This is a genomic window from Georgenia deserti, assembly GCF_042680605.1.
Classification (GTDB): domain Bacteria; phylum Actinomycetota; class Actinomycetes; order Actinomycetales; family Actinomycetaceae; genus Allobogoriella; species Allobogoriella deserti.
In genome coordinates, this window is the sequence record NZ_JBHUEE010000001.1 from 113,930 (window position 1) to 226,461 (window position 112,532).

General features: G+C 71.0%; 109 protein-coding genes, 4 tRNA genes and 3 pseudogenes (1 of these 116 cut by a window edge). 77 read left to right on the top strand and 39 right to left on the bottom strand.

What is annotated here, in order from left to right; genetic code table 11:
* The 5 genes from ACFSE6_RS00545 to purM all read left to right on the top strand — a co-directional run.
* Positions 1-39, top strand: the end of a protein-coding gene (locus ACFSE6_RS00545) for a sterol carrier family protein (protein WP_388002339.1). Its footprint begins 330 nt before the window's first position; only the last 39 of its 369 coding nucleotides appear in the window; its start codon lies beyond the left edge, outside the window; the stop codon is at positions 37-39.
* Positions 36-431, top strand: coding sequence for a hypothetical protein (locus ACFSE6_RS00550; RefSeq protein WP_388001759.1), 396 nt, complete (start codon positions 36-38; stop codon positions 429-431). The genes ACFSE6_RS00545 and ACFSE6_RS00550 overlap by 4 nt, the downstream gene beginning before the upstream one ends.
* Before the next feature lies 1 nt (position 432).
* Positions 433-1,935: an RNB domain-containing ribonuclease gene (locus ACFSE6_RS00555; protein ID WP_388001760.1), complete on the top strand. Its 1,503-nt coding sequence runs from the start codon at positions 433-435 to the stop codon at positions 1,933-1,935.
* Positions 1,936-2,068: 133 nt separating this feature from the next.
* Positions 2,069-3,577 (top strand): amidophosphoribosyltransferase, encoded by a 1,509-nt coding sequence (gene purF, locus ACFSE6_RS00560; RefSeq protein ID WP_388001761.1) that lies wholly within the window; start codon positions 2,069-2,071, stop codon positions 3,575-3,577.
* Positions 3,574-4,686 (top strand): phosphoribosylformylglycinamidine cyclo-ligase, encoded by a 1,113-nt coding sequence (purM, locus tag ACFSE6_RS00565; protein ID WP_388001762.1) that lies wholly within the window; start codon positions 3,574-3,576, stop codon positions 4,684-4,686. The genes purF and purM overlap by 4 nt, the downstream gene beginning before the upstream one ends.
* A 114-nt stretch (positions 4,687-4,800) precedes the next feature.
* On the opposite strand, the gene ACFSE6_RS00570 is transcribed toward purM, so the two are convergent.
* From ACFSE6_RS00570 to ACFSE6_RS00580, 3 genes are all read right to left on the bottom strand, one after another.
* Complete coding sequence (locus tag ACFSE6_RS00570) at positions 4,801-4,989, bottom strand: DUF3073 domain-containing protein (protein ID WP_388002340.1); 189 nt, start codon at positions 4,987-4,989, stop codon at positions 4,801-4,803.
* Positions 4,990-5,142: 153 nt separating this feature from the next.
* Entirely contained in the window at positions 5,143-5,421 is a 279-nt protein-coding gene (locus tag ACFSE6_RS00575; protein WP_388001763.1) for a DUF3618 domain-containing protein, read from the bottom strand.
* A complete protein-coding gene (locus ACFSE6_RS00580; RefSeq protein ID WP_388001764.1) occupies positions 5,418-5,867 on the bottom strand; it encodes a phage holin family protein in 450 nt (149 codons plus the stop codon). Before ACFSE6_RS00580 ends, ACFSE6_RS00575 begins: the two co-directional genes overlap by 4 nt.
* Positions 5,868-6,180: 313 nt before the next feature.
* Between ACFSE6_RS00580 and ACFSE6_RS00585 the strand changes: the two genes are divergently transcribed.
* The 6 genes from ACFSE6_RS00585 (at position 6,181) to ACFSE6_RS00610 (ending at position 12,625) form a co-directional block, all read left to right on the top strand.
* Positions 6,181-8,859 (top strand): ExeM/NucH family extracellular endonuclease, encoded by a 2,679-nt coding sequence (locus ACFSE6_RS00585; RefSeq protein ID WP_388001765.1) that lies wholly within the window; start codon positions 6,181-6,183, stop codon positions 8,857-8,859.
* A 183-nt stretch (positions 8,860-9,042) separates the two neighbouring features.
* Positions 9,043-9,609 (top strand): alternate-type signal peptide domain-containing protein, encoded by a 567-nt coding sequence (locus ACFSE6_RS00590; protein WP_388001766.1) that lies wholly within the window; start codon positions 9,043-9,045, stop codon positions 9,607-9,609.
* A gap of 13 nt (positions 9,610-9,622) precedes the next feature.
* On the top strand, positions 9,623-10,231 hold the full coding sequence (locus ACFSE6_RS00595) for a signal peptidase I (RefSeq protein ID WP_388001767.1): 609 nt from the start codon (positions 9,623-9,625) through the stop codon (positions 10,229-10,231).
* Positions 10,228-11,040, top strand: coding sequence for a hypothetical protein (locus tag ACFSE6_RS00600; protein WP_388001768.1), 813 nt, complete (start codon positions 10,228-10,230; stop codon positions 11,038-11,040). The genes ACFSE6_RS00595 and ACFSE6_RS00600 overlap by 4 nt, the downstream gene beginning before the upstream one ends.
* Positions 11,037-11,669 carry a hypothetical protein gene (locus ACFSE6_RS00605; protein WP_388001769.1) on the top strand — a complete coding sequence of 211 codons (633 nt, stop codon included), beginning with the start codon at positions 11,037-11,039 and terminating at the stop codon, positions 11,667-11,669. The genes ACFSE6_RS00600 and ACFSE6_RS00605 overlap by 4 nt, the downstream gene beginning before the upstream one ends.
* Entirely contained in the window at positions 11,666-12,625 is a 960-nt protein-coding gene (locus ACFSE6_RS00610; protein ID WP_388001770.1) for a signal peptidase I, read from the top strand. The genes ACFSE6_RS00605 and ACFSE6_RS00610 overlap by 4 nt, the downstream gene beginning before the upstream one ends.
* Before the next feature lie 63 nt (positions 12,626-12,688).
* Here the strand turns inward: ACFSE6_RS00610 and ACFSE6_RS00615 are convergent, their stop codons facing one another.
* The 6 genes from ACFSE6_RS00615 to ACFSE6_RS00640 all read right to left on the bottom strand — a co-directional run bounded on the left by ACFSE6_RS00615 (position 12,689) and on the right by ACFSE6_RS00640 (position 17,425).
* Positions 12,689-15,565, bottom strand: coding sequence for an ABC transporter permease (locus tag ACFSE6_RS00615; protein WP_388001771.1), 2,877 nt, complete (start codon positions 15,563-15,565; stop codon positions 12,689-12,691).
* The gene (locus ACFSE6_RS00620) at positions 15,562-16,437 is read right to left on the bottom strand and encodes an ABC transporter ATP-binding protein (protein WP_388001772.1); all 876 of its coding nucleotides are present in this window, start codon (positions 16,435-16,437) and stop codon (positions 15,562-15,564) included. The genes ACFSE6_RS00615 and ACFSE6_RS00620 overlap by 4 nt, the downstream gene beginning before the upstream one ends.
* 205 nt (positions 16,438-16,642) lie before the next feature.
* Positions 16,643-16,849 (bottom strand): hypothetical protein, encoded by a 207-nt coding sequence (locus ACFSE6_RS00625; RefSeq protein WP_388001773.1) that lies wholly within the window; start codon positions 16,847-16,849, stop codon positions 16,643-16,645.
* A gap of 248 nt (positions 16,850-17,097) precedes the next feature.
* Positions 17,098-17,173, bottom strand: a tRNA-Phe gene (locus ACFSE6_RS00630).
* Between the two features lie 43 nt (positions 17,174-17,216).
* Positions 17,217-17,290: transfer RNA gene (locus ACFSE6_RS00635), tRNA-Asp, on the bottom strand.
* A gap of 62 nt (positions 17,291-17,352) precedes the next feature.
* A tRNA-Glu gene (locus tag ACFSE6_RS00640) sits at positions 17,353-17,425 on the bottom strand.
* Positions 17,426-17,647: 222 nt separating this feature from the next.
* Here ACFSE6_RS00640 and ACFSE6_RS00645 point away from each other — a divergent pair.
* A complete protein-coding gene (locus ACFSE6_RS00645; protein WP_388002341.1) occupies positions 17,648-18,016 on the top strand; it encodes a metallopeptidase family protein in 369 nt (122 codons plus the stop codon).
* A gap of 38 nt (positions 18,017-18,054) precedes the next feature.
* Here the strand turns inward: ACFSE6_RS00645 and surE are convergent, their stop codons facing one another.
* The gene (gene surE, locus ACFSE6_RS00650; protein ID WP_388001774.1) at positions 18,055-18,924 is read right to left on the bottom strand and encodes a 5'/3'-nucleotidase SurE; all 870 of its coding nucleotides are present in this window, start codon (positions 18,922-18,924) and stop codon (positions 18,055-18,057) included.
* A gap of 2 nt (positions 18,925-18,926) precedes the next feature.
* Positions 18,927-19,970: a 1-phosphofructokinase family hexose kinase gene (locus tag ACFSE6_RS00655; protein WP_388001775.1), complete on the bottom strand. Its 1,044-nt coding sequence runs from the start codon at positions 19,968-19,970 to the stop codon at positions 18,927-18,929.
* A gap of 75 nt (positions 19,971-20,045) precedes the next feature.
* Here ACFSE6_RS00655 and ACFSE6_RS00660 point away from each other — a divergent pair, with 75 nt between their 5' ends.
* The 6 genes from ACFSE6_RS00660 to ACFSE6_RS00685 all read left to right on the top strand — a co-directional run bounded on the left by ACFSE6_RS00660 (position 20,046) and on the right by ACFSE6_RS00685 (position 25,120).
* Entirely contained in the window at positions 20,046-20,546 is a 501-nt protein-coding gene (locus ACFSE6_RS00660; RefSeq protein ID WP_388001776.1) for a GNAT family N-acetyltransferase, read from the top strand.
* An 84-nt stretch (positions 20,547-20,630) separates the two neighbouring features.
* Positions 20,631-22,421: a mechanosensitive ion channel family protein gene (locus tag ACFSE6_RS00665; RefSeq protein WP_388001777.1), complete on the top strand. Its 1,791-nt coding sequence runs from the start codon at positions 20,631-20,633 to the stop codon at positions 22,419-22,421.
* Complete coding sequence (gene msrB / locus ACFSE6_RS00670; protein WP_388001778.1) at positions 22,408-22,827, top strand: peptide-methionine (R)-S-oxide reductase MsrB; 420 nt, start codon at positions 22,408-22,410, stop codon at positions 22,825-22,827. Before ACFSE6_RS00665 ends, msrB begins: the two co-directional genes overlap by 14 nt.
* 1 nt (position 22,828) lies before the next feature.
* The gene (locus ACFSE6_RS00675; RefSeq protein WP_388001779.1) at positions 22,829-23,608 is read left to right on the top strand and encodes an endonuclease/exonuclease/phosphatase family protein; all 780 of its coding nucleotides are present in this window, start codon (positions 22,829-22,831) and stop codon (positions 23,606-23,608) included.
* A gap of 204 nt (positions 23,609-23,812) precedes the next feature.
* Positions 23,813-24,736 (top strand): AEC family transporter, encoded by a 924-nt coding sequence (locus tag ACFSE6_RS00680; protein WP_388001780.1) that lies wholly within the window; start codon positions 23,813-23,815, stop codon positions 24,734-24,736.
* 126 nt (positions 24,737-24,862) lie between these two features.
* The gene (locus ACFSE6_RS00685) at positions 24,863-25,120 is read left to right on the top strand and encodes a GlsB/YeaQ/YmgE family stress response membrane protein (protein ID WP_388001781.1); all 258 of its coding nucleotides are present in this window, start codon (positions 24,863-24,865) and stop codon (positions 25,118-25,120) included.
* A gap of 118 nt (positions 25,121-25,238) precedes the next feature.
* Here ACFSE6_RS00685 and ACFSE6_RS00690 read toward each other — a convergent pair whose 3' ends face one another.
* Complete coding sequence (locus tag ACFSE6_RS00690) at positions 25,239-26,504, bottom strand: DUF418 domain-containing protein (protein ID WP_388001782.1); 1,266 nt, start codon at positions 26,502-26,504, stop codon at positions 25,239-25,241.
* A gap of 113 nt (positions 26,505-26,617) precedes the next feature.
* Here ACFSE6_RS00690 and ACFSE6_RS00695 point away from each other — a divergent pair, with 113 nt between their 5' ends.
* Both ACFSE6_RS00695 and ACFSE6_RS00700 read left to right on the top strand, forming a co-directional pair.
* Complete coding sequence (locus ACFSE6_RS00695; RefSeq protein ID WP_388001783.1) at positions 26,618-27,346, top strand: phosphotransferase; 729 nt, start codon at positions 26,618-26,620, stop codon at positions 27,344-27,346.
* A gap of 62 nt (positions 27,347-27,408) precedes the next feature.
* On the top strand, positions 27,409-28,785 hold the full coding sequence (locus ACFSE6_RS00700; RefSeq protein ID WP_388001784.1) for a dihydrolipoyl dehydrogenase family protein: 1,377 nt from the start codon (positions 27,409-27,411) through the stop codon (positions 28,783-28,785).
* A gap of 52 nt (positions 28,786-28,837) precedes the next feature.
* Here ACFSE6_RS00700 and ACFSE6_RS00705 read toward each other — a convergent pair whose 3' ends face one another.
* Both ACFSE6_RS00705 and ACFSE6_RS00710 read right to left on the bottom strand, forming a co-directional pair.
* Positions 28,838-30,895 (bottom strand): CocE/NonD family hydrolase, encoded by a 2,058-nt coding sequence (locus tag ACFSE6_RS00705; protein ID WP_388001785.1) that lies wholly within the window; start codon positions 30,893-30,895, stop codon positions 28,838-28,840.
* A complete protein-coding gene (locus ACFSE6_RS00710) occupies positions 30,892-32,208 on the bottom strand; it encodes an ATP-grasp domain-containing protein (protein ID WP_388001786.1) in 1,317 nt (438 codons plus the stop codon). Before ACFSE6_RS00710 ends, ACFSE6_RS00705 begins: the two co-directional genes overlap by 4 nt.
* A 234-nt stretch (positions 32,209-32,442) precedes the next feature.
* Here ACFSE6_RS00710 and ACFSE6_RS00715 point away from each other — a divergent pair, with 234 nt between their 5' ends.
* From ACFSE6_RS00715 to ACFSE6_RS00740, 6 genes are all read left to right on the top strand, one after another.
* Complete coding sequence (locus tag ACFSE6_RS00715; RefSeq protein WP_388001787.1) at positions 32,443-33,042, top strand: TetR/AcrR family transcriptional regulator; 600 nt, start codon at positions 32,443-32,445, stop codon at positions 33,040-33,042.
* 5 nt (positions 33,043-33,047) lie between these two features.
* The gene (gene gap, locus ACFSE6_RS00720) at positions 33,048-34,052 is read left to right on the top strand and encodes a type I glyceraldehyde-3-phosphate dehydrogenase (protein ID WP_388001788.1); all 1,005 of its coding nucleotides are present in this window, start codon (positions 33,048-33,050) and stop codon (positions 34,050-34,052) included.
* Between the two features lie 112 nt (positions 34,053-34,164).
* Entirely contained in the window at positions 34,165-34,410 is a 246-nt protein-coding gene (locus ACFSE6_RS00725) for a hypothetical protein (RefSeq protein WP_388001789.1), read from the top strand.
* Between the two features lie 515 nt (positions 34,411-34,925).
* On the top strand, positions 34,926-36,245 hold the full coding sequence (locus ACFSE6_RS00730) for an AAA family ATPase (protein WP_388001790.1): 1,320 nt from the start codon (positions 34,926-34,928) through the stop codon (positions 36,243-36,245).
* 49 nt (positions 36,246-36,294) lie between these two features.
* Entirely contained in the window at positions 36,295-36,798 is a 504-nt protein-coding gene (locus ACFSE6_RS00735) for a MucR family transcriptional regulator (protein ID WP_388001791.1), read from the top strand.
* Positions 36,799-36,857: 59 nt separating this feature from the next.
* Positions 36,858-37,655, top strand: a complete 798-nt coding sequence (locus ACFSE6_RS00740; protein WP_388001792.1) for a hypothetical protein — start codon at positions 36,858-36,860, stop codon at positions 37,653-37,655.
* A gap of 136 nt (positions 37,656-37,791) precedes the next feature.
* Here ACFSE6_RS00740 and ACFSE6_RS00745 read toward each other — a convergent pair whose 3' ends face one another.
* The gene (locus ACFSE6_RS00745) at positions 37,792-38,295 is read right to left on the bottom strand and encodes a hypothetical protein (protein WP_388001793.1); all 504 of its coding nucleotides are present in this window, start codon (positions 38,293-38,295) and stop codon (positions 37,792-37,794) included.
* 618 nt (positions 38,296-38,913) lie between these two features.
* Between ACFSE6_RS00745 and ACFSE6_RS00750 the strand changes: the two genes are divergently transcribed.
* Entirely contained in the window at positions 38,914-40,020 is a 1,107-nt protein-coding gene (locus tag ACFSE6_RS00750; protein WP_388001794.1) for an AAA family ATPase, read from the top strand.
* 314 nt (positions 40,021-40,334) lie between these two features.
* On the top strand, positions 40,335-41,258 hold the full coding sequence (locus ACFSE6_RS00755; RefSeq protein WP_388001795.1) for an aminoglycoside phosphotransferase family protein: 924 nt from the start codon (positions 40,335-40,337) through the stop codon (positions 41,256-41,258).
* Between the two features lie 718 nt (positions 41,259-41,976).
* On the opposite strand, the gene ACFSE6_RS00760 is transcribed toward ACFSE6_RS00755, so the two are convergent.
* Both ACFSE6_RS00760 and ACFSE6_RS00765 read right to left on the bottom strand, forming a co-directional pair.
* A complete protein-coding gene (locus ACFSE6_RS00760) occupies positions 41,977-42,294 on the bottom strand; it encodes a M23 family metallopeptidase (RefSeq protein WP_388001796.1) in 318 nt (105 codons plus the stop codon).
* On the bottom strand, positions 42,249-42,986 hold the full coding sequence (locus ACFSE6_RS00765; protein ID WP_388001797.1) for a VldE C-terminal domain-containing protein: 738 nt from the start codon (positions 42,984-42,986) through the stop codon (positions 42,249-42,251). The genes ACFSE6_RS00760 and ACFSE6_RS00765 overlap by 46 nt, the downstream gene beginning before the upstream one ends.
* A gap of 102 nt (positions 42,987-43,088) precedes the next feature.
* On the opposite strand from ACFSE6_RS00765, the pseudogene ACFSE6_RS00770 reads away from it, so the two are divergent.
* From ACFSE6_RS00770 to ACFSE6_RS00790, 5 genes and pseudogenes are all read left to right on the top strand, one after another.
* Positions 43,089-43,307 (top strand): annotated as a pseudogene (locus ACFSE6_RS00770) (dihydrofolate reductase family protein); the annotation flags it as partial.
* Between the two features lie 55 nt (positions 43,308-43,362).
* Positions 43,363-43,941, top strand: coding sequence for an RNA polymerase sigma factor (locus tag ACFSE6_RS00775; RefSeq protein ID WP_388001799.1), 579 nt, complete (start codon positions 43,363-43,365; stop codon positions 43,939-43,941).
* Positions 43,934-44,620 (top strand): hypothetical protein, encoded by a 687-nt coding sequence (locus ACFSE6_RS00780; protein WP_388001800.1) that lies wholly within the window; start codon positions 43,934-43,936, stop codon positions 44,618-44,620. Before ACFSE6_RS00775 ends, ACFSE6_RS00780 begins: the two co-directional genes overlap by 8 nt.
* 58 nt (positions 44,621-44,678) lie before the next feature.
* The gene (locus ACFSE6_RS00785; RefSeq protein WP_388001801.1) at positions 44,679-45,122 is read left to right on the top strand and encodes a cupredoxin domain-containing protein; all 444 of its coding nucleotides are present in this window, start codon (positions 44,679-44,681) and stop codon (positions 45,120-45,122) included.
* 1 nt (position 45,123) lies between these two features.
* A complete protein-coding gene (locus tag ACFSE6_RS00790; protein WP_388001802.1) occupies positions 45,124-45,582 on the top strand; it encodes a hypothetical protein in 459 nt (152 codons plus the stop codon).
* A 62-nt stretch (positions 45,583-45,644) separates the two neighbouring features.
* On the opposite strand, the gene ACFSE6_RS00795 is transcribed toward ACFSE6_RS00790, so the two are convergent.
* From ACFSE6_RS00795 to ACFSE6_RS00805, 3 genes are all read right to left on the bottom strand, one after another.
* On the bottom strand, positions 45,645-46,106 hold the full coding sequence (locus tag ACFSE6_RS00795) for a hypothetical protein (RefSeq protein ID WP_465254102.1): 462 nt from the start codon (positions 46,104-46,106) through the stop codon (positions 45,645-45,647).
* A 172-nt stretch (positions 46,107-46,278) separates the two neighbouring features.
* Positions 46,279-46,351, bottom strand: a tRNA-Lys gene (locus ACFSE6_RS00800).
* Between the two features lie 52 nt (positions 46,352-46,403).
* Positions 46,404-47,063: a hypothetical protein gene (locus tag ACFSE6_RS00805; protein ID WP_388001804.1), complete on the bottom strand. Its 660-nt coding sequence runs from the start codon at positions 47,061-47,063 to the stop codon at positions 46,404-46,406.
* A 97-nt stretch (positions 47,064-47,160) separates the two neighbouring features.
* Here ACFSE6_RS00805 and ACFSE6_RS00810 point away from each other — a divergent pair, with 97 nt between their 5' ends.
* From ACFSE6_RS00810 to pstB, 9 genes are all read left to right on the top strand, one after another.
* A complete protein-coding gene (locus ACFSE6_RS00810; RefSeq protein ID WP_388001805.1) occupies positions 47,161-47,793 on the top strand; it encodes a hypothetical protein in 633 nt (210 codons plus the stop codon).
* Positions 47,794-47,823: 30 nt separating this feature from the next.
* Positions 47,824-48,738, top strand: a complete 915-nt coding sequence (gene mshD / locus ACFSE6_RS00815; RefSeq protein WP_388001806.1) for a mycothiol synthase — start codon at positions 47,824-47,826, stop codon at positions 48,736-48,738.
* Positions 48,739-48,800: 62 nt separating this feature from the next.
* Positions 48,801-51,266 carry an RNA degradosome polyphosphate kinase gene (locus ACFSE6_RS00820; protein ID WP_465254090.1) on the top strand — a complete coding sequence of 822 codons (2,466 nt, stop codon included), beginning with the start codon at positions 48,801-48,803 and terminating at the stop codon, positions 51,264-51,266.
* Positions 51,267-51,273: 7 nt separating this feature from the next.
* Complete coding sequence (locus ACFSE6_RS00825; protein WP_388001807.1) at positions 51,274-52,275, top strand: NUDIX hydrolase; 1,002 nt, start codon at positions 51,274-51,276, stop codon at positions 52,273-52,275.
* A gap of 131 nt (positions 52,276-52,406) precedes the next feature.
* On the top strand, positions 52,407-53,567 hold the full coding sequence (gene pstS, locus ACFSE6_RS00830) for a phosphate ABC transporter substrate-binding protein PstS (RefSeq protein ID WP_388001808.1): 1,161 nt from the start codon (positions 52,407-52,409) through the stop codon (positions 53,565-53,567).
* Positions 53,568-53,659: 92 nt separating this feature from the next.
* Positions 53,660-54,754 (top strand): phosphate ABC transporter substrate-binding protein PstS, encoded by a 1,095-nt coding sequence (locus ACFSE6_RS00835; RefSeq protein WP_388001809.1) that lies wholly within the window; start codon positions 53,660-53,662, stop codon positions 54,752-54,754.
* Between the two features lie 196 nt (positions 54,755-54,950).
* On the top strand, positions 54,951-55,979 hold the full coding sequence (gene pstC / locus ACFSE6_RS00840; protein ID WP_388001810.1) for a phosphate ABC transporter permease subunit PstC: 1,029 nt from the start codon (positions 54,951-54,953) through the stop codon (positions 55,977-55,979).
* Positions 55,979-57,034 carry a phosphate ABC transporter permease PstA gene (gene pstA / locus ACFSE6_RS00845; protein WP_388001811.1) on the top strand — a complete coding sequence of 352 codons (1,056 nt, stop codon included), beginning with the start codon at positions 55,979-55,981 and terminating at the stop codon, positions 57,032-57,034. The genes pstC and pstA overlap by 1 nt, the downstream gene beginning before the upstream one ends.
* Before the next feature lie 57 nt (positions 57,035-57,091).
* Positions 57,092-57,871 carry a phosphate ABC transporter ATP-binding protein PstB gene (pstB, locus tag ACFSE6_RS00850; RefSeq protein ID WP_388001812.1) on the top strand — a complete coding sequence of 260 codons (780 nt, stop codon included), beginning with the start codon at positions 57,092-57,094 and terminating at the stop codon, positions 57,869-57,871.
* A gap of 88 nt (positions 57,872-57,959) precedes the next feature.
* Here the strand turns inward: pstB and ACFSE6_RS00855 are convergent, their stop codons facing one another.
* The 4 genes from ACFSE6_RS00855 to ACFSE6_RS00870 form a co-directional block, all read right to left on the bottom strand.
* The gene (locus ACFSE6_RS00855; protein WP_388001813.1) at positions 57,960-58,391 is read right to left on the bottom strand and encodes a septum formation family protein; all 432 of its coding nucleotides are present in this window, start codon (positions 58,389-58,391) and stop codon (positions 57,960-57,962) included.
* A 122-nt stretch (positions 58,392-58,513) separates the two neighbouring features.
* The gene (locus ACFSE6_RS00860) at positions 58,514-59,515 is read right to left on the bottom strand and encodes an inorganic phosphate transporter (protein WP_388001814.1); all 1,002 of its coding nucleotides are present in this window, start codon (positions 59,513-59,515) and stop codon (positions 58,514-58,516) included.
* Positions 59,516-59,520: 5 nt separating this feature from the next.
* A complete protein-coding gene (locus ACFSE6_RS00865; RefSeq protein ID WP_388001815.1) occupies positions 59,521-60,237 on the bottom strand; it encodes a DUF47 domain-containing protein in 717 nt (238 codons plus the stop codon).
* Between the two features lie 185 nt (positions 60,238-60,422).
* Positions 60,423-61,163, bottom strand: coding sequence for a winged helix-turn-helix transcriptional regulator (locus ACFSE6_RS00870; protein ID WP_388001816.1), 741 nt, complete (start codon positions 61,161-61,163; stop codon positions 60,423-60,425).
* 145 nt (positions 61,164-61,308) lie between these two features.
* On the opposite strand from ACFSE6_RS00870, the gene ACFSE6_RS00875 reads away from it, so the two are divergent.
* From ACFSE6_RS00875 to ACFSE6_RS00905, 7 genes are all read left to right on the top strand, one after another.
* A complete protein-coding gene (locus ACFSE6_RS00875; RefSeq protein ID WP_388001817.1) occupies positions 61,309-62,046 on the top strand; it encodes a hypothetical protein in 738 nt (245 codons plus the stop codon).
* A gap of 16 nt (positions 62,047-62,062) precedes the next feature.
* A complete protein-coding gene (locus ACFSE6_RS00880; RefSeq protein WP_388001818.1) occupies positions 62,063-62,674 on the top strand; it encodes a heme-binding beta-barrel domain-containing protein in 612 nt (203 codons plus the stop codon).
* Positions 62,675-62,676: 2 nt separating this feature from the next.
* Positions 62,677-63,816: a CAF17-like 4Fe-4S cluster assembly/insertion protein YgfZ gene (gene ygfZ, locus ACFSE6_RS00885; protein WP_388001819.1), complete on the top strand. Its 1,140-nt coding sequence runs from the start codon at positions 62,677-62,679 to the stop codon at positions 63,814-63,816.
* A gap of 21 nt (positions 63,817-63,837) precedes the next feature.
* On the top strand, positions 63,838-64,941 hold the full coding sequence (locus tag ACFSE6_RS00890; protein WP_388001820.1) for an FUSC family protein: 1,104 nt from the start codon (positions 63,838-63,840) through the stop codon (positions 64,939-64,941).
* A 36-nt stretch (positions 64,942-64,977) separates the two neighbouring features.
* Entirely contained in the window at positions 64,978-65,313 is a 336-nt protein-coding gene (locus ACFSE6_RS00895) for a DUF2516 family protein (RefSeq protein WP_388001821.1), read from the top strand.
* Positions 65,310-65,735, top strand: coding sequence for a D-aminoacyl-tRNA deacylase (dtd, locus tag ACFSE6_RS00900; RefSeq protein ID WP_388001822.1), 426 nt, complete (start codon positions 65,310-65,312; stop codon positions 65,733-65,735). The genes ACFSE6_RS00895 and dtd overlap by 4 nt, the downstream gene beginning before the upstream one ends.
* Before the next feature lie 217 nt (positions 65,736-65,952).
* Positions 65,953-66,471 carry an O-acetyl-ADP-ribose deacetylase gene (locus tag ACFSE6_RS00905; protein WP_388001823.1) on the top strand — a complete coding sequence of 173 codons (519 nt, stop codon included), beginning with the start codon at positions 65,953-65,955 and terminating at the stop codon, positions 66,469-66,471.
* A 73-nt stretch (positions 66,472-66,544) separates the two neighbouring features.
* On the opposite strand, the gene ACFSE6_RS00910 is transcribed toward ACFSE6_RS00905, so the two are convergent.
* Together ACFSE6_RS00910 and ACFSE6_RS00915 are read right to left on the bottom strand one after the other, a co-directional pair.
* Positions 66,545-66,739, bottom strand: coding sequence for a helix-turn-helix transcriptional regulator (locus tag ACFSE6_RS00910; RefSeq protein WP_388001824.1), 195 nt, complete (start codon positions 66,737-66,739; stop codon positions 66,545-66,547).
* Positions 66,739-67,188, bottom strand: coding sequence for a hypothetical protein (locus ACFSE6_RS00915; RefSeq protein WP_388001825.1), 450 nt, complete (start codon positions 67,186-67,188; stop codon positions 66,739-66,741). The genes ACFSE6_RS00910 and ACFSE6_RS00915 overlap by 1 nt, the downstream gene beginning before the upstream one ends.
* 222 nt (positions 67,189-67,410) lie before the next feature.
* Between ACFSE6_RS00915 and ACFSE6_RS00920 the strand changes: the two genes are divergently transcribed.
* Positions 67,411-69,990, top strand: a complete 2,580-nt coding sequence (locus tag ACFSE6_RS00920) for an ATP-dependent Clp protease ATP-binding subunit (protein WP_388001826.1) — start codon at positions 67,411-67,413, stop codon at positions 69,988-69,990.
* A 171-nt stretch (positions 69,991-70,161) separates the two neighbouring features.
* On the opposite strand, the gene ACFSE6_RS00925 is transcribed toward ACFSE6_RS00920, so the two are convergent.
* Positions 70,162-70,938 carry a glutamine amidotransferase gene (locus tag ACFSE6_RS00925; RefSeq protein ID WP_388001827.1) on the bottom strand — a complete coding sequence of 259 codons (777 nt, stop codon included), beginning with the start codon at positions 70,936-70,938 and terminating at the stop codon, positions 70,162-70,164.
* Between the two features lie 187 nt (positions 70,939-71,125).
* Here ACFSE6_RS00925 and ACFSE6_RS00930 point away from each other — a divergent pair, with 187 nt between their 5' ends.
* From ACFSE6_RS00930 to ACFSE6_RS00980, 11 genes are all read left to right on the top strand, one after another.
* A complete protein-coding gene (locus ACFSE6_RS00930) occupies positions 71,126-71,296 on the top strand; it encodes a CsbD family protein (RefSeq protein ID WP_388001828.1) in 171 nt (56 codons plus the stop codon).
* 130 nt (positions 71,297-71,426) lie between these two features.
* Entirely contained in the window at positions 71,427-72,974 is a 1,548-nt protein-coding gene (locus ACFSE6_RS00935) for an MmgE/PrpD family protein (RefSeq protein ID WP_388001829.1), read from the top strand.
* On the top strand, positions 72,974-73,867 hold the full coding sequence (prpB, locus tag ACFSE6_RS00940) for a methylisocitrate lyase (RefSeq protein WP_388001830.1): 894 nt from the start codon (positions 72,974-72,976) through the stop codon (positions 73,865-73,867). The genes ACFSE6_RS00935 and prpB overlap by 1 nt, the downstream gene beginning before the upstream one ends.
* Before the next feature lie 53 nt (positions 73,868-73,920).
* The gene (locus ACFSE6_RS00945) at positions 73,921-75,039 is read left to right on the top strand and encodes a bifunctional 2-methylcitrate synthase/citrate synthase (protein WP_388001831.1); all 1,119 of its coding nucleotides are present in this window, start codon (positions 73,921-73,923) and stop codon (positions 75,037-75,039) included.
* 100 nt (positions 75,040-75,139) lie between these two features.
* Positions 75,140-76,117 carry an ABC transporter ATP-binding protein gene (locus tag ACFSE6_RS00950; RefSeq protein ID WP_388001832.1) on the top strand — a complete coding sequence of 326 codons (978 nt, stop codon included), beginning with the start codon at positions 75,140-75,142 and terminating at the stop codon, positions 76,115-76,117.
* Positions 76,114-76,875 (top strand): ABC transporter permease, encoded by a 762-nt coding sequence (locus tag ACFSE6_RS00955; RefSeq protein ID WP_388001833.1) that lies wholly within the window; start codon positions 76,114-76,116, stop codon positions 76,873-76,875. Before ACFSE6_RS00950 ends, ACFSE6_RS00955 begins: the two co-directional genes overlap by 4 nt.
* Positions 76,876-76,882: 7 nt before the next feature.
* Positions 76,883-78,046 (top strand): sensor histidine kinase, encoded by a 1,164-nt coding sequence (locus ACFSE6_RS00960; RefSeq protein WP_388001834.1) that lies wholly within the window; start codon positions 76,883-76,885, stop codon positions 78,044-78,046.
* Positions 78,043-78,651 carry a response regulator transcription factor gene (locus tag ACFSE6_RS00965; RefSeq protein WP_388001835.1) on the top strand — a complete coding sequence of 203 codons (609 nt, stop codon included), beginning with the start codon at positions 78,043-78,045 and terminating at the stop codon, positions 78,649-78,651. Before ACFSE6_RS00960 ends, ACFSE6_RS00965 begins: the two co-directional genes overlap by 4 nt.
* 274 nt (positions 78,652-78,925) lie before the next feature.
* On the top strand, positions 78,926-79,942 hold the full coding sequence (locus tag ACFSE6_RS00970) for a trypsin-like serine peptidase (RefSeq protein ID WP_388001836.1): 1,017 nt from the start codon (positions 78,926-78,928) through the stop codon (positions 79,940-79,942).
* A 4-nt stretch (positions 79,943-79,946) separates the two neighbouring features.
* Complete coding sequence (locus tag ACFSE6_RS00975) at positions 79,947-80,120, top strand: hypothetical protein (RefSeq protein ID WP_388001837.1); 174 nt, start codon at positions 79,947-79,949, stop codon at positions 80,118-80,120.
* Positions 80,121-80,169: 49 nt separating this feature from the next.
* Positions 80,170-83,052 (top strand): FAD-binding and (Fe-S)-binding domain-containing protein, encoded by a 2,883-nt coding sequence (locus ACFSE6_RS00980; protein ID WP_388001838.1) that lies wholly within the window; start codon positions 80,170-80,172, stop codon positions 83,050-83,052.
* 70 nt (positions 83,053-83,122) lie between these two features.
* Here ACFSE6_RS00980 and ACFSE6_RS00985 read toward each other — a convergent pair whose 3' ends face one another.
* The 3 genes from ACFSE6_RS00985 to ACFSE6_RS00995 all read right to left on the bottom strand — a co-directional run bounded on the left by ACFSE6_RS00985 (position 83,123) and on the right by ACFSE6_RS00995 (position 86,928).
* On the bottom strand, positions 83,123-84,235 hold the full coding sequence (locus ACFSE6_RS00985) for an alpha/beta hydrolase (protein WP_388001839.1): 1,113 nt from the start codon (positions 84,233-84,235) through the stop codon (positions 83,123-83,125).
* Positions 84,236-84,376: 141 nt separating this feature from the next.
* Positions 84,377-85,588 carry a homoserine O-acetyltransferase MetX gene (gene metX, locus ACFSE6_RS00990; protein WP_388001840.1) on the bottom strand — a complete coding sequence of 404 codons (1,212 nt, stop codon included), beginning with the start codon at positions 85,586-85,588 and terminating at the stop codon, positions 84,377-84,379.
* On the bottom strand, positions 85,585-86,928 hold the full coding sequence (locus ACFSE6_RS00995) for a bifunctional o-acetylhomoserine/o-acetylserine sulfhydrylase (protein ID WP_388001841.1): 1,344 nt from the start codon (positions 86,926-86,928) through the stop codon (positions 85,585-85,587). Before ACFSE6_RS00995 ends, metX begins: the two co-directional genes overlap by 4 nt.
* Positions 86,929-87,389: 461 nt before the next feature.
* On the opposite strand from ACFSE6_RS00995, the gene ACFSE6_RS01000 reads away from it, so the two are divergent.
* Entirely contained in the window at positions 87,390-89,060 is a 1,671-nt protein-coding gene (locus ACFSE6_RS01000) for a C40 family peptidase (protein WP_388001842.1), read from the top strand.
* A gap of 186 nt (positions 89,061-89,246) precedes the next feature.
* Here ACFSE6_RS01000 and ACFSE6_RS01005 read toward each other — a convergent pair whose 3' ends face one another.
* On the bottom strand, positions 89,247-89,735 hold the full coding sequence (locus ACFSE6_RS01005) for an inorganic diphosphatase (protein WP_388001843.1): 489 nt from the start codon (positions 89,733-89,735) through the stop codon (positions 89,247-89,249).
* Positions 89,736-89,955: 220 nt separating this feature from the next.
* Here ACFSE6_RS01005 and dacB point away from each other — a divergent pair, with 220 nt between their 5' ends.
* The 14 genes and pseudogenes from dacB to panD all read left to right on the top strand — a co-directional run bounded on the left by dacB (position 89,956) and on the right by panD (position 103,981).
* The gene (gene dacB / locus ACFSE6_RS01010; RefSeq protein WP_388001844.1) at positions 89,956-91,326 is read left to right on the top strand and encodes a D-alanyl-D-alanine carboxypeptidase/D-alanyl-D-alanine endopeptidase; all 1,371 of its coding nucleotides are present in this window, start codon (positions 89,956-89,958) and stop codon (positions 91,324-91,326) included.
* A 51-nt stretch (positions 91,327-91,377) separates the two neighbouring features.
* Positions 91,378-92,433 carry a zinc-dependent metalloprotease gene (locus ACFSE6_RS01015; RefSeq protein ID WP_388001845.1) on the top strand — a complete coding sequence of 352 codons (1,056 nt, stop codon included), beginning with the start codon at positions 91,378-91,380 and terminating at the stop codon, positions 92,431-92,433.
* Between the two features lie 16 nt (positions 92,434-92,449).
* Positions 92,450-93,499 carry a tRNA lysidine(34) synthetase TilS gene (gene tilS, locus ACFSE6_RS01020; protein WP_388001846.1) on the top strand — a complete coding sequence of 350 codons (1,050 nt, stop codon included), beginning with the start codon at positions 92,450-92,452 and terminating at the stop codon, positions 93,497-93,499.
* Between the two features lie 31 nt (positions 93,500-93,530).
* On the top strand, positions 93,531-94,085 hold the full coding sequence (gene hpt, locus ACFSE6_RS01025; RefSeq protein ID WP_388001847.1) for a hypoxanthine phosphoribosyltransferase: 555 nt from the start codon (positions 93,531-93,533) through the stop codon (positions 94,083-94,085).
* Between the two features lie 243 nt (positions 94,086-94,328).
* On the top strand, positions 94,329-96,383 hold the full coding sequence (gene ftsH, locus ACFSE6_RS01030) for an ATP-dependent zinc metalloprotease FtsH (protein WP_388001848.1): 2,055 nt from the start codon (positions 94,329-94,331) through the stop codon (positions 96,381-96,383).
* Positions 96,380-97,048, top strand: a complete 669-nt coding sequence (gene folE / locus ACFSE6_RS01035; RefSeq protein ID WP_388001849.1) for a GTP cyclohydrolase I FolE — start codon at positions 96,380-96,382, stop codon at positions 97,046-97,048. Before ftsH ends, folE begins: the two co-directional genes overlap by 4 nt.
* A gap of 86 nt (positions 97,049-97,134) precedes the next feature.
* Entirely contained in the window at positions 97,135-97,944 is an 810-nt protein-coding gene (folP, locus tag ACFSE6_RS01040) for a dihydropteroate synthase (RefSeq protein ID WP_465254103.1), read from the top strand.
* The gene (gene folK / locus ACFSE6_RS01045; RefSeq protein ID WP_388001851.1) at positions 97,944-98,894 is read left to right on the top strand and encodes a 2-amino-4-hydroxy-6-hydroxymethyldihydropteridine diphosphokinase; all 951 of its coding nucleotides are present in this window, start codon (positions 97,944-97,946) and stop codon (positions 98,892-98,894) included. Before folP ends, folK begins: the two co-directional genes overlap by 1 nt.
* A complete protein-coding gene (locus tag ACFSE6_RS01050) occupies positions 98,891-99,379 on the top strand; it encodes a DUF3180 domain-containing protein (RefSeq protein ID WP_388001852.1) in 489 nt (162 codons plus the stop codon). Before folK ends, ACFSE6_RS01050 begins: the two co-directional genes overlap by 4 nt.
* 17 nt (positions 99,380-99,396) lie before the next feature.
* On the top strand, positions 99,397-99,891 hold the full coding sequence (locus ACFSE6_RS01055; RefSeq protein WP_388001853.1) for a PH domain-containing protein: 495 nt from the start codon (positions 99,397-99,399) through the stop codon (positions 99,889-99,891).
* A gap of 92 nt (positions 99,892-99,983) precedes the next feature.
* Entirely contained in the window at positions 99,984-101,696 is a 1,713-nt protein-coding gene (locus ACFSE6_RS01060) for a PH domain-containing protein (RefSeq protein ID WP_388001854.1), read from the top strand.
* Positions 101,693-102,580 (top strand): annotated as a pseudogene (locus ACFSE6_RS18955) (Rossmann-like and DUF2520 domain-containing protein); the annotation flags it as partial. The gene ACFSE6_RS01060 and the pseudogene ACFSE6_RS18955, both read left to right, overlap by 4 nt.
* 78 nt (positions 102,581-102,658) lie before the next feature.
* A pseudogene (gene panC / locus ACFSE6_RS18960) lies at positions 102,659-103,492 on the top strand (pantoate--beta-alanine ligase); the annotation flags it as partial.
* A gap of 36 nt (positions 103,493-103,528) precedes the next feature.
* Complete coding sequence (gene panD, locus ACFSE6_RS01070) at positions 103,529-103,981, top strand: aspartate 1-decarboxylase (RefSeq protein ID WP_465254104.1); 453 nt, start codon at positions 103,529-103,531, stop codon at positions 103,979-103,981.
* A gap of 47 nt (positions 103,982-104,028) precedes the next feature.
* On the opposite strand, the gene ACFSE6_RS01075 is transcribed toward panD, so the two are convergent.
* Complete coding sequence (locus tag ACFSE6_RS01075) at positions 104,029-104,304, bottom strand: hypothetical protein (protein WP_388001856.1); 276 nt, start codon at positions 104,302-104,304, stop codon at positions 104,029-104,031.
* Between the two features lie 104 nt (positions 104,305-104,408).
* On the opposite strand from ACFSE6_RS01075, the gene lysS reads away from it, so the two are divergent.
* Positions 104,409-105,956: a lysine--tRNA ligase gene (gene lysS, locus ACFSE6_RS01080; protein ID WP_388001857.1), complete on the top strand. Its 1,548-nt coding sequence runs from the start codon at positions 104,409-104,411 to the stop codon at positions 105,954-105,956.
* Here the strand turns inward: lysS and ACFSE6_RS01085 are convergent.
* The 7 genes from ACFSE6_RS01085 to ACFSE6_RS01115 all read right to left on the bottom strand — a co-directional run bounded on the left by ACFSE6_RS01085 (position 105,943) and on the right by ACFSE6_RS01115 (position 112,002).
* Positions 105,943-106,797, bottom strand: coding sequence for a DUF4349 domain-containing protein (locus ACFSE6_RS01085; protein WP_388001858.1), 855 nt, complete (start codon positions 106,795-106,797; stop codon positions 105,943-105,945). The genes lysS and ACFSE6_RS01085 overlap by 14 nt on opposite strands.
* 105 nt (positions 106,798-106,902) lie before the next feature.
* Positions 106,903-107,532 carry an ATP-binding protein gene (locus tag ACFSE6_RS01090; RefSeq protein WP_388001859.1) on the bottom strand — a complete coding sequence of 210 codons (630 nt, stop codon included), beginning with the start codon at positions 107,530-107,532 and terminating at the stop codon, positions 106,903-106,905.
* A gap of 30 nt (positions 107,533-107,562) precedes the next feature.
* Positions 107,563-107,940, bottom strand: a complete 378-nt coding sequence (locus ACFSE6_RS01095) for a TIGR03618 family F420-dependent PPOX class oxidoreductase (RefSeq protein WP_388001860.1) — start codon at positions 107,938-107,940, stop codon at positions 107,563-107,565.
* 69 nt (positions 107,941-108,009) lie between these two features.
* The gene (locus tag ACFSE6_RS01100; protein ID WP_465254105.1) at positions 108,010-108,663 is read right to left on the bottom strand and encodes a LutC/YkgG family protein; all 654 of its coding nucleotides are present in this window, start codon (positions 108,661-108,663) and stop codon (positions 108,010-108,012) included.
* A gap of 5 nt (positions 108,664-108,668) precedes the next feature.
* Entirely contained in the window at positions 108,669-110,231 is a 1,563-nt protein-coding gene (locus tag ACFSE6_RS01105; RefSeq protein WP_388001862.1) for a LutB/LldF family L-lactate oxidation iron-sulfur protein, read from the bottom strand.
* On the bottom strand, positions 110,228-111,091 hold the full coding sequence (locus ACFSE6_RS01110; RefSeq protein WP_388001863.1) for a (Fe-S)-binding protein: 864 nt from the start codon (positions 111,089-111,091) through the stop codon (positions 110,228-110,230). Before ACFSE6_RS01110 ends, ACFSE6_RS01105 begins: the two co-directional genes overlap by 4 nt.
* Positions 111,092-111,153: 62 nt before the next feature.
* On the bottom strand, positions 111,154-112,002 hold the full coding sequence (locus ACFSE6_RS01115) for an SMP-30/gluconolactonase/LRE family protein (protein WP_388001864.1): 849 nt from the start codon (positions 112,000-112,002) through the stop codon (positions 111,154-111,156).
* Positions 112,003-112,532: the final 530 nt, after the last annotated feature.

The window sequence follows — 112,532 nt, forward strand, 5'->3', positions numbered from 1 at the left end:
CGCGTGCTGCCACTGATCACGGTAGGTTCGAGGACGTGACACAGCGCGACTCGGAGCCGACGCCGCAGGCGCCTGACGGTGACGCCGAGCCCGGTGGCGAGGCCGTGCCCGTCGGCGACGCGATCGATCGCCGCGCCGTGCGCCGCGCGCCGCGGTACGGCCGGTTCATCGTGCTCGGCATCGTCCTCGGCGCCGTGCTCTCGTTCGCACTGTCCGCGGTCCCGCCCAGCCAGGAGGCGGTCGAGACCGGACAGGTGCTCGCGCGCAGCGACCTGTTCTGGCTGCTGTTCCTCACGCTCGGGTTCTTCGGCGGCATCCTCGGTGCCCTCGTCGCGCTGCTCGTGGACCGCGTCTCGTTGCGCAGCCGGGAACGACGCATGCGCGCGGTACGCGACGACCTCGGCCAGGGCACCGCAGACCGGGGGCGCTGACATGCCGGCCCGGCGTCTCGAGCTCGCCGCCGTGGCACCGGACCGTCTGGCCGTCGCGCTCGAGCGTCTTCGCGCCGACCTGGACCTCGACCCGCACGTCCCGCCCGACGTGCTCGCCGAGGCCGAGACCGTCGCCGCGGACCCGCCCGGGCCGGTTCCGGACGTCGACGCCACGGACCTGCCCCTCGTCACCATCGATCCCCCGGGCTCGCGCGACCTCGACCAGGCCCTGCACATCCAACCCGACGGTGACGGATACCTCGTGCGGTACGCGATCGCCTCGCTCGCGACGTTCGTCGTGCCCGGTGGCGCGATCGACGCGGAGGTCCACCGCCGCGGGGTGACGGTCTACGGCCCGGCCGGCTCGTACCCGCTGCATCCGGAACCGCTCAGCACCGGAGCCGCCAGCCTCCTACCGGACGCCGACCGCCCCGTCTATCTCTGGCATCTGCGGCTGGGGGCCGACGGTGCGCTGCTGGACGCCAGGGTCGAACTCGCCGTGGTCCGGTCCCGCGCCCAACTCACCTACGCCCAGGTCCAGGCTGCTCACGATGACGGCGCCCGCCTCCCGCCCGGTGTCCCGGAACACCTGCCCGCGCTGCTGCGTGAGGTCGGCGAGTTGCGCCGGGCACAGGAGCGCGCCCGCGGCGGGGTCTCGCTCGACATCCCGGAACAGCGTGTCGAGCAGAACGAGACCGGCTACGTGCTCACCCACCGCAAGACCTTGCCGGCCGAGGAGTGGAACGCCCAGGTCTCGCTGCTCACCGGCATGGCCGCCGCGCAGCTCATGATCGAGGCGGGTGTCGGGGTGCTGCGCACCCTTCCGCCGGCCGACCCCCGGGACCTCGACCGGCTGCGCCGCACCGCCCGGTCCCTGGAGATCGACTGGCCGCCCGACACCGGCTACGGCGAGGTGCTGGCGAGCCTCGACTCCGCTGTCCCGGCACACGCCGCCTTCCTGGACGCCGCCACCACGCTCTTCCGGGGGGCCGGCTACCAGGTGTTCGGTACCGACTCCGAGGAGACCGGCAACACCCAGGACGCCGGCGCCACGGGCGACGGCGAGCACGCCCGGCACGCCGCGATCGCGGCCCACTACGGCCACGTCACCGCGCCACTACGGCGCCTGGTCGACCGCTACGGGCTGGAGATCTGCCGCGCCCACTGCGCCGGCGAAAAGATCCCGACCTGGGTGGGTGAGGCGCTTCCCGGCCTGCCGGCGACCATGGCGGCGGCGACCCGACGCGCGAACGCCTACGAACGAGGCGCCGTCGACGCACTCGAGGCGCTGCTGCTCGAACCCCATCTCGGGGAGGAGTTCACGGGGGTCGTACTCGAGGCCGGTACCCCGGAGGACAGCGTGCAGACCGGCATCGTCGCGATCGGCGCCCACGCCGTCGAAGGGCGCGTGAGGGGACCCGAGCTCCCGGTCGGTGAACGGGTGCGGGTGCGGCTGGTCGACGTCGACGTCGCCGCCCGTCGCGTGCGATTCGAGCTCGTGTAGCACCCCTGGCCGCCGAGAGCGGACACCTGCGTCAAAGGCAGCTGTTCAAACAGCTGCCTTTGACGCAGGTGTCCGCTCTCGGTGTGATCGACGGCGCGCCCGCCGTGCCGCGCGGTTGTGCGACCATGGGGCCGTGGCACGCGGCGACGGACGGCTCACCCATGACCTCCTTCCCGGAGAGAAAGGCCCGCAGGACGAATGCGGTGTCTTCGGTGTCTGGGCACCCGGCGAGGATGTCGCCCGGCTGACCTACTTCGGCCTGTACGCGTTGCAGCACCGCGGACAGGAGTCGGCCGGTATCGCGGCGTCCAACGGCGACCAGATCCTCGTCTACAAGGACATGGGCCTGGTCTCGCAGGTCTTCGACGACCGGGCGCTGGAGTCGCTCCGGGGCCGCATCGCCGTCGGGCACACCCGCTACTCGACCACGGGCGCCTCGGAGTGGCACAACGCCCAGCCGACGCTCGGGCCCACGCCCGTCGGCACGGTGGCGCTGGGCCACAACGGGAACCTCACCAACACCCGCGAGCTGGTCGACGTCGTCGCCGAACGCTCCGGGGAGGACCTCACCGGTGAGATGGGCCGCGGCTCGTCCACCGACACCGCCGTCATCACCTCCCTGCTGGGTTGCAGCGGAGCGGAGGACGAGGCGCTCGAGGACGTCGCCGCGCGGGTCTTCCCCATGCTCGAGGGCGCGTACTCCCTGGTGTTCATGGACGAGCACACGCTCTACGCGGCGCGCGATCCGCACGGCATTCGCCCTCTCGTCCTCGGCCGGCTGGAACGCGGCTGGTGCGTCGCCTCGGAGACGGCGGCGCTGGACATCGTCGGTGCCTCGATCGTGCGCGAGGTCGAGCCGGGCGAGCTCATCGTCATCGACGCCGACGGGCTGCGGTCGCGTCGCTTCGCCGAGTCCACACCGCACGGTTGCGTCTTCGAGTACGTCTACCTCGCCCGCCCGGACACGCGCATCGCCGGGGTGCCGGTCAACGCCGCCCGCACCGAGATGGGGCGCGTCCTGGCCCGCGAGAACCCGGTCGAGGCCGACCTGGTCATCCCGACGCCGGAGTCGGGCACGCCCGCCGCCATCGGCTACGCCCAGGAGTCCGGCATCCCGTTCGCGCAGGGGCTGGTGAAGAACTCCTACGTCGGGCGCACGTTCATCCAGCCCACCGACACGATCCGGCAGCTCGGCATCCGGCTCAAGCTCAACCCGCTCCGGGAGGTCATCGAGGGGCAGCGACTCGTCGTCGTCGACGACTCCATCGTCCGCGGCAACACCCAGCGTGCCCTGGTGCGAATGCTCCGCGAGGCCGGAGCCGCCGAGGTGCACGTGCGGATCTCCTCCCCGCCGGTGAAGTGGCCCTGCTTCTACGGCATCGACTTCGCCACCCGGGCCGAGCTCATCGCGAACGGCCTCAACCTGGACGAGATCCGCGACAACATCGGCGCGGACTCGCTCGGTTACATCTCTGTCGAGGGGATGGTCGCGGCGACCAGCCTGCCGGAGAGCCGACTGTGCACGGCGTGCTTCACCGGCCGGTACCCGGTGCCGATCCGGGAGGGCGCGACCGTCTCCGGCTGCGAGATGCCCGGGATGCGTGAACTCTCCGAGCTGGCCGTCACCGAAGGAGCTTCGTGAGCGAGACCCCCGTCACCTACGCCTCCGCCGGCGTCGACACCGAGGCGGGGGACAAGGCTGTCGAGCTGATGAAGGACGCGGTCCGCCGGACCCACACCTCCGGTGTGGTCGCCGGCGTGGGCGGTTTCGCCGGACTGGTGGACGTCTCGGCCCTGGCCGCCTACCGCCGGCCGTTGCTCGCCACGTCCACCGACGGCGTGGGTACGAAGGTCGCCATCGCGCAGGCGATGGACGTCCACGACACGATTGGTCAGGACCTCGTCGGCATGGTCGTCGACGACATCGTCGTCGTCGGGGCCCGGCCACTGCTCATGACGGACTACATCGCCACCGGCAAGGTCGTGCCCGAGCGGGTGGCGGACATCGTGCGGGGGGTCGCCGAGGCGTGCGCGACCCTCGGTACGCCGCTGCTCGGCGGGGAGACCGCCGAGCACCCCGGCCTGCTGGAACCGGATGAGTACGACGTCGCCGGTGCCGCGACCGGCGTGGTCGAGGCGGACGAGGTCCTCGGAGCCGAGCGGGTCGCCGCCGGTGACGTGCTCATCGCGATGGCCTCCTCGGGGCTGCACTCCAACGGGTACTCGCTGGTCCGCCGCGTCCTGCAACGTGCGCAGTGGGGGCTGGAACGGCATGTCGACGATCTCGGCCGGACCGTCGGCGAGGAACTTCTCGAACCGACCCGCCTCTACACCAACGCCTGCCTGTCCCTGGTGCGCAGCCCGGCCGTGGACGTCCACGCGTTCACCCACGTCACGGGCGGGGGGCTCGCGGCCAATCTGGCACGCGTGCTCCCTTCCGGTCTGGTGGCCGACGTCGACCGCGGCTCCTGGTCGGTACCGCCGGTCTTCGAACTGATCCGTTCCCTGGGCGAGGTGCCGTGGGGTGACCTGGAGAGCACGCTCAATCTCGGCGTCGGGATGGTCGCGGTCGTGCCTGCTGCACACGCGGAGGCCGCCCTGTCGGCGATCACCGGGCACGGCGTGGCGGCCTGGGAACTGGGCGAGGTCACCGACGACGACGGCACCCACCCGTCCGGGAGCGACGTCGTCCGCGGCACCAAGGGCGTGCACGGCGGCGCCGTCCGGTTGCGCGGCCGCTACCGCAGCTGAGCAGTCGGTAGCCGACCGATCTCGGCGCGGGCACGTTCGCCGGACGAACGTGCCCGCGCGGGAGATCACGACAGACAGTCGCGGACCCAGGTCACCGGGACGGGGAACGTGACGTCAGCGGCTCGAGCGGACGTCGTCCCAGTCGTCGGTGGCCGGAGGGATGTCGTCGTAGTCCTCGCGTTCGGTGTCCTGCGAGTGCGAGGTGAGCTCGCGCTCCAGAGCCCGGTAGTCGGTCTCGGGGCTGTAGTACTTCAGCTTGCGAGCGACCTTCGTCTGCTTGGCCTTCTGACGGCCGCGCCCCATGGCGTCGACCCCCTCCAATAGAAGCGGGGCAGGCACCCGAAGGTGCGGCCCCGTTATGTGGTCATCTGTGTCGTGTAACCACCGTACATGGTGTAGGTGGTTCGCATCCATTCACTCGCAGGCCCCGTCGGCGGAATCCCGCCGTCAGGGAGCTCATCGACGCCGGATCGAGACGACGATCACAAGTCCGAGCGCCGCGACGCCCCCGGCGACGATCCCGAGACTTTTCGGGTCCCCGGACTTCAACCCCTGGGTGAACGCCTTCGCCCGCTCGCTCACGGTCGCCTTGAGCTCGGCGATCTGCACCCTGGGGTCGACACGGTCGGACAACTCGTCCACGGTGCTGGTCAGGTCGAGCCGCGCCTTGGCGATCTGGGCCTCGAGCTCGTCCATGGTGGGCTTGGCGGCCTTACCGCTGCTGGCGTCGCTCACTGCTCGAACCCCTTCTTCACGGCGTCGACGTCCTCCTTGAGGCCCTCCTGGGGGGCCGGGACGTACTTCTTCGACTCGTCCAGCTTCTTCTTGCCGAGCAACGCGAGGATCGCGATCATCACGACGAGCACGCCGGCGACGATGAGCGCCGCGGCCCAGGCCGGCAGCCAGATCGCCAGGACGAGCACGAACGCGGCGAGCAGGACGTTGACCAGGTACAGCCCCACCACGCCGGCGGCGGCGAAGAAGCCGGCTCCGACGCCGAGGTTCTTGCCCTTCTCGGTCGCCTGGGCGATGGCAAGCTGGATCTCGCTGCGCACGAGCGTGGTCAGCTGCTGCGACAACGCGGCGACGAGCTCGCCGATCGTGCGCTCGCGCGCTGGGCGCGTCGTCGACGCCGTGGTGGGCGGCACGGTGTTGTCGGTGCCCTTGGTGGACGTGGTCACACGATCGCCTCCTCGCGGCGCCTGGGCGCCAGGCCTACCTGCACGTCATGTCCTTCTGGTTGTGGAACAGGACCAATGATGGCGTCATCCCCCCTGTACGTGCACTTTCAGGGCCTAAGCCTGCCACGGACCGCGCCGGGACCGCGCGGGTGGCCACCGTTCGGAGCCGCCTGCTGACGTGCGAGGCCTGCCGGGCGTCCGGATCTCCGACGGATGAACGTTGCGTGAACCGATAGCCGTACCGGTTCCGTGTGTCGGTGCCGGCTGTGATGATGACAGGCGCCCTCACCCCAGACGTCCAGGAGGTCGTAGCGTGAGCTACCCCCGTGTCCGTGACCACCGAGCGGGGGTGGCCGCCACAGCGGTCGGCGCCCTCGCGCTCGCACCGCTGCTCGCGGTTCCCGCCGCCGGTGTCACCACCGACGGTGACGTCGTCGTCAGCGAGCTGCACTACGACAACGCTGGGAGCGACACCGGCGAAGCGGTCGAGGTCGAGGCCCCGGCGGGCACCGATCTGACCGGCTGGTCGATCGTCTTCTACAACGGCAACGGCGGGGCGCCCTACGCCACGGCGGACCTCGGCCCGGTGGGCGAGGCCGGCGTCGTGGTCGTCGAGCAGGCCGGCATCCAGAACGGCGCGCCCGACGGGCTCGCCCTGGTCGACCAGGCCGGTGAGGTCGTCGAGTTCCTGTCCTACGAAGGGGAGTTCACCGCCGTCGGCGGACCGGCCGACGGGCTGGCGAGCACCGACATCGGCGTGGTCGAGAGCAGCAGTACCCCGGTCGGTGAGTCGCTGCAGCGCCTCGACGGGACCTGGACGGGTCCGGCGCCGTCGTCCTTCGGGACGCGCAATGGTGACGACGCAGGAGGCGGAGATCCGGAGCCGCCGGGCGACTGCGGTGAGCCCGGCTCCGACGTCGTGCTCATCTCGGACATCCAGGGCAGCGGCGAGACCTACGACGACGCCTGCGCCGGCGAGCAGACGGTCGAGGCGGTCGTCACGGCCGTCAAGCCGGACCTCGGGGGCTTCTACCTGCAGGAGGAGCCGGCGGACGCCGACGATGACCCCGCGACCTCCGAAGGGATCTTCGTCTATGGCACCACCGACGGCGTGAATGCGGGTGAGCAGGTCCGGGTCACCGGGACGGTCGGGGAGTACGAGACCACGCAGGACGGCGTCGAGACCTCCCAGACCCAGCTCACCGATCCCACCGTCGAGGTGCTTGGTGCCGGAGAGGCCGTCGCACCGACGCCGGTGAGCTTCCCGGTGGAGGACCCGAGCGATCTCGAGGCCGTGGAGGGCATGCTCGTCGAGCTCACCGACACCCTGGTGATCAGCGAGTACTACAACTACGACCGCTTCGGCGAGATCGTCCTGGGCAAGCCGCTGGAGGGACGCGACCGCCTGGACACCCCGACCGCCGTCACCGAGCCCGGGGATCAGGCGCGGGAGCTGCAGGCGGAGTACGACCGGCGCACCATCACCCTCGACGACTCCTCCTCGCGGCAGAATCCCGAGACGCTGCCGCACCCGGGGGACGGCGAGCCGTTCTCGGCGTCGCACAGCTTCCGTGGCGGCGACACCGTGACCGGCGTCGTCGGCGTCGTCGACCACACGTACGGGTCCTACCGCGTCCAGCCCACCGAGTACGGCAGCTACGAGCCGGCGAACCCGCGGCCGCAGTCCGCACCCGCGGTCGGCGGGTCCGTGCAGGTGGCGAGCTTCAACGTGCTCAACTACTTCCTCACCCTCGACGAGGGCCAGGACACGTGCGGCGCCGACCGGTCGATGGAGTGCCGCGGCGCCGACAGCCCCGAGGAGTTCGAGCGCCAGCGCGCTTCCGTCCTGAGCGGTATCGCCGGACTGGACGCGCACGTCGTCGGGCTCATGGAGATGGAGAACACCCCCGGCGTGGAGCCCGCTGCCGACCTCGTCGCCGGTCTCAACGAGACCGAAGGGGCGGGAACCTACGACTACATCGACACCGGCGTGCTCGGTACGGATGCCATTCGCGTCGGCATGCTGTACCAGCCTGGGGTCGTCGAGCCGGTCGGGGACCCGGCCGTGCTCGACTCCACGGTCGACCCGCGGTTCGACGACACGAAGAATCGGCCGATGCTCACCCAGACGTTCCGGGAGCTCGCCACCGGTGAGGTCTTCACCGTCTCGGTCAACCACCTCAAGTCCAAGGGCTCGGCGTGCGATGACGGCTCGGACCCCACTGACGGCCAGGGCGAGTGCAGCGTCACTCGCACGCAGGCCGCCGAGGCGATCGTCGACTACCTCGCCGACGACCCGACCGGCAGCGGGGACCCGGACCAGCTCATCATCGGCGACCTCAACGCCTACGACCACGAACACCCCATCGACGCCCTGGTCTCCGCCGGGTACACCGACATGATCAAGGAGTTCGGCGGCGAGCACGCCTACAGCTACGTCTTCGACGGGATGACCGGCTACCTCGATCACGCCCTGGCGAACGAGAACCTGGCCGATCAGATCACCGGTGCTGCGGAGTGGCACATCAACGCCGACGAGCCGGACGCGCTCGACTACAACCTCGACTACGGCCGGCCCGCCGACCTGTGGAGCCCGGACGCCTACCGTTCCTCCGATCACGACCCGGTGCTCATCGGGCTGGACCTGGCCGGAGCGGACACGACGCCGCCGGAGCTCGACGTCGACCTCAGTCACGACGTGCTGGGGCCACCGAATCACAAGTACGTCGAGGTGACGGCCCAGGTCAGCGCCACCGACGACTCGGGTCACGCCGAGTACGAGCTGGTCTCGGTGGAGTCGAACGAGCCGGACAACGGCCGCGGTGACGGCAACACGACCGACGACGTGGTGATCGTCGACGAGACCACGTTCCTGCTCCGTGCCGAGCGTTCCGGCCGCGGTGACGGACGCATCTACACGGTCACCTACCGCGCGGTCGACGGCGCCGGCAATGAGACGACCGAGACCGCCGAGGTCCGCGTACCGCGCTGACCCGACGGCGAGGGCCCGGGGCGCGACGAGGGCGCCCCGGGCCCTCGTGTGTGCAGGTGCAGGGTTGTTGCCCGAAAACGCAGACACAGCGACGCGAGTGTGATCTGATTCACCCCGGCGGACGTCGGTGTCCGTAATGGGGCCGCCGGACGCCGTGTCAGCAACGCGACTTTCGGGGGAGACATGAAGAAGACCACCAAGGGTGTCCTGGCCGCCGGCGCAGCTGTTGTGCTGCTGTCGGGTGGGGCCACGACCTTGGCCTACTGGAGCGACACGGGTACGGCTGATGGCGGCGACGTCACCACAGGCAGCCTCTCACTCAGTGACGGCACGTGCGACGACCAGTGGGTGTACGCGAGTGGCTCGGCCGCGGGCGAGGCAGTGACCACCATCGTCCCGGGCGATGCCGTCACCAAGGACTGCACGTTCACGGTCGAGGCGACGGGCGACCACCTCTCCGCAGAGGTCTCCGTCCCCGACACCCTCACGTACACCGCCGATCCGGCCGCGGCCTCACTCGAGCTCGCCGTCGACGGCACCTACGACGTGGGCGGTACGCCCATCGTGGACGGCGACGTCATCACCGAGGCGAACGACGGTCAGACGCTCACCGCCTCGTTCGTCGTGTCGTTCCCGTTCGGTGACGCCGAGACGATCAACATCAACGACACCCAGAACCTCACCGCGACTCTGGATGCGTTGGAGGTCACGCTCACCCAGACCCAGACCGAGGAGAACCCCGAGGTCTGAGCAGCGAACGTCCGTGAGTACCCGAACCCGTGACGGTCGCCGCGTGCACCGGGTGGGGTCCGCCCCGGCCGGGGCCGGGCCGGACCGGACCCCGCTCACATGGGCCGGCCTGGTGGCCGGGTGGGCGTTCATCGTGCTGGCCGCTGCCGTCGTCCTCGCCGCCGTCGTGGTTCCGCGCATGGGGGGCGGAACCCCGTACGCGGTGACGAGCAGCTCGATGGAGCCGACGCTCACACCGGGCACGCTCGTGGTGGTGCGGCCGGTCCCGGCGGATCGGATCGGACCGGGGGACGTCATCACCTACCAGCTCGAGTCCGGCCGGCCCGCGGTCGCTACGCACCGCGTGGTCAGTGTCGCCACGGACCTGACGGGTGCGTACCGGTACACCACGCGCGGGGACGCCAACGAGACCGAGGACGCCGAGCCGGTCCGCCCGGAGCAGGTACGGGGCAGGTTGTGGTACGCGGTGCCCTACCTCGGTCACGTCAACTTGCTGCTGAGCGGACAGGAGCGGGCGATGGCCCGGACTGTGGTCGCTGGTCTGTTGCTGGGGTATGCGGGGTTCATGTTCATCGGTGCGGTGCGGGAACGCCGTCGCCGGGCTCGAGAGGAGGAGTCGTGAGGATCGCCGCCGTGGTGTGCCTCGCCCTGGCGCTGCTGCTCGCCGCACCCGCGCGGGCAGCCGCGGACGAGGTGGCGCTCAGCGCGGACGGCGCGACCTGGTCCGCCGATCTCACCGACCCGCTTTTCGACCCGGAGCTCCGGTGGGTACCGGGTGACGCCCGCACGGCAGACCTGTGGGTTCGCAACGACGGCGACGGCGCGGCCGAGCTCACGGTTGCTGCGCACATCGCTGACGGGGACGGATTGATCGCGAACCGGGATATCGCCCTGGAGATCCGGCGTGGCGACGGGACGTGGGCGGAACTCGTCGCCCAGGACGCCATCGAGCTGGGGCGGATGGACGACGGCGAGGCGGAACAGCTCGAGGTCCGGGCCGCTTTCGACCCGGAGTCGGGCAACGCCTCGATGTCCCGGACCCTCCGGTTCTCGTTCGAGGTCACGCTGACCCAGGCCGACGATCCGCAGGACCCTGGCGATCAGGAGGGTGAAGCGCCTGGTGGCGGGGGTGGTGACAGGCCCGGAGACGATGGCCCGGGTGACGGCGGTCCCGGAGGTGATGGCCCCGGAGAGGTTCCTGGGGACGGCGACGGCCGGGGGCCCGGAGGCGAGGGTGACGGATCCGGTGGCGACGGCGCCGGTACAGGACCTGGCGGGCCGGGAGGCTCGTCCGACGCAGGACGGGATATCGGCACCGGGCCGCTGCCGGGGACCGGTATGCCGGCCGTCACGACGATCGCCGCGGTGACGATGCTCCTCCTTGGGGCGGGCGCCGGGCTCATTCGCCGCAGCCGGAAGGACCCGAGATGAGACGCGGCGGATACCCCGACGCGACGCAGCGCGACGCCCCCACCACGCGAGTCCGGCGCAGGCGCCGCCGCTCCGTCGTCGTGCGTTTGATGGTGGCGTGCAGCCTGCTGCTGGCGCCCGCGCTCGTCGGCACCATGGCTGCTTGGCAGGACTCGGGCACCGCCGAACTCGGCGGTTTCGAGACGGGAACGTTGGACCTGCAGATCGACAACGACCTCGCCGGCACCGGCGGGACCACCACGCGGACCTGGTCGGCCACCGGGCTGATCCCCGGCCAGTACCGTTCATTCGGCGCCGAGATCCGTAACACCGGTGACGTCGCCTTCACCTACGGCCTCACCGTGGCCGCCGGCTCCGTCTGGGGGTACGGCAACGGCGTGCTCGAGGTGTCGGCCTTCCGTGGCACGCCGCAGTCCGACGGGACGTGCACCGGATGGTCGATCGGCACGGCCCGGACGATCCCCGCAGCCGGACCCGTCTTCACCTCCCGGCCGCTACCGACCGCCGAGGGGGCGACGTCGGAGCCGATCTGTGTGCGCGTCCGCATCATGCCCTCCGCCCCGTCCGGCACCCAGGGAGCGAGCGGAACGCTGCGGCTGACCTTCACCGCGACGCAGGTGGCGCCATGAGCGTCGTCCGCCGCACCGCCGACATCCTGCTGTGGGTCGGCGCCGCCCTCGGAGCGGTGAGCCTGGTGCTCGCCGGCCTCGCGTTGCTGCTCGACATCAAACCGCTCGTCTTCCGCTCCGGCTCCATGGGGCCCGAGATGCCGCCAGGCACCATCGCTCTCGCGCAGACCGTGGCTGCTCAGGACGTGGCGGTCGGCGACGTCGTCTCCGTCGTGGCCGAGGGGACCCGGATCACGCACCGGGTCGTCGGGATGGACAGCTCGGCCGTGGGGACCGAGCTGATCCTGCGCGGTGACGCCAACCCGGTCGCCGACCCGGAGCCGTATGCGGTCCAGGACGTGGACCGGGTGGTGGCCACCGTGCCGTCCGCCCTTGCGGTCGCCTCCTCCACGCCGGCACGTGTCGCCGTCGTCGGTCTCGCCCTGGGTGCCGCCCTGGTGCTGCTGTGGCCGCGCCAACGCGGCGAGCAGCGGCGCACGGCGGTCACGGCCGGCCTGGCACTCGCCGTCGGCCTGACCGGGGCCTCGTTGAGCCCGGCGCTGCCCACGAGCGCACGGTGGAGCGACACCGGTGCCCTCACCACCGGCTCCTTCGCCGCCTATACCGTCCCGACCCCCCAGGCGACGACCTGCAGCATCAGTGGCAACGCCATCACCGGCTACACCGCGACGATCCGCTGGCCCGCGACGACGACGCCGTACGCGTTCACCTACACCGCGACGCTGCGCGCGACGGGACAGTCGCTGAACGTCACCACGCCCAGCACCGGGATGCGCCAGGTCCAGGTCACCTCCGGCCTGCTCAGCTCCCTGTTCGGGCAGACCGTCTCCGTCGACATCAGGACACAGCTCCCGGGCACGAACTGGCTCTCACCGCAACGCCGCACCCGTGGCGTCCAGGTCGGACTCGGCGGGATCACTCTGACCTGTGGTGCTGACAGCACCTCCAGCGCCTGAGCGCCACGAGCCGATGTCGGGCCGTGTGCGGGGCGGGTCTCCCGCCACGGCCCCCTGATCGTCTCAGTCCTGCGTGACGGCCTCGAGGACCGGCAGTCCGGCCGCCCGCCATGCGGGCCACAGCGCGGCGATCACCCCGACGACGCCGGAGAGCAGCACCATCCCGCCCAGCAGGTCCCAGGGGATCGCCAGCTCCGTCAGCCCCTCGTCGGCGAAGACGGAGGGAAGGGCCGAGGCGAGCCCCACGCCGACCGCTACGCCCAGGAGCGTGCCGAAGACCGCAGTGAGCACGGATTCGATCGTGATCGTCGCCGCGAGCTGCAGCTTGCCGAGCCCGACGGCGCGGACCAGCCCGATCTCCCGGGTCCGCTCGATGACGGACAGCGCCAGGGTGTTGACGATACCGAGCACGGCGATGATGACGCTCAGCCCGAGCAAGGCGTACAGGATCGCCATCGCCTGCTCGACCTGGTCCGCGAGGGAGTTGCTCAGCTCGTCGGTGTTCTGGACGGTCACCACGAGATAGGGCTCCGTCACATCCTCGAGCGTCGCGCGCAGGTCCGCCTGCGTCACGCCGGGCGCTGCGTTGACCAGGAGCGCCTCGACGAGGGACTGGCCGGCCGGCACGGCATCCGGGAAGTCGGCCTCCGCCATGACCACGTCACCGCTGAGCACCTGGGAGGCGATGATGGCGCCGATCTCGGTCGTGTGGCGGCCGTTCGGGCCGGTGATCCGCAGCTCGTCGCCGACGTGCCAGTCGCGTTCGATCGCAGTCGGCTGGGAGACGGCCACCTGTCCGTCGGCGAGGGACCCGAGCGATCCGTCCACCGTCTCGACGTCGATCGTCCGCCCGAAGGCATCCGCCGGCAGGGCGAGCACCGAGTCCGTCCCGCTCGCACCTCCCGGGCCACGGATCGCCGCTCGGCCGCTGGCGATCCGGTCCGCGCGCCCCACCTCGGGCTGCTCCTCGACGGCCGAGGCCGCTCCTGGCGGGATCGACCGGGTCGCCGACTGCAACCAGAAGTCCGCCCGCGCCTCGTCGGCCACGATGGAGCTGGTCGACTCCTCCGCGGAGGAGGCGAGGACGGCGCACGCCGCGACGAGCGCCATACCGATCATCAGGGCGCCGGCCGTGTTGGCCGTGCGGCGCGGGTTGCGCATGACGTTCCCGCGTGCGAGCCGCCCGACCGGCCGGATCAGGACCACGAACGGCCACGCAAGTACCCGGAGCACTGCACGGGCGATGACCGGAGAGACAGCGAGCGTCCCGAGGAGGACGGCGCCGGCGCCGACCCCCAGCCAGGTCCCCGCGCCGGTGATCTCGGGCTGGACGGACCACAGGGTCGCGGCGACGCCGCCGGCCAGCAGCAGCGCGCCGACCGCGGCACGTAACCGGAGGGACCGTTCGACCGTCACGGCGTCCTCACGCATCGCCTCCACCGGCGGCGTGGTTGCGGCGCGACGCGCGGGCACTGCCGCCGCGACGACGGCGATGGCGGTCCCCAGCACCAGGGCGCCGAGTGCCTCCGCCGGGGTCACCGCCACGTTTCCGCCGAGCTCCATGGACATGGTCGCCAGCCACGCGCGTACGACGGCGACGAGACCGATACCGCCGGCGATCCCCACGGCGGAGCCCACCAGCCCGACGACCACGGCCTGCCCCAGCACGGTCACCATGACCTGTCCCGGGGAGGCGCCGACCGCGCGGAGCAGGGCGAACTCGCGCTGGCGTTGCCGCACCGACATCGCGAACGTGTTGGAGATGAGGAACGCGGCGACGAACAGCGAGATCAGGGCGAAGACCAGGAGGAACGTGCCGAGGAAGCCCAGGACCTGGTTGATCGACTCGGCCCCTTCCTCACGGGCCTGGTCGCCGGTGACCACCTCGAGGTCCGAGTCTGGGCCGAGCACGTCCCGGATGCCCTCGGCGACGGCGGCCCGGTCGGCGCCCTCGTCCAGGAACACGGCGAGCGAGGGCACCGTCCCGTCCGGGGCGAAGGCCGCCTCGCCCGTCGCGGCGTCCACGAGCACGAGGATCGTGCCGACCATCGGGTTGCCGTAGGTGACCTCGCCGACCACGGTGACATCGCGGGGGTCCGAGTTGCCGACGATCACCTGTGTCTCGTCGCCGAGCTCGAGGCCGGAGGTCTCCAGGGCTGTGGTCTCGAGTGCGATCTCGGTTTCGTCCCGGGGTGCGCGCCCCTGGAGAAGGGTGCCGGAGGGGTCGTTCTCACGTAGTGCGCTGCCGAGCGACGGGGCCTGCCCGTTGACGACGGCCTGTCCGTCGGCGCCGACGAGGACCACCGTGCCCAGCAGGTCCGGTACCGCCTGATCGACGCCGTCGACCTTGCCGACGTCGTCGGCCAGATCCATCGGTACCGGGACCCGTTGCGGACCGAACAGCTGCGCACCGCCTCCGGTCGCGGGTTGCTCCTCGGCCGGCGGGCCGTTGCCGGTTGCGGACTCGTCGGCCCGGTCAGCCTCCGGCGCTGTGCCGGAGGGCGCCGTGGCGTCCGGACGGGTCTCGTCGGGCGCTTGCTCGCCGGGTAGGTCCGTGGGGGCGCCTTCGGGCAGGCCGGTGGCGTCGCTCGGCAGGTCGGTGGGCGCGTCGGCGGCGTCGTCGGGCGTGTTCGGTCCGGCGGCGTCGTCCTCGCCGATTGCGCCGTTCCGGTCCTGGTTCTGGCGTCCCGACCGCTCCTGCTCCGGCTGTTCTTGCTCCTGTTCCTGCTGCTGCTCGATCTCGTCCTCGGACATCTCGACGCCACGCACGTACAGATCGCCCTGGGTGGTGGACTCGATGATCGCGCCGAACGTGTCCGCCAGCAGGGCACGCAAGGAGAACGTCCCGGTGACGAAGGCGATGCCGAGCGCGACCGCGAGGACGCTGAGCAGGAACCTGACGAGGTGGGCGCGGATCTCCCGCAGGGCGACCCGGATCATGCGGAGAGGGTCGAGAGGTCGGACTCCCGAGCGGCGGCGAGCTCACCCTGCGCCGCGAGGATGGCGTCGGCGTCGGGGGAGTAGAGCTCGCCCTCCAGGCGACCGTCGGCGAGGAAAACCACCCGGTCGGCGTAGGCCGCGGCGGTCGGTTCGTGGGTGACCATGACAACCGACTGGCCCAGCTCGTCGACGCTCCGGCGCAGGAAGCCGAGCACCTCGGCGGCCGCCGAGGAGTCCAGATTTCCGGTCGGCTCGTCGGCGAAGACCACGGCCGGCGCCGAGATCAACGCCCGCGCGCACGCCACTCGCTGCTGCTGTCCGCCGGAGAGCTCGGTCGGGCGATGGTGCAGCCGGTCCGACAACTCGAGGGTCCGCACGATGAGGTCGAACCGGTCCCGGTCGACCGGTAGCCGGGCGATGTCCAGCGGCAGGGTGATGTTCTCGGCGGCGGTGAGCGTCGGAACGAGGTTGTAGGCCTGGAAGATGAAGCCGATCCGTGTGCGACGCAGGGCGGTCAGGCGTCGCTGGCTCATCCCCGAGATCTCGATGTCGTCCAGGCGGATCGATCCCGAGCTGGGCGAGTCCAGGCCGGCCAGGCAGTGCATGAGGGTGGACTTACCGGAGCCCGACGGCCCCATGACGGCCGTGAGGGCCCCGCGCGCGAGATCGAGATCGACGCCGTCGAGCGCCCGGACGTGGGTGTTGCCGGAGCCGTAGACCTTGCTCAGGGTGCGGGCGCGGACGATCGGATCCTCGACAGGACGGAAGGCTTCCGGCCGGGCGACGTGTGGGGCGAGGTGCGATTCGACGGGAGGGGCGGGGTCGGAGTCAGCGGAGCGGGCGAACAGTCGGCGAACCAGGTGCCGGGGCATGCCACCGATTCTCGCGCAGTGCGCTCCGCCGTGGGATCAGGGTGATCCCCGATTCTCGCCGGACCGTGATGCTCGTTGCGGTGCCTGGCTGAGCTCGTGGTGTTCGGTGTGGTGCCGGGCTGAGTAGTCGTGCCGACGTGGGCGGTAGGACGCACGTGGGGGGCGTCACCGGCACGCCGGGCGCCGGCGCGGGCGCCCGGCGGACTCAGTCGCGGTTGCGCGCGCGTACGGCCTTGCGTTGCTGGAGGTACAGGGCCAGGAGGTACGCGGCCGCGAGCACGACGAGTCCGGCGGCGATCGCGGGGCGGTCGGCCCAGATCCACCGGACGCCGGCGTCGCTGACCGTGAACGCGCACGCCAGGCCGACGGCGAGGATCGCCGCCAGAAACAGCGGGGATTTGTGGAACGTCATGGTCACTCCCGTCGACGGACGACGACGCCATCGTGGCACTGGCCGCGTCACGCCGGAAGGGAGTGTGGACAACACACATGGTGCTCGGGCGAGCTTGTGGTGCTGTGGTGAGCGGTGGGACGCATGCGCGGGTGCCGCTACCACGGGCGGGTGCCGACGCCGACCCCCAGAGCGAGGGCCCTCGGGCTCGACGAGGCGGTCTTCGGGAACGACGAAGCCCCCCGGCGAACCAGGGGGCTTCACAGTGGTGGTGGCTCCGGGCGGGGTCGAACCGCCGACCTTTCGATTTTCAGTCGAACGCTCTACCAACTGAGCTACAGAGCCAAGTGACGAACGCCCGGCCTTTCGACCGGGCGTTCGTCCACCGCGACCCCGACGGGACTTGAACCCGCGACCTCCGCCGTGACAGGGCGGCGCGCTAACCAACTGCGCCACGGGGCCTTGTTTGTGAGGCCGAAGCCTCGTTCTTCATTCAATGGTGCGAACCCACGGAGGAGCTTGCGTACCCCCAACGGGATTCGAACCCGTGCTACCGCCGTGAAAGGGCGGGGTCCTAGGCCGCTAGACGATGGGGGCCCGGTCGGACGCCCGTGACGCCGAAGCGCCCCAAGACCTCCGACAGCATACGGGGAAGTTGGTCTCCGGAGCAAAGCGCGCCCGGTGTGCCGATCATCACCTCGCTCCGGGTTCGGCTCGACCACCCGCGAGAGGGCGTGCCGGCGCTTGCGAGAGGGCGCGCCCGCGCCCTGAACAGAGCGCGCTGACGACCGGAACAGGCACCATGGTGCCGTGGTGACGATGAGCCGTGAGGCGTTCGAGGAAGCCGTCTCCGATGCGCTCGACCTCATCCCGCCGGAACTGACCGCGCACATGGACAACGTTGTCGTGCTCGTGGAGGAGGAGCCGACGCCCGAACAGCTCGCCGACGGACCGGACGACGAGCCCGACCTGCTCGGCCTCTACGAGGGCACTCCGCTCACCGACCGCGGTGACTGGTGGGCGGCCGGGTCGCTGCCCGACCGCATCACCATCTTTCGAGGTCCCACCCTCCGGCTGTGCACGTCCGAGGAAGAGGTCGTCGACGAGGTCGCGGTCACCGTGGTGCACGAGATCGCCCATCACTTCGGGATCGACGACGAGCGCCTCCACGAGCTCGGCTGGTCGTGAGCGCGCCGCCGGGCCGCTCCGGGTCGCTCCTTCCTCGATCACTCCTCCTCGACCTCGCCGGCCGGAGCGTCCTCACCGGTGGAGATCACCGTCCCGGAGGAGACGTCCACCAGAGGCTCGCCCTCCTGACCGGCGGCCGCCGACTGCGTGCCGTCGACCCGCGGCAGGCTCACCCCGCCGTCGTCGGCCACCGGCGCCCGCAACATGGTCAGCGTCGCCCACCCGCGGGCCAGTAGGTAGTGGTCGGTGCCCGGCTCCTCTTCCGCCTCGACCCCCGTGTACGTGAGCTGGACGTACCCGGTGCCCAGTTCCTTCACCCGGGCCTGGACCGCACCGAAGCTCGCCAACGAGGCCGGCCGGATGCCGCGGAGCCGGTCCGGCGCCACGTCCGGGACGTTGACGTTGAGCACCCGGTCGCCGATGCCGTCGATCTCGAGCAGCCAGGCGAGCGCATGGTCGGTCACATGGCGGGCGGTGTCCCAGTGCTGCGGACCGCCGGCCGCGATGGAGACGGCCATGGCCCGGATGCCGTGCTGGGCCGCGGAGAGCGCGGCGCCGACTGTTCCTGAGTGCAGGATCGCGCGGCCCGTGTTCGCCCCGAGGTTGATGCCGGAGAGCACCACGTCCGGCCGGAAGCCGAACGCCCCGAACGAGGCGACGAACCCGATCAGACCGGGAGCCGCCTTCACCCCGAACGCCCGGACCTGCTCCGGCAGGCCCTCGGGTCGTTCCTCGACGAAGACGAGCTGCCCCTCGGACTCCTGCGCGGTCAACGCCGCGCTCGCCCCGGAGTACTGCCGGTGCGGGGCGACGACGGTCACCTCGTGCCCGGCCGCGAGTGCCGCCTGGGCGAGCACGGTCAGTCCGTAGGAGGTGATGCCGTCGTCGTTCGTCACCAGCACGTGCACGCTCAGTCGGCTCCTTCCGCTTCCTCGCCGTCGCCGTTGTCTGCCGTGTCCGCGTCCGTGATGCTCACGCGTTCGGCGAAGCGCTCGATCTGGTCGCGCCGGCCGGTCCCGAGCCCGCGGCGCGTGACGTTCAGCGCCCCGGCGGCGGCTCCCAGCCGCACCGCGTCGGTGACCTCGAGGCCGCGGCCCAGCCCGACGGCGATCCCCGCGGTCATCGAGTCGCCGGCGCCGCGATGGTCCAGCGGGGAGACCACCGGACCGACGGCGTACCGTGCGCCGTCCGCCGTCACCAGCAGAGCCGGGTCGGCCGCCCGGGAGACCACCATGGCGGTGACTCCGCCGGCCACGAGACCCTCGGCCGCCTGCCGTAGTGCCTCGGTCGAATCCTCGGCCAGCCCCGCCTCGACCACCTCCTCGTGACTCATCTTCAGCACCGTCGGGCCGGCGTCGGCCGCAGCCGTCGCCGCCTCGCCCGAGAGATCGGCGACGACCGGCTTGCCCGCCGCGCGCACATCGGCGGTGATCCGCCCGAAGAACGACGGCGGTACCACGGACGCCGGTTCGGCTCCCGTCAGGACCAGCACGTCCGAGTCCAGGGCGTCGACCAGCACCGTGCCGTAGAGGTCGTCGAGCTCGTGCCGGGTCAGCGGCGGCGGAGGCATGTGCGCGACGATCTCGCGGTCCTGGCCACGCAGGTCGAACACGTACGCCCCGTTCCCCGCGCCTGCGGTCACTGACCGGACCGTGAGCTCGGCCGCGTTGAGCATCTGGACGATGGAGCTGCCCAGCTCCCCGCCGAACGGTCCGCACACCGTCACTGCGGCACCGAGCGAGACCGCCATCCGCGCGACCCACAGTCCCTGACCGCCCGGATGCATGTGGATGTCCGCATGCTGCTCAGGGACCTCCGGGCCATCGCCTGCCGGATCGATCGAGGTGGCCGTGCCAGCCTGACCCGCCGCCCCGGCGGCGATCTCCATGACCAGCAGGGGCGTCGGAGCGACGACGCAGATGCGCGGAGCGTGGTCCGGCTCAGACCCGTCCATGACGTCGGAGCGTAGTTGCCCGTGCCCGCCGGCGCCCTTCTGGCGCGCGGTCGCCGGCCAAGGCACCATGTTGCGATGGCGACGTCGTCGACCCAGCTGCCGCGGCCGGTCCGGATCCTCGAGGGTCAGGCCGCGAGCGAGCGTGCGGCCAAGGCGCTCGGTCGCTACTACGACGAACTCGCCGAACGACTCGAAGGCGGCTTCCGTCCGGAGCTGCTCGACTCGGTCCCCGGCGCGGACGTCACACCGCCGCGCGGCGACTTCATCCTCGTCACCGAACTCGGCACCGCCGCTGTCCTGGGGTGCGGGGGTGTTCGGCTGCGTGCCGACTCCGGAGACACCGCGGAACTCCAACGCATCTGGCTCGTCCCCGATCTCCGTGGCCAGGGGCTGGGCCGGTTCCTGCTGCGCGCTCTGGAGAACCGGGCGCGCGCCCTCGGAGCACGTCGCGTGGTGCTCAGCCTCAACAGCTCCCTGAACGAAGCCATGACGCTGTGCACCTCGGCGGGTTATCAGCCGGTCGAGCCGTTCGAGGAGAACCCGTACGTCGACGTCTTCCTCGGCAAGGACCTGTGAACATGACGGGCCGCACGGGCGCGGCACAGCGAACACCAGGCCCATCCCCAGCGAACCTCCAGGAGAGCCGCCTAGCCTTGGGTCATGGATGACCAGGCCATCGAGGTGACGTTCGAGTTCGTCTCCGTCGTGCTGTGGACGGCGGCCGGGCTCGTCGGCGGCTTCCTGGTAGCCGTCCTGATCTCCGCGTTGATCCGCGCGATCGGCCGCGGCCGGCCCCTGGCGCGGTTCATCCGTAACCGCTGCCGGCGCCCGTTCTACGCGATCGGCGCTGTCGTCGGGGCGTGGATCGCCTTCATCGTCGCCACGCCGTTGCCGCGCGGTGTCGACCCGCCACGCTGGCGCGATATCACCGAGCACGTCCTGCTCATTCTCGCCATCCTCGCCGGCGTCTGGTTCGTCGTCGGCCTCATCCGGGTGGTCGAGGACGTCGTGCTCGACCGACTCGGCCCGGACACCACGAGCGGCAAGGCCCGCCGGATCCAGACCCAGGCCCAGGTGATCCGCCGCGTGGCCATCGCCGTGGCCGTCGTCCTCGGCATCGCGGCCGTCCTGCTCACCTTCCCCGGGGCGCGTGCCGCAGGGGCCTCGATCCTCGCCTCTGCGGGCATCATCTCCGTCGTCGCCGGCCTGGCCGCGCAGACCACCCTCGGCAGCGTGTTCGCCGGGCTCCAGATCGCCCTGACGGACTCCATCCGCGTCGACGACATCGTCATCGTGGAGGACGAGTTCGCGTACGTGGAGGAGATCACCCTCACTTACGTCGTCGTCCGCATCTGGGACGACCGGCGCATGATCATGCCGTCCACCTACTTCACCACCACCCCCTTCGAGAACTGGACCCGGCGGGCACCGGAACTGCTCGGCACGGTGGAGTTCGACGTCGACTGGCGCGTGCCCATCCCCGCCATGCGGGCGGAGCTCGAACGGCTCCTGGCGGGAACCGACCTGTGGGACGGGCGGATCGGTGTGCTGCAGGTCTTCGACGCCGTCGGCGGCTTCATCCGGGTCCGCGCCCTGGTCTCCGCCAAGGACACCCCGACGATCACCGACCTCAAGTACTACCTGCGCGAGGCGCTCGTCGACTGGCTGCAGACCAACGCCCCGTACGCCCTGCCGCGCAGCCGCGTCGAGGAGTACTGGGTGGACGAGCCGGAGGCGCCGGCGCTGAACACCGGACCGCTCGCGGAGGAGATGAAGGAACTCGCCGAACCAGAGCTCCAGCGCCGCCGTGAGACGCCGGACACCATGGCGGTGACGATCTCCGAGGACCCGGAACGCCGCCGAGCGCGCGAGGCGGCGGCACGTCGCGCACGGCGCCGCGCCGAACGGGAGGACCGCCGCCGGGCGAAAGAGAACGCCGGCCGTCTCGCACGCCGCGAACCCCGGCCCCGGCCCCGTGCGTCGGTGGACGAGACCGTGGTGATGAACGTCCCGCTGCCCGAACGCACGTCGGTCCAGGACCGCACGGTCGATCCGGACGCCGCCGCCGAGCCCGGACCCACCACCTCCAGCGGAGCCCATCGTTCCGCGATGTTCACGGGGTCGCCGGAGAACGAGCAGCGGGCTCAGCAGTTCGCCGGGCCCGGTGAGGAGGTCTACGCCGAACGCGAGCAGGCGGCCGAGCAGCGCCGGGCCGCCGACCAGGCCTCCCACGAGGGTGAGCAGAACGCCGCGGACGACGACGGCGCACCGGCGGCCGGCACGCCCGCGGCGGACGCGGAGGAGACCGAGGTGCGCGGGACGGCGCCCTTGCCGCAGCAGCGTCCCGGCGAGCAGCAGCGCACCGGCGAGCAGCGGCGCATGCCGTTGGGTGACCCCCAGGTGCGCGGCAGCGACTCCGAGGGGGACCATGGAGGACATGACGACGCCTGAGAAGATCACCAGGTCCGACGAGGAGTGGCAGGGGCTCCTCGACCCGTTCGAGTTCCAGGTGCTGCGCCGTGCGGCCACCGAGCGTCCCTACACCGGTGCGTTGCTGAACGAGGACCGCGAGGGCATCTACCGGTGCCGAGCCTGCGGAGCCGAACTCTTCCGCTCGCGGACCAAGTTCGACTCGCACTGCGGGTGGCCGAGCTTCTACGCCCCGCAGGACTCCGACGCCGTGACGCTGATCGAGGACCGCTCGCACGGGATGGTCCGCACCGAGGTGCGGTGCGCCCGCTGCGACTCCCACCTCGGGCACGTCTTCGACGACGCCCCGCAGACTCCCACCGGGGACCGCTACTGCATGAACTCCGTGGCGCTGACGTTCGAGGAGTCCCCGGATCAGCAGGACTGACATGCGGGTGCTGACCCTCAACGTCAAGCACTTCCTTCCGGCGGCGACGGCCGCAGACGCCGGGAGCCGGGCGAGCCGGCGCACGGTCCGGCGGGCCGCGGCGGAGATCGCCGAGCTCGCGCCCGACGTCGTCCTGCTGCAGGAGGTCGACAAGCGCCACCCCCGCTCCGGCGGCGTCGATCAGGCCGGGGCGCTTGCCGGCGCCCTCGGCATGCGGCACCGTTTCGCCGCCAACCTCGTCTTCGGCCCGGCAGGCCTGGCCGTGCCTGCGCCACGCTCCGAGGTGTCCCGGGGGTACGGCCTGGCCCTGCTGAGTCGGTATCCGGTCCGCAGCTGGCACGTGCGACCCTTGCGGGGCAGCGGCCTGCGGCGGGTCGGACCATGGTGGACGGCGCGTGGCTGGTGGCCCGACGTCGACCGGGTCTTCCTCGCCGGCGTACTCCTCACCGAGGTCGGGCCCGTCTCGGTGGGCGTCGCGCACCTGTCCGTCATGGTCGACACCGCGCGAGGCCAGCTCGCCACCTGCCTCGACTCGATGCGGACCCTGCCCGGACCGGCGCTGCTCGGCGGTGACCTCAACCTGCCGCCGTCGCGGGTCGCCCCCCTCGCCACGGGGTACTCGTCGCTGGCCACGGCACACACGTTCACCAATGCCCGGCCGCGCAAGCAGATCGATCACCTGCTCGGGGCCGGTCTCGTGGCCGACGGGCCGGGCCGGGCGCACCACTTCTCGGTCTCCGACCACGCCGGGCTCAGCGCGGACGTCACCCTCGTCTCCTGACCATCACTCGGCACGGTTGTCCGACGCGCGTCCCGCCCCGGCCCTCTACCCCCCGCGAGTAGTCAATCGTGTGCAGCGCGGCTCCCGCCCCCTGCCCCCTCTACCCGCGCGAGTAGTCAATCGTGTGCAGTGCCCAGCCCTCGGCCGGCCTGCCATGGCGTGGTGCGAGGATGGCCCCCGGACCTGCGGAGGAAAGGGGAGTGCGTGGGCGGGGTACTGACGGGATTCGTCGGCCTCGGCGTCGTCGCGACCCTCGGCTACCTGCTCGCCCGCTGGCGTGCGCTTCCCGACGGCGCCGACGCCGTCCTCTCCCGCCTGACGTTCTATGCCGCCACTCCGGCCCTGATGATCCGTACGCTGGCCGGCGCCGACGTCACCGAGGTGTTCTCGGCGAGCGCCGTGGTGGTGATCTCCACCGCGCTCATCCTTGCCGCCGCCTACGCCGTGCTCGCCCGGCTTCTGACCCGGCTGCGCGGCGCCGACCTCACGCTCGGGGCGTTGACCGTGAGCTACGTCAACGCGGGCAACCTCGGCATCCCCCTGCTCGTCTTCGCCGTCGGAGACGCCGCCACGATCGCGCCGGTGCTCCTGCTGCAACTGCTCGTGATGGTCCCCGTCGGGTTCTCCATCCTGGACGCGCAGACCGGCCGCGGCAGCGTCTCCCGCACTCAGGCCCTGACCACCCCGTTGCGCAACCCGCTCGTCCTGTCCGTCCTCGCCGGCCTGGTGCTCGCCATGACGGGCGTCAGCCTGCCCGCGGTCGTCATGATGCCCATCGATCTCCTGGCCGACGTCGCCGTCCCGGTCATGCTCGTCGCGTTCGGCTTCTCCCTGCGCGGTGCGCCCGCGCCGGGCCGTGGGGACGTGCGCGGGCCGATGTGGGCGGCGGTGGCCACTCGGTGTCTCGCCGGCCCCGTCATCGCGTACCTGCTCGCCGCACGCGTCTTCGGCCTCACCGGTGACGACTTGCTCGCCCCGGTCATCGTCGGCGCACTCCCGACGGCGCAGAACATCTTCGTCTACGCCATGCGCTACGGCCGGGCCGTCCCGATGGTCCGTGACACCATCCTCGTCTCGACCATCGTCTCGGTGCCGGTCATCGTCGCGCTCGTGGCACTCCTCGGCTGAGGTTGCGAGCGGCGGGACCGGTGCGCTGGGTGTGACAGATGTGACATAGCTCGTCCCCGGATGCGGGGTACCGACGGTGCTGGGACGCTTCCTTGCGTCGGACCCGACACGAAAGGTGGGACACAGATGGGTTCCCTCATCGGACTTCTCATTCTCGGCGCGATCTTCGGCGCCTTGGCTCGTTTGTTCATGCGGGGCAAGCAGAACATCGGGATCATCTGGACGATCATCCTGGGGGCCCTCGGCGCACTCGGTGGGGGCTGGCTCGCTGACACCCTGTTCGGCGGCAGCACCATCGTCACGTGGATCGTCGGCATCGTGCTGTCGATCCTGTTGATCTCCCTCTACCTCGGTTTCGCGGGGCGTCGCTCCACGACCACCTGATCCCGCGGCGCACACATCGACGGGCCGGCACCCCGACGGGACTGCCGGCCCGTCTCGTGCGCCAGGACCGGCAGCGTCAGGCCGGCCTCCGCCGCGTCCAGAACGAGACCCGCCGCGGTCATGATCGCGCTGCGCCGGCCGCTCCCCGGTACACCAGCCGGCGCAGCAGCACCTCCGCGGGTCCGCGCCGCCGCGAGCGTTCGAACCACGCCGCCAGCACGGCGATGACCAGCCACACACCGATCGCGTACAACGCCATCGTCGCGCTGCCGAGGTCCGCACCGAGGCCGAGCCCCCAGGCGGAGAGCACCGGGGCGCACAGCACGGACTGCGCGAGGTAGCACGAGAGCGACCGCTTCCCGACGGCGGCGACGGCTCCGGCCGGGCGCGCCGCCGAGCCCGCGTCCCCAGCGGTCCGGCGCGCCGCGATCCGGTGGCCGATCAGCCCGAACAGGGCGACGTACCCCAGGCCGCCGAACATGCCGGTGGCGAGCTGGACCGCCATGAACGCCCACATCGCCTGGTCCGGGACGTCCCAGACACCGATGTGTGCCAGCGCGTGCGGCAGTCCCCCGAGCCAGCCGACGGCGATGCCCCCGGCGGCGAGGCCCCGCAGCAGCCGCAGGTACTCACCGGGATGCTCGAGGATCTGCCTCCGACCTGCGACGAACGCCAGCAGGATCATGATCGGCACGGCGAGCATGAGCAGGCCCTGTCCCACGACGAGCAGTACCCAGAACGCGAGTCGGGGCAGAATCGAGGCCAGGTAGTTCGGTTCCGCGACGCCGGCGTCGTCCGAGCCGAAGTCCATCATGGCGGTGACTTCGGAATCGGGCGGCAGCTGCGCCATGGCGTACCCGCCCACGACGCTGAGCGCCGCCATCGCCATGAGCACGCCGGTGAGGACTCCGGCCCAGACGAGCAACGTCCGGTCCGAGCGCCGGAAGAACAGGGCCACGAGCAGCAGCCCGGCCAGCCCGTACGCGCCGAGCACGTCACCCATCCACAGCAGGGCGGCGTGGAGCAGGCCGAAGACGAGCAGCCAGCGGTTCCTGCGTTGCAGCAGCCGTCGACCGGCGCGTTCGGGCGTCCCAGCGGCCACCTGACGCCGGTAGAGCTGGACCATGCCGTACCCGAACAGGAAGGCGAACATCGGGTAGACCCGCAGGTCCACGGTCGTGATGATCAACGCCTGGGCGATGCGATCGAACGTCGAGCCGTCGACCGGATGCGCGGTGCCCGACGCGGCGTGCTCGCGCCCCCAGAGGTAGAACGGCGTGTTCGCCACCGCGATGAGCAGCAGCATGAAACCGCGCGCGAGGTCCGGCGCCGGCGCCCGTTCCGTCTCCCGTGCGGGTCCGCGGGTGATCGTCGTCGTGGACATCCCCACCTCCTGCGGCCGAGAGTAGAAGGCGGTCAGGCCCGCGACCAGTGACAACGGTCATGGATCCGACCGCGCGGCACGCATGACCGGAACGGACGAGCAGGAGGTACGCGGTGAGTGACGGTGAACGCCTCGACGGGGGATTCGTGAACGAGGTGGTCCGTCACGGCGACGAGGTCCACCGAGCACTCGGGCCGAACGCCGCGTTCGTCCACGCCCTGCTCGAGCATCTGGCGGAATGGCCGGGCGCCCCACGCCTCGTCCGCACCGACGGCCGGACCGAGGTGCTCACCCACCTCCCCGGCCGCTCGGGTGCGGAGCCCGAGGTCCGGGCGCGCCTCGCCGAACCGGATGCCCTGGCCGCAGTCGTCCGGCTCACCCGGCAGCTGCACGACCGCACCGCCGGGACCGTGCTCGCGGGGGAGCAGGAGGTGGTCTGCCACCACGACCTCGACCCCCGCAACACGATCTGCCGGCCCGACCGCACCGGTGCACTCATGCCGGTCGCGTTCGTCGACTGGGACATCGCCGGTCCCGGTCGCCGCATCGAGGACGTCGCGCACGTGGCTTGGCAGTTTGTGCCACTGGGTCCCGGCACCGACATCGACGTCGCGGCCGACCACCTCCGCCTCATCTGCGACAGCTACGGCAGAGTGGACCGCGAGGAGCTCATCCCGACCGTCCTGCGGTGGCAGGAGCGCTGCGCGACCGGAATCGAGGCCGGTGCCGCCGCCGGCGACTCCGCGATGAGAGACCTGGAACGCGCCGGCGTCCCCGAGCAGGTGCGCCGAGCCAGGACCTGGACCGATACGCACGCAGTTGAGCTCCGCCGTCGTCTGTAATCCGCTGTGGCTGCCGCCGATGTGTGGTGGACTGAGCGGCAGCACGCGAGAAGGGGGACGACATGCCGGCTGAGGCCGTGGACGTCGTGGTGATCGGGATGGGGCCCGGCGGCGAGCACGCCGCCGCGCGGTTGGCGGAAGCCGGCCTGGACGTCGTCGGTGTCGAAGCCCGGCTGGTCGGTGGCGAGTGTCCGTACTGGGCGTGCGTGCCCACCAAGATGATGGTCCGCGCATCCGAGGCGCTCGCGGAGGCCAGACGCGTCGACGACCTCGCGGGACGAGCCGAGGTCAGCCCGAGCTGGACGCCGGTCGCCACCCGCATCCGCGAGGAGGCCACCACCGACTGGGACGACGCGGCCGCCGTCGAGCGGTTCGAGAAGTCAGGCGGCCGGTTCGTCCGCGGCCGGGCGCGCCTGACGGCCCCGGGTGAGGTGACCGTGACCACCGACGACGGCGAACGCGTCTTCGCCGCCGCCCGCGCCGTCGTGCTGAACCCCGGCACGGAGCCCACGCTGCCCCCGATCGAGGGGCTCGAATCCACCCCGTATTGGACCAACCGCGAGGCGGTGGCCGTCGCCGAGGTGCCGGACTCGCTCATCGTGATCGGTGGCGGTCCGGTCGGCTGCGAGTTCGCGCAGGTCTTCGCCCGGTTCAGTGCGGAGGTGACGGTTCTCGAGGCGGGGTCGCGGCTGCTGGCCGCCGACGAGCCGGAAGCCGGTGACCTCATCGCCGAGACCTTCGCCGACGAGGGCGTCGCGGTGCACACGGACGCGCGCGCCGAGCGCGTCGAGTTCGACGGCGAGACGTTCACCCTGCACCTGGGCGGCGGACAACGCCTCACCGCCGCCCACCTGCTGGTCGCCGCCGGTCGCGGCACCGACCTGGAGGCGCTCGGCGTGGGCGCCGTCGGCCTGGACACCGCGGCTCGGACCGTCGACGTCGACGAGCACATGCGTGCGGCCGAGGGGGTCTGGGCGATCGGGGACGTCACCGGCCACGGCGCCTTCACCCACGTCTCGATGTACCAGGCCGGCATCGCCGTCGCCGACATCCTCGGCCAGGACGGGCCGGGTGCCGACTACCGCGCCGTCCCGAGGGTGACCTTCACCGAACCCGAGGTCGGCGCCGTCGGCCTCACCGAGGAACAGGCCCGCGACCGTGGGCTGACCGTCCGCACCGGACAGGCACAGGTCTCTTCCTCGGCCCGTGGATGGATCCACGGCGCAGGTAGCGCCGGATTCGTCAAACTCGTCGAGGACGCGGATCGCGGTGTGCTGGTGGGGGCGACGGCGGCGGGCCCGTCCGGCGGGGAGATCCTCGGTGTACTTGCCGTCGCCGTCCACGGCGAGGTCCCGACGGCGCAGCTGCGGGACATGATCTACGCCTATCCCACGTTCCACCGGACCATCGAGGACGCGCTGCGCGACCTGGCTGCCTGAACAGGGAGCATCCCGGCCCTCGGCACCGACCGCTCTGCTCGTCCGGCCGAGCTCACACCAGGTCGCGCGGGATGCGCCGCTCCCAGTTCTGCGAGTACACGCGCGGATGACCCTGCTGCTCGTCCAGCTCGTACGCGTCGAGCTGGGCGTTGATCAGGAAGTCTGAGGTCGTGCACGTGAGCACCGTGCGCGTGGTCACCTCGACGCGCCAGTCGTCGCCGTTCTCCAGCCGCCGTACCGTGCGTGTCTCGCCCCGGGCCGAGGTGACGTCGTTCCACCGGAAGCTGTACCACTCGCGGGTGTCACGGTGGATGATCGTTCCGGTGTCCTCGATCCGGAACGTGCCCTGGTCGTTGACGATCTCCAACGTCGAGATATCGGTGGCGAGGTCACGGGTGACTCGCCAGGCGTGCTCGCCGGTGGCGAGCACCGACGTCTCCGCCTCCGGTGCGGCCTCCGGCGGCCCGAACTCGCGCAGGTGATCATCCTCCGGTCGAGGCGTGCGGACAGGAAGCAGGAGTGCGCTGGCGCCGGTGGTGATCGTGACCGTGGCGGGCTCCGGTGGCGGCCACACCAGCGGCCAGTACGACGTCGAGATCGACACCCGCAGCCGGTGCCCGGCCGGGAACACCTGGGCTACGCCGTTGAGCTCGACCTCGACCGGGTAGCGGACACCGGGTTCGAGTGGTGCGGGCTGTGCGCTGCCGTCGCGGTGCGTGAGGTTCAGGACACCGTAGGTCACTCGCGTGGCCTCACCGTCGGGGTGGACGTCCGAGAGACGGACCGCGAGCTGGGCGACCGGCCGGTCCGCCGACACCTCGAGCCGTACTCGCGCCAGGCCGAGGACCTCGAGAGTCTCCGGCAGCGGTTCCGTCTCGAAGACGAGCGCGCCGCCGTCCTCCTCGCGCTGGTCGTAGGGCAGGTCGGGAACGGCGGAGTAGGAGGCCCATTTGCCGGCGAACATCCCGACGCTCAGCGGCGACTGCAGCGTCAGCCGGTCCTGGGCCGGCGGTGCGCCGTCGGACGCGTCGTCGGTGATGTCCACCAGATGGTGCGCCGTGAACCGGTACTCGCGTTCCGTCAGATCGGGTGCCGGCCAGCTCGGTTCGGCGACCCACCTGCCCGGTCGGTCCTCGTAGGTGGCCGAGGGCGGGACGCTGTCCTGCATCCACACACGCAGCATCGGCTCGTCCTCGATCCCGGTGTCGTGGCCCTTGAGCCAGTGGTCCCACCAGCGCACGACCTCCTGGAGGAAGCCGATGGCGGGACCGGGTACACCGAGGTGCGGATAACGATGCCCCCATGGACCGATGAGTCCGCGGCGCGGGACGTCGAGGTTCTCCAGGAGCCGGAAGATCGCGTTGGTGTACCCGTCGGCCCAGCCACCGACGGCCATGACCGGGCACCGCACCCGTGTGTAGTCCTCGCACACGGACGCGGGCTTCCAGTACTCGTCCCGTCGCTGGTGCCGCAGCCACGTGTCGAGCCAGAGGCCGCTGCCCTCGAGCCGCTCGCGCCACATCTCCCGCCACCGGTCGCCGACCACGGCGGGGTCGGGCGGGAGGCTGTTGAAGGCGAACATGACGGTCGCCTCGGAGAGGTTGTCCGCCAGGAGGCAACCGCCCATGTAATGCATGTTGTCGACGTACAGATCGTCCGTGGCGGAGGCGCTGATGACCGCCTTGAGCGCCGGGGGGTTCATGGCAGCCAGCTGGAGGGCGTTGAACCCGCCCCAGGAGATGCCCATCATGCCGACGTTGCCGTCGCACCAGGGCTGGTCGGCGAGCCAGCTGATGACATCTTCGGCGTCCCGGTGCTCCTGCGGCCGGTACTCGTCGACCAGGACGCCGTCGGAGTCGCCGCTGCCGCGCAGGTCCACCCGCACACAGGCGTAGCCGTGGCCCGCGATGTAGGGGTGGTTATACGCGTCGCGCCCACGGGTGCTGTCCCGCTTGCGGTACGGGATGTACTCGACGACGGCGGGCACCGGATCGGTCACGGCATCGATGGGTCGCCAGATGCGGGCGGCGACGCGCTGACCGTCACGCAGCGGGACGAAGACATTCTCGAGGGTCTCGATCTCGTGGGGGAGTTCGGTGACGCTCCTCATCCATGATCCTCCTCGGGGACGGGGTCGAACTCGAAGGGCAGCAGTTCCGTGGCTCGCCGCCGGCGGTCGTCCAGCTCTTGGCGACTGCCGGCGCCCAGGTAGACGTGACCGAGGGTGTAGCTGTAGCTGTCCTGGTGGGGAAGGTCGGAGAGCCGGTCCCCCGGCGCCACCTGGAACGTGGCCCGGGCGCCGGGGAAGGCGCGGTCCAGCGCCTCGAGATCCTCCTCGGACGGGACCCGCCGCACGACGGCGTCCTCGCCCCGGTGGATGACGTGGCACTGCGCCGCGACGGCGTACCGCCCCTGCCGGTGCGGCATCTGCGGGGGCTCACCGAGGGCCACGTCGATCGCGACCTCGTGGTTCGAGGACCCGTCGACGAGGAGGAACAGCTCGCTGTGCGACTGGGAGATCCGGGTGTTGACCTCGATGAGCCAGAGCTTGTCCGCCTCGCGGTCCCACATGAACTCCACGTTGAAGGCACCGTCGTCGTATCCGACGTGGCGGAGGAATCGTTCGGCGACGTCGATCATCCGTTCCTGGACCTCGGCCGGGACGGTCCCGGCGGGGTAGTCGAGGCGCTCGATGCTGGTGCCGTCCTCGTCCCGGTGCATGTCGACCACGCCGTGGACGTGGAACTCCCCGCGGGCGAGAACCCCCTCGGGGGCGGCCTGGATTCCGGTGATGATCTCCTCCGCGAGGCAGGTGTTGCCGCCGTTGCCGACGAGCTCCGGCGGCAGGTCGACGCGGCGCAGGGCCTGGTTGAACGCGTCGCCGAGGTCGGTGATCTCGGCGCGGATCTGCTCCAGGGCCGCGGTGAGCTCATCCTCGTCGTGGATGGCGAAGCCGAGGCTCGAGGAGTGTGCCTTGACCGGCTTGATCCAGAACGGGAAGGGCAGGTCAACCTGCACGTCCTTCTCGAACGGGTCGACGGCGGCGAAGCCCGGCACCACCTCGGGCACGCTGGCTTGCTGTTCCAGGCGACTCCAGTACTTGTGCTCGCACTTCAGCACGCTGGTGAGCGAGGGCGAGGCGATGCCGCGCTCATCGGCCAGGATCGGGGCGAGGACGGAGCTCGGGAAGTCCCAGTGGCAGACGATCGCGTCCACGGACCCGGGGAAGGCGTCGAGCTCGGTCCGAGCGTCGTCGAGCAAGGCGTCGAAGTCGTGGTTGGTCTCGCGGACCAGGCGGTCGTAGCTGAGCAAGCCGTGGAAGGCGAAACGTTCCGCGCCGCGGATGCTCTCGAGCTCGGTGCGCTGCAGCTGCGTGAGGGCGAGGACGAACACGTTGCGCCGCGGCGCCGTCGTCTGGTTCATGCGATGCGACGCAACCACCCGGGGCCGGGGGCCGCAACAGGAGCGCGGGACGCGGCCCGGCCAGTGCAACGCCGCAGCTTCCTCGTCAACGCGCTCCTCGTCTGGCAGGCGTGGGTTCTGACGCCCGATCTGGGCTGGCCCGCCACGCATCCGCGGGGCCGTCGTGCCGTCACACCGACATGAAGGCGGTCGATTCGTTCCTCTGTACCTACTAGTAGGTTTAGAGTGATGGGTATGGATACCCGGGAACGGCTCGTCGCAACGATGGGCGAACTCATGTGGGAACGCGGGTACGCCGACACGAGCCCACGCGACGTGCGCGAACGCGCCGGCGTGGGACAGGGGAGCCAGTACCACCACTTCCGGTCGAAGCGGGATCTGGCGCTCGCCGCCCTGGAGCGCAACGTCGCCGATCTACTGCCGGCGACGTCGGACCTCGACGGTGCGGGCGATCCCATGGCCCGGATCGAGGCGTACCTCTTGCGGCCGCGTGACGCACTCAAGGGCTGCAAGGTCGGCCGGATGACGCAGGACCCGCAAGTCCGTGAAGACCCGGTGCTGCTCGCTCCGGTCGCCGAGGCTTTCGCGCAGGTCCATGACCGGTGGGTCAGCGTGTTGCGGGAGGCGATCGCCGCGGGCGTCCTCCGGCAGGACCTGGACCCGGGCCGGCTCGCGCACACCCTGATGGCCGTGATCCAGGGCGGGTACGTCCTTGCGATCGCCCAGCAGGACCCGGGCCCCTTCCGTGATGCGCGCGACGGCGTGCTCGAACTCCTGCGGGCGTCCGCGACCGGCGCCGACGACCCGAGACCGAACACCGACGAAAGGCAGTGAACGAGATGACGGTACGCATCGGCATCAACGGATTCGGACGCATCGGGCGCAGCTTCCTGCGTGCCGCGCTCGCCGGTGACGCGGACGTCGAGGTGGTCGCGGTCAACGACCTCGCCGACGCCCGCACGCTGGCCGCCCTGCTGGAGTGGGACTCGCTGAGTGGTCACCTCGCGGGGGTCTCGGTCGACGGCGACGCGATACGCGTCGGGGATCGGCGCATGGCTGTGTACGCCGAACCCGACCCGGCCGCGATCCGTTGGGCAGGCGCCGGAGTCGACGTCGTCATCGAGTCCACCGGGCGGTTCACGGACGGCTCAGCCGCTGCCGCACACCTGACGGGCGGGGCGAAGAAGGTGGTCGTCTCGGCGCCCGCGAAGGGCGACGTTCCCACCGTCGTCCTCGGCGTGAACGATGACGGGCTCGACCCCGCTGGCCATGACGTCTTCTCCAACGGCTCGTGCACCACGAACTCCCTCGCGCCCTTGGCGAAGGTTCTCCACGAGGCCTTCGGTATCGAGTCCGGTCTGATGACCACCGTGCACGCGTACACCAGCGATCAGCGGCTGCAGGACGCGCCGCACGCGGATCTGCGCCGCGCGCGTGCTGCGGCCGTCTCCACGATCCCGGCCTCCTCGGGCGCCGCGGCGGCGATCGGGAAGGTTCTGCCCGAGCTCGACGGTCGGCTCACCGGCGCGGCACTGCGCGTGCCGGTCCCGGTCGGTTCCATCACCGACCTCACCGTTGTGCTGGAGCGCGCCGCCGATGCCGCAGAGGTCAACGCCGCGTTCCGGGAGGCGGCGGCGACCACGCCGCTCGGGCGGTACCTGCAGTACTCGGAGGCGCCGCTGGTCTCCGCCGACATCGTCGGCAATCCGCACTCGTCCGTCTTCGACGCCCCGCTGACGCAGGCGGCGGGGCGCCAGGTCAAGGTGCACGGCTGGTACGACAACGAATGGGGCTTCTCCAATCGACTGGTGGAGTTCGCGGAGCGGATCGGCGCGGCGCTGTGAGGAGGTGCGGTGTCCGCCTGGGGGTCAGACAGGCGCGGTGCCGACTCGCCGGTGAGCCACGAGCCGCAGGCGTGCTTGGATAGGACGCCGAGGCACGCGAGGAGGCGCCGTCATGGAACTGAAGGTCAACATCCAGGTGTCGGTCGACGGCGTGTTCCAGGCCAACGGCGGACGTCATCCGGACTTCGACCCGGGTATGGAGCGGGGCGGGTGGGCACGACCGCTGTTCGACGACAAGTCACTCGCCGACATCAGTGACTACTACGGGCGAGCCGACGCCTTCCTGTTCGGCCGGCGGACGTACGAGATGTTCGCCTGGTCCTGGGGGTACCGGCACCTGGGGGGCGGACGCGGGTGACAACCCGATCTCCATCGCACTGAACACACGACCGAAGTACGTCGCCTCCACCACCCTCACCGATCCCGACTGGGCGAACACGACCGTCATCTCCGGGGACCTCGCCACCGCGGTCCGCGATCTCAAGGCTCGGCCTGGCGGCGAACTTCAAGTGCACGGCAGTGCCGCGCTGGCCCGGCCCCCGTCGGCGCCGAACCTCCGGCGCCTCAGCAGTCGAACCCGACGTTCGCACAGCGGCTGCGACAGAGGGCAGAAGAGCGCCGGCAACCCCAACCAGAGGAGGATGGAGGGACGACGCCACGGGAACGTGTGACACAGGCCCGAGAGCGGTTGCGCGAGCGGCGCCAACGCCCGGATGGCGACGACCAACCACCACAGGCGTATGGCCCTACACGGCGAGGCCCTCAGTTGTGAGCGCCCGATTTACGGTCTGTTACGGTTTGCTTATCCGTAACAAACCGTAATTGGGGTACAAGATGGAGCCGAGTCCGTACACCCCGAGCGAACCTCCTCGCGTGTTCGTGGGCCGGGAGCAGGAGCGCACGCTGCTGCGCGACCGGCTTGCACGAGTGATCGCGTACGGCGAGATGATGGGCCCGCTGAGTGTGGTGACGGGCGCGCGAGGGCTCGGTAAGACCTCTCTTCTGGCCGATGTGGGGGAGCGGGCCGCCAGAGATGGCTTCGTGGTGGCCTGGGTCTCTGGGATCAAGCACCAGCGGTTCTTGCCCGACGTCGTCGACCGCGTCACCCGATCGCTCGAGCGCGCCGACGTCCTTGGAACCGATTCCTCGCGTCCCGCGCGACGCGTCAAGGATCTGGGCGTCGAGGTCAACCTCGGCGTCGGAAAGGTGTCCGCCACGGTCGGACTCGACGAGGCCAAGGAGGCAGCGACCAGTCCTGCACTGGTGGGCCCGGTGGAGGATTTCTTCCACCACACAGCGAATCTCGCCCGCGACCGGGGCGGAGCGGGCCTGTTGGTCGTGATCGACGAGCTGCACGAACCGCTCACCTCACGCGCCGAACGCGAGTACATCGCGCATGGCCCTGCGGTGGTGGACGCGGGCGTGCTGCTCAACGCCGCACAGAACATGAGCCGTGAACGGGAGCGCTACCCGGTGGGATTCATCGGCGCTGGGCTGCCGCAGACAAAGGCCCTGCTGATGCGGGCCGCTACCTTCGGTGAACGGACGAGGGAAGTCGCCTTGACGGGCTTGGACGAGCAGACCGCCAAGGCCGTCTTGACCGAACCAGCCAAGCAGCTGGACGTCAGCTGGAGTGCGGACGTACTAGACATGGCCCACGCCGAGAGTGGCGGCTACCCTCCAGCGCTCCAGACGATCGGCGAAGCCGCGTGGCACGCTGCACGGCCCGAGCGCGGGGACGTGATCACGCTCGAGCACGTGACCGCTGCACAGCCGGCGGTTCGTTCCGAGATGACGTCGCTCTTCCAGGCTCGGTGGGACGTCGCCACGGACGGCGAGAGGGACTTCTTGCGAGCCATGGCTAGCCAGCCTGGCACGGAGGTGCGGCGTGGCGACGTTGCCGAGGAGCTAGGCAAAGACAGCGACGACCTCGGCATGGTGCGACGGAGCCTGATCAACAAAGGGATCATCGACGCTCCGGCACGAGGGCGCCTTCGATTCACCATCCCCGGTTTCGGAGAGTTCGTCCGCTCACAGCGCGCCGATAGCGATGACGAACAGGGGCAGCAGCAGTCAGCGTCCGGTGCGCGGCTCCGCGCCGCCCGTGAACAGCTACGCGAGCGCACAAGCCACCGAACCGCGCGGCACGACCTGCCGCGACACGGACCAACACGGGGCGGACCCCAGCTCTAGGGCCGCCGTGAGCCCTCGGACCTCTCGTGCGTAGCGGCATGCTGTGTTCATGCCAACGGTGGGCGAGCCCGACGGCAAAGGACTGTACGGAGTCCCGGATGAGACAGCGGACGGACTGCTGTGCCACGAGTGCGGCAAGCGGTTCACTCACCTGGGCCTCCACGTGTGGCGTCGCCACGGTATGGCGGCCGACGAGTTCCGACGCGCTCACGGCTTGGCCCGCAGCCGCGGGCTCGTGGCTGCAGCGACGCGGACCGAGATCGCGCAGAACGCCCGTGACCGTCTCGAGCGGAAGCCCGCCTTCCTCGCTGCACGCGCACCAGAGATCGCAACAGCGGCACGCCTGCGGGCAGGGGAGAAGGTCTCACCGCAAGGATTGGAGTCGATTCGTGAGGCGAACCGCGCACGCCGAGGACGGAGTCGTCTCGGGACCGTCGTCATCTGCGGATGGTTAGGCGCCGAGTTCTGCCCACTGACCCGCGCGCGACGCCGCCGGTTCTGCACACGTTCCTGCGCCAGCAAAGCGACCCGCGCGAGCCGTGCACCGCGATAGGCAGGCGAAAGCCCCCGGAATACGAGACCGCGCGTATCCCGCTCGAGTACCTTCGGTCCATGAAGCGCAGCGGGAGGTCCAAGGAACGACGCGACGAGTACGCGGCTCGTCGCGTCGTAGAGTCGGCGCTCGGCGTCGCCGTGACACGATTCGAAGACGGCACCCAAAATGGTCAGATCGACGCGATAGTTCAGTGGCCCGACCGCCCTGCCGCAGCCTTGGAGATCGTTGCAGACCACGACACGGCGTTCATGAAGCAGTGGGCCGCAGCAAGCAAACGTGAGCACAAAGTCAAAATTCCGTCGCTACGGAAAACATGGGCTGCTCACCTCGGGCGCAAGGCACAACTTAAGGACGTCGAAAGGCACTTAAAGCAGTTCGTACCCGTTGTCGAGAACGACCCTGAAGCGATGTCTGCACCTGACGTTGCCGAGATGCACGATCGGCTCCACATCTTGAGCCTGTCGCCGAGCGCTTCATCAGACAAGGGTGGAGAGATCCGGCTCTATATCGAAGGATGGAGCGGTATAGCAGCCGACACTTCGATGGCTGACTACGTCGAGCGCATACTTGCTGAGCATCCTGACGTGCCCGCGAAACTTAAACGTCATCCAGCTGCTGAGAAGCACGCCTTTATTTGGGCAACTATCGGGTCAGACTATGGAATAACATTTGCACTGGAGCGGCGGCCGGATGCACCCCTTCCTAAAAAGTCGCCAGAACTTCCAGATGGAGTCACTCACGTATGGGTCGTGGGGTCCGCAACCTCGCAAGGTGCGGTCTCCTGGTGGCCTGACCGCGGGTGGTGGCGGCCGCAGTGGTCTTGGTCCGCGATAGAGAACGAGGCATCAAGCTGAGTCGCCATAGCAGGAGCGACCGGTCGCGCATACCGCGCCGGTGTAGTAAATTGCTCATTGAGCCCTCCACCTGCTGGGTGGTTGGGAAGCTGGGCCGGGACCCCCGCCGCATGACGGGACCCGGCCTTCGCGCTGTCTAGAGATCGATGGTGTGCTCATCGACCAAAGAGCGGATTGGCTCGATGAACGAGCCTGTGCCCTTCTTCCCTGCGGCGACTGCACCGGCAACAGCGTCGGGGATCCAGAGCATCGGCTCCTCAAGGGGTCGTGCGAACTCGACGCGAAGAGCACGCGGGATCGACTGAGCGCCACGCATGGCTTCGATCATCTGGACATCACGAGCGTTCAGCGCCTGAGTCCGCGTCTCCATGAAGACTCTTGTGACGCCAATGCTGTGCAACTCGTGGAAGAGCCGTTCGGTGCACTTTCGGCGGGCGCGTTCCTGGCGCTTCGGGTCTACCGGTGTGCCGACCACGACGACGTTAGTGAGGTCGCATGCTCCAACGGTCTGTGAGATGCGGAGCCTGTCGGCGTCCTCCTCATCTCGCCAGTGCAAACGTGCCCTGGGGCGCCGGACCAACGCCCGAAGCCGTTCACGGATGGCATCACAGCCGTCCCCGTCGGCGACGGCTGCGGCCATGAGGTACATACCTCCAAGGTCGTTGAGGTGCGCCGATTCGTCGACCCAGGCGTGTAGTACCAAGGGATCCGGCGCGCTCTCGCCCAGAAGATTCTCCTGTATCGATCGGACCGTCCACGCGAGTCGTTTACGGCCAAGCCATCAGGGGGTCACGACATTGTGGCGCACTCTCGCCACGACACTGCGTGCTTCGTTGATGAAGAGGATGACGAACGTCACAAGATTATGAAGATGATGAAGCGCGTGCGGGGACCATTGGGCTGAAGCCTCGGATGAGCGGATGCTGCTCGGGTCAAGAAGTCGACTGTGATCCCGGTTGGCTGGCCACCGGAGTCAACGGCGGGCCGACGATAGTCGCCCACGCTATCCGGCTTGAGGAGGCTGGGGAATCTCCTCCTGCCTTCGGGGAACTACACATGCGCTAGTGCGCACACTGGCATTGAGTCCGTCAACCTTAGTGGACAGTCTGCGTATCAAGACCCTTCGTATTCCTGCGCCTCAGCACCGCTCGATCGTCCAACTCGACCTGGGGGACCTGGGCTCACGATCGGCGGTGCGATGGTCGGTAGTCCGCGATAACCCCTTGCGTCCCGTCGGCTGCGTTGCGAATCTCTCGCCGTGCGAGTCCTTTGGCTCTATGGCCCTCCGGCTGTCGGCAAGTCCGTCACGGCCTGGGAGCTACTCAACTCGCTGGCAGCAGTCGACCCGGCGACCGGATACGTCGACATCGATCAGGTCGGGATGTCGTACGTCGATGAAGACGAGGATCCAGAGGCCCACAAGCTGAAGGGTCGAGCGCTCGCTGCGGTTGCCGCTGAGTTTGCGGGGCACGGGGTGCGAACGCTGATTGTGTCAGGTGTCTTGGATCCCGGTCTGACGGCGTTCTACGCCGAAGTGCTCGGACCATACGATCCGATCTTCGTTCGGCTCACGGCTTCAAACCTTGAGCTTCAACGCCGTCTGTCTACGCGGGGCGTGTACGCGGAGGAGTGGGCCGACGTTGAGGAGCACGCGCGACGCCTTGATGCCGCTGCGCCCGACCATCCGGTCATCGAGTCCGTGCCCGGTAACCCAGCCCAAGTTGCGGGACGGGTCCTGAAAATCGTTGGCGCCCTGGTCAATGGCGGGTCGCAATCCGCGCACGGCGCCAGCGCGTCCGTTGGAGATGAAGCGAGCGTTCATGGCCGCGCGATCTTGATTGGCGGGACAACCGCGGTGGGTAAGTCCACGGTCGGCTGGCAGGCGTTCATGGCCACGCGACAACAGGGACGTCCGAGCTCCTTCGTTGATCTGCGGCAGTTGGGGTTCGTAGGGATCGAGGGCGGCGTCATCAACCACCGCCTTCAGGCTCGCGCCGCGCGGGCACTATGGCGCGTGTTCAGGTCCCACGGCGCAGAGGTGGTGATCTTGAATGGTCCCGTCAACAGCTCGGACGAGATGCTCACGTATCGGGCCGCGTTGGAGGGCATAGAGTTCGCCGCGATTCGGCTGACTGCCGACCCCCCGGCGCTGCTAGATCGGGTGCAAGCCAGGATGCGTGGAGAGATGGCGCCTCTAGCGGGCGACCCACTCGTCGGACGGCCAGCGGACGAGGCCGAGTCGATCGTCGACGCTGCTGTCCGGCTGCAGAACAGCGGCGAGAACGATGCTCGCTTTCCTGCGCTTGACACGACCGCGCTGGATCCAGCGGAGTCTGCGCAGCGCGTCCTGTCGAGCCAGAGTTAGGAAGGTGCTCGAACGGTTGGTGGGTGTGGAGGGTTGGGCTGGATCGCTTTCGGCGCGAAGGTCACGGTGTCCTTGATCGCGCGGCTCGCGTAACGGCCCACACGGGGCGGACCCCAGCTCTAGGGCCACCGTGAGCCCTCGGGCCTCTCGTGCATAGCGGCGTGCTGTTGCCCATGCCAAGTGGGGGAGCCCGACGGGAAAGGGCTGTACGGAGTCCTGGACGAGACAGCGGACGGACTGCTGTGTCATGAGTGCGGCGCCTGGACGACTGGAGCCGCGGGCTAGCGGGATATCGGACGTGGGAAGATCCGGTCATGCTCGGAGGAGGCAGTGACTACCAGGTCGCCTGCCGGATCGTGCGCCGTCTCGGTGGCCGTCCACACCGAGCGGAGCCACTCGCCGGCGGCGTGAACACGGTTCTTCGTGTTGTCGGGACAGGCATCGACTTGGTCGTCCGGTTCCCCAACGACCCGTTGCGCGAGAACGAGTTCCCCATCGAGCAGTGGGCAGCCCAAGCGGCTGAGCGCGCTGGTATCCCCTCGCCGGACGTGGTCGCGACAGGAGAGATCGATGGACTGCCGTACATGGTGGTCCGCTACGTCGAGCCCGCGCCCGACGGACCGGACCGACCCTGGCGCTGGCTCGGGCACTACGCAGGCACGATCTCGCAGATCCCGCTGCATGGTGCCCCTGAGCGGCTCTTCTCCCGATTCGGCCCTGGGTTGGCAAAGGCGTGGTCGGCTCACCTGGCGTACAACCTGACCGCGCTCGATCCCGACGACCCGCTGCTATACGACGGCGCCTACCGACGCGAGGAGCAACCCCTCCTCCGCGCACTCATCTCGCAGCTGAGCACGGCACACTTCGACTTCGGGCTCGCGCACGGCGACCTGGCGCCCCGCAACCTGATTTCACGCGGGCGAGGGTCCCCGCCCGTGCTGATCGACTGGGGCACAGCGACCACCGGCCCGGCGCCCTGGACCGACCTGCAACGCGTATACCAGTGGGCCGTCCACGACGAGAGCATCTCCCACGAAGCGCTCACCGACTTCGCCATAGCCGCCGGCACACCGTTGGACAGCATCACTCTCCGGCGGCTCGCACAGCTCACGGTGCTCAGGTTCCTCGACTTGGCGCGGTGGGCGCGGGACCGGCGTCCCGACCTCTACGACGACTACCGCCACGCGTGCCGGGTCGGAACCAGGGCGATCCTCGAGACCACCCCACAGTTGCGGTAGGCAGTGGTGGGCACACCGAGCACATGGTTGATCGACGCATGCGACACCCGCCTGACGGTGGACTTCGCAGCCATCCACGCTGAGCTCGCACGGATCGCCGCCGTATGAAGCGACGGGAGTCGGTGCGGTAGCTTGGGTAAGCATATGTCAACCAAAGTTAACATGACGTCCGTTATCGGTGTTTCGGACGTGTGGCACCGTAGTTGTCGATTTGCAGCGAACTCTGCACGACCGGCCCACCTTTGCTGCATGGTGAACGCTTTACGTTGTACGAGTGCGCTGGGGCTCCGGAACGCGCTGCGGAACCGTTCAGGACACCGGTCACGAACGCGGCACACGATTCCCGAGACCACAGCGCCTATGTCCACGGCGATGCCGTCGCTGTCTCGACCGTGGAAGTCATGATCCTCGAGTCTTCGGGTCCCGGGCCACATGTCACCGAAGAGAATGTCGAGCGCGCGTGTAACGTTACTCTTGCCCGCGTTGTTCTCGCCTAGCAGGACTAGCGTCCCGGTGTCGGGGAAACTGACCGTCACTCTGTCCTCGCCGATTGACCGCAGGTTCTGAACACTCAAACGCTGAATTCGTGGCGCCATAGCTCAGCTCCGTTCTCTTCGTGGAGTGCAAGTGTTGCGCTGTGCGCCGATGAATTTGGCCGAGTAGGACTCGACTTCGGGTTCGCGGCCGGGACAGCGGTGTCGCGTTACTACGGGTGACGTTATCCGAGGCGTGTGCCTTGGATGGCTAGAAACGGGACCGGGTTGGTGTGCTGCCCGTCGAGGTAGACGCCGTAGTGGAGGTGGCAGCCGGTGGAGTTGCCGTCGCTGCCGACGGCGCCGATGATTTGGCCGGCTTGGACCTGTTGGCCGGGGCGGACGCCGACGCCGTTGGCGTACATGTGGTTGTAGGTGGTTTCCACGCCGTCGCCGTGGTCGACGACGATGACGTGTCCGGTGAGGCCGTTGCGGCTGTGGCCGTTGCCGGTGTAGGTCACGAGGCCGCTGGAGGCGGCGTAGATCGGCGTCCCGCACGGCACGCCGAAGTCGATCCCGGCGTGGAAGGAGCCCACCGGGGGCCGTAGCGGCTCGTGATGGGGGCGTCGGCGGGTTGGACCCACTCGCCGCCGGACGCGAGGAGACAGCCCATCCCACCGACCGGTGAGGCGGCGGAGGGTGACGGTAGGACGTTGACGTGTGGGTGGTCATAGTGGTTCGCGGTGTCGTCGCCGCAGTCTTCCATCGGTTGCCAGCCGGCATCGGGGTCGGCCGAGCAGATGGCCTGACGCCAGATGATGTAGTCGACCGAGAGACGGTCGGCATGTTCGACGAGGTAGTCGACGATCCGGTCGCCTAGCTCCCGGTCCTCGTAGGTCATGAAGTCGACCGCAAGTCCGGCCGGGTGGCCACCGGAGTCGAGGGCCGAGTCGCGATAGCCGCCCACGTCGGCCGGGTCGAGATCAAAGCGAGCGGCGACCTCGTCGGCCAGGGCCTGGGTGTGCGGCTTGACCGGGCCCAGGTTTAGCTGGCTCTCGTCGTCGAGTCCGGGACGGCCGGTCTGCGCGGCGAGGGCGCCGACGACTTCGATCGTTGGCGACCAGTGCTCTTGGTAGTGCAGCGGGTCGGCGTTGCGCTGTGCGCGGTGGCCCGCGATCGTCGGCGGCAGGCGTTGCCAGTCCTGCACTGCCGTGAGTCGCTCGTAGAACAGCACCGTGGCCTGGTACGGGTCCATCCGCTCGTCATAGGAGCCCCACTCGGACCAGTTTGAAACAGGCCGATCGTGTCGGCTGGGGCCGCATCGCCGTGCGGGACGTTGCGAAGGCTCGACTCGCCCAGGTGGTTGCTCGCCAACGACCTCGTCGACGAGCTGACTCTGCTCGTCTGTCCCGTGATCGTCGGTCAGGGTGGACGCCTCTTCCCCCAGGACGGGCCCGATCTCGCCCTGGAGCTGGTTGAGACGAGACCCTTTCCCAAGGGGATCGTGCGCCAGACCTACCGGCCGGCGGGGCCGCCCCGGTACGCCTCGGATCCCAGCACCGAGGCCGGCGGCTGAGGACGCCAGCCCGACGGCCGCAATCCATTCGAGGCGCTGCGCCGTACCGTGAGGCATGGCCGCCGTCTCTCGCGCAGATCGCGCCGACGACGCTGCCCTGCTGGCCGGGCTGGCGCTCGACGACCCGGCGGTGTCGGCGGCGTTCGTGCGGCGGTTCCAGAGTGCGGTCTTCGGGTTGGCGGTGAGCATCACGCGCGACCCGGTGCAGGCCGAGGACGTCAGTCAGGAGGTGTTCGTGCGGGCGTGGGGCGCGGCGAGCGGGTATGACGAACGCCGTGCCTCGGTGCTGACCTGGCTGTTGACCATCACCCGCAATGCGGCGATCGACGCCGTCCGGGCCCGCCGTAGCACGCCCACGGACGGCGAGCTGCTCGACCAACTGCTGCGCGAGACGGTCGACACGACCGCCGACCTCGAGACGACGGCCCTGCACCGGATCGAGGCCGAGCGTGCCGTCCGACGCCTGCACAGCATCTCGCCCGAGCAGGCGCGCGCCGTCGTGCTCGCCGTGCTCGGCGGCTGCACGGCCAAGGAGGTCGCCGAGCGGGAACGCATCCCTTTGGGCACCGCGAAGACCAGGATCCGTGACGGCCTGCGTCGGATACGGCACAGCGAGGCGGTGGACCGTGGTTGAGACCTGGCACCCGGACGAGGATCTCCTGCTCGAGGTCGCCCTCGGAACCGCCGTCGGTGCCGACCGGGAGGAGGTGAGCGCGCACCTGGCGACCTGCGGGGTGTGCCGCCGCCACTACGACGACCTGGCCAGCGGCATCGAGCAGATCCTGCCGGCGGTGCCGCGGACGGCCCCGCCGCCGGATTTCGAGTCGGCCGTGCTCTCCCGGCTTGCCGCGCAGCGGGGACGAGCGGTCACGCCGGCCTCGACGGACGGTGCCCGGGACCTGCCACGACGCCGCCGGGGGCCGTGGCGTCCCGTCGCGGCCGGCACGGTGCTCGGCATCGCCGTCGGCGCCGGGATCATGTGGGGAATCGCCGGGCGGTCGTCCGAGGAGGAGCCGCCGTCGGAAGCGTCGGAGTGGTCGGCCGAGTTGGTCACCGGTGACGGGACCGAGGTCGGAACGGTCTCGCGCAGCTACGCCGAGAACGGACCGGCCCTCGTGATCGACGTGACCGGTGGCGAACCGGGCCGGAACTACGGCTGCGTCCTCACGCTCGAGGACGGCACCCGGACCGATGCCGGCCAGTGGGAACTGGCGGCCGATCGCGCGAACAGCTGGGTGGTCGACGACCCCGGTGTCCAGTCGATCGACCTCGTGGCCGCCTCCGGCGCGGTCTGGGCGACGGCGGACCTCTGAGCGTGCGCCGCGGTGCCGCCGTGCAATCCCTCCGGGCGCCCTCGCCCGTACAACGGACATGAGCATCACAACCCGACGCCTGGCCGCTTCGATCTCCGCCGTCGTCCTGGCTGCCGTCCTCACCGGGTGCGGCGCTGATGACGACGCCGGTGGTGGCGGGCAGGGCGCCGAGGAGACCACGCAGGGCTCCGGCTACGGCTCGACCGCCACCGACGACACCGAGGGCACTGACGACACTGATGATCAGGCGGCCGGCGACGTCGCCATCACCATCGTCGACTTCGAGTACGAGTTGCCGGAGAGCGTCGAGCCCGGGGCCACCATCACCGTCACCAACGAGGACGACGTCGGCCACACCGTCACCTCCGACGAGGAGGGCATCTTCGATGTGGTCGTCGGGCCGGGCGAGACGGTCGACTTCACCGCCCCGGAGGAGGCGGGGGAGTACCCGTTCCACTGCACCCCGCACCCGCAGATGACGTCGACGCTGGTGGTGGGCTGAGATGCCGCGCCGGGGGCGGCGTGCCGAGCCGGTGCTCCGCGCCGTCGTCGTGGCCGCGCTCGCTGTCGACGCGGTGGTGCACTACCGGAGCGCCGGGCCGATGGGGCTGGCCGCCCCCGGCGGCATCGGCGGCGACACGCTCTTCCGGGTGCAGGCGACGGCAGCAGTCCTCGCGGCGGTGTTCCTGCTGATCACCGGATCTCGCATCGCCTACAGCCTGGCTGCGCTGGCCGCTCTGTCGGCACTGGTTCCCGTGCTGCTCTACACCCTCGTCGATGTGCCCGCACTGGGCCCGATCCCCTCGATGTACGACCCGACGTGGTCGGCGCCCAAGCTCGTCAGCGCGGCGGCCGAGGCTCTCGCGCTGGTCCTGGCGGTGGCGGGCGTGCGGGTGGCCGGTCGTCGACCGAGATCAGGGTGGGTCTCCACAGAGAAGGTGGGAACTCCTTCCCGGCGTTGAAGACCGTGGATTCTCGCACTGGATGCACGCCGGTACCTGCGTCGTCCTGCGCGCTCGACGAGTCACTGCTCTCTCAGTTGTTCTTCCATTCGCGTCAAGCCGTCCTTGATGAGCTTCCCGTACTCGTCATCGCCGAGCGCCCCGATCGTGGCCCGAGCCTGTCGCACGTGGTCACGGGCGCGGTCGGGCTCGCCGAGCTTGTGATAACACTCGCTCAGGTTGAGGTGCAACGACGGATACAACCCAGCTGCAGGTAAGGCGACTCCAGCGTCACCCGTGCGCTCGTCGGTGATCCGATCGGCGGCAGCGAGGGCCCGCAAGTCCCACGTCAGCTCATCCTGGACATCGTCTTGCACGTCAGCCATCGAGTGAGCCAGGACGCATACATGCAGCGGATCGCCGCTCTCGCGGCCGATGTCGTCCCAGATCTGCGCGAACAGATCACGGGCGGCATCACGTTGCCCTCGGTGGTGGTGCAACTGCACCGCCTCACCGATCCGGGTCAGCGTGGGATCGTCAACCACAAACAGCTCCTTCGCCAACGTGATCGGATTGAAACCGCATCTATCACCGACGGTACCGCTCAACGCAGCGCAATAGACGTGCTCGCGTGCACGAAGGCGGAGTCAGTGGTCCCGTTCATGGGACCCGAGCTTCCCAATGAAGGCCTAGAACGGATATCGCACCAGGTCGCGGTGGGCCCCGTGGGGCTCGAACCCACAACCCACGGATTAAAAGTCCGTTGCTCTACCGATTGAGCTAGAGGCCCTGGGCCCCGGTGAGGGGCGCCCCGGCAGGATACGCGGCTGACGGGGTACTGCTCACGCCTCGGTGGCGTCCCGGTCGTCCCCGCCCGTGCTCCGCCGGCGCATCAGTACGAACACCGCCCCGCCGAGGAGCAGTCCGGCGACCACCACGGCCACGACGAACCAGCCGCGGCCGAGCAGCTCCTCGACCAGTTGTCTGCTGCGCGAGGTCGGGTCCGACAGCACGACGGCGACGAACGCCGCGACCACCAGCGTCGCGACGGCGGTCCACACGCGCTCCCACCACCGGGAGGAGCCGGCACCGCGGAGTTTCCGGCCCGCCCGGATGATGTGGCGTACGCGCAGCACCCGCAGCGCGCCGATGGCACGCACGAGTCGGAGGATCTGAACCGGTCCGATGGCCAGCACGACAGCGACCACGACAGCGGCCGTCAGGACGATCAGCCAGGCGTTCCGCCGCACCCACGCCCACCGGTCACCGGTGACGACGAACAGCACGACGGTCTCGGCGACGAGCACGGCCCCGGTGACCCAGCTGCCGACCCGGCCGACGGTCGAGTACGGCTCGTCCAGCAGGGTGAGCCAGACGGCTGGTACGGAGGCCAGGGCGGCCACGAGGACGGGCAGCGCGAGACGCTGCTCCCACCGGGACTCCGCGTCGACCGGTCCGTCGGGGACCGCGCCGCCCTGCTCGTCGACGGCGTCCCGGCTCATCGGGCCACTCCGCGACTGATCGGGGACGTTCGACGCACCGTCCAAGACTATGGGCGGGTACCGTGCAGGAACGACGCACGGAAGGAGGCGGACCGTCATGAGTGAGCGACGATTCCGGCGTCCGGCGATGCTCGACCCCGCCCAGGCCGAGATGATCGAGGGCGACGAGGATCCGGCGACGCGGTCCGAGGTGGCGCACACCTCGGCGCAGGCGCTGGTCCGTGGCGGGCGTGAGGGTGGTGACGACCCCGAGCTGGTCCGCCGCCTGGTCACCCTCGTCGACACCGAAGGCCTTGACGCCGTCGCAGCCCTGTGGTCGCGCAGTCCGCACACCACGTTGCCCGGGACCCTGTGGCGCCTCTACCTGCTGCGCGAGTGGGTGCGCCGCGGTCCGCACGCCGTCGCCGACCGCTACCGCCGGGGCCTGGAGCGTGCCGAGGTCGCCGGCGCCGTCGCAGGGGTGGCCTCACCGCCCGGACCCGAGGAGGTGACCCGCGCCGTCGACCGTGTGCTGTCCGGCCTCTTCGACGGCGATCTTGCCGTGACCCTCGAGCGCGCCGCCGCGTTCCTGCGCGTCCTCGCCACCGGATCGGCGATGGACGCCGACTGGATCGAGGAGGACGACGACGACCTCGCCTTCCTCGTCACCCGTCGCGCGGGCGCGCTGCTGACCACCGCGGAGGAGCTCGAGGAAGCCGCCGCGCTGTACCGGGCCGACCGGCTCGACTGACGCCCGACCGACGTGGAGTCAGCACCCGAGGTGGAAACCAGGAAACGGCTCGAGGAGAGCACGGTCGTCCGTATTCTCGCCCTGGCCGACGACGTCGCCGCGCACGACGGCGTCGCCGCGCTGTCCGAACAGACCTTGCTCGATCTCCGTACGCCGGTGCGCGAGGTCCGCCACCTCCTGATCCGGCCGCCGGGGGAGCCCGGGGCCGCCGGGGCCGACGCCGTGGCCGGGTACGCCCAGATCGACGCCGACGGGTCGAGTGCCGAGCTCGCCGTCCACCCGGCTTACCGTTGCCACGGACTCGGGCGCGCGCTCCTCGACGAGGTCCGGACCCTCGCCGCCGGCGTCGCAGTCTGGGCCCACGGAGACCTGCCGGCCGCCCGGTCGCTCGCCGCCGCGGCCGGGATGAGCAAGGTTCGCGAGCTGCTGCAGATGGCCGCCGACCTGCCCGCCGCCGGCGTCACGACCAGCACCGCACCGTCCGACCATGGTCTGCCGCCCGACCAGGTGCGTACCTTCCGCCCCGGGAAGGACGAGGACGCGTGGGTCCGTCTCAACGCCCGCGCCTTCGCCGATCACCCCGAACAGGGCCGGATGACGGTGGACGACCTGCGCGCCCGCCAGTCGGAGGACTGGTTCGACCCGTCGCTGCTGTGGCTCGTCAGCGACGAGACCGGCGGCGCGGCAGCGGATGAGCTCGCGGCCTCCATGTGGGTCAAGGTCCTCCCCGGCGAGAGCTCCGGCGAGATCTACGCACTCGGTGTCGACCCCAGCGCCCAGGGGCGGGGACTGGGCGGAGGATTGACCTCGCTCGCGCTCGCCGAGATGACGGCCCGCGGCCTCGATCGCGCCACGTTGTACGTCGAGGGGGACAACACGGCAGCCCTGCGCACGTATGAGAAGAAGGGATTCGTGTGCGTCGGCACCGACGTCCAGTATCGATGAGACGGGTCCGGTGGCGCCCGGGGGATACCGATTCGTCACCTGAGGGTGGGACCATGGGCGCCATGAGGCACACTCCCCAGTCGTCCGGCGAGGACGTCACCGAGCATCCGAACGGTGCGGTGCCCGAGCCGGAGGAGACCGTCGACGCCGAGCAGACGCGCGACCCGGAGCCAGACAACCTCGCGGACGGGCTGCGGGCCGAACAGATCGCCGACGCCGAGCGCAGCGAGCTCGACGGGCTCGAGGTCGACGACGAGGACGAGATGGTCGCGCAGGCCCGCAGCATGTCCCGCGGAGCGGGTGCCGCCGGCAACGTCGCGCCGGCGCGTTCCATCCCCGCCGAGGTCTCCGGACGGCCGGAGGTCCCCGCGCCCGGCGCCGAGCCGGCCGAGGAACCGGCGACCTCGGAGGACGAACTGCCCGACGGGCGCTTCGCCGACCGCGAGCTGAGTTGGCTCGCGTTCAACGAGCGCGTGCTGGAGCAGGCCGAGGACCAGGACCTGCCGATCCTCGAACGCGCCTGGTTCCTGGCGATCTTCGCCTCGAACCTCGACGAGTTCTACATGGTGCGCGTGGCCGGGCTGAAGCGGCGCATCGCCACCGGAATGGCGGTGACGGCCGCCTCCGGCCTCACCCCGCGCCAGGTGCTCGAGGCGCTCTCCCAGCGCGCCAAGGAGTTGGCGGAGCGGCACGCACGGGTCTTCGCCGAGGACGTCCAGCCCAAACTCGCGGACCAGCAGATCCACCTGCTGCACTGGGACGAGCTCGCCGGCAACGAGCAGGAACGCCTGCACAAATTCTTCCGGAAGCAGATCTTCCCCGTCCTCACCCCGCTCGCCGTGGACCCGGCGCACCCGTTCCCTTACATCTCGGGGCTCTCGCTCAACCTCGCCGTGCTCGTGCGCAACCCCTCCACGGGCAAGGAGCACTTCGCCCGCGTCAAGGTGCCGCCGCTGCTGCCCCGATTCATCGCCGTCGACCGGGAAGGCGTCCCGTACCGTCCCGAGGACGTGCCCACCGACGCCGGCGGGCGGACGGCGTTCGTCCCGCTCGAGGAGGTCATCGGTCACCACCTCGACGCGCTCTTCCCGGGCATGGAGATCGTCGAGCACTACACCTTCCGCGTCACCCGTAACGAGGACGTCGAGGTCGAGGAGGACGACGCCGAGAACATCCTCGCGGCGCTGGAGAAGGAGCTCATGCGGCGGCGGTTCGGTCCGGCGGTGCGCCTCGAGGTCGCCCAGGGCATCTCGCCGCACGTGCTGGACCTGCTCATCCGCGAGCTCGGCGTCAGCGAGCACGATGTCTTCCACCTGCCGGCGCCGCTCGACCTGACCGGCCTCAACCTCATCCACGAGCTGGACAAGCCTGACCTGAAGTACCCGAAGTTCGTCGGCGTCACCGCCCAGGGCCTCGCCGAGGTCGAGTCCGCGAGCCCGACCGACATCTTCTCGGCCATCCGCGAGCGCGACGTCCTCCTGCACCACCCGTACGACTCGTTCTCCACCTCGGTCCAGCAGTTCATCTCCCAGGCGGCGGCCGACCCCCGGGTCCTCGCGATCAAGCAGACCCTCTACCGCACCTCCGGCGACTCGCCGATCGTCGACGCGCTCATCGACGCGGCCGAGGCCGGCAAGCAGGTGCTCGCCATCGTCGAGATCAAGGCGCGGTTCGACGAGGAGGCCAACATCACCTGGGCCCGCAAGCTCGAGCAGTCCGGGGTGCACGTCGTCTACGGCATGGTCGGGTTGAAGACCCACGCGAAACTCTGCCTGGTGGTGCGGCAGGACCCGGACGGGCTGCGCCGCTACTGCCACGTCGGCACCGGCAACTACCACCCCAAGACGGCTCGCGGCTACGAGGACATGGGCCTGCTCACCTGCGACCGCGACGTTGGCCAGGACCTGACCCGGCTGTTCAACCAGCTCTCCGGCTACGCGCCCCGCACCCGGTTCCACCGGTTGCTCGTCGCTCCCAGGACCGCACGCAGCGGGCTCATCGAGCGCATCGAACGCGAGATCGAGCACCACCGGGCCGGCAAGCCCGCCTGGGTGAAGTTCAAGGTGAACTCGATCGTCGACGAACGGACCATCGACGCGCTCTACCGTGCCAGCCGGGCCGGGGTGCCGGTCGACATCGTGGTCCGCGGGATCTGCGCGTTGAAGGCGGGCGTGCCGGGGCTGAGCGAGAACATCCGGGTGCGATCCATCCTCGGACGCTTCCTCGAGCATGCGCGGATCTTCGCGTTCGCGAACGGCGGTGAGCCGGAGGCGTGGATCGGCTCGGCCGACCTCATGCACCGCAATCTGGACCGCCGCGTCGAGGCGATGATCCGGATCGACGACCGCGGGCAGGTCGATGAACTCGTCGAGCTCCTCGACCGCTCGATGGCGGACACGACGGCGTCCTGGCACCTCGGGCCCGACGGCTGGCGCCGCGTCGCCCACGGCCCGGACGGACGACGGTTGGAGGATCTGCAGGAGGTGCTCATGTCCAAGGCACGTCGACGCGTCGCGGCCTCGCGGTGAGTCTCGCGTGAGCAAGCGGCCAGACGTGCAGGCCGCGGGCGCACTTGTCTGGAGGCTCTCCGCCTCCCGCCGTCTCGAGGTTCTCCTCGTACACCGGCCCAGGTACGACGACTGGGCATGGCCCAAGGGCAAGGTCGAGCCCGGCGAGACGGTCGTCGAGTGCGCCGTACGGGAGGTGGCGGAGGAGACCGGCGTGCACGTGGCGCTCGGCCAACCGTTACCCGGGGTGCGGCACAAGCTCCAGGACGGCCGCAGGAAGCACACCCACTACTGGGCGGCCCAGGCCCTTCCCGACGGCGCGCCACCCACCGGGGGGCGGGTCGTCGAGCCCGCCGACGAGACCGAGGTCGACGAGGTGCGCTGGGTCGACGCCCGCGAAGCCTGGCGGATGCTCACCTACGAGCGGGACCGCGAGCCGCTCGGCCATCTCCTCGACCAGTGGCACGACGAGCGCCTGCGCACGTGGACGATGATCCTCCTGCGCCACGCACGGGCGCGGAAACGCTCGGCGTGGAACGGTGAGGAACAGACCCGTCCGCTCACCCCGCGTGGCGAGCAGCAGGCCCATGCCCTCGTACCGGTGCTCGCCGGGTACGGCGTCGAGGAGGTCATCACCTCGCCCTGGGAACGGTGCGCGGCCACCGTCCGCCCGTTCCTGGAGGCGACCGGTGTGGGGGCGGTGCTCGCGCCGGAACTCACCGAGGCGGCGCACGAACGCGCCCGCAAGCCGGTGCGACGCCTCGTGCGCCACGAACTGACCACCCGTGACGTCCCGGCGGTGATCTGTACCCACCGGCCCGTGCTGCCCACGGTGATGGCCGCCGTGGCCGAGCGCACGCCGCACCGGATCATGAAGCAGGTGCCGGAGTCCGATCCGTGGCTCAAGACGGCCGAGATCCTCGTTGTCCACGTCGCTCAGCGGCCCGGCCGGGGCGCCACGGTGACGGCCCTGGAGAAGCACCGCGCACCCGCCCTGCGGCCCGCAGAGGCCGCCGTTGCAGAACTGTGACCCACTCAGCAGGGCGAATTCACCAGCCGTTCACCGCGTGACCGCATGACGGACACTCCGCCTGCTTAGCGTCGGACCCGGCCTGGGCACACACGATCCCTCCGCCAGGCCCCACCGACACAGGAGATGGAATGACCGTGAAGCTTGCAGGTAGCCGCCGTCTGGCGGGAGTCGCCGCGATCAGCGCCCTGGCGCTCACGCTCGCGGCCTGCGGAGGCGACAGCTCCGGCTCGGAGGCCGGAGGTGACGACGGCGGCGAGCAGACCGAGGAGGGCGGCGACGACGGCGAGGCGATGGACCTCTCCGGCGAGCTGCCGGGTGCCGGCGCCTCGACCCAGGAGAACGCCATGGCAGGCTGGATCGCCGGGTTCAACGAGCAGTACCCCGACGTCGCCGTCAACTACGACCCGGTGGGTTCCGGCTCCGGCCGTGAGCAGTTCATCTCCGGGGCGACCCTGTTCGGCGGGTCGGACTCGCACTTCTCCGAGGAGGAGCTGGAGCAGGCCAGCGAGCGCTGCTTCGGCGGTGAGGTGCTCGAGCTGCCGATGTACATCTCGCCGATCGCCGTCGCCTACAACCTGCCGGACGTCGGCGTGGAGAACCTCAACATCACGCCGGACGCGCTCGCGGGCATCTTCAACGGCGACATCACGTCGTGGGACGACCCGGCCATCGCGGACGAGAACCCGGACGCGAACCTCCCGTCCACGGAGATCACCCCGGTGCACCGCTCGGACGAGTCCGGCACCACGGAGAACTTCACCGAGTACCTCCACGAGGCGGCTCCGGACACCTGGACCGACGAGGCCAGCGAGACCTGGCCCATCCAGGGTGGGCAGTCCGGTGCCCAGACCTCCGGCGTGGTCCAGGTGCTGGAGAGCGCCGAGGGCACCATCGGCTACGTCGACGCCTCGCAGGTTCCGGAGGGCATGGGCACCGTGGCCATCGGCGTCGGTGAGGAGTTCGTTCCGTACTCCGCCGAGGCCGCCGCGGCCGTCGTCGACGCCTCCCCGATGACCGACGACGCGACCGACCTGCGTCTGACCTTCGAGCTGGACCGGGCGACCCAGGAGTCCGGCGTGTACCCGATCGTGCTCGTCTCGTACGACTTCGCCTGCTCGACGTACGACGACGAGTCGGACGCCAACAACGTCGCCGAGTTCCTCCGTTACGTCGCCTCCGAGGAGGGCCAGGAGCGCGCGGCCGACCCGTCCGTGGCCGGCTCGGCCCCGATCTCGGACGACCTCCGCTCGCAGATCGAGGCCGCGATCGACCAGATCGGCGTTGCCTGATCCGCAGCTGACACACCACGCCTGAGGGCGGGGCCGACGCACCGCGGCCCCGCCCTCAGGCATGCCTCGGCCGGCCTCCGTACAGTGGCCGCGTGGCAGATGAACGGAACGTGAACTGGCTCACCCGGGCAGGTCGCCGGCGGGCCGGCCTCGTGGCCGGGCTGGCACTCGCCCTACTCGGATGCTCCTCGAGCGGCTCGCTCCCCGGGGCGGGGGCGTCGTCCCAGGAAGTCGCGATGACGGCGTGGATCGCCGGGATGAGCGAACGGCGGCCGGACCTCAACATCTCCTACGACGCCGTCGGCTCAGGCGCCGGGAGGGAGATCTTCCTGACCGGCGGTTCGTACTTCGCCGGGTCGGACACCCCGATGGACGCCACCGAGCTCCGACAGGGCCGTGAACGCTGTTTCGGGGGTGAGGTGCTGGAACTTCCCCTCTTCATCTCCCCGATCGCGGTCGCCTACAACCTCCCGGGCCTGGGGGCGGACCACCTCCGGCTCTCACCCCAGACGCTCGCACGAGTCTTCACCGGCGAGATCGAGCGGTGGAACGATCCCGAGATCGCCGAGCAGAACCCCGACGCGAACCTGCCCGACCGGGAGATCGTCCCGGTCAACCGGTCGGACGAGTCTGGGACCACGGAGAACTTCACCGAGTACCTCCACGAGGCCGCCGGTGAGGCGTGGCCGCACGAACCGTCGGAGTCGTGGCCCTTCTCCGGCACGCAGTCCGGTGCGCAGAGCTCCGGCGTCGCCCAGGTGCTGCAGACCGGCGAAGGCACCATCGGCTACGTCGACGCCGCACAGGTGAGCGAGGATCTGGGGACTGTCGCCGTCGGCGTCGGCGAGGAGTACGTGCCGTACTCGGCCGAGGCGGCCGCTCGCGTGGTCGACGTCTCGGAGCCGGCCGAGGACGCCTCGGACCTGCGGCTCACGCTCGACCTCGCGCGCGACACCGACGAGGCGGGCGTCTATCCCATCGTCCTGGTCTCCTACACCCTCGCCTGCTCCCGGTACGAGTCACGACAGGACGCGGACAACGTCCGGGCCCTGCTGACCTACATGTCGTCGGCGGAGGGACAGCAGCGGGTGGCGCGCCCGGACGTCGCCGGAGCCGCGCCGATCTCGGAGACCATGCGCGAGCGGGTGCGGACCGCCGTCGACCGGATTCAGGCCGTCCAGGACTGAGGGGGCACCGCTACCGCGGCGACGCGGGCTGTGAGTCACCCGACAGTCCGAGTTCACCGTCCGTTCACTCAACTCCCGCCTCGTGGTCACCGGCCGTGCCTAGCCTTCCGGAGGTTGGCCGCGTCGCGGCACCGGTACCAGACTCGGCACAGGAACCGACCCGCCGACACCACCGTCCAGCATCCGGAGGAGACACGTGGCAGGACCCGCCTCAGAGGCTCCCACGGCATCGCCGCGGCGAAGCAGCGCCCCCGGGAAGGTGGGCAACATCGTCTTCCGTGGCATCTCGACCGGCGCGGGGTTCGTCATCCTCCTCGTCCTGGCCCTGGTGGCGCTTTTCCTGCTCTACCGGTCGTGGGACACCATCACCGCCGACGACCAGCGGATCGCGGACCTGACCTTCACCAGGGGCGAGACCTTCTGGCCGTACGTGCTGCCGTTGATCTTCGGCACCGTGCTGTTCTCGGTCATCGCCCTGGTCATCGCGGTGCCGCTCAGCGTGTCGATCGCGCTGTTCATCTCGCACTACGCGCCGCGCCGGATGGCGCAGGTGCTCGGTTACCTCATCGATCTGCTCGCGGCGATCCCGTCGGTGCTGTACGGCATGTGGGGCTTCCTGTGGCTCGAGCCGGCCATGCGGCCGTTCTTCGTGTGGATCTCGGACGCGACCAACTGGCTCAACGGGTTCGCGCCGTGGCGGTACACCCTGGGCTACATCACCACCCCGCTCTTCGGGGAGGCCTCCACGCCGGCGCGTGTGGCGCTCATGGCGGGCGTGGTGCTCGCCATCATGATCCTGCCCATCGTGACGGCCACCATCCGGGAGGTCTTCCTCCAGACGCCGCGACTGCACGAGGAGGCCTCGCTGGCGCTCGGGGCGACGCGCTGGGAGATGATCCGGCAGGCGGTCTTCCCGTTCGGCCGGTCGGGCATCATCAGCGCCTCGATGCTCGGCCTCGGCCGCGCGCTCGGCGAGACGATGGCCGTGCTCATGATCGTCTCGCCCGGATTCCGCATCAACTTCAACATCCTGCAAGCGGGTCAGCACCAGGCGATCGCGCCGAACATCGCCAACACCTTCGGCGAGGGCAGCGCCCAGGACGACGGCCTCGGCGGCAGCGTGCTCATCGCCACCGGCCTGGTGCTGTTCGTCATCACCTTCGGGGTGAACCTGGCGGCCCGCTGGATCATCGCCCGCCGCGCCGAATTCTCGGGAGCGAACTGATGACCACCCCGACCCTCCAACCCCAGGCTGCCCTCGGCGGGGCCGGCCAGCTCCCCAAGCACATCTCCTGGTACGTGCTCGCCGGGGGACTTGCGCTGTCCTTCGTCGTCCTGCTGGTCTTCGCCGAGCCGACCCCGGCGTCGGTGATCATTCTCGGCGGCGCGATCTACGTGGCGGCCATCTGGATCTCCTCGCGGATCGTGGAAGGCGCCCGCCGCGCGACGGACCGACTGGCGACGGCCGTGGTGACCTCGGCATTCGCCCTCGCCATGATCCCGGTGGTCTCGCTGCTCGTGACGGTGGTCGACCGCGGCCGGACCATGATGTCGTGGGAGTTCCTCACCACGGACATGACGGGCATCTTCGGCGACATGCGCGGCGGCGGTGCCTGGCACGCCATCGTCGGCACGTTCTGGGTCACGGCCCTGGCGTCCGTGTTCTCCATCCCGCTCGGCATCTTCACCGCGATCTACCTCGTGGAGTACGGGCGTGGCCGGCTCGCACGCGCGATCACCGTGCTGGTCGACGTCATGACGGGCATCCCGTCCATCGTGGCCGGCCTGTTCGCACTGGTGCTGTTCAACACCCTCATGGACCCGGCGTACCGATCGGCGCTCATGGGTGGTGTGGCGCTCGCCGTCCTCATGACCCCGGTCGTGGTGCGCTCCTGCGAGGAGATGCTCCGGCTGGTGCCGAACGAGCTGCGCGAAGCCGCCTACGCGCTCGGTGTGCCCAAGTGGCTGGCCATCGTCAAGGTGGTCCTGCGCACCGCCATCGCCGGCATCACCACCGGCGTCATGATCTCCATCGCCCGGGTCGTCGGGGAGACGGCGCCGCTGCTGTTGACGATGGGCATCATCACCTCGACCAACCTCAACGCGTTCGACGGGCGCATGGCCACGTTGCCGGTGTTCGCCTACTCCTCGTTCCGGCAGGGTGGGGTCTACCTCGAACGCGCCTGGGCCGCCGCCCTCGTCCTCATCGCCATCGTCATGGTCCTGAACATCATCGCCCGCCTGGTGAGCCGTTACTTCGCTCCCAAGGGCATGACATGATCCGGCCCGTGCTCGCCGTGAGACCCTCCCGCCCGGCACCTGTAGGAAGGACCGACCGTGTCTAAGCGCATCGACGTCAAGAACCTCAACGTCTACTACGGCGAGTTCCTCGCCGTCGAGGACGTCACGATGACGATCGAGCCGCGCTCGGTCACCGCACTCATCGGCCCGTCGGGCTGCGGCAAGTCGACGTTCCTGCGCACCCTCAACCGCATGCACGAGGTCATCCCCGGTGCGTACGTCACCGGTGAGGCCCTCATGGACGGGCAGAACCTCTACGGCAGGGGTGTGGACCCGGTTCAGGTGCGGCGGCAGGTCGGCATGGTCTTCCAGCGGCCCAACCCGTTCCCCACGATGTCGATCGCGGACAACGTCCTCGCCGGCGTGCGGCTCAACAACCGGCGGATGAGCCGGTCGGACGCCGACGAGCTGGTCGAGTCCTCCCTGCGCGGCGCGAACCTGTGGGAAGAGGTCAAGGACCGGTTGGACAGGCCCGGATCCTCCCTCTCCGGCGGCCAGCAGCAGCGGCTCTGCATCGCCCGGGCGATCGCGGTCAAGCCGGAGGTCGTGCTGATGGACGAGCCGTGCTCGGCGCTGGACCCCATCTCGACGCTCGCCATCGAGGACCTCATCGCCGAGCTGAAGACCGAGTACACGATCGTCATCGTCACCCACAACATGCAGCAGGCCGCGCGGGTCTCGGACAAGACCGGCTTCTTCAACATCGCGGGTACCGGCAAGCCCGGCCACCTCATCGAATACGACGAGACGGAGAAGATGTTCTCGACGCCGTCGGTGAAGGACACGGAGGACTACATCTCCGGCCGGTTCGGCTGACTGACCGGTGTCCCGATGCGCCCGTGGTGCCTGAGCGGGCGTTCTACGACCCCCTCAGACACCACACGCGAGGACGAGGTCGCCTCAGTCAGCGGTTCGCGCCCTCGAGCGACTCGGTCACCGGCTCGTCGACCGTGAGGATGCACAGCGAGGTGCGGTCGTCCGCGTCGTTCCAGCTGTCCTCGCTCGGCATGAGCGCCGTGTAGTGGAACTCGGACTCGGCGTAGGGCACGCCCACGTAGTTCTCGAACTCGGCGTCGCAGGTCTCCTGCGCCTCGCTCTGCAACGCCTCGTTGCCGGGGAACTCGTCGCCCTCGTGCTCGACCTGGGCGAAGATCTCGGCGGTGTGCTCCTCGGAGCACTCCAGGACTTCGACGTCGCTGATCTCGTTGCCCTCGAGGTCATCGGCGTTGAGGCAGTCGCCCGGCTCGAGGGACATCACGTTCCCGGTGCTGCACCCCGCGAGGGGAACCACCAGCAGGGCGGTCGCGGCGATGGACGGAAGGACGGCCTTGCGCATGGTGGTGACTCCTGTCAGGCGTCGTGTGCGGCAACGCCCACCAATCTATGGCCTCGACGCCGCAGCGACGGCCATCTCGGCAGGGGAGAAGTCCCCCGCCTCGCGCGAGAGCCCGTCGCCGGTCATGGCAGGAACGGCGAGACGACCAGGTAGGTGCCGGCGGCGACGGCGCCGGCGACGATCGGCGTCAGGACCCAGGCCAGTGCGATGTCCCTCGCCACGCCCCACCGCACCGCGGAGAACCGGCGGCTCGCACCGACGCCGACGATGGCCGACGTGATGGTGTGCGTCGTCGAGATCGGCGCGTGGAATCCGAGCGCCGCCACGTACTGGACGGCCGCCGCGACCGACTCGGCGACGAAGCCCCGTGGCGGGTCGAGGTCGATCACGCGCCGGCCGAGGGTCCGGATGATGCGCCAGCCGCCCACGTAGGTGCCAAGGGCGAGTGCGAACGCGGCGCAGATCTTCACCCACAACGGGATGGCGGTGCCCTCGTACATGTCCCCGGCGGTGATGGCGAGGACGATCACGCCCATGGTCTTCTGCGCGTCCTGGAGCCCGTGACCCAGTGCCATCGCGGAGGCGGAGACCGTTTGTGCCAACCGGAACCGGCGCATGGTCCGGTGGTACGGGCGGGCGCGCGCCAGCCAGGTGACGCCGACCATGACCGCCGCTGCGAGGCCGAACCCGACCAGCGGGGAGAGCACCATAGGGACGGCGATGTACCAGGTCACGACCTCCCAGTGCACCTGCGCCGCGGCCGTGAGGCCGGCGCCGAGGAGTCCGCCGATCAGTGCGTGCGAGGACGACGAGGGCAGGCCGAGTCGCCACGTGACGAGGTTCCAGGCGATCGCCCCCATGAGCCCGGCCAGCACGATGGTCAGCCCGTGTGGCCCCTCCGGAGGAGTGATGATGCCGGAACCGATGCGTTCCGCCACGCCGGTGCTGATCATCGCCCCGATGAGGTTCATCACCGCCGCCAGGACGACGGCCGTGTGCGGCGTCAGGGCCCGCGTGGAGATGGAGGTGGCGACGGCGTTCGCGGTGTCGTGGAAGCCGTTCGTGAAGTCGAAGACGAGCGCCACCGCGACCACGACCACGACGAGGACGACGACGAGATCCACCGCTGTCAGGACTCCTGCAGGGCCAGCGCCTCGACGACGTCGGCCAGGCGGCGCATCGCACTCGTCGCGGCGTCCAGGGCGTCCAGGACATGCGTGACCTTCAGGACGGCCACGACGTCCGGATCGCCGTCGAGCAGGTCACCGAGAAGATGCCGGTAGGTGCGGCGGGCGCGGTCGGCGTGCTGGACCACCTCTTCGCGGTATCCGTGCATGCCGTCCAGCCTGCGCAGTCCGGCGACCGCGTCACGTGTGAGGTCGGCGGACCGGGAGATTGCGCCGACGATCTGGCCGACGGCGGCCGGCAGCTCCCCGATCTTGTGCACGACGAGAAAGTCCGCGGCCTCGTCGATGGCGTCCACGCAGTCGTCGAGGCCGGTGGCGAGAGTGTGCAGGTCGTTCCGGTCGAACGGGGTGACGAAGGTGCGGTCGAGCCGGCGCAGCAGGTCACGGGTCGCCTCGTCGGCGGTGCGCTCGAGCTCGTGGATCTCCCCGGCGAGCCGGGCGCGGTTCGCGCGGTCCGAGCCCAGCATCCGGGCCAGTTTCTCGGCACTGTCGACCAGGCAGTCGGCGGCGCCGGCGAGCAGCTCGAAGTAGACCTCGTCGCGCGGGATCAGGCGGAATCGCAGCGGAACGCTCCTGGGTGACGGGCGGGTGAACGCCGGACGAACAACCGTGCCCAGGCTAAAGCAGGTCCCTCCGCGGACGTGAAACGTCCAGGTCACCGAGGAGGAGACGAACGAAGAGAGGTAGGACGCCGGGCCGGAGAGCGCCAGTCGGCGCGAAGGCCGCTCGTAGCGGCTGATGTTGGAGCCCGGGGCTTTCGCGACCCGGCGTCGTCTCCACTGTACGGCAGCTCAGGGTGTCCGCAAGAGACCCGCACGGTCCGGTGCGATCAGGCCCGGCCGGCTCACGTCCCCGGGTCCTCGGCCTCCGCCTGGGCGACCTCCTCGGCGGAGGCGTGCTCGCGGCCGCGCGGATCGAACCGGTAGCCCACGTTGCGGACCGTGCCGATGAGCTGGTCGTGCTCGCTGCCGAGCTTCGCGCGCAGGCGGCGGATGTGCACGTCGACGGTGCGGGTCCCGCCGAAGTAGTCGTAACCCCACACCTCCTGCAGCAACTGCGCCCGGGACAGGACACGACCGGGGTTCTGCGCCAGGTGCTTGAGGAGTTCGAACTCCTTGTACGTCAGGTCCAGCGCCCGGCCACGGATGCGTGCGGTGTAGGCGGACGCGTCGATCACCAGCTCGCCCGCCTCGAGCCGCTCCGGGCTCGTGGCGGCCGCGGGTGCCTCGCCCTCACGGGTTAGCTCGGCGATCATCCGGAGCCTGGCCTCGACCTCCGCCGGGCCGGCGCTGGCGAGGATGACGTCGGCCGCGCCCCAGGTGCGCGAGACGGCGGTGAACCCGCCTTCGGCGAGCACCAGCAGCACCGGCGGTGCCTGCACCGGTCCGGCGAGCATCCGGCACAGGGTGCGGGCGGCGACGAGGTCCTTGCGTGCGTCCAGGACGACGGCGGCGGCACGCTCGTGCTCGACGAGGGCTGACGGCGACATCGGCTTGACGTGGACGTAATGGCCGAGAAGCGTCAGGGACGGCAACACGCGGGCAGCACCGCCGGGTTCAGCAGTCAGCAACACGAGTTCCGCCACGGATTCCCCTCCTCACGGGTGACCTCACTCTAATAGTCCCGCGGCCGGGCGCCGTCCTTCCCGTCTGTCACAATCGCCGGGTGGTCACCTCGGTCCTGCCCAGCGCCGTCCGCGCCGTGCTCCCGTGGGTCGGTGACCGCCCGTGATGGGTGCGTCCACCCGGGCTGCCGTGACGGCGCTCGCGGCGGCGGCGGTCGCCGTCGCGGGCTACCTCTCGCACGTCGCGCTCGAGGCCCTCGTGCTCGCTCTCGGCCTGACCTTTGCGGCCGGCTGGCCGCGCCTGCTCGGCCTGCCGACGGCACGGGGCGGGACGATCGTCATCGGGATGACCGCGGTCGCCTCGGTTCTCCTCGTTCGGTTCGGCGTTCTCGCGGATCTCGCCCTGGTGGCCGGGCTCGCCGTCGTCGCCGCCATCGTGCACCAGATGGTCCGCCGCGACGGGCGGCCACGGCTGGTGGAGTCCCTCTCCGGCATCGTCACCGGCGCCGTCGTCACCGTCTCGGCCGCCGGGTGGCTCGGCATCGGCGTCGAACGCGAGGCCGCCGAGCTCATCGTCACCGCGGCCGCCACCATCGCCGGCGCCGCCGCGGTCACCGCGCTGCGCGTGCCGGTGCCGGTGATCGGCGGGCTCGCGGCCCTCGTCGGCGGCGGTCTGGGCGCGGCGATCGGCTGGCTGCTCGTCAGCGTCGGGCTGGTGCCGGGGCTTCTCGTCGGCCTGGCGGCCGGCATCCTCACCGCGGCCCTGCACATCCTGTTCGGGCAGTTCCCGGCCTCGCACCGGATCCGGCCGGCGCTGGCCGCCGCGCTCCTGCTGGTGCTGGTCTCCGGCGTGCCGGTGTATCTCGTCAGCCGCCTGCTCGGCGCGGGTGTACCGGTCGGCTGACCGCTAGCCTGGTGAGGTGCCTTTCGCTCTTCCCGACGATCTCGCCCCGGAGTGCTACCCGCTGGCCTGGCTGCTCGGCTCGTGGGAGGGCTTCGGCATGCTCGGCTACCCGGGCGTTCCCGAGGCCGCCTTCGTCCAGGACCTCGTGATCGATCACGACGGCGGCCCCTACCTGCGTGCGGTCAGCACGATCCATCTCGCGGACCAGCAGACCTCCGGGCCGGTCGAGCGCGAGATGAGCGGCCGCGAGGGTGCCTCCCGGCTCACCCGTGGCCAGCACTGGTCCACCGAGACGGCCTACTGGCGCCCGGTCCCCTCGGGCCAGGCCGCCGAGGGCAACGGGGCCACGCGCACCGCCGCCGGAGCGCCCGCACCGGAGCCGACGGACCTCGAGGTCGTCGTCGCCGACCCGTCCGGGCACCTGAGCGTCTACGTCGGCGCCGTCCGCGGCCCCCGGATCGAGCTCGCCACGGACGCCGTCGTCCGCACCGCCACCGCGGCCGAGGTCACCGGAGCCACCCGCATGTACGGCCTGGTCGAGCAGGACCTCATGTGGGCGATGGACCTGGCCGCGTTCGGCCACGAACTGCAGACCTACGCCTCCGGCCGCCTGAGCCGGAAGGAGTGACCATGTCCGAGACCGCAGCCACCCCAGCCGCCACCTATCGCAGCCCGCTGCTGGACCGTCGCGGGGCCGTCGAGGCCTCCGGTCCCGACGCCGGCGTCCCGCTGCACCACGGCGACCCGGTCCACGAGCAGCGTGCGCTGGCCCGCGGCGACGGCGTCGTGGACCTCAGTCACCTCGGCGTCGTCACCGTCACCGGGCCGGACCGCATCTCGTGGTTGAACACGCTCAGCTCCCAGCTGCTGCTGGGCCTTGAGCCCGGCGTGCCGACCGAACTGCTGCTGCTCGACGTACACGGCCACATCGAGCACGCCCCTGCCGTCCAGGACGACGGCGAGACCACCTGGCTCGTCACCGAGTCCGGCGACACCGAGGCCCTCGCGCAGTTCCTGGACTCCATGCGGTTCATGCTCCGGGTCGAGGTCGCCCGGCGCCCCGACGTGGCCGTCCTCGGTACCGCCGCGGGTGGCTGGACCCGCGTGGAGGCCGCCGCGGGCGACGCCCACGTCCTGACCTGGCTAGACCCCTGGCCCCGCACCGTGGCGGGCTCGACCGAGTACGGCCCGAAGGATGCCGAGCACCCCGGCGTCGAGATCCGTCGCGCCCTGACCCTTCTCCGCCGGGACGCGCTCACCGCCGTCGTCGAGTCGGCCCTGGCCGACGGCGCGCGGCTGGCCGGTACCTGGGCGTGGGAGGCGCAGCGGGTCGAGGCGTGGCGCCCGCGCCACGGCCGTGAGGTCGACGAGCGGGCCATCCCGCACGAGCTCGACTGGCTGCGCACCGGCGTCCACCTCGACAAGGGGTGCTACCGCGGCCAGGAGACCGTCGCGCGCGTGGTCACCCTCGGCCGCCCGCCGCGCCGGTTGGTCATGCTGCACCTCGACGGCTCCGAGCACGTCCTGCCGGAGGCCGGCGAGGAGGTGCGGCACGGTGAGCGCGTCGTCGGGCATCTGACCACGGTGGTCCGCCACGAGGAGCTCGGCCCCATCGCCCTGGCGCTGATCAAGCGCAACGTGGCGCCCGAGGCCGAACTGACCGCGGGCGGGATCGCCGCCGCGCAGGAGATCATCGTCAACCCGGAGGGGACCACCGACGTGCGTCCGGCCGAGCGTCCCGGCGCCGGGCTGCGACGTCGCCAGATCTGAGTCCGGTGTGAGGCGAGGGCAGTGAGGCGACCCGATCTGCGTCGCTGGCGGGTCCTGCTCGCCCTGCACACGCGTCTGGGCGGGCGCCGCGTCCGTGAAGGCTTCGTCCCGATCCTCACCGCGGCTGTTGCCGCCTCCGTCGCGTACTTCATCTCACGGCACCTGCTGGGCCACGAGGTGCCGATGTTCGCCCCGATCGCCGCCTGGGTCTGCCTCGGGTTCAGTCCTGACCGGCAACTGCGGCGCGTCGCCGAGATGGGCGCCGGCGTCACCCTCGGCGTCGGGCTGGGCGAGCTCCTGGTCTCCCTCCTCGGGGTCGGACCGGTGCAGATCTTCGTGGTGCTGGCTCTGGCCGCGCTGGTGGCCCGGTTCCTCGACCGCGGGCAGCTGTTCACCACGCAGGCCGGCGTCCAGTCGGTCGTCATCGTCGCCATGCCGCCCGCCATGATCACCGACGGTGCCATCGGCCGGTGGTCCGACGCCCTCATCGGCGCGGCGCTCGCGCTCCTCGTCGCAGCCGTCTTCCCCGGCGACATCACCCGCCGTCCACGGCGGCTCATCGGGGCCATGGTGGGGGAGCTCGCCGGCTCGCTCGGCACGCTCGCGCAGGCGTTGCGTCGCGGCGACGCCGACCTCGCCGAGGACGCCCTCGCCCAGCTGCGGGGCACGCAGAGCGCGCTGGACGCGCTCGATGCGGCGGTCCGCAGCGCCCAGGAGGTGGTGACCGTCAACCCCGCGTTGCGCAGCTCGCGCGGGACGGTCGCCGAACTGTCCCGGATCGCGACTCTGGTCGACCGTGCGGTCCGCAACGCTCGCGTCATCGCGCGCCGGTCCGTGGCCGCCGTCGCCGAAGGTGGTGCGAAGTCACCGGAGATCGCAGAAGAGGTGGACACCGTGGCGGTCGCCCTGCACGCCCTCGGTGGTGCACTCGCGGCCGGTGACCCGCCGCACCACGCGCGGGCGACGCTGGTACGGGTGGCGGCCTCCCTGGTCCCTGTCGCGCACGCGGGGGAGGGTTGGCGCAAGCAGACACTGGTCTCGCTGCTGCGCTCGCTCGTGGTGGACGCCCTGCAGATGACCGGCATGTCCAGCCGGGAGGCGATGAGCCAGATGCCGGAGGACTGAACGCGGTGGCGCCGACGCGCCCGTTAGGCTCGTGTTGTGCTCGGCCTCCTCCAGACGTACCTCTTCGTCGCGCTCGCCCTCGCCCTGTTCGCCGTCGAGGCGTGGGCGCTGATCGACCTGCTGCGGCGCCCGAGCGTGGCGTTCACGGCCGCCGGCAAGCGCACCAAGACGTTCTGGGGGCTGATCGTGGGCGCGGCCGCCGTCGTCGGGCTCATCGCCATCCCGCCGCCGCTGGGCCTCGGCCTGCTGGGCGGCGGCTTCCTCATGTTCGTCGCGGTCGTGCCCGCCGGGATCTATCTCGCCGACGTGCGGCCGGCGATCGAGCCCTACAGCCGCCGCCGGGGCCCGCGTGGCGGGAGCGGCGGCTGGTGAGGGCCGTCCTTCAGCGGGTCACCCGCGCCTCGGTCACGGTCGACGGCGAGGTGGTCGGTGCCATCGACCGGCCGGGCCTCGTTGCCCTGGTCGGCGTCACGCACGACGACGGCCCGGAGCAGGTGGCCACCATGGCCCGCAAGATCGCCGAGCTGCGCATTCTGCGGGGCGAGCGGTCCGCGGTCGAAGAGTCGGCGCCGGTGCTCGTGATCTCGCAGTTCACCCTGTACGGCGAGACTCGAAAGGGTCGGCGGCCCACCTGGCACAAGGCCGCGTCCGGGGCGGCGGCCGAACCCCTGGTCGACGCCGTCGCGACGGCGCTGCGGGAGAAGGGGCTCGAGGTCGCCACCGGGAGGTTCGGTGCGGAGATGGCCGTCGACCTCGTGGGCGACGGCCCGGTCACGCTCGTCATCGACGTGTGAACCACCACGCCACCCACGCGACCGTCGCCCGCCGGCCCCGCTCCCGCCCGCCAACCCCCAACCCCGCGACTCGTCACTCGTGTGCCGACTCGTCATCGATGTGCCGACTCGTCATCGATGTGCCGACTCGTCGATCGTGTGCATCGCGAGGCGCCGGTCGGTGAGCCCCTCCACAGCGCGTGTGCACACAGGGCGCGGGTGAGGGCAGGATCGGCGCATGCGGATCGAAGCGGTCGTCGGAGACATCACACGCGAACGGGTCGACGCCATCGTCAATGCGGCGAACTCCTCCCTCATGGGCGGTGGGGGCGTCGACGGCGCCATCCATCGGGCCGCGGGGCCGGGCCTGCTCGAGGAGTGCATGGAGCTGCGCCGGACCGAGCTGCCCGACGGCCTCCCGGTCGGCCAGGCGGTCCCGACCGCCGGCCACGACCTGCCGGCGCGCTGGGTCATTCACACGGTCGGCCCGAACGCCCGCCGTGGCGAGACCGACCCGGCTTTGCTGGCGTCCTGCTTCACGTCGTCGTTGGACGTCGCCGGTGACGTCGGCGCGGCCGAGGTCGCCCTCCCGGCGGTCAGTGCCGGCGTCTTCGGCTGGGCGATGGAGGACGTCGCCCGCATCGCGGTCGAGGCCGTGAAGAACTGGAAGCCGCAGCAGGCCGGCACGCCGGTCGAGCTCGTGCGGTTCGTCGTCGTGGACGAGGCGGCCCTGGCGGCGTTCCGGCGGGAGATCTGACCTGGCAGCGCCCGACACGCTCAGGCCTCGTCGGGGCTGGGCCCGTCGAGACTCTCGATCGGTCGGCTCACGATCACTCGTCCGGCCGGAAGATCTCCTCGATGCGGCGGTCGAAGGTCGCAGCGATCCGGAACGCCAAGGGGAGCGAGGGGTCGAAGCGGCCGCGCTCGATGGAGATCACCGTCTGCCGCGAGACGCCGAGATGTTCCGCCAGGTGGGCCTGTGACCATCCGCGTTCGCTGCGCAGCGCGGCCAGATCGTTGTCCATCAGGACTCCCGGCGCGAGATCACGACGTAGCGCACGACGACATCGACCATGGCGAGCACCACGACGGCGGTCAGAGTGGCGAGGCCGCTGATCTCGACGCCGCTGACCGCAACGGCGGTCAGCGCGAGTCCGCAGGCGGTCAGCACATCCGTGAAGCCGCCGCTCAGGGCGCGGTCCAACCACTGCCGCTCAACGCTCTCCTCGGCGTGCGGCTCCGGAGTGACCGTGTGGCGGGAGACGAGTACAAGCCAGGACAGCGCCAGGAGCGGAGGGAACGTGAAGATGCCGAGGCCTACGCCCGTGAGGACCCCGTCCTGCTCACGCAGGAATGCGGCGAGTGCGCCGAGACCGCCCGCCAGCACCAGCGCGGAGGCGATGGCCATCGCGTAGGAGTGGAGTGGTGCTCGCCGCCGCGTGCCGTGCTGGTCGGTGTGGGCCGTCCTGTTCATCATCGCGTCCTCGGTGTTAAGTGACTTTGACATCGACGAGCGAATCACCACCGGAACGCCAGTGTCAAGTGAGCTTTACTTGGCCGGCGCCATCGCCTCCGGTTCACGCCGGTGGCGAACACGGGCAGATCCCGCCGCCCGGCGCCGTTAGCCTTGACGAACGCCGCCCAGACCGGCTGCTGCCGCGGTAGCCGCCGGGCGGGAAGCCAGTGAGGAGTGCAGATGTTCGAACGATTTACCGACCGTGCCCGTCGCGTGGTCGTCCTCGCCCAGGAGGAGGCGAGGATGCTCAACCACAACTACATCGGCACCGAGCACATCCTCCTCGGCCTGATCCACGAGGGTGAGGGCGTCGCCGCCAAGGCGCTCGAGGCCCTCGACATCTCGCTCGAGGCTGTACGTGTCCAGGTGACCGAGATCATCGGCGAGGGACAGCAGTCCCCGTCGGGTCACATCCCCTTCACGCCGCGCGCCAAGAAGGTCCTCGAGCTGTCGCTGCGCGAGGCCCTGCAGCTCGGCCATAACTACATCGGGACCGAGCACATCCTCCTCGGCCTGATCCGGGAGGGCGAGGGCGTCGCCGCCCAGGTCCTGACCAAGCTCGGCGCAGACCTCAACCGTGTGCGCCAGCAGGTCATGCAGCTGCTGTCCGGCTACCAGGGCAAGGAACCCGCAACGTCCGGCGGCCCCGCCGAGGGGCAGCCGTCCGGGTCCGCCGTCCTGGACCAGTTCGGCCGCAACCTGACCCAGGCTGCCCGTGACGGCAAGCTCGACCCGGTCATCGGGCGAAAGCTCGAGGTCGAGCGTGTCATGCAGGTGCTGTCCCGGCGCACCAAGAACAACCCCGTCCTCATCGGTGAGCCCGGCGTCGGCAAGACCGCCGTCGTCGAGGGTCTCGCCCAGGACATCGTGCGCGGCGATGTGCCCGAGACCCTCAAGGACAAGCAGCTCTACACCCTGGACCTCGGGTCGCTGGTCGCCGGCTCCCGCTACCGCGGTGACTTCGAGGAGCGCCTCAAGAAGGTCCTCAAGGAGATCCGCACCCGCGGCGACATCATCCTGTTCATCGACGAGATCCACACGCTCGTCGGCGCAGGAGCAGCCGAGGGAGCGATAGACGCCGCGAGCATCCTCAAGCCGATGCTGGCCCGTGGTGAGCTGCAGACCATCGGTGCCACCACGCTCGAGGAGTACCGCAAGCACATCGAGAAGGACGCTGCGCTGGAGCGCCGGTTCCAGCCCATCCAGGTGGCCGAGCCTTCGCTGCCGCACACCATCGAGATCCTCAAGGGTCTGCGTGACCGTTACGAGGCACACCACCGTGTCTCGATCAACGACGAGGCCCTCGTGGCAGCCGCGAACCTGGCCGACCGGTACATCTCTGACCGGTACCTGCCGGACAAGGCGATCGACCTCATCGACGAGGCGGGCGCGCGCCTGCGCATCCGCCGCATGACGGCTCCGCCAGAGCTGCGTGAACTCGACGACCAGATCGCCGAGGTCCGCCGCGAGAAGGAGTCGGCCATCGACGACCAGGACTTCGAGCGCGCCGCGCGTCTGCGTGACGACGAGAAGAACCTCGGCGAGCGCCGACTCGAGCGGGAGAAGGCCTGGAAGAGCGGTGACCTCGACGCCATCTCCGAGGTGGACGAGGAGCTGATCGCCGAGGTGCTGGCGATGTCCACCGGCATTCCGGTCTTCAAGCTCACCGAGGAGGAGTCCTCCAAGCTCCTGCACATGGAGGAGGAGCTGCACAAGCGGATCGTCGGCCAGGAGCAGGCCGTCAAGGCGCTGTCCCAGGCGATCCGGCGCACGCGCGCGGGCCTGAAGGACCCCAAGCGCCCCGGCGGCTCCTTCATCTTCGCCGGCCCCACCGGCGTCGGGAAGACCGAGCTCGCCAAGGCGCTCGCCGAGTTCCTGTTCGGGGACGAGGACGCGCTCATCCAGCTCGACATGTCGGAGTTCTCCGAGAAGCACACCGTCTCGCGGCTGTTCGGTTCGCCCCCGGGCTACGTCGGCTACGAGGAGGGTGGCCAGCTCACCGAGAAGGTGCGCCGCCGTCCGTTCTCCGTGGTGCTGTTCGACGAGGTGGAGAAGGCCCACCCGGACATCTTCAACTCGTTGCTGCAGATCCTCGAGGACGGTCGCCTCACCGACTCCCAGGGTCGGATGGTGGACTTCAAGAACACCGTCATCATCATGACCACCAACCTCGGTACCCGGGACATCGCCAAGGGGCTGCTCACCGGCTTCCAGGCACAGGGCGAGCTGTCCAACAGCTACGACCGGATGAAGACGAAGGTCAACGAGGAGCTCAAGGTGCAGTTCCGGCCGGAGTTCCTCAACCGCGTCGACGACGTCATCGTCTTCCCGCAGCTGTCCGAGGCCGAGATCATCGAGATCGTCGACATGATGATCGCGCGGCTGGACGAGCGGCTGCGGGACCAGGACATGACGATCGAGCTGACCCCGGCCGCCAAGGAGCTCCTGGCCGAGCGCGGGTACGACCCGGTGCTCGGGGCCCGGCCGCTGCGTCGCGCCATCCAGCGTGAGATCGAGGACGTGCTGAGCGAGAAGATCCTGTTCGGCGACGTCAAGGCAGGCCAGAAGGTCGTGGTCGACGCCGAGGGGGAGGGACTGCTCGGACAGTTCACCTTCACCGGCGTGGACGTCGACGAGATCGCCAAGCCCGAACCGGTGGGCGTCGGGGCGTCCGGCACCACGGTCGAGCAGCGTGACCTGCCGACCGCACCTCCGGCCGGCGGCGCCGGCGGCGGCGGGCAGCTCCAGCCGGGCGGCTGATCGGGCGCCCGAGCGGCACATCGAGACGACGGCGGAGGCGAGTGATCGCCTCCGCCGTCGTTGTCTCTACCCCGCCATTGGTCTCTGTCCTGCCGAGAGCGGACGATCACGCCGAAAGCGGATGTTTGAACGTCCGCTCACGGCATAGATGTCCGCTCTCGGCGGGTGGGGTCAGGCGGCGGTGGTGACCTCGAGCGACGCCGAGTCCTCGGCCCGAGCGCGGTAGCGGCGGACGAAAGCCCGGAGAACCTCGTGCGACGCGCTGACGTCGGCGGCCGAGACCCTGGCGACGACGTCGTCGATCTGCTCGGCCGGGAAGTAGCCGGCAGTCCGGTACGCCTGGATCCGGGTGACGATCGCCGCCTGGTCCATCTCCGGGTGGAACTGGGTGACGTACTGGTGGTGGCCGAGCCGGAACATCTGGACCGGGCAGGTGTCCGAGGCCGCCAGCAGCGTCGCCCCGGCCGGCAGCACGGTGCACGCCTCCTTGTGCCCGACGTAGGCGGGGAAGCGGGCAGGCAGCTCGTGCAGCAGCGGGTCCCGACGCCCGGCGTCGGTCACCCGGACCTCGACGGCGGAGGTCTGTTCCGCGTAGGTGCCGTCGACGACCCCGCCGGCGCGCCGGCCGAGCGTCCCGACCCCGTAGCACAGCCCGAGGAACGGGATGTCCCGCCTCCGGATCTCATCCAACAGACCGCCGAGCTCCGCCTCGACCCGGCGCTGGCCCGCACTCTTGAGATCCTCCGGTGTAGAGGCCGTGAACGGACTGCCCCCGAGGATGACGCCCGCGTAGTCGTCCAGGTCCAGCGGCGTGAACGGCCCGGCCTCCATCCGCACCCGCGTCAACTCTGACGGGCGCAGGCCGCCGAGGCGGAGCAGCGACGCGTACTCGTCGTCCGCCGCGAGGTCCTCGCCGCGGGAGGCGAGCAGCAGAAACGGCTTGGGCATGAGGTGAGTCAAGCCGATCCCGGCTGCCCCACGCGCACCACCACCGCGCAGATCTCACATCCTGGTCCGGCCCGCCTGCCCGCCCGTCCGTGCGGACACGCCCCCGGAGTGCGGGCGCGACCACCGGTGCCTAGCGTCGAGACCGTCAGCGACCGGCAACGGTCGGACCGCAGCAAAGGAGGTCGACATGGGTATCGAGGACAAGGCACGTAACGCCGCCGAGGAGGCCAAGGGCAAGCTCAAGGAGGCCACCGGCAAGGCGAAGGACGACGAGGGGCTCGAGGCCGAGGGCAAGGCCGACCAGGCCGGCGCGAACGTCAAGCAGGCCGGCGAGAACGTCAAGGACGCCTTCAAGTAGAGCGATCCCTGACACGTGCACGGCCTCGCGGAATCCCCGCGGGGCCGCTTACATGTCCGGCCTGCGTTCGCTGTCGCGTACCCGACCCGCCGGAACGCACCGATCGTCATGTCGCCGTTAGGCTCGTCGGGTGATCTCGCACGACGTCCGGGTCCATCCCTCCAGTGCCCACCTGCCCCGCGAGGAACAGCTCGCCTGGAAGATCGCGCAGGTGGCCGCCGATCCTGTCGAGGTCGAGCCCGACGTCACCGAGATGGTGATCAACCGGATCATCGACAACGTCGCCGTCGCGACCGCCTCGCTGCTCCGCGAGCCGCCCGCGGCCGCCCGCGCCCAAGCTCTCGCGCACCCGTACCGGCCCGGCAGCACGGTCGTCGGCGTCGTCGCCGATCAGCGGGTGAGCCCGGAGTGGGCGGCGTGGGCCAACGGCGTGGCCGTGCGCGAGCTCGACTTCCACGACACGTTCCTCGCCGCCGAGTACTCCCATCCCGGCGACAACATCCCGCCGATCCTCGCCGTCGCCCAGCATGTCGCTGCGGACGCGGGCCGCCGCGTCGACGGTGGCCGGCTCGACGGCCGCCGCCTCGTCAGAGCCATCGCCACCGGGTACGAGATTCAGGTGGACCTGGTCCGGGCGATCAGCCTGCACCGGCACAAGATCGACCACGTGGCCCACCTCGGTCCCTCGGCGGCCGCGGGCCTGGGGACGCTCCTCGGGCTCGACGCGGAGACCATCGTCCACGCCGTCGGGCAGGCCCTGCACACGACGACCGCGACCCGGCAGTCCCGCAAGGGCGAGATCTCCACGTGGAAGGCCTACGCCCCGGCCTTCGCCGGCAAGGTGGCGGTCGAGGCCGTGGACCGGGCGATGCGGGGACAAACCTCGCCCACCCCGATCTACGAGGGCGAGGACGGTGTCATCGCCTGGCTGCTCGACGGCCCGGAGGCCGCCTACCAGGTGGCGTTGCCCGGCCCCGGCGAGCCCAAGCGCGCGATCCTCGAGACCTACACGAAGGAACACTCCGCGGAGTACCAGTCCCAGGCCCTCATCGACCTGGCGCGCCGTCTGCACCGCGAGCGCCCGGAGCTGACCGATCCCGAGCGGGTCGAGTCGATCGTCATCCACACCAGCCACCACACGCACGACGTCATCGGTTCCGGCGCGAACGACCCGCAGAAGTACGACCCAGCAGCCTCTCGCGAGACGCTCGACCACTCCATCCCGTACATCGTGGCGGTCGCCCTGCAGGACGGGCGTTGGCACCACGTGGACTCCTACACGCCGGAACGGGCGGCGCGGCCCGACACCGTGGCGCTGTGGCGGAAGATCACGACGGCGGAGGACCCGGAGTGGACGCGCCGGTACCACTCCACCGACCCCGCGGAGAAGGCGTACGGCGGGAGGATGGAGATCACGCTCACGGACGGCAGCCGCGTGGTCGAGGAGATCGCGGTCGCGGACGCCCACCCGCTCGGCGCCCGTCCCTTCGCCCGTGAACAGTACGTGGAGAAGTTCCGGACCTTGGCCGAGGGGGTCCTGGACGACGCCGAGACCGTCCGGTTCCTCGACCTCGTCCAACGCCTTCCCGACCTCGGCGCGGACGAACTCGGCGAGCTGACCGTGGTGGCCCCGCCCCGCCTGCTCGAGAGCGTGACGGTTCCGCGAGGGATCTTCTGATGCTCTACGCCGGCACCTCACCGAGCCAGAAGCGCGCGGACCTGCGCCGGCGCCTGGCCGGCGGAGACCTGCTCCGCTTCCCCGGCGCGTTCAACCCCCTCTCGGCCCGGCTCATCCAGGACAAGGGGTTCGAGGGCGTCTACATCTCCGGTGCCGTGCTCTCCGCGGATCTCGGCCTGCCGGACATCGGCCTCACGACGGCGACCGAGGTCGCCGGCCGGAGCGCGCAGATCGCCCGGATGACCGACCTGCCGGCGCTCGTCGACGCGGACACCGGCTTCGGTGAGCCGATGAACGTGGCGCGGACGGTGCAGACCCTCGAGGACGCCGGAGTCGCCGGCCTGCACATCGAGGACCAGGTCAACCCGAAACGCTGCGGGCACCTCGACGGCAAGCAGGTGGTCGACGCCGCCACCGCGCTCCGGCGCGTCCGGGCCGCGGCGGATGCCCGACGGGACGAGAACCTGCTGATCATGGCCCGCACCGACATCCGGGCGGTCGACGGGTTGCCGGCCGCCGTGGACCGGGCCAAGGCCTTCGTCGATGCGGGCGCGGACGCCATCTTCCCCGAGGCGATGGCCGACCTGTCCGAGTTCGAAGCGGTGGCCGCCGCCGTCGATGTGCCGGTCCTGGCCAACATGACCGAGTTCGGCAAGTCGGACCTGTTCACGACGGAGCAGCTGATCTCGGCCGGTGTCCGGATCGTCATCTACCCCGTCTCCCTGCTCCGGGTCGCCATGGGCGCCGCGGAGCGGGCGCTCGACACCTTGTCGGCGGAAGGTTCCCTGCGTTCGGAGGTACCCGCGATGCAGCACCGCTCCCGCCTGTACGAACTCGTCGACTACGCCGGGTACAACACGTTCGACACCGGGATCTTCACCTACGAACCCTGAGCACCACCCTGCCGAGACGAGCACGGACCATCCCTGCCGCGAAGGAGCGAGACATGAGCGAGACCGCCCCCGAGATCCGCAAAGGCCTGGCCGGCGTCGTCGCCGACACGACGGCGATCAGCAAGGTCAACCCGGAGACCAACTCGCTGCTCTACCGGGGCTATCCCGTCCAGGAGCTCGCCGAACGGTGCTCCTTCGAGGAGGTGGCCTGGCTGCTGTGGCACGGCGAGCTGCCGACCTCGGACCAACTCGCCGGACTCCGCGAGTCCGAGCGGGCCGGCCGCGAGCTCACGCCCGAGCTGCGCGAGGTCATCGACCGGATCCCGACGACGGCGCATCCGATGGACGTCCTGCGCACCGCGGTCTCGCTCGTCGGTGCCCAGGACCCGCACGCGGACGAGGCCACCGAGGAAGCGAGCCTGACCAAGGCGGTCCGGCTACTCGCCCAGGTCCCCGCCGTCGTCGCCTACGACCAGCGGCGCCGCCGCGGCCAGGACCTCGTGCCACCGGACCCGGAGCTCGGGTACGCGGAGAACTTCCTGCACATGACGTTCGGTCAGGTGCCCGAGCCCGTGGTGGTCGACGCCTTCCGCGTCTCGCTCATCCTGTACGCCGAGCACTCGTTCAACGCCTCGACGTTCACCGCCCGCGTCATCACCTCGACGATGGCCGACCTCTACTCCGCCGTCGTCGGCGCGATCGGTGCGCTGAAGGGGCCGCTGCACGGCGGTGCGAACGAGGCGGTCATGCACGTCTTCGAGGAGATCGGCTCGGCGGAGAACGCGGAGGCCTGGCTCGAGGATGCGCTGGCCAGCAAGCGGAAGATCATGGGCTTCGGCCACCGCGTGTACAAGACGGGCGACTCGCGCGTGCCGACGATGAAGGCGGCCCTGGACCGGCTGGTCGAGCACTACGACCGGCCCGACCTGCTCGAGCTCTACACCCGTCTCGAGGCCGCGATGGGTGAACGGAAGAACATCCTGCCGAACCTGGACTACCCGTCCGGCCCGGCCTACCACCTCATGGGCTTCGACACCGCCACCTTCACCCCGCTGTTCGTGGCCTCGCGGGTGGTGGGGTGGACGGCGCACGTCATGGAGCAGGCGGCGGACAACGCCCTGATCCGGCCGCTGAGTGAGTACGACGGTCCGGACGAACGCCACCTGACCTGACCCCGCGCGGGGCGGCGAGCGGTCCCGCATGACACCTGTCATGCGGGACCGATGACCGCGAGCGATACTGCTGCGGCCGGTCGGGCGGGAGTGTGGCCTCATGGTCACCACAGAGCAGGACACCGCCGCCGTCGAGCTGCGGGACGTCACCAAACAGTTCCGCCCCCGGAGCGGACAGCCGGTCACCGCCGTCGACGGGCTCGACCTGCGGATCGGCCGCGGCGAGATCGTCGCCGTCCTCGGGCCGAACGGCGCCGGCAAGACCACCACACTCGACATGGTCCTCGGGCTCACTGACCCCACCGGCGGTCACCTGCGCGTCCACGGCACGGGGCCACGCAGCGCGGTCGCCGCCGGCCGGGTCTCGGCCGTGCTGCAGACCGGCGGCCTGCTGCGCGATCTCTCCGTGCGCGAGACGGTCCGGCTGGTCGCCTCGACCTTCCCGCAACCGGCCCCGGTCGACGACGTCCTGCGCCAGGCCGGGCTGCAGGCCTTAGCCAGCCGCAGGGTCTCCAAGTGCTCCGGCGGGGAACAGCAACGGCTCCGGTTCGCCCTCGCCCTGCTCCCGGATCCGGACCTGCTCGTCCTCGACGAACCGACGGCCGGGATGGACGTCACCGCCCGCCGCGAGTTCTGGGACACGATGCGCAAGGACGCGCGGAACGGGCGCACGGTCGTCTTCGCCACCCACTACCTGGACGAGGCCGACGCGTTCGCCGAGCGCATCGTCATGATGGCGCACGGGCACATCGTCGCCGACGGAACCACCTCCGAGATCCGCAACCGGGTCTCCGGCCGCCGCGTCGCGGCCGACCTGCCCGACTCCGGCGCTGACGACGCGCTCCGCAGGCTCCCGCACGTCCAGCACCTCCGGCGCGAGCGCGACCGCGTGACAATCCACACCACCGACTCCGACGCCGTCGCCCGCGTCCTGCTCTCCGATCTGGGCGCCCGCGATGTGGAGATCACCTCCCGCTCACTCGACGACGCCTTCGCGGCGCTCACCGAGGACCGACACGGCCGCGCGCCCGCCGATACCGACAAGGCCGACCAGCTCATCGAGGAGACCGCACGATGAACCTCACCTACGCCGCCATCGAGCTGCGACGCGTCGCCCGGGACTACGTCAGCATGTTCTTCGTCGCCGTCCTGCCCGCCTTCATGTACCTCATCTTCGGGGTCTCGATGGACTACGGAGACCAGGCGGTCGGCAACGGCAACGCCGCGCTCTACACGATGATCGCGATGGCCGCCTTCGGAGCGGTCACCGCGACCACGGGGATCGGCGGGATGGCCGCCGTCGAACGCATGCAGGGGTGGGGGCGACAGCTCGGGCTCACCCCCATGTCCGACCGTGAGTACGTGACCATCAAGGCCTTCGTCGCCTTCCTCATCGCGCTGGTGCCCGTGGCGCTCATCTACCTGCTCGGTTCGGTCACGGGCGCCGAGGGCTCGGCCGCCGCCTGGTTGCTGAGCGGCCTCGTCGTCATCGGCGGCGCCGCCGTGTTCGCGCTGTACGGCCTGGCGGCCGGGCTGCTGTTCCGCACCGAGGCCGCCATCGGCGCCGCCAGCGGCTCCCTGGTGATCCTCGCCTTCCTCGGATCGGTGTTCTTCCCGCTCTCCGGCGGCATGCTCACCCTCGCCAAGTTCACCCCGCTCTACGGTTACGTCGCCCTGGCGCGCTACCCGCTCACCGAGGGGGAGATCGTCAGCACCACGGGCGCGGCGGCCGGGACCGACCCGCTCTGGATCCCGCTGGCCAACCTGCTCGCATGGGGCACCGTGTTCGGTGCCGGCGCCGTCCTCCTCGTCCGGCGGGGCCGCGGGCGACAATGAGCCCACCATGAGTGAGGACCCCGACCGCCAACAGCCGGACGTGCCCGCCGAGGTACCCGCGCTCGGGTTCGAGCGCCGCGAACCACCTCCGCCGTGGGCACGGTTCGCGTGGATCATGGGCGTGGTCTGGCTCGTCTTCCTCGCCTTTCCCATCGTCGAGGTGGTGCAGTCCGGCCGCCCCGTGCCGTGGCGGGTGGCCGGGGTCGCCGCGATCGTCGCGTTCGCGGCGACGTACGTGTACGGGTTCCGGCGGCTGTACCAGCTCGAGCCGGGCGCCGAGGCGCGCCGGTTCTCCTTCACCGTCCTCGCGGGCCTGAGCGCCCTGGCGATCCTCTCCGGGCTGCTCATCGGCCCGAGCGCCACCGGCACGACGACGTTCCTGCTCGCCTTCACGATGTTCAGCCAGCCGCTGCGCCGCGCGTTCGTCATGGTGCTCGGCTGGCTCGGCGTCACCGTGGCGATCATCGTGGTCGGGGACGCCTCACAACTGTGGTTCTTCCTCGTCATCAACCTCGGCGTCGCTTTCCTCACCGGGGTCATCCGGTGGATCGACGAGCAGCAGGGCGAGCACGAGCGGCTCCAGCGCGAGCTGGACATCGTCGGCGAACGCGAGCGGGTGGCCCGGGACGTCCACGACGTCGTCGGCCACAGCCTCACGGTGGTGACGATGAAGGCCGAACTCGCCGAACGTCTCGTCGACGCCGACCCGGCCGCCGCCAAGGCGGAGCTCGCCGAGCTGCGTGCGGTGACGCGAGAGTCGCTGGCCGAGATCCGTGCGACGGTCGCTGGGCTGCGTGTCGCGCGGCTCGGCGACGAGCTGGCGGCCGCCCGGTCCGCTCTCGACGACGCCGGCATCGCCGCCGACATGCCGGACGGGCCGGACGTCGTCGACCCCCGTCACCGGCTGGTCCTCGCCTGGGTACTGCGTGAGGCCGTCACCAACGTGGTGCGGCACTCCCAGGCCGCCACCTGTGCGGTCCGGCTCGGTCCCGGCCGCCTCGAGGTCACCGACGACGGCGTCGGCCTGGGCGGCTCGCGTGAGTCGACCGGACTGTGCGGCATCCGGGAGCGGGTCGCGGCCGCCGGCGGCCGGCTCATCCTGGACACGGCCGACGGCGCACCGGCGAGTCGTCCGGGCCGCCCGGGCACCCGACTGGAGGTCCTCCTGTGACGATCAGACTTCTCCTCGCCGACGACCAGGCGCTGGTCCGCGGCGCGCTCGCCGCCCTGCTGCGTCTCGAACCCGATCTCGAGGTCGTCGCGGATGTGGGCTCCGGCGACGAGGTGCTCGAGGCCGCCCGGGTCTCCGGCGCGGACGTGTGCCTGCTGGACATCGAGATGCCGGGCCTGGACGGCATCGAGGTCGCGGGACAACTGACACGCGAACTGCCGGGCACGCGGTCGATCATGGTCACCACGTTCGGACGGCCCGGCTATCTGCGGCGTGCTCTGGAGTCCGGTGCCAGCGGGTTCGTCGTCAAGGACACCCCGGCGGGCGAGCTCGCCGAGGCGGTGCGCAAGGTCCATGCCGGCCTGCGGGTGGTGGATCCTGCCCTCGCCACCGAGTCTCTGGCCGGTGGCGCCAATCCGCTCACCGACCGCGAGCGCGAGGTGCTGCGCGAATGCCTGGACGGCGCGCCCGTCGCCGACGTCGCCGCACGGGTCCACCTCTCACCCGGGACGGTGCGCAACTACCTCTCCTCGGCGATCGGCAAGACCGCCACCTCGAACCGGGTCGAAGCGGCCCGCGCCGCGCAGCGCAACGGCTGGCTATGAGACCGGCGGCCGCCAGCCGAGCAGCTCGTGGAGGAACGCCGACGCCGCCAGGAGCGCGCGTGACCGGCGGATGATCGCCATATCGCGGCTTGTCAGCGCCTCGTCCAACTCGTCATGACGAGAAGTGCGCGGCAGCCGGTCCATGAGCTCGCGGGGTCATGGCGGGATAAAGAACCCAGCGCGTCCCTATTCCTTTTCCGGGGCGATTCTGCTTGGGTGAGCGGGCGAAGGGGGGCCGTCGACGGCCCAGCAACGACGCTCGAAGGGGCTATCGATGTCGCACCGCACGTCCGTCCGCACCTGGCTCGGGGCCGCCGCCGCAGGATCGGCGATGCTGCTCGTCGGAGTTCCGTCCGCCGGCGCCGATCAACGCGAGACGCCGGCCGAGCACGAGGTCGCCGCGGCCGACGCTGCGGCGGCCGAGGCCTACTGGACGCCGGAGCGCATGCGTGCCGCGGCGCCTGCCGACGTCCCGGCCGCGGAGCGTGCCGCCGCCCCCTCGCCGGTCGCCTCCGGGACGCCACGCGCCATCCCGGGCCACGGGCCGCAGGCCGGCCGCGACCGAGGTGATCAGGGCAGCGGCAACGGTCAGGGCCACGGCCAGGTCCAGGGCGGTGGTCACGGCAACGGGCCGGACCGCGCGAGTGCCGAGGCGCCGGTGCCGCACATCGGCAAGGTGTTCTTCACCCTCGGCGGCCAGGACTACGTCTGCTCCGGCAACGCCGTCGTCTCCGGCAACGAGTCGACCGTGGCCACCGCCGGTCACTGCGTCAACGAAGGCCCGGGCGAGTTCGCCACCCGCTGGATCTTCGTCCCCGCCTACGACAACGGCAACGCCCCTTACGGTGAGTGGGCCGCGACGTCACTGCTGGCGCCGTCGGCCTGGACCGACCAGGGCGACATCTCCCACGACACCGGCTTCGCCGTCGTCGACTCGGAGGAGGGAAGCACCCTGACGGACACCGTCGGCGCCTCCGGCGTGGCCTTCAACCAGCCGACCGGGGAGTTCTACACCGCCTACGGATACCCCGCCGCCAGCCCGTACGACGGGCAGTCCCTGGTCTCCTGCGCCGGCCAGGCCGGCCCGGACCCGTACGGCCAGTCCGACTCCCAGGGCATCGAGTGCGACATGACCGGCGGCTCCTCGGGCGGGCCGTGGTTCCTCGGCACCGACAGCTCCGGCATGCAGAACTCGGTGAACAGCTTCGGCTACACCGACGTCCCGGGCACGATGTTCGGGCCGTACTGGGGTTCGGCCATCGAGGAGACCTACCTCACCGCGCAGGAGTGAGCGCGTGAACGGCGTCGAGCGGCAGGACCTGGAGGACGACCCGGACGACCAGCGGGCGCACTTCGACGCCGCGACCCGGGACGCCGCCGTGCCGCGCAGGCTCGAGCGCCCCGGCTGGGAGGCGGGCGGCGAGAGTCCTGAGGACGACGAGGCGGAAGCGAGTTCCGCGCCTTCCTGATGGTGAGAAGCCGCCGCGCCTCGTCGGCCGGGATGCGACACTGCGGCGAGTGAGCACTGCGACCATCCGTGACGTCGTCGCCGAGTTGCGTGCCGCCGTCGACGGGGAGGTCGACGCCTCCGACCGGCGACGCGCGGAGTACAGCACGGACGCCTCCAACTATCGCGTCGTGCCGCAGGTCGTCGTCGCGCCGCGGGACGTCGACGACGCGCTCGCCGCGCTGGACGTGTCCCGGCGCACCGGCGTCCCAGTCACCGCGCGCGGTGCCGGCACCTCGGTCGCCGGGAACGCTGTCGGCACCGGGATGGTCCTGGACTTCTCCCGGCACATGAACCGGGTGCTCGACCTCGATCCGCAGGCGCGGACCGCCGTGGTCCAGCCCGGCGTGGTGATGTCCGACCTGCAGGCCGTGGCGAAGCCGCACGGGCTGCGCTTCGGGCCCGATCCCTCCACCCAGAACCGCGCCACCCTCGGCGGGATGATCGGCAACAACGCGTGCGGGCCGCACGCCGTCGCCTACGGGCGCACCGCCGACAACACCCGCGAGCTCGACGTCGTCGACGGCACCGGGCGGCGGCTCACCGCAGGCGCGGGTTCCCTCGACGCGGTGCCCGGCCTCACGGAGCTGGTGCATTCCGAGCTCGCCACCATCCGCACCGCGCTGGGACGGTTCAAGCGCCAGGTCTCCGGCTACTCCCTCGAGCACCTGCTGCCCGAGCACGGCAACGATCTGGCCAAGATGCTCGTCGGCAGCGAAGGCACCCTCGTCACCGTGCTCGGGGCCGCGGTCGACCTGGTGCCGGTGCCCGCCGCGCCGGTGGTCGTGGCGCTCGGCTACCCCGACATGCCCTCGGCCGCCGACGCTGTCCCTGCTCTCCTCGAGCACGAGCCCCTCGCGGTCGAGGGCATCGACGCCCGGCTCGTGGACGTCGTCCGCCGCCACAAGGGCGACGCCGCCGTGCCGGACCTGCCGGACGGCGCGGGGTGGCTGCTCGTCGAGGTCGGCGCCCGTGAGGGCGAGAACGAGGACGACGTGCTTGCCCGGGCGCGTGCACTGGCCGCCGCGGGCGGCACGGGGGCCGCCGCCGTGGTTCCGGCCGGGGCTCAGGCGGACGCACTCTGGCGGATCCGCGCCGACGGTGCGGGCCTGGGCGGACGGACACCGTCCGGTGTGCCGGCCTGGCCCGGCTGGGAGGACGCCGCCGTCCCGCCGGAGCGGCTCGGCGACTACCTGCGCGACTTCGAGGCGCTGATGGCCGACGGCAGCATCGACGGCCTGCTCTATGGACACTTCGGCGACGGGTGCATCCACGTGCGCCTCGACCTGCCGCTGGCGACCCCGGAGGGCGTGGGGCCCTCGCGCGAGTTCCTTGAGGCCGCCGCGGACCTCGTCGCCTCCTACGGCGGTTCGTTCTCCGGCGAGCACGGCGACGGTAGGGCACGCTCCGCCCTGCTGCCGCGGATGTACGCGCCCGAGGTCCTCGACCTCTTCGGCCGGGTCAAGTCGCTGTTCGACCCCGACGGGCACCTCAACCCCGGCGTGCTCGTCGAGCCGCGTCCCATCGAGGCCGATCTACGCCGACCGCATGCGCGGCCCACACTCGCCCGGTCCGGGTTCGCCTTCCTGGAGGACGGCGGCGACCTCACCACCGCCGTCCACCGGTGCACCGGCGTCGGGAAGTGCCGCGCCGACACCTCCGCCGCCGGCGGGTTCATGTGTCCGAGCTACCTGGCCACCAAGGACGAGAAGGACGTCACCCGTGGCCGCGCCCGCGTCCTGCAGGAGCTGGTCCGTGGCGCCGGCTCCGGTGGAGCAGACGGCTCGCTCATCGGATCCTGGGACAGCCCGGCCGTGGCCGAGTCCCTCGACCTGTGCCTGTCCTGCAAGGCCTGCGGCACCGACTGCCCCACCGGCACGGACGTCGCCACCTACAAGTCCGAGGTACTGCACCGCGCTTACCGCGGCAGACTCCGGCCACGCACGCACTACCTCCTCGGTCAGCTGCCCCGCTGGAGCGGCCTGGTGACGGCGGTCCCCGGACTGGCGCGTGTGACGAACGCGCTCCTGGGGGTGCGCCCGCTGGCACGCCTCGTGCTGGCCGCGGGCGGAATGGACTCCCGGCGGCAGATGGTCTCCTTCGCCGAGGAACGCTTCAGCCGTTGGGCGCGCACGCGCCGGGCCGGCGACGCGTCGCCCCGCTCAGAGCGTGACCGCCGGGTGGTGCTGTGGTCCGATTCCTTCACCGAGACCCTCGACGGCGCCGGTGGACGGGCCGCGGTGACGGTGCTGGAACAGGCCGGCTACGACGTCGTCATCCCCGACCGGTCGGCCTGCTGCGGGCTGACCTGGATCACCACCGGCCAGCTCGACGGTGCCAAGAAGCGGCTGGCCGACCTCCTGGAGGTTCTCGGCCCATACGCTGCCGACGGCGTGCCGATCGTCGGGATCGAGCCGTCCTGCACCGCCGCGCTGCGGTCCGACCTGGTCGAACTGCTACCGGACGACCCCCGGTCACGTGAGGTCGCCCGAGCGGTCCGCACCCTCGCCGAACTGCTCACGGCGCCCGAGCCGACCGGCCCGGGCCAGCGGTGGCAGCCGCCGTCGCTGGAGGGGCTCGAGGTGGTCGCGCAGCCGCACTGCCACCACCACTCCGTCATGGGGTGGGAAGCCGACGCCGCCCTGCTCACCAAGGCCGGTGCGCGCGTGACGCGACTCGCCGGCTGCTGCGGTCTGGCCGGCAACTTCGGCATGGAGCAGGGCCACTACGACACCTCGGTCGCCGTCGCGGAGAACGCCCTGCTGCCCGCGTTGCGGGAAGCAGGCCCGGATACTGTCTACCTCGCGGACGGGTTCTCCTGCCGCACCCAGGCCGAGCACCTCGCCGGACGCCGCGGCGTGCACCTGGCGCAGCTGCTCGCCGGCCAGGTGTAGTCGTCCCTCCCCGGCCGGGCGCGGTCGGTGCGGATCGCCGGGTTGCGTCAGCGCAGCACGTACGTCCGCGTCAGCGCAGCACGTACGTCCGCGCCCAGCGGGCCAGCTCTGCGTGCGCGCGGCGGCGCACCGCGTAGCGGGAGAGCATGACGTCATGGATCGCGCCGTCCAGCCGGACCAGGGTCACCAGTGGCCCGAGCTGCAGTGCGCGACGCCGGATCTGGTCGACGTCGAGCACGGAGTCCACCTCGCGCATCTCGGGGCTCCAGCGCGGGGAGATGATCGACCGGCCGGAGGACATGACCAGGACGGGGCAGGCGATGTCGAGTCCGCCGGCCACCCGGGCGTGCCCCTCGAGGATCGCGGAGAGCCAGCCGGCGCGGATCGGTGCGCCGACGACGCGCCACGCCGGGTTCGGTTCCCAGCCGAGGACGAACGGGTCGTCCTCCTCACCCTCGGGCACGGGTCCGTCGTCATCGGTCCACCCCAGGAGGGTGCGTTGGTAGAAACCGGGGTCCGCCGTCGGGAGCACAGCTTTGGGCTGCAGCCGGCCCAACCGGCCGATCAGCGGCGCGACGCCGCGGAGCAGGAGCGAGCCCTGGAGTTCCAGCCACGGCGCGTTGAGCACCAGCGCCCGCAACGCGCCGGGGTGCCGGTGGGCCCACAGGGCTGCCGTGAGGCCACCGGTCGAGTGCCCCATGAGGACGAGGTCGGTGCCGACGCCCTGCTCGCGCCGGATGACCTTGAGCGCCTCGTGGATGTCCTCGTCGTAGGTGGACAGCGACTCGGTGTACCCGCGGGTCTGGTGCTCGCGCAGCGATCGCCCGTACTTGCGCAGGTCGAGGGCGTAGAAGGCGCCGCCGAGCTGAGACCACCGGCGTGCGACGTCCCGGTGGTAGAAGTAGTCGTTCCAGCCGTGCAGATAGAGCACGGTGAACGTGGTCGAGCTCGGGGTGCCGGGGAAGGCGTCGGGGTCGTCCGCCGGCCGGTGACGCACGAGGGTGGCACCGACCTCGCCCTCGTCGTCGTCCAGCAACGGCAGCGTGCGTGCCTCGAACCCTGCCCCCAGCACGTCCGGTGACCAGAGCCCGGCCGGGGGTGGCGGCGGGAGGTCGACGACGTCCTCGGGGATCACGTCCTGCTCCGGCGCCTCGGCCGCGTCCGGGGTCTTCCTGCGGGGCATGGGCCCATCCTGCCGTGTCCGGACCGGGCGCGCGCCGTGCAGAGAATCGACCACTCGGTACAGAGCCCCCGAGTCGGCACAGAGTTGACGAGTCGGTACAGAGCCCCCGAGTCGGCACAGCGGTGACGAGTGGGCGGCGGGTCAGTCCTGGGGGGAGACCGCCCGGAGGAACCGGCCGAGCAGGGCCGCGACCTGATCGTGCTCGATGAGGAACCCGTCGTGGCCGTAGGGCGAGCGCACCGTGGCGACCGGACCTGCTCCCGGGATCCCGGCGGCGATCCGCTCGGACTCGGCCGGGAAGAACAGCCGGTCAGAGTCCACGGCGATGACCAGCGTCTCGGCCCGGACCTGGCCCAGCGCCGCGTCCACGCCGCCACGGTCCCGGCCGATGTCGTGCGTGATCATCGAGCGGGTCAGGACCGCGTAGCTGCCGGCGTCGAAGCGCTCGGCGAGCTTGGCCGCGTGGTGGTCGAGGTAGGACTGCACCGCGTACCGGCCGCCCGTCAACGGTTCCTCGCCGCCTTGGGGTATTCGGCCGAACCGGGTGTCCAGCTCGACGGGCGAGCGGTACGTGGTGTGCGCGATCTGCCGGGCGATCCCCAGTCCGCGGTTCGGTCCCTCGCCCGGGGCGGCGGCGTAGTAGTCGCCGCCCTTCCAACCCGGGTCGAGCTCGATCGCCGCGAGCTGGGCGTGCCCCCACGCGACCTGCTCGGCCGACGCCTGCGCACAGGTCGCCACCGGTGCGATCGCCTCGACCCGCTCGGGCGCCATGACGGCCCACTCCAGCACCCGGTGACCGCCCATGGACGCGCCGACGACCAGCGCCCAGCGCTCGATCCCGAGCCGGTCGGTCAGCTCCAGCTCGGCGGCCACCTGGTCCCGCGCGGTCACCAGCGGGAACCGAGAGCCCCACGGCGAACCGTCCGGGGCCGCACTGGACGGTCCCGTCGACCCCTGGCAGCCGCCGAGCACGTTCGGGGCGACGACGAAGTACTTCGTGGTGTCGATCGCCCGGCCCGGTCCGACGATCTGCTCCCACCAGCCGGGCTCGTCACCGGGTCCGTGGCCGGCCACGTGCGAGCCGCCGGTCAGGGCGTGCAGCACGAGAACCGCGTTGTCCCCGGCCTCGTTGAGCTCGCCCCACGTCTCGTACGCGAGCCGGACGTTCGGGAGCCGACCACCCGCCTCGAGAGCCAGTGGGCCGATGTCGACGAACTGCCGGTGACCGGGGTCGTCGCCCTCGCGCCACGCCCCGGTCGCCGGCAGGGAGGCCAGGTCGATCACCCGACGGCGGGGGGCCGTGCGGTCCTGTCCTCCCGCCGACGTGCCGACGGCGTTTCGCGGCTGGTTCACGCGGTCGCCTCCGTGGCGGCCTGGCCGGAGGCGGTGAATGCCGCTGCGGCCTCCAGCCCGAGCTCGAGGTCGGCGAGGATGTCCTCGACGTTCTCGATCCCGACGGCGAGCCGGACCAGGCCTTCGCTCACGCCGGCCGCCTTCAGACCCGCAGCGTCGAGCTGGGAGTGCGTGGTCGAGGCAGGGTGGATGACCAGGGATCGCACGTCACCGATGTTGGCGACGTTGGAGTGCAGCTTGAGCGCGTCGACGAACGCGAGCCCGGCGGCGTAGCCGCCCGCCAGTTCGAAGGCGAGCACGGCGCCGGCGCCCTTCGGCGTGTAGCGCCGGCCACGCTCGTACCACGGCGAGGATGGCAGTCCGGCGTAGGCCACCGACGTGACCTGCTCCTGCGCCTCGAGGAACTCGGCCACCCGCTGCGCGTTGGCCACGTGTCGCTCGATCCGCAGCGACAGCGTCTCCAGACCCTGCGCGACGAGAAAGGCGTTGAACGGCGACACCGCCGGACCCAGGTCGCGCAGGAGCTGGACGCGCGCCTTGAGCACGAACGCCGGAGCCCCGAGGTCCTTGTAGACCAGGCCGTGGTAGCTCGGGTCAGGGGTGTTGTAGTTCGGGAACCGGTCGGGGTCCGCCGACCAGTCGAAACTCCCGCCGTCGACGATGACGCCGGCGATCGCCGTCCCGTGACCCCCGAGGTACTTGGTCGCCGAGTGCACGACGATGTCCGCGCCGTGCTCGAGCGGCCGGACGAGGTACGGAGTTGCCACGGTGTTGTCGACGACGAGTGGCACACCGGCCTCGTGGGCGACGCCCGCGACGGCCTCGATGTCGAGGACGGAGCCCTTGGGGTTGGCGATCGACTCGGCGAAGAACAGCTTGGTGTTCGGCCGGACCGCGGCGCGCCAGGCCTCCGGGTCATCCGGGTCGGTGACGAACGTCGTCGTCACGCCGTACTTCTTCAGCGTGTGCTCGAGCAGGTTGTACGTGCCGCCGTACAGGTGCGGGCTGGCGACGACGTGGTCACCGGCCTCGGCGATGTTGAGGATCGTCAGCGTCTCGGCAGCCTGTCCGGAGGCGAGCAGCAGGGCGCCGACACCGCCCTCGAGGTCGGCGATGCGGTTCTCCACCGCCTCCTGGGTGGGGTTGGTGATGCGGGTATAGATGGGGCCCAGCTCGGCCAGCGCGAAGCGGTCGGCCGCCTGCTTGGCGTCGTCGAAGACGAACGACGTCGTCTGGTAGATCGGCAGGGCACGGGCGCCGGTCTCGCTGTCGGGACTCTGCCCGGCGTGGATCTGGCGGGTCTCGAAGGCCCAGTTCTCGGTGGTGGTCTGCTCGCTCATGGTGGCTCCTGAAGTGTGGTGACGGTCGGGGAGCGGGCCGACGACCAGCGGCTCCTTCCGTGCCGTGACCGCGGCCCGCGTCGGGCCGGCGAAACGTGCACGTCTGCTCGCCCCGCACCCGGTCGGACCGGCCGTGGCCGAGCGTCCAGGTGCTTCAGGGCATGCCGAACGTGCGCGTCAGCGGCACATTCGGCGAAGGAACATGCCGGTGAAGCTACCCGCTGTCCGCGCGACGCGGCAGTCCCTCGCGGAAAGTCTCGGATTGCGAGATGCGATGTCCGCCACCGCCGATCATCGGTGGTCGCAAAGGCAACGCTGTGTGACTGTTGTGAACAGTGTGAATGACGGTGCTGGTGTTCACACTGAGGCGAAAGTCCGCTACGGTGCGCGAGGACGCCCGACGACGGCGTCAAGCAGACACGCCGTTCCGTTGCCGGGCGGCGCCGGACGAGGGAGGCCACGTGGCGGCTGAGCAGCGAGCAGGCCGGACGCGCGTCGTGCGCGCGGTGGCGGCATCTGCCGCGGTAGTGCTGGGTGGCACGCTGATACCCACGGCCGCGACCGCTGCGCCGAGCGAGGACGAGATCGCCTCTTCGCGTGAGGCGGAGCGCACGACGTCGCAGCAGATCGCCGAGCTCGAGGTCCAGCTCGCCTCCGTCGCCGCGCAGGCCGAGGAGGCCAGCATCCGCGCTCAGGTCGCCAACGAGGCGTACCTGCGGGCGCAGACCGCGCTCGACGAGGCGGTCGAGGTCGCCGAAGAGGCGCAGGCTGAGGCCGACGCCGCGGCCGAGGAGGTCGACCGGGCCCGGACTGAGCTCGGGCAGATCGGTGCCGCGCTCTACCGCGACGGCTCCGCGAGCCTGTCCGGCGTCGCGCCGTACCTCTCGTCCCAGTCGTTCTCCGAGGCCATGGCACGCCAGGAGACCCTGGACCGATTGGGTCGGCGGACCGACGAGCAGGTCCAGCACTTCGCGGCGCTGCAGCAGGTTCACGGCACGCTGCAAGAGCGGGCCGACGAGGCGGTCGCCGAGCAGGAAGCCGCGACCGAGCGGCTCGCCGAGTCCGCCGACGAGGCCGAGGCGGCCGCACGTGCCGCCGAGACCCAGGTCGCGCTGTCCGCCGACCGTCGCGAACAGCTCATCGCCCAGCTCGCCGAACAGCGCCAGACGACGGCGCAGCTCGAGCGCGAGCGCCAGGAGGCGCTCGAAGCCGAACGGCGCGAGCGAGAGGAGGCGGCCGCTCGCGAAGAGGCCCTGGCGGCCGCTGCCGCGGCCGAGGACGACAGTGACGAGCAGGAGGCTGCGCAGGAGCCGGCCGAGGACTCGCCGTCGGAGGAGGCGTCGGAGGAGTCCGGTCAGGACGCCCCGGACGAGCCCTCGGATGAGGAGTCGAGCCGTGGAACCGGCGGTAGCTCGGGTGGGAACTCCTCGGGCGGTAGCTCGGGTGGGAACTCCTCGGGCGGTAGCTCCTCCGGTGGCTCGGGCGGCAGTTCCGACGGCGGTAGCTCAGGTGGCAGCTCCTCCGGGGGTTCCTCGAGCGGTGGTTCGTCCGGAGGTTCGTCCTCCGGTGGCAGCTCGTCGGGTGGCAGCTCGTCCGGTGGCTCGGGCGGTAGTTCCGACGGCGGTAGCTCAGGTGGCAGCTCCTCCGGGGGTTCCTCGAGCGGTGGTTCGTCCGGAGGTTCGTCCTCCGGTGGCAGCTCCTCCGGCGGTGGCTCCTCGAGTGGTGGTTCGCCCGCGCCGGAGCAGTCCCCGCCCCCGGCCAACACCTCGATCGCGCAGACCGCGATCGCCTGGGCCCGTTCGCAGATCGGCACCCCTTACGTCTACGGCGCCGCCGGACCGTACGGCTACGACTGCTCGGGACTGACGATGCGGGCCTTCCAGCAAGCCGGCGTCTCGCTGCCGCGCAACAGCCGCGACCAGTACTACGCCACCACCCAGGTCCCGCTCAGCCAGGCCCGTCCCGGAGACCTCGTCTTCTGGAGCAGCAACGGCTCGGCCTCGGGCATCTATCACGTCGGCATCTACACCGGGAACGGCATGCGCCTGCACGCGCCGAGCCCGGGCAAGACGGTCGAAGAGGTGCCGATGTGGCACGGCAACATCCTTCCGTACGTCGGCCGGGTGGGCTGAGCCGAGGACGCACCGCCTCGCGCTCAGCCCCCGGCCATGGCCGGTCCGTCCCGCCCCGGGGAAGCGGGACGGACCAGAAGAACCCCCGCCGTCACCGGCGGGGGTTCTTCTCTCCACATGGGCCGGCCGACTCCGGCGCAGGACGTGAGCCGGCTCAGCACGTGAGCCGGGCGGCGCGGAGAGGGCTCAGTGGCCGTTCTCGTTGTACCGCTCGTAGGAGCGCCGGATCTCCTCCTCGGCCTCCTCACGTCCGACCCAGTGGGCGCCCTCGACCGACTTGCCCGGCTCGAGGTCCTTGTACACCTCGAAGAAGTGCTGGATCTCCAGGCGGTGGAACTCCGAGACGTCCTCGATGTCGGTGCGCCAGGAGGCACGCTGGTCCGCGGCCGGGACCGCGAGCACCTTGTCGTCTCCGCCGGCCTCGTCGCGCATCCGGAACATCCCCAGCGCGCGGCACCGGATCAGACACCCCGGGAACGTCGGCTCCTCGAGCAGCACCAACGCGTCCAGCGGGTCACCGTCCTCGCCGAGCGTGTCCTCGATGAACCCGTAGTCGTCGGGATAGCGCGTCGAGGTGAAGAGCATGCGGTCCAGCCGGATGCGACCGGTCTCGTGATCGACCTCGTACTTGTTGCGGTTCCCCTTCGGGATCTCGATCGTGACGTCGAACTCCACGGCTTCCCTTCCCGACCCGCACCCGGGCGGCTCTGGCTCTCCGCGCCCCAGCCTCACGTACCAGGACGCTCCTGGCCACTAGTGTGACCTACCGGCCGAGTCGTCCCGAACCAGGGCGCGTGCGCAGGAGGGAGAGGGCGTGACCGACCGAGTCCCGGCGTCCGGACCGCGACCCGCCGGGAGCGCTCGCCCGCCCCGCCGGCGCCCCACCCGGCAGGCCGTGCGACGCAACCGTGCGGTGCTCGCCGTCGTCGTCCTCCTGCTCGGCTACACCGCGGCCGACGCGGCCGACGTCGCCCCGGGATTCCTCACCACCGACCCGCCCCCTGCCGAGGCGCAGCCGTTCCCGGACATCGCCCTTCCCGGCGGGTCCCTCGCCGCGCCCGCCGTCGCCGGCCCCGACGACTCCGCGGAAGTGCCGACCACTGCCGGGTTGGAGGAGGTCGTCGCCGCCTTCTCCGCGGACAGCCGCCGCACCGGCAGCTTCGGCCTCGTGATCGCGGACGCGATCACGGGCGAGGTGCTGCTCGACCACGACGGCGGCACGGCACGCCCGCCGGCCTCCTCTCTCAAGATCCTCACCGGCGCGGCATCGCTGAGCACGCTCGGTGCCGGTGCCACGCTGACCACCTCGGCCGTGCTCTCCGGTGACAGCACCGTCACGCTCGTCGCAGGCGGCGACACGCTGCTCGCCGCCGGGGAAGGGAACCCGCGGGCCACCGACGGACATGCCGGCCTCGGCGACCTGGCCGCACGAACGGCCGAGGCGCTCGCCGAACGCGGCATCGACGAGGTGGCTGTCGACCTCGACGACACGCTGTTCACGGGCCCCGACTACCACCCCGACTGGGGCCCTATCGACCGGACCTTCGTCAGCGCCGTCCAGCCCATCGCGATCGACTCCGGGCGCACCGGGAGCGGGTACTCCTCGGACCCCGGGGCGGACGCCGTCGTCGCCTTCGCCGACGCCCTCGAGTCCCGCGGCGTCGCCGTCAGCGGCGTGGACCGCGGCGTCGCGCCCGAGGACGCCGAGGAACTCGGCTCGGTCGAGTCCGCGCCGATCACCGCCGTCGTCCGGCACATGCTCAAGAGTTCCGACAACTCTCTCGCGGAGGTCCTCAGCCGGCTCGTGGCCGTCGAGCGGGGCGCCGAGACGACCTTCCCCGGGGCGACCGGCGCGGTGCGTGGTGCACTGTCCGACCTGGGGGTCGACGTCTCCGACGTGACGATGTCCGACGCCTCCGGGCTGAACCCCGCCTCCACGGTCCCGCCGGCCGTTCTCGTGGACGTGCTGCGGCTCGCGAACAACCCCGACAACCCCGCGGTGCACGGCCTGAGCTCCGGCCTGCCCGTCGGTGGCCTGGATGGCACCCTGGCCGAACGGTTTACCGCGGACGCCGCCGGCCAGGTCCGTGCCAAGACCGGGACCCTGGTCCGCTCCGCCTCCCTGTCCGGTCTCGTGACCACGGCGGACGGGCGCCCGCTGCACTTCTCCGTGATCACCTCGAACCTCCAGGTCGGCACCCACCGGCTCGCGCACCAGGCCATCGACACTCTGGTGACCGACCTGGCGGCCTGCGGCTGTCGCTGAGCTGCCGCGTCGTGCCTGGCGCCGTCCGCCGAACCGCGTAGCGTGTGGCGTATGAGCAGCAGCGTCGACTGGCAGGCCGCGGTACGTCGGGCCGGCAGTCTCGCCCCACCCGGCCCCGCCGGCACCCCCGCCGAACTGCGCGCGCTGGTCCAGGTGCTCCGGCGCGCGGCCCGAGAGGCCCCGGAGCACGTCGGCGAGATCACCGGCCTGACCGCGGCGGCGGAGCAGGTACGCGAGGTGCCGGTCTTCGTCGTCGACCGGCCGCGCTGGTCGCAGGCCAACGTCGAGATGTTCTCCCGACTTACCGACGGGTTGCTGCCGGCCACCGTCGTCCCCGGCTCCAGCCGGATGGCCGCCGAGGAGATGGGCGTGGTCCTGGCCGTCCTGTCCACCAAGGTCCTCGGCCAGTTCGACCCTTTCACCGACGACCGCGGCCGGCTGCTGCTGGTGGCGCCCAACGTCCGCAAGATCGAACGGGAGCTCAACCTCGACGCGATGGACTTCCGGCTGTGGGTCTGCCTGCACGAGCAGACCCACGCCGTGCAGTTCGCGGCTGCGCCGTGGCTCGCCGAGCACCTGGGGGAGCGGATGCGTCGGCTCGTCGGGCGGGTCTCCGACACCACCGACGGCGCAGCTCGCCTCGGCCGTGCGTTGCGCGGGATCGTCGAGGCGGTCAGCTCGGCCGTGGCCGGGACGCCGGCCAGCGAACGTCCCGACGAGCTCGGCGGACCGCTGGTTGACGCCTTCCTCGACGAGGAGGAGCGAGCCGAGCTCGCCGAGATCGTCGCCGTCATGAGCCTGCTGGAAGGGCACGCCGACGTCGTCATGGACGAGGTCGGCCCCGCCCGGCTGCCCTCCGTCCGACACATCAGGGCCGCGTTCGACAAGCGCCGCGACGGAACCTCGACCGGCGACGTCGTGCTGCGCCGCGTGCTCGGCATGGACGCCAAGGTGGCCCAGTACCGCAACGGCGCCGGGTTCGTCCGTGCCGTCGTCGCGCAGGTCGGCCACGACGGTCTCAACGCCGTGTGGACCTCACCGGAGGCGCTGCCCACCGCCGCGGAGGTCGCGGACCCGGCCGCCTGGGTCCGCCGCATCCACGGCTGACCGGCGGGAAGACGGCGTGGCCGCCCTGGACCCCGACGTCGCCGCCGCCCGGCGGGCCGTCCGTACCGCACTGGCGGACCTGCCGCCCGGAGCGCGTGTCCTGGTCGCCTGCTCCGGCGGACCCGACTCGCTGGCGCTCGCGGCCGCGACGGCGTTCGTGGCCCGCCGGGACGGCCTGCTGGCCGGGGCAGTGGTCGTCGACCACCGGGTCCAGCCGGATTCGGCCGACGCCGCCCGGCACGCGGCGAACACCTGCCGCGATCTTGGCCTGGACCCGGTGGAGGTGCGCGTCGCGGACCTGCCCGGCGGCCGGGCCGGGGCCGGGGCCGGCGGACCGGAAGGCGCCGCCCGTGCCGCGCGGTACGCCGAGCTGTCCGCCGCCGCCGAGGCGCACGAGGCCGCCGCCGTGCTGCTCGGCCACACCCTCGACGATCAGGCGGAGACCGTCCTGCTCGGTCTCGCCCGGGGTTCCGGAGCCCGGTCCCTCGCCGGTATGCCCCCCGTGCGCGGACGCTGGCGCCGTCCGTTCCTCGCGCTGCGCCGGCACCAGACCGAGCAGGTCTGCCGTGCGGCAGGGCTGGAGGCGTTGACGGACCCGACCAACGCCGCCACCGGTCCGTGGCGTGCCGCCGACGGCAGCCCCCTGCGTCGCGCCGCTGTCCGTGACCACGTGCTGCCCGCCCTGACCGACGCCCTGGGGCCCGGAGTTATCGCGTCGCTCGGCCGGACGGCGGACCAGCTCGGACGCGACGCCGACCTGCTCGACCAGCTCGCGGCGGACCTTCTCGAGCAGGCTGTCCGGGTGCCGGCGGGCGGGGCCGCGAGCGGTGCCGTCGAGCTCGACGTCGAGACGCTGGCGGCCGCGCACCCCGCGTTACGCACCCGGGCGCTGCGTGCGGCCGCCGTCCGTGCCGGCGCCACGGACGGAGCGCTCGCGGCCGTCCACGTCGACGCGCTCGAGGCCCTGGTCGGCGACTACCACGGCCAGGGGCCGGTGCCGCTGCCCGGGCCGGTCTCGGCCCACCGGCGGTATGGCAGGCTGGCCATCGGCCCGGGCCGCGCCTGAGCGGTCTCGACAGTTCCGACGAGGAGTGCAGGTGGACGCCGAGGACATGGGAGCGGACCTCGAAAAGGTCCTGCTCAGCCAGGAACAGATCGACACCCGGCTGACCGAGATGGCGGCCGAGATCGATGCCGACTACGCGGGCCGTGACGTCCTCCTCGTCGGTGTGCTGCGTGGTGCCGTCATGGTCATGGCCGACCTTTCCCGCAAGCTGCACAGTCCCGTCCAGATGGACTGGATGGCGGTCTCCTCCTACGGCTCGGGCACCAAGTCCTCCGGTGTGGTCCGCATCCTCAAGGATCTCGACACGGACCTCACGGGCCGGGACGTGCTCATCGTCGAGGACATCATCGACTCCGGGCTGACGCTGTCCTGGCTGGTGGGAAACCTGCGCTCGCGAGGTCCGGCGTCCGTCGAGATCGCCACGCTGCTGCGCAAGCCGGAGGCCGCGAAGGTCGCCGTCGACGTCCGCTACGTCGGCTTCGACATCCCGCCGGAGTTCGTCGTCGGCTACGGCCTGGACTACGGGGAGCAGTACCGGCACCTGCCGTTCGTGGGCACCCTCGCGCCCCACGTGTACGGAGGCTGACGAGGCCCCCCGTTCGGCACGGAGGCTGACGAGCCCGGGTGGCGGCCGGGAGGCTGACCGGGCCCGCCGCCGGCGCCGCCGCCGCGCGTGCGGAGGAAAGGCACGGAACGGCAGACTGTGCCGGGTGTTCCGGCGTACTGCCCTGCGCGAACAAGCCGCCGGGGCGCACCCGGGGCCGAGGGACGTCGTATACCGTCGAGGCCAAACGTGCGACCAGGAGGGACCGGGCGCAAGCCCACATCCATGAACGTCAAGAAACTGTTGCGTGGGCCACTGGTGTGGATCCTCCTCGTCCTGCTCCTCGTCTCGGTCGGCTGGTCCCTGCTCGGCCAGGCGGGAACCCAGCAGATCGACACCTCGGAGGGGCTCGAGCTGCTCCGGGGGGACACCGTGGAGCAGGTCGAGATCACAGACGGCTCGCAGCGTGTCCGGATGACGCTCTCGGAGCCGTACGAGGCGCCCGACGGCGAAGGCGGCACGGTGGACCGCGGCACCGATGTCGAGTTCTTCTACGTCACGCCCCAGGGCCCGGAGGTGGCCGAGGCGGTCCGCGAGGCCGACCCGGAGCTGGGCTACAACTCCGTCGTGCCGACCCAGTCGATCTGGACGTCGCTGCTGACGTTCGTGATCCCGATGGTCATCATCTTCCTGGTGTTCTGGTGGCTGCTGACCAGAATGCAGGGCGGCGCCGGCGGGATGATGAAGTTCGGCAAGTCCCGCGCCAAGCAGGTCAACAAGGAGAACCCGGACGTCACCTTCGGAGACGTCGCCGGCGAGGACGAGGCCGTCGAAGAGCTCCACGAGATCAAGGAGTTCCTCGCCGAGCCGGAGAAGTTCCAGGCCGTCGGTGCGAAGATCCCCAAGGGCGTCCTGCTCTACGGTCCGCCAGGAACCGGTAAGACGCTCATCGCTCGCGCCGTCGCCGGCGAGGCCGGGGTCCCGTTCTTCTCCATCTCCGGGTCCGAGTTCGTCGAGATGTTCGTCGGTGTCGGCGCCTCGCGGGTGCGTGACCTGTTCGAGCAGGCCAAGTCGAACGCGCCGGCCATCATCTTCGTCGACGAGATCGACGCCGTCGGCCGCCACCGCGGCGCCGGCATGGGCGGCGGTCACGACGAGCGCGAGCAGACTCTCAACCAGCTGCTCGTTGAGATGGACGGGTTCGACGTCAACACGAACGTCATCCTCATCGCGGCCACCAACCGCCCGGACGTCCTCGACCCGGCGCTGCTGCGCCCGGGCCGCTTCGACCGGCAGGTCGCCGTCGAGGCCCCGGACATGCACGGCCGGGCCTCGATCCTCCAGGTCCACGCGAAGGGCAAGCCCATGGCCCCGAACGTCGACCTCGGCCTCGTCGCCAAGCGGACGCCGGGCTTCACCGGTGCGGACCTGGCGAACGTGCTCAACGAGGCGGCGCTGCTCACCGCACGCTCCAACGCCCAGCTCATCGACGACCGTGCGCTGGACGAGGCGATCGACCGCGTGCTGGCCGGGCCGCAGAAGCGCACCCGGGTGATGAACGACAAGGAGCTCAAGGTCACGGCCTACCACGAGGGCGGACACGCGCTCGCGGCGGCCGCCCTGCGCTACACCGACCCGGTCACCAAGGTCACGATCCTGCCGCGTGGCCGCGCGCTCGGCTACACGATGGTGATGCCCACCGAGGACAAGCACTCCACCTCCCGCAACGAGCTGCTCGACCAGCTCGCGTACGCCATGGGCGGCCGCGTGGCCGAGGAGATCGTCTTCCACGACCCGACCACCGGCGCCTCGAACGACATCGAGAAGGCGACGGCGATCGCGCGCAAAATGGTCGTCGAGTACGGCATGAGCGCCCGGGTGGGAGCGATCAAGCTCGGCAAGAACCAGGACGAGCCGTTCCTGGGACGCGACTACGGGCACCAGCGCGACTACTCCGAGGACATCGCCCGCATCATCGACGAGGAGGTCCGTGCTCTCATCGAGGCAGCGCACGACGAGGCCTGGGAGATCCTCAACACCTACCGGGACGTCCTGGACCACCTCGTGCTCGAACTGCTCGAGCACGAGACCCTCGGGGAGCAGGAGCTGGCCCGCGTCTTCGCGCCGGTCAAGAAGCGTGACCCGCGGCCGGTCTGGCTGTCCTCCCTGGACCGACAGGTCAGCGACCGGCCCCCGGTCCTCACCGCCGCCGAGCGTGCCAAGGGCGAGCACCTGACCCCCGAGGACCAGATCGCCGCCGCCGGGGAGTCGCCGCTGGACGGCACCGGCGAAGTGCCGGACGCTGGCAAGGTCGGCGGGCCCGCCGAGGGCCTGGGATGACCGGCACCTCCCCGCGCATCCCTGCCTCGCCGGAGGACGCCGAGCCGCTGGCCGCCTCGGACGCGGCGCCCCTGGCGAACCCGTCCGAGGCACGCCGGTTCGACCTCGAGGCGGTCCGGAAGGCGGTGCGTGACCTGCTCATCGGCATCGGCGAGGATCCCGACCGGGACGGCCTGCTCGGCACCCCGGACCGGGTGGCGCGCTCCTACGCCGAGATGTTCGCCGGGATGACCGAGGACCCGGCGGACCACCTCGACGCCGTGTTCGACATCGGGCACGAGGAGATGGTTCTGGCACGCGACATCCCGCTGTACTCGATGTGCGAGCACCACCTGCTGCCGTTCCACGGCGTGGCGCACGTGGGCTACATCCCGGGTGAGAGTGGCCGCGTCACCGGCCTGAGCAAACTCGCCCGGCTCGTCGAGGGGTTCGCGCGCCGCCCGCAGATCCAGGAGCGGCTGACCAGCCAGATCGCGGACGCGCTGGTCGCGCGCCTGAAGCCGCGCGGGGCCATCGTCATCGTCGAGGCCGAGCACCTGTGCATGTCGATGCGCGGGGTCCGCAAGCCGGGTTCGCGCACCATCACCTCCGGTGTCCGCGGTTCGATGCGCAACGCCGCCACCCGCGCCGAAGCCATGAGCCTGCTCATGTCACACCATTCCTGACCGGCTGTACCGGCGCCGATAACCTGGGAAAGGTGAGTGATCGCGTGCTCGTCGAGACGTTGCACAACGCGAGCCGGACGCTGGTCATGGGCGTGGTCAACGTGACCCCGGACTCCTTCTCCGACGGCGGACAGTGGTTCGATCGCGACGTCGCCGTCGCCCACGCTCGTCACCTCCTCGCCCAGGGGGCGGACATCGTCGACGTCGGCGGGGAGTCGACCCGCCCCGGGGCCGAACCGGTCCCGGTCGAGGAGGAGATCGACCGGGTCCTCCCGGTGGTGGAGGCGCTCGTCACCGACGCGGACGGCACCGAGCGCCGTCCCGGGATCAGCGTGGACACCGTGCACGCCCGCACCGCACGCGCCGCCGTCGAGGCCGGCGCGAGCATCATCAACGACGTCTCCGGCGGTACCGCGGATCCGCAGATCCTGGCCGTGGCGGCGGAGACGGGGGCCCACTACATCCTGCAGCACCGCCGCGGCACACCGGAGACCATGAATGACCTCGCGGTCTACGACGACGTCGTCTCCGAGGTGCGGGACGAGCTCGCCCAGCGCCTCGACGCCGTGGTCGAGGCCGGAGTCCCCGCCGAGCACATCGTGCTCGATCCCGGCCTCGGGTTCGCCAAGAACGCCGAGCACAACTGGACCCTGCTCGCACACCTGGACCGGCTCGCCGACCTCGGGCGGCCGCTGCTCATCGGCGCCTCCCGGAAGCGATTCCTCGCCACCGTCGTCCCGGACCGCCTGGCCACCGAACCGCTGGCGCGGGACAACGCCACGGCAGCGGTGACCGCGATCGCCGCCGCGGCGGGCGTGTGGGGAGTGCGGGTCCACGAGGTGACGGCGAGTCTGGACGCCGCACGCGTCGCCGCAGCCTGGGTGGCGCATCGGTGATGGCCCGGGCGCACGAGACCGACACCATCCGGCTGACCGGCCTGCGGGCCGTCGGCCACCATGGCGTGCTGACAACGGAACGGGACAGCGGGCAGGTCTTCCGCTGCGACGTCGTCCTGCACCTCGACACCCGGGCCGCCGCACGTAACGACGACCTGCGCCGCACGGTGAGCTACGCCGAGGTGGCCGAGGATGCCGTGGCGGTCCTGGCGGGCGAACCGGTGGACCTCCTCGAGACCCTCGCCGAGCGGATCGCGACCGTCGTGCTCGCCCGCGGCGGCATCCGCGCCGTCGAGGTCACCGTGCACAAGCCTCAGGCCCCGATCCCCGTCGAGTTCGACGACGTCGAGGTCACCATCCACCGCACGGCATCTGCCGCCGACGCCGGACCCGGCGAGGACCGTGGCGTCCCGGAGCCGTTCGTCCTCGCCCTGGGCGCGAACCTCGGTGACGCGGTCGGGACGCTGCGGTCCGCCGTCGACGAGCTGGCGCATGCCGGCGGGGTTCACCTGACCGGGATCTCTCCGCTGGCCCGGACCGCCCCGGTCCTGGAGGCGGGCCAGGCGCCGCAGCCCGACTACTACAACGCCGTCATCGCCGGGACCACGACGCTCGCCCCGGAGGACCTGCTGGACCTCGCCCAGATGGTCGAGGACACGCACGGGCGCACGCGCGAGGAACGCTGGGGGGCGCGCACGCTCGACATCGACATCGTCACCGTGGGCGGGCGCGTGGTCGAGACCGACCGCCTCGTGCTGCCGCACCCGCGCGCGCACCAGCGTGCGTTCGTGCTCGCCCCTTGGGCGCGGCTCGACCCGGCGGCCGACCTGCCGGGCCCGTCCGGCGGCCCCGTCGCCGAGCTGGCCGTGCAGGCGCCCGACCGGGACGGCGTCGAATGGGTTGCCGAGCACTGGGCCGGCACGACCGGGACCGCAGGCGGCGAACGATGAGCCGGACGTCGTGGCAGACGCTGGTCCTCATCGCGGTGGGTTGCGGCCTCATCGCCTTCGTCGTCCTCGAGAACCTCCATGCCCGCGGCAGCGTCGGCATCCCGACCTCCTACATCACCGGCGTCGGGCCGGCGGTGCTGGCGGTGATCCTCTTCCGCCTCGGCCGGAACGTCCGCAAGCTCGTACGGCAGGAACCCACCTCGATGACGCCGATCGGCGCCTCACGGGTGGTCGTCCTGGCCAAGGCCTCGGCCCTGGTCGGCTCGGCCCTCGTCGGGTATTTCACGGCGCAGGTCGTGGTGGCTCTGGGGAACATCACCGCTCCCTACCCGCGTGAACAGGCGCTCGCCGCCGGCATAGCCCTGCTCGCCTGCCTGGGCCTGGTGATCGTCGCGATGATCGTCGAGTGGTGGTGCTACATCCCGCCCGACGACGAGGACGATCCCCCCTCGGGCGGCGCGAACCATTCGGCATCCGCCGCGTGATCTGGGAAAGTGTTCCTGTGACCGAGCAGTCTTCCGGCGTGTTCGACCCGCCGGGCATCGCCTTCGCCCCCGTCTCACGGTCGCTGATCACCGTGCGACTGATCTCGATGGCGCTGTGGCTGGTGCTGCCGTTCGTGGCCGCCGTCGTCCTCGGCGTCCTGGTCGGCGGATGGGCCTGGCTGGCCCCGGGAGCGCTCGCCGCGTTGATCCTGTGGTTGCTCTGGCTCATCCCGCGCCAGGTGCGGGCCATCGGCTACGCGGAGGCGGAGGACGACCTCCTCGTCCGCAAGGGGATCCTCTTCCGGTCGCTGACCGTCGTGCCGTACGGACGGATGCAGTTCGTCGATGTCAACGCCGGGCCGCTCGACCGTGCACTCGGCGTCGCCACGGTGCAGCTGCACACCGCCGCGGCGCAGACGGACGCCACCATCCCCGGTCTGCCCCCGGCGGAGGCGACGCGGCTGCGCGATCGGCTGACCGCCCGCGGCGAGGCGAGGCTGGCGGGCCTGTGACGGCGCCGCAGGGCCCCGGCCCGCACGGCGACGAGGGACGCCCGCTTCCCCCGCCGCAAGGTCAGCCGCTTCCCCCGCCGCAAGGTCAGCCGTTGCCGCCCCCGCAGGGACACCCGCGGCCCCTGTCCCAGGGGCAGACGCCTACCCCGGCAGCGGGCCCGCCGCCGGGTCCTGTCCCCGGTCCGCCGCCGCACGGCGGCCACCCCGGTCCGCCGGACGCCGAGCACGGCCCCGTCTGGCGCTCGGTCCACAAGATCACGCCGATCCTCAACGCCTGGCAGGTCATTGCGGCCGTCATCGCCGTGCTCGTGGTGCAGGCGCTGCAACAGGCGTCGCAGATCCCGCAGCTGTGGTCGTTGGTGCAGCGCTACCGCGTCACGGCCATCCTCATCATCCTCGGCGTGGTCCTCCTCGTGGCGTTGGTCGCCGGGATCTACTCCGCGCTCGCCTGGCGCCGGATGAAGTTCGCCGTCACCAGCGAGTCGGTCGATCTGCACTCCGGCATCCTGTTCCGCCGCCAGCGGCACGCCCGGCTGGTGCGCATCCAAGCGGTGGACGTGGTCCAGCCGCTCCTGGGCCGCTTGTTCGGGCTCGCCCAGGTGAAGGTCGAGACCGCGGGCGGCAACGAGTCCAACGTCGTCATCGGCTACCTCAAGGAACCCGAGGCGCAGGCCGTGCGCAACGAGGTCATGGCCCGTGCGGCGGGCGTGGCTGTCCCGGAGAGCGGTGCCGCAGCTACGGGGCCCGCTGCTGCGGGCGCACCGTCGGCGGGTGCGCCCGGGACCTCGCCGCCGGTGATCGCGGCGGCCCCCGAACGCCAGCTGCTGCGGGTACCCGACGGGCGCCTCGTGGCCTCGCTCGTCGTCTCGCCCTCGCTCATCGCGTTGCTGGTCGCACTGGCCGGGCTCGTCGTGGCCGCCTATCTCGCGGACAACCCAGGCCCGATCTTCGCCGGCGGCCCGGGATTCATCGGCTGGATCATCTACCTCTGGGGTCGCTTCGCCGGGGAGTTCCATTTCCGGGTGGCCACCTCGCCGGATGGCATCCGGTTGCGGCACGGCCTGCTCGAGACCCGCTCCCAGACAGTCCCGCCCGGCCGGGTCCAGGCTGTCCAGCTCACCCAGGGTCCGCTGTGGCGCTGGTTCGGCTGGTGGCGGGTGAAGATGAACGTCGCGGGGTACGGCCAGTCCACCAACAACCAGCAGAACAGCGGTGTCGAGACCGTGCTGCTGTCCGTCGGCAGCCGCGCGGACGCGCTGACGGCGCTATGGCTCGTGCTCCCGGACCTCGGCGAGGAGGACGTCTCCGGCCTGCTGGACGCCGCCGTCGAGGGGACGGGCGAGGGCGCCGGGTTCTGGATCAGCCCGCGGCGGGCACGCTGGCTCGACCCGCTGACGCGGCGGCGCAACGGGCTGCGGATCACGCGCACCGCGCTGCTCATGCGCAGCGGCCGGTTCGTCCGCTCGCTCGTCGTCGTCCCGCACGAGCGCACCCAGTCCCTCGGGATCGAGCAGGGACCGCTCGAGCGGGCGTTCCGGCTGGCCAACCTCAAGGCGCACTCCGTCGCCGGGCCGATCACCCCGGTCGCCTACCACCTCGACGACGTCCTCGCCCGCGACATCCTCATGGAGCAGGCGGAGCGCGCGCGGACCGCACGCGCGGCCGAAGGGCCCGAGGAGTGGATGCGCCGGGTCGGCGTGCCCGCCGCCGAACCCGCCGACGACGGGCAGCCCGGAGGCGGGCACTCCGGCAGCGCGCAGCCGGGCGGCGCACCCGCCGGCGGACCGGGCACCATGGCCCCGTGAGTACTGCGAGCAACCGCCCCGGACGTCTCGGGGTCGGCGTCGTCGGCGCCGGTCGCGTGGGCGCCGTCCTCGGCAGCGCCCTGCGCTCGGTCGGGCACGCCGTCGTCGGGGTCACCGCTGTCTCCGCCGAGAGCCGCGACCGGGCCGAGGCCCTGCTCCCCTCGGTGCCCGTCCTGACCGTCGAGGAGATCGTCGAACGGGCCGAGCTGGTCCTGCTGACCGTCCCCGACGATGTCCTCCCGGACCTGGTGCGCGGCCTCGCCGATCTCGGACGCTGGCAGACCGGACAGCTTCTCGTGCACACCTCCGGCCGGTTCGGCACCGACGTCCTGCAGCCGGCCGCCGAGCAGGGTGCGATCCCCCTCGCCATCCACCCCGCGATGACCTTCACCGGGACGAGCCTGGACATCTCCCGGTTCACCGGCTGCCCGTTCGCGGTCACCGCCGCGGCCCCGGTCCTACCGGTGGCGCAGGCCCTCGTGGTCGAGCTGGGCGGTGAGCCGGTGGTTCTCGAGGAGGCGGACCGGCCCGCCTACCACGCCGCACTCGCGCACGGCGCCAACCACCTCGTCACGCTGGTCAGCCAGGCCCAGCGGGTCCTGGCCGCGTCCGGATTGCCGGACCCCGGCGCGTACCTCTCGCCGCTGCTGACCGCCGCGCTCGACGGTGCCCTGCGTGGCGGTGAGCACGGCCTGACCGGCCCGGTCGTGCGCGGCGACGCCGGAACCGTCGACGCGCACATCCGTGCCCTCGCCGCCCAGGGGCACGAGGTGACCGACGTCGTCGAGACCTACCGGCACCTCGCCGGGGTGACCACGCGCCGGGCGCTCGCCTCCGGCCGGATCACCGAGCCCGCCGCCGCGCGGATCCTCGACGTCCTCGCCGAACCCGTCGAGGTGCCGGACCGGGTCGACGAACCCCGGCCGTCGGACTCCCCGCTGGAACCCGTCGTCGTCCGCACGCGCGCCGAGCTGCAGGCCGCACTCGCGGCTCTGCCCGGTCGCCGCGCCCTCGTGATGACGATGGGCGCCCTGCACGAGGGCCATCTCGCGAACGTCCGCGAGGCACGCTCCCGCGGCGACCACGTCGTCGTCTCGATCTACGTCAACCCGCTCCAGTTCGGGCCCGGCGAGGACTTCGAGAACTACCCCCGCGACCTGGACGCCGACCTCGCGCTACTCACCCGCGAAGGCGGCGTCGACGTGGTCTTCGCCCCGGACGACGGCGAGATTTACCCGGCCGAGCCGCTCGTGCGGATCGATCCCGGCCCGGTGGCCCGGACGCTCGAGGGCGCCACCCGCCCCGGCCACTTCGCCGGCGTCCTGCAGGTCGTGACGAAGGTCTTCAGCCTGGTCCGCCCGGACGTCGCCGTCTTCGGCCAAAAGGACGCCCAGCAGCTCGCGCTCATCCGGACGCTGGTGCGCGATCTGGACCTCGGCGTCGAGATCGCCGCCGTCCCGACGCGGCGCGAGGACGACGGGCTGGCCATGTCGAGCCGCAACAGCTACCTCACCTCCACCGAGCGGGCGCAGGCGGCCGGGATCTACCGGGCCCTGGCCGCGGGGGCACAGGCCGCGAGCGCTGGAGAGGGCGCCCCCGCTGTGCTTCGTGTCACGGACGAGGTGCTGTCCGCCGCGGAGGGAATAGACAAGGACTACCTTGTCCTTGTCGACCCTGAGACCTTTCTGCCGCTGGCTGACGACCACCGCGGCCCCGGCCTGCTGGCCGTCGCCGCCCGGGTCGGCACGACGCGGCTGATCGACAACATGACCGTCGACCTCGCCCCGACCGCCTGAGGACCGAAGGACACCGTGAGCCCCGCCCCCCGTTCGCTGATCCGCCCGATGATGATCTCCAAGATCCACCGGGCGACGGTCACCGCCGCGGACCTGCACTACGTCGGCTCGATCACCATCGACGCCGACCTGCTCGACGCCGCCGATCTGCTGCCCGGCCAGCAGGTCGACGTCGTCGACATCACCAACGGGGCGCGCCTGACCACCTACGTCATCCCCGGGGAGCGCGGCAGCGGCACCGTGTGCGTCAACGGTGCGGCCGCGCACCTCGCGCACGCCGGCGACCTCGTCATCGTCATCGCCTACGGCCAGCTCTCCGACGCCGACGCGCGTACCTACACCCCGCACGTCGTCTTCGTCGACGCGGACAACCGGATCGTCGAGGTCTCCGGTGAGCCGGGCCAGGTCCCGGACTCGCCCGCCGCCGCCGGAATCGGCGCCAGCGGCATCCCGACCTCCGCCTACCGGGCCGACCTCACCCGCTCCTGACGGTCCCGTCGCCGTCCGCGGCGCGACCGCGCGCGTCCCTCCGAGCGTCAGTCCTTGCCTCGAACCGACGTCTCCCAGTACTGAAGCTGCACGTTTCCTTCGCCTAGCGAGTTCTCAAGCTCACGCGCGAGTTGTTCGCCCAGCTGACGGTGGAACTGCGCCAGCTCCCGGGCGGGCCAACCGCTGTCCGGGTCGAAGTAGTGGTTGAAGAGCGACGCCCAGAGTTCCAGTCGCTCGGTGAGGATCGGATCGACAGCGAGATCGCTTCGATCAAGCATTCCGTCCTCGCCCCAGAGGGGCCATTCGACTGTGTAGTCGTTCATGAGTCGGATCATCACCGGTCAGCAGCCTCCCGCCAGGAATCGTCACAGCTCGAATCCAGGATGACGGTCGCCGGCGAGGTGTGCGGCATCGTTAGGCTTGACCGGTGACCGAGCAGACCAGCCCCGCCGTGACCGACCCGACCGAGGACCGCGACGACGCGGGCGTCCCCGAGCAGGTGCAGGTCCGCTCGGACAAGCGCAGGCGCCTCCTCGACTCCGGCGTCGACCCCTATCCCGTGGTCCTGCCGCTGACGAGCACGATCCGTGAGGTCCGGGAGCGCTTCGGGCACCTCGCGGCAGGCGAGGAGACGGACGAGGTCGTCGGCGTGGCGGGCCGGGTCATGTACCTGCGTAACACGGGCAAGCTGTGTTTCGCCACGCTTCAGGACGGCGCCGGCAACCGCCTGCAGACGATGCTCTCGCTCGCCGAGGTCGGTGCGGACGAGCTCGCCGCGTTCAAGACCGACGTCGACCTCGGCGACCACCTCTTCGTCCACGGGCGCGTCATCGCCTCCCGCCGCGGTGAGCTGAGCGTGTTCGCCGACTCCTACCGGATCGCCGCGAAGGCGCTGCGGCCGCTGCCCAAGACCTACGAGACCGCCGACGGCGAGACGGTCGCCCTCTCCGAGGAGGGCCGGGTGCGCCGTCGTCATCTCGACCTCATCATGCGGCCGGCCGCCCGCGAGATGATTCGTACGCGCGCGAGCGTGGTCAAGTCGCTGCGGCGCACCCTCGACGAGCGCGGCTTCCTCGAGCTCGAGACGCCGATGCTGCAGATCCAGCCCGGCGGCGCGGCCGCCCGCCCGTTCGTCACGCACATGAACGCCTACGACGTGGACCTCTACCTGCGGATCGCGCCGGAGCTGTTCCTCAAGCGAGCCGTCGTCGGCGGGGTCGAGAAGGTCTTCGAGATCAACCGCAACTTCCGCAACGAGGGCGCGGACTCCACCCACAACCCGGAATTCGCCATGCTCGAGGCCTACGAGGCCTACGGCAACTACGACACCATGGCCGAGCTCACCCGGGAGCTGATCCAGCAGGCCGCCCGGGACGCCGCCGGCGGCACGACCGTGACGCTCGAGGACGGCACCGGCTACGACCTCGGCGGGCAGTGGGCGGCGATCAGCCTGTACCCCGCCGTGTCCGAGGCGCTCGGCGAGGAGGTCACGCCGCAGACCCCGGTGGAGGCACTCAAGGCGCACGCCGAGCGAGTCGGTGTCGAGGTCGCCCCGCACTTCACTCCCGGCAAGATCGTCGAGGAGATCTTCGACGAGCTCGTGGTCGAGACGCTGCACGCGCCGACGTTCGTGCGGGACTACCCGGTCGACACCTCGCCGTTGGTCCGCGCCCACCGCGAGATCCCCGGCGTGGTAGAGAAGTGGGACCTGTACGTGCGCGGCGTCGAGCTCGCCACCGGCTACTCCGAACTCGTCGACCCGGTGGTCCAGCGCGAACGCTTCGAGGCGCAGGCGCTCGTCGCGGCCGCCGGCGACCCGGAGGCCATGACGCTGGACGAGGACTTCCTCGAGGCGATCGAGCAGGGGATGCCGCCGAGCGGTGGCATCGGCATGGGGATCGACCGGCTCCTCATGGCGCTGACCGGCCGCGGCATCCGGGAGACGATCACCTTCCCGCTGGTCAAGTCGCGCTGACCTCCCGCGGCGCGGCACCCGCGCGCTTGCGCCGGCGCCGCCGCAGCAGCCAGAAGACGGCGAGCGCCGGGATCCCGAGAACGACGAGCCACGGCAGCAGCGCGCCGGCCGTCAGCAGCAGACCGTCGAGGAAGAACAGCAACGCGTTCCAGCCGGACTGGATCCCGCCGAGGAACCCACCCGGGTCGACGCTCGCCTGGTCACGCGCCTCGAGGTCGACCCGCAACGTCGACATCGCGACCTGGTCGCTCAGGTGCTCACGCTCGGACCGCAACGCCTCGAGGTCCGCCTGTCGCTCGCTCAGCGTGCTCTCCGCCTCGAGCAGAGTCGAGGTGTCCTCGGCGTCGGCCATGATCTCCAGCAGCCGGTCCACGGACGTCTCGAGCGCGGTGATGCGGGCGTCGAGGTCTCGGGCGGCCTGGGTGACGTCCTCCTCCTGCTGGTCCAGGCTGCGGACCTCGCCGACCTCCTCGAGCGCGTCCAGCACGCCTGCCAGCGCATCCGCCGGGATCCGTGCCGTCACGGCGGCGGAGAGGAACTCACCCTCCTCGTCGGTGGACTCGTGGCGCTGCTCGACGTACCCGCCGGCGTCCTCGGCGCGGGTGACGACCTCGTCCGCGGCCGCGGACGGATCCGCCACGACCAGCGAGGCGTGCGCCGTCGTGATGACCTCACGGTTCGCGCCGTCGTCCCCGGCAGCAGCACTCTCGGCGCCACCCTGGTCGGCGGGTGCCTGGGACTGGTCCGGCTCTGCGGAATCCACGCCTCCGCCGCTGCACGCACCCAGCGCCACGATCAATGCGAGCAGTCCGAGGAACGCCTTCCACCATCGTCCGGTCATATCCAGACCCTGGCAGCAATGCCGTCGCGGCGGGCAGGTCCCCGAGGCGATCGACACCGGACCGAGACATGATCGAGCCGAAGCCGTGACCTGCGCCGGGCGCACCTACCCGCCGGCGAGCAGCGCCCGGACCGAGCGCTCAGCTTCCTCGACCCCGACGGGACGGCAGCCCTTGCCGACGATGTCGCCCACCATCGCCGGTTCCTGGCGGGCCAGGTTGACCCCGCGGCGCACCAGGGTCAGCGGAGGCTTGCGTGCCTCGCCGAGGTCCCGCAGCAGCCGGAACCAGAACGTGGCCAGGCGAGGCCGCACCAGGCACAGCGCGTCACCGAGGATGCCCTCCGCACGGCACGCCTCGACGATCTCCGCCGCGAAGATGCCCTCGGCCAGGAACACCGGGAAGCCGTCGAGCGCCAACCGGGTGGTGCCGGTGCGGGCGTTCGTGGGGATGTCGTAGACCGGGAGCTCGGCCTCACCCACCGTGGCGAGCTCCACCAGCGCGGCGACCGCCGCCCGGGCGTTCCACGACGCCGGGTCGTCCCAGTCGACGATGCCGTACCGGTGGGGCAGACCCGGTTCATCACCGTCGCGGTAGAAGTCGTCCAGCGAGACGACCGGCAGGCCGAGCCGGCGGGTCAGCGAGGTCTTCCCGGAGCCCGACGGCCCGGTCAGGAGCACGACCTTCGCCGTGGGGTGCCGCGCCCCCGGCGGGAGGTCGAAGAGCGCGTCGGGCATGGCGACCAGGCTAAGCGAACCGCCCGGGGTTCACAGGCCCACCTTCTGGTACTCGGGCTCGACGAGTGCGGCGATCAGCTCGTCCTCGCGCGGGTACGGCCGGTCGGTGTACTTGACCGAGAGCTCGTCGATGAGCGACCAGCCCGGCTCGCCGTCACGCCATTCGACGACGCGCCCCCGCAGGACCACCGGCTGGTAGGGGTCCTCACCGGTCAGGGAGAGCGCCACGCGGGGGTCGCGGCGGAGGTTCTGCCGCTTCTGGGCGCCCGGGCCGGTGAAGAACACCACGTGCTCACCGTGGGTGCCGATCCAGACCGGGACCGCGTGCGGGCCGCCGTCGGGCAGCACGGTCGCGAGGTGGGCGATCGGTGTTCCGTCGAGGACGGCGCGGACGGTCGGATCGAGCATCGTCAGTCCCTTCGTGGAGATGCGTCCCCGTGGCGGGGCCGCAGGAGGGACAACGCGCGCAGACGGCAGTTAGTCCCGGCCGCCGGCGATGACGACGTCGAGGGTGCGGGGCCCGTGCACGCCCTCGACGCGGACGAGCTCGATGTCGCTCGTGGCCGACGGGCCCGCGATCCAGGTCAGCGGCCGCTGCGGATGCTCGCCGAGGATCGCGACCGCCTCCGGGACGGTCGCGACGATCTGTTTGGCCCGTAGCACACAGATGTGGCGGTCCGGGACCAACGAGATCGCACGGCGCCCCTGATCCGGTTGGGCGTCGAGGACGATCGTGCCGGACTCGGCGATCGCCACCCGCGCGGCGGTGAGCACCGCGCCGGCGCCGTCGAGCGTCGTGTTGTCCAGTGGCGCGCCGGCCGTGTCGGTGAGGATCTCGGCGCGGTCCGCGACGGCGTCACGCCAGCCCGGGTCCAGCCCGGAGGGCACGACGACGGAGCTGGCGTCGGCGGCGAGGTCACCGAGGGCGGACGCGAGGTCGCCGGCCGCGCACCGATGCACCTGCGCGCGGTAGTCCACCAACCGGTCGATCAGGAGGTCGATGGCCTCCGCCGTCCCGGGTGCGATGCCGGAACCGGTGCGGTAGGTCCGCGGTACGGGGGCAGGCGGGCCGTCCTGCGATCGGCTCAGGGCGTCGCGCACACGGGCGAGCACCGCCTCGCGGGCGTCCATGCCGCTCATCCGGCGCCACCCTGCTCGCCGCGGTGTGCCCCTCCGTGGCTGCCGCCGGACTCGGCGTGCTGGTCGCCGTCGCCGATGTGGGCGGCCCACCACTGCCGGAACGACTGCCGCGGCGGTGCCGGGACGTCCCGGACCCCGGTCCACAGCGAGCCGGGGTAGGGCAGCGACCCGATGCGTTCCTCGCGGGCGATCACCCGGGCCAGGCCGGCCGCCCTGGCGGCCCGGGCGAAGCGGCTCCCGGAGGACATGACCGCGGACGCGGCCCGCATCCCGGCCTCCTCCGCCGTCGGGCGGGAGCGCGACTCGACCGCGCGGTTGCGCAGGTGAACCAGCGCCGTCGGGATGTCGATCTTGACCGGGCAGGCCTCGAAACACGCACCGCACAGCGAGGACGCGAACGGCAGCGATGCCGTCGGGTCGTGCGGATCGGTCCGCTCGGCCGTGCCCATCCCGGTCAGCTGCGGGGTCAGGATGGCACCGATCGGGCCGGGGTAGACCGAGCCGTAGGCATGCCCGCCGGCGTGCTCGTAGACCGGGCAGACGTTGAGGCACGCCGAGCACCGGATGCAGTGCAGCGCCTGCCGGCCCACCTCGTCCGCGAGCGCCTTGGTGCGCCCGTTGTCCAGCAGCACGAGGTGGAACGTCTGGGGGCCGTCCCCGGGGGTGATCCCGGTCCACATGGTGGTGTACGGGTTCATCCGCTCCCCGGTGGAGGAGCGGGGGAGCAGCTGGGTGAACACCTCCAGGTCGCGGAAGGCCGGCACGAGCTTCTCGATCCCCATCACCGTGATGAGGGTCCGCGGCAGCGTCAGGCACATGCGGCCGTTGCCCTCGGACTCGAAGACGCTGACCGTCCCGGTCTCGGCGACCGCAAGGTTCGCGCCGGAGATCGCCACACCGGCGGAGAGGAACTTCCGCCGCAGGTGCGCACGCGCCGCCATGGCGAGCACCCGCGGCTCCGACGTCAGGTCCTGCGGCACGTCCTCCATGTGCTCGGCGAAGATCGCCCGGATCTCCTCCCGGTTGCGGTGGATCGCCGGGACGAGGATGTGGGAGGGCATATCCCCGGCGAGCTGGACGATGAGCTCGGCCAGGTCCGTCTCCAGGGCCGCGACCCCCTCCTCGGCGAGGTGCTCGTTAAGGCCGATCTCCTGGGTGGCCATCGACTTGACCTTGACGACCTCGTCTGCGCCTTCCGCCTTGACCAGCTCGGTGACGATCCGGTTCGCCTCGGCGCCGTCCCGCGCCCAGTGCACGACGCCGCCGCGCGCCGTCACCATCTCTTCCAGCTGGACCAGCAGCTCGGGCAGGCGGGACATCGTCTCGTGCTTGATGGCGCTGCCGGCCTCGCGCAGGTCCTCCCAGTCGGGCAGCTCGGAGACCACGGATCGGCGCTTGTCCCGGATGGTGTGAGTGGCGAAGCGGAGGTTGGCGCGCATCTGGGCGTTGTGCAGCGTCTCGTGCGCGGCCTCGGGGAACGCCTCGCCCCACCGGAGCGGGTCCTGCGGGGGGTGCGCGGGTTGCGGGGCGAGGCGAGGCATGCCGAGGAACGTCGTCATGACCGCGCCTCCGCCGCCGGGCCGGACGGTGCCGGGGCCGCAGCGGTGGCGGTCTCGCAGGACGGCATCGCGGTGGCGCGCCGATCGCGGGGCAGCACGGTCGGTGACCACGGTTCGTCGCGGGTGCTGGCCAGCACCTCCGCCAGATGCGCGGCGTGGACGCCGGTGGCCTGCTTCGACAATGTCCCAGCCATGTTCATCAGGCAGGAGTAGTCCCCGGAGACGAGCACCTCGGCGCGGGTGGTGGAGACGTTGCGGATCTTCTCGGTGACCATCGCCTGAGCCGTCTCGGCGTTCTTCAGGGAGAACGTGCCACCGAACCCGCAGCACTGCTCGGCCTCCGGCAGATCGATAAGCTCCAGCCCCTCGACCGCGCGCAGCAGCCGGGTGGGGCGGTCGCCGACGCGGAGCATCCGCAGCGAATGACAGGTGGGGTGATAGGTCACCGAGTGCGGGAACCAGGCGCCCACGTCCGTCACACCGAGGACATCGACCAGCAGCTCACTCAGCTCGTAGGTGCGCTCCGCGAGCAGACCGGCGTCCCGCGCGAGCTGTCGCTCGCCCTCGCGGTCGGCGACCATCTTCTGCTGGTGGCGGACCGAGCCCACACAGGACCCGGACGGGCCGACGATCGCATCCCACTCGCCCTCGAGGGCCGGTTCGAACGCCGCGACGTGGTTACGGATCACCGGGAGCGCCTGCCGGTAGTAGCCGGTGTTGACGTGCATCTGCCCGCAGCAGGCCTGCGCCTGCGGGAACACGACCTCATGGCCGAGCCGCTCGAGCAGACGCACCGTCGCCGCCGGGGCCTGGGGGAACATGGCCTCGCCCAGACACGTGGCGAACAGCGCGATCCGCACGGAGCCTCCTTCAGGTCGGTCGGTCCACTGTAAGCCGTCCCGACACCGCTGCTTGAATCGACTCAGCCGGCGAAGGGCAGCACCGGCTTGCCCGGCGTGTCCGCGCGTACCCGGAAGACGGCCCCGGCCTCCGGCTCGGGGTCGTCGAGGTTCTCGCGCGAGGTGGTGACGTACAGGTCGCGGCCGTCCTCGCCACCGAGCGTGCACGCCGTCGTCAGTCGCACGGGCAGGGAGATCTCGGTGAGGATCTCACCGGCGGGGGAGTAGAGCCGCACCCGGCCGACCCGGTTCAGCGCCACCCAGACGTTGCCGGCCGAGTCGACGCACAGCCCGTCGGCGCGCCCGTCGTCCGCGGAGTGGAAGCGGCGCCGGTTGGTCAGCAGGCCGGCCTGGTCGACGTCGAAGACGTCGGTGCCGCCGGTGTGGGTGTCGTTGTAGTACGCGCGGGTGCCGTCGGGGGAGAAGTCGATGCCGTTGGACGTGGTGACCCGTTCGAGCGCGACCGATACCCCGCCGTCAGGGGTGACGCGGTAGAGGTTCGCGATCTCCGGCGTGCGGTCGTAGGCCATGTTGCCGCAGTAGAGGTTGCCGGCCGGGTCGCACCCTCCCTCGTTCATCCGCAGGTTGCCGTCGGACCAGATCTCCGGCAAAGGCCGGGGCGGGGCGTCCGGCGAGTCTGCCAGGCCGAGCCCGCGCTCCAGTCCGACGACGTAGCCGCCGGAGGTCCGTGGGCGCACGAACGCCGCGACCTTCGAGCCGGTCTCCAGTCGGTCGACCGACCCGTCGGCACGCAGGGTGAGGAGGTCGCCGGCCAGCATGTCGACCCAGCGCAGGCCTCCCCAGGCCGCGGACCACACAGGTCCTTCACCGTGGTGGCAGAGCGGGTCGGTGATCTGCTCGGGAGTGCTCATGGGGCCCAGTCTTCCAGGTCCGGTCGGGGATCGCCCGGACGGCCAGGCGAGCCGGCAGCGGATCCCACGAGGCCGCGGCTGTCGTCGAATCGCTGCCGGGGCGCAGGCACAGGAACGACGAGTCGGCACAACAATGACAAGTCGGGGCGGGGGGTGACATGGCCGGGTCCCCCCGCCACCGTCGGCGGGAGGACCCGGCCACCGGGTGTCCCATACGGGCCGATCTGGGGGAATCGGCCCCCGGAGTACCCCGGCCCGGTCCGGAGTACTGCTCAGGCCTCCCAGGCTACTCCTCGCGGCTCGGGAGATCGAGGGCGGCTCGCGCGAAACTCCGCCGAGTTTCGCCGCCTCGGCGGGCCCTCGTCAGCTCACGTGCTCGAGAGTTCGCTTCCTCGCGCTCCGCCTCGGCGGGCCCTCGTTCCTCGGCCCCACCTCGGCTGCGCACTCGTCAGCTCACGTGCTTGAGAGTTCGCTTCCTCGCGCTCCGCCTCGGCGGGCCCTCGTTCCTCGGCCCCACCTCGGCTGCGCAC

Excerpts from the sequence above, each read along its gene's own strand:
- ACFSE6_RS00555 (WP_388001760.1), top strand. The coding sequence starts at position 433 with ATGCCGGCCCGGCGTCTCGAGCTCGCCGCCGTGGCACCGGACCGTCTG.
- ACFSE6_RS00570 (WP_388002340.1), bottom strand. The coding sequence starts at position 4,989 with ATGGGGCGCGGCCGTCAGAAGGCCAAGCAGACGAAGGTCGCTCGCAAG.
- ACFSE6_RS00590 (WP_388001766.1), top strand. The coding sequence starts at position 9,043 with ATGAAGAAGACCACCAAGGGTGTCCTGGCCGCCGGCGCAGCTGTTGTG.
- ACFSE6_RS00605 (WP_388001769.1), top strand. The coding sequence starts at position 11,037 with ATGAGACGCGGCGGATACCCCGACGCGACGCAGCGCGACGCCCCCACC.
- ACFSE6_RS00610 (WP_388001770.1), top strand. The coding sequence starts at position 11,666 with ATGAGCGTCGTCCGCCGCACCGCCGACATCCTGCTGTGGGTCGGCGCC.
- ACFSE6_RS00615 (WP_388001771.1), bottom strand. The coding sequence starts at position 15,565 with ATGATCCGGGTCGCCCTGCGGGAGATCCGCGCCCACCTCGTCAGGTTC.
- ACFSE6_RS00620 (WP_388001772.1), bottom strand. The coding sequence starts at position 16,437 with ATGCCCCGGCACCTGGTTCGCCGACTGTTCGCCCGCTCCGCTGACTCC.
- ACFSE6_RS00625 (WP_388001773.1), bottom strand. The coding sequence starts at position 16,849 with ATGACGTTCCACAAATCCCCGCTGTTTCTGGCGGCGATCCTCGCCGTC.
- ACFSE6_RS00645 (WP_388002341.1), top strand. The coding sequence starts at position 17,648 with ATGAGCCGTGAGGCGTTCGAGGAAGCCGTCTCCGATGCGCTCGACCTC.
- ACFSE6_RS00655 (WP_388001775.1), bottom strand. The coding sequence starts at position 19,970 with ATGGACGGGTCTGAGCCGGACCACGCTCCGCGCATCTGCGTCGTCGCT.
- ACFSE6_RS00660 (WP_388001776.1), top strand. The coding sequence starts at position 20,046 with ATGGCGACGTCGTCGACCCAGCTGCCGCGGCCGGTCCGGATCCTCGAG.
- ACFSE6_RS00665 (WP_388001777.1), top strand. The coding sequence starts at position 20,631 with ATGGATGACCAGGCCATCGAGGTGACGTTCGAGTTCGTCTCCGTCGTG.
- msrB (WP_388001778.1), top strand. The coding sequence starts at position 22,408 with ATGACGACGCCTGAGAAGATCACCAGGTCCGACGAGGAGTGGCAGGGG.
- ACFSE6_RS00675 (WP_388001779.1), top strand. The coding sequence starts at position 22,829 with ATGCGGGTGCTGACCCTCAACGTCAAGCACTTCCTTCCGGCGGCGACG.
- ACFSE6_RS00685 (WP_388001781.1), top strand. The coding sequence starts at position 24,863 with ATGGGTTCCCTCATCGGACTTCTCATTCTCGGCGCGATCTTCGGCGCC.
- ACFSE6_RS00690 (WP_388001782.1), bottom strand. The coding sequence starts at position 26,504 with ATGTCCACGACGACGATCACCCGCGGACCCGCACGGGAGACGGAACGG.
- ACFSE6_RS00700 (WP_388001784.1), top strand. The coding sequence starts at position 27,409 with ATGCCGGCTGAGGCCGTGGACGTCGTGGTGATCGGGATGGGGCCCGGC.
- ACFSE6_RS00705 (WP_388001785.1), bottom strand. The coding sequence starts at position 30,895 with ATGAGGAGCGTCACCGAACTCCCCCACGAGATCGAGACCCTCGAGAAT.
- ACFSE6_RS00710 (WP_388001786.1), bottom strand. The coding sequence starts at position 32,208 with ATGAACCAGACGACGGCGCCGCGGCGCAACGTGTTCGTCCTCGCCCTC.
- ACFSE6_RS00715 (WP_388001787.1), top strand. The coding sequence starts at position 32,443 with ATGGATACCCGGGAACGGCTCGTCGCAACGATGGGCGAACTCATGTGG.
- gap (WP_388001788.1), top strand. The coding sequence starts at position 33,048 with ATGACGGTACGCATCGGCATCAACGGATTCGGACGCATCGGGCGCAGC.
- ACFSE6_RS00725 (WP_388001789.1), top strand. The coding sequence starts at position 34,165 with ATGGAACTGAAGGTCAACATCCAGGTGTCGGTCGACGGCGTGTTCCAG.
- ACFSE6_RS00735 (WP_388001791.1), top strand. The coding sequence starts at position 36,295 with ATGCCAACGGTGGGCGAGCCCGACGGCAAAGGACTGTACGGAGTCCCG.
- ACFSE6_RS00740 (WP_388001792.1), top strand. The coding sequence starts at position 36,858 with ATGAAGCGCAGCGGGAGGTCCAAGGAACGACGCGACGAGTACGCGGCT.
- ACFSE6_RS00745 (WP_388001793.1), bottom strand. The coding sequence starts at position 38,295 with ATGGCCGCAGCCGTCGCCGACGGGGACGGCTGTGATGCCATCCGTGAA.
- ACFSE6_RS00755 (WP_388001795.1), top strand. The coding sequence starts at position 40,335 with ATGCTCGGAGGAGGCAGTGACTACCAGGTCGCCTGCCGGATCGTGCGC.
- ACFSE6_RS00765 (WP_388001797.1), bottom strand. The coding sequence starts at position 42,986 with ATGGACCCGTACCAGGCCACGGTGCTGTTCTACGAGCGACTCACGGCA.
- ACFSE6_RS00775 (WP_388001799.1), top strand. The coding sequence starts at position 43,363 with ATGGCCGCCGTCTCTCGCGCAGATCGCGCCGACGACGCTGCCCTGCTG.
- ACFSE6_RS00785 (WP_388001801.1), top strand. The coding sequence starts at position 44,679 with ATGAGCATCACAACCCGACGCCTGGCCGCTTCGATCTCCGCCGTCGTC.
- ACFSE6_RS00790 (WP_388001802.1), top strand. The coding sequence starts at position 45,124 with ATGCCGCGCCGGGGGCGGCGTGCCGAGCCGGTGCTCCGCGCCGTCGTC.
- ACFSE6_RS00805 (WP_388001804.1), bottom strand. The coding sequence starts at position 47,063 with ATGAGCCGGGACGCCGTCGACGAGCAGGGCGGCGCGGTCCCCGACGGA.
- ACFSE6_RS00810 (WP_388001805.1), top strand. The coding sequence starts at position 47,161 with ATGAGTGAGCGACGATTCCGGCGTCCGGCGATGCTCGACCCCGCCCAG.
- ACFSE6_RS00820 (WP_465254090.1), top strand. The coding sequence starts at position 48,801 with ATGAGGCACACTCCCCAGTCGTCCGGCGAGGACGTCACCGAGCATCCG.
- pstS (WP_388001808.1), top strand. The coding sequence starts at position 52,407 with ATGACCGTGAAGCTTGCAGGTAGCCGCCGTCTGGCGGGAGTCGCCGCG.
- pstA (WP_388001811.1), top strand. The coding sequence starts at position 55,979 with ATGACCACCCCGACCCTCCAACCCCAGGCTGCCCTCGGCGGGGCCGGC.
- ACFSE6_RS00855 (WP_388001813.1), bottom strand. The coding sequence starts at position 58,391 with ATGCGCAAGGCCGTCCTTCCGTCCATCGCCGCGACCGCCCTGCTGGTG.
- ACFSE6_RS00875 (WP_388001817.1), top strand. The coding sequence starts at position 61,309 with ATGGGTGCGTCCACCCGGGCTGCCGTGACGGCGCTCGCGGCGGCGGCG.
- ygfZ (WP_388001819.1), top strand. The coding sequence starts at position 62,677 with ATGTCCGAGACCGCAGCCACCCCAGCCGCCACCTATCGCAGCCCGCTG.
- ACFSE6_RS00905 (WP_388001823.1), top strand. The coding sequence starts at position 65,953 with ATGCGGATCGAAGCGGTCGTCGGAGACATCACACGCGAACGGGTCGAC.
- ACFSE6_RS00910 (WP_388001824.1), bottom strand. The coding sequence starts at position 66,739 with ATGGACAACGATCTGGCCGCGCTGCGCAGCGAACGCGGATGGTCACAG.
- ACFSE6_RS00915 (WP_388001825.1), bottom strand. The coding sequence starts at position 67,188 with ATGAACAGGACGGCCCACACCGACCAGCACGGCACGCGGCGGCGAGCA.
- ACFSE6_RS00920 (WP_388001826.1), top strand. The coding sequence starts at position 67,411 with ATGTTCGAACGATTTACCGACCGTGCCCGTCGCGTGGTCGTCCTCGCC.
- ACFSE6_RS00925 (WP_388001827.1), bottom strand. The coding sequence starts at position 70,938 with ATGCCCAAGCCGTTTCTGCTGCTCGCCTCCCGCGGCGAGGACCTCGCG.
- ACFSE6_RS00930 (WP_388001828.1), top strand. The coding sequence starts at position 71,126 with ATGGGTATCGAGGACAAGGCACGTAACGCCGCCGAGGAGGCCAAGGGC.
- prpB (WP_388001830.1), top strand. The coding sequence starts at position 72,974 with ATGCTCTACGCCGGCACCTCACCGAGCCAGAAGCGCGCGGACCTGCGC.
- ACFSE6_RS00945 (WP_388001831.1), top strand. The coding sequence starts at position 73,921 with ATGAGCGAGACCGCCCCCGAGATCCGCAAAGGCCTGGCCGGCGTCGTC.
- ACFSE6_RS00950 (WP_388001832.1), top strand. The coding sequence starts at position 75,140 with ATGGTCACCACAGAGCAGGACACCGCCGCCGTCGAGCTGCGGGACGTC.
- ACFSE6_RS00955 (WP_388001833.1), top strand. The coding sequence starts at position 76,114 with ATGAACCTCACCTACGCCGCCATCGAGCTGCGACGCGTCGCCCGGGAC.
- ACFSE6_RS00960 (WP_388001834.1), top strand. The coding sequence starts at position 76,883 with ATGAGTGAGGACCCCGACCGCCAACAGCCGGACGTGCCCGCCGAGGTA.
- ACFSE6_RS00970 (WP_388001836.1), top strand. The coding sequence starts at position 78,926 with ATGTCGCACCGCACGTCCGTCCGCACCTGGCTCGGGGCCGCCGCCGCA.
- ACFSE6_RS00985 (WP_388001839.1), bottom strand. The coding sequence starts at position 84,235 with ATGCCCCGCAGGAAGACCCCGGACGCGGCCGAGGCGCCGGAGCAGGAC.
- ACFSE6_RS00995 (WP_388001841.1), bottom strand. The coding sequence starts at position 86,928 with ATGAGCGAGCAGACCACCACCGAGAACTGGGCCTTCGAGACCCGCCAG.
- ACFSE6_RS01015 (WP_388001845.1), top strand. The coding sequence starts at position 91,378 with ATGAGCAGCAGCGTCGACTGGCAGGCCGCGGTACGTCGGGCCGGCAGT.
- ftsH (WP_388001848.1), top strand. The coding sequence starts at position 94,329 with ATGAACGTCAAGAAACTGTTGCGTGGGCCACTGGTGTGGATCCTCCTC.
- folE (WP_388001849.1), top strand. The coding sequence starts at position 96,380 with ATGACCGGCACCTCCCCGCGCATCCCTGCCTCGCCGGAGGACGCCGAG.
- folP (WP_465254103.1), top strand. The coding sequence starts at position 97,135 with ATGGGCGTGGTCAACGTGACCCCGGACTCCTTCTCCGACGGCGGACAG.
- folK (WP_388001851.1), top strand. The coding sequence starts at position 97,944 with ATGGCCCGGGCGCACGAGACCGACACCATCCGGCTGACCGGCCTGCGG.
- ACFSE6_RS01050 (WP_388001852.1), top strand. The coding sequence starts at position 98,891 with ATGAGCCGGACGTCGTGGCAGACGCTGGTCCTCATCGCGGTGGGTTGC.
- ACFSE6_RS01075 (WP_388001856.1), bottom strand. The coding sequence starts at position 104,304 with ATGAACGACTACACAGTCGAATGGCCCCTCTGGGGCGAGGACGGAATG.
- ACFSE6_RS01085 (WP_388001858.1), bottom strand. The coding sequence starts at position 106,797 with ATGACCGGACGATGGTGGAAGGCGTTCCTCGGACTGCTCGCATTGATC.
- ACFSE6_RS01090 (WP_388001859.1), bottom strand. The coding sequence starts at position 107,532 with ATGCCCGACGCGCTCTTCGACCTCCCGCCGGGGGCGCGGCACCCCACG.
- ACFSE6_RS01095 (WP_388001860.1), bottom strand. The coding sequence starts at position 107,940 with ATGCTCGATCCGACCGTCCGCGCCGTCCTCGACGGAACACCGATCGCC.
- ACFSE6_RS01100 (WP_465254105.1), bottom strand. The coding sequence starts at position 108,663 with ATGGACGCCCGCGAGGCGGTGCTCGCCCGTGTGCGCGACGCCCTGAGC.
- ACFSE6_RS01105 (WP_388001862.1), bottom strand. The coding sequence starts at position 110,231 with ATGACGACGTTCCTCGGCATGCCTCGCCTCGCCCCGCAACCCGCGCAC.
- ACFSE6_RS01115 (WP_388001864.1), bottom strand. The coding sequence starts at position 112,002 with ATGAGCACTCCCGAGCAGATCACCGACCCGCTCTGCCACCACGGTGAA.